The organism is Coriobacteriaceae bacterium, from assembly GCA_025757745.1.
GTDB lineage: Bacteria > Actinomycetota > Coriobacteriia > Coriobacteriales > Coriobacteriaceae > Collinsella.
In genome coordinates, this window is sequence record CP107217.1 from 576,714 (window position 1) to 691,571 (window position 114,858).

A 114,858-nucleotide genomic window follows, 5' to 3' on the forward strand; every position below is an offset into this window, starting at 1 on the left:
CGGATCGTCTGCGGTTGCTTTTTCTACCAGCGGTCGAAGACGATGATTCGTTTTTGTCGGATGTCCGGCGAGCACGAAGTTGATAATCCTGCCCAAGGAAAAGACATCGCTCCTTTTGTCCCCATCTTTTAGATAGACAAGCTGTTCAGGTGAACAGTAGAACCACTGTCCATAATTGTTTGTGTTGGTGGTTTGGTAGGATGAAAGTGTGTTCAAGTTCTTTCCAAGCCCGAAATCGGCAATCTTCAGTTGGCCGCTCAGTAGAAAAATATTCGTGGGGCTTAGATCTCGGTGAATGTATCCGCGCGAGTGAATGGCAGCCATGGTGCCAACTATCTGCTCGATTATGGACATCTTGACTTGCTCGGATAGAGGATTGTCCATGAACTCTAGTAGCGTGGTCTCGCCGGCCTCCATCGTGTAGGAGCAATTGCTCTCGTCGAAATCAAAGACACGGAGAACCCCTGGCAGCTCCGAAAGATCATTCATTATCTCGTATTCGCGCTTGAAGCGATGGCGGTTTCTTGCATCAAGGGCTACTTCGGGCATGAGCTTTTTCAGGACTCTGCCTGTTGACTTTTGCCTGAACGCTTCGGCAAAGCCGCCTTTCCCGATCGGGATTAGATCCGAATCAATCACCACAAGCTTCATCTCGCCGTCTGTTCCGACTATCTCAAGCTCGTCGGAGATTAGTACTTGGTTGAACCGTTTCTTCGCTTTGTCCGCCCTTTCTCGGGCTTCGATTTCATCGCAGCCAAAAGTACTGACCATATACTTGAATCCAAGAACGATTGAGAAAAAACGATCGAGACGGCCGCTCGACGCAACACTGGCTATCTTTCCGGCGGCGTATCTCCATCTGGTAGGAGCGTTGCCACCTTGGTAGATGTCCCGGAAGTCAAAATGGTCATTGAAGAATGTCACTATTTGAGGGCCCGACAAGTAGTGGAACAGCTCTCCTTCGTCGCCCACGAACATCTTTGCAATAGATTCGAGCGACCGCTCGCTGAGTAATGGCATCGTTCTGTCCTCCTCGTTCATCTGTCGTCATCCTAGTCACCGGAGTGCATTCTGCCAAGGATATTTGTCTTAATGAGCTGCTATCTTTTTGTGCTCTCCGCTCATATGATTATCCGACTTTGCCTGGTTATTAATGCATCAGAAAATCGACAACCCCGTAGCTGGCATCCTCGTTAGCTCAAAGGATATTATGACGACGAGGCAATCCCGAAGCTGGCGACATCATTCGTGTAATAAGTCTTGTCACGTTTCAGGATTTCACTAACTTATAAGCAAGCCACCCGAGACTACTCACCTTTCCCGCCGATGGCGAAGCCCTGCGACCTGGGGTTTTGCGAATGTCGCGCAAGCCACCTGCGTTAATTCACCTACGATTGCAGCTGGCGGCTTGCGGGTTAAAGGGCGGTTGAGTTTCAAAACGGGCGTTTTCAGCGCTATCGAGCCTCCTAAGGCGCCCCGCTGCGCTCTTTGGGACAAAAACAAAAAATCAAAGTCCTGAGTTTGAAAAAAGTATTTGAGGCTGTCCCAGCTTTTGTCCCCGAAGCTGACGAAGCACGACATGGTGTCACCTGGCGGCACTTGGCTCGAGACGGCACCGAAAACTGGGTGCAACTGGAGTGACGGGACGGCAGAATCGACGCCATCGAGTGGGAGTAGGACGACAGGGTTCTGACCTGCGATTTTGAGTGCCGCACTATGCCGCTGAGTTTCGTTTCGTACGAGAGTCATGACAAAGCCACCAGCGACGGAGATGAGTAAAAGCGATTAAAGAGCCTCCGTTCCCTGCGTTGGGACGGAGGCTCTTTCTTTGCCGTTTTACTCCCTTGTCTCCGTTCGGGGATTATTTCCTGCTCATTTAGGGCTATTCGCGCTGAAAGATTTTGACTAGCTTGGTGTCCTTTATTTCGTAGACAATGTCTGCGACGTTCTCGACCAGCCTCTTATCGTGGGAGACGAACACTATCGTTCCGGCATAGGCGCTCATCATCTGCTCGAGGGCTTCGGCGCTCTTGATGTCCAGGTAATTTCCAGGCTCGTCCATGAGCAAGATGTTGTATCTGCCCAGCAGCATCTTCGCGAGTAGCAGCTTGATGACTTCGCCTCCCGAGAGAACGCCAACGTCCTTTGTCAGGTCGCGCGGTCCGATTCCCATAGAGGCGAGGATGCCTCGAATTTCGGTCATGCTGTACTCGCAACCATTCTGCATGAACGAGATCACAGACTGGCGGGCGTCGAACTTGTAACCTGTCTGTTCGAAGTAGCCGATCTCTGCTTTGGGAGAGATGTTGATACCGTCGGCGCGTCGAACGATTGCCTTCAGCAGGCTGGTCTTTCCTGTGCCGTTGCCACCGGTGATGGCCACTTTGGCACCGAGCGGTATCTCGAATTTCGCGTGGTCATAGAGCACGCAGTTGCCGAAGCTCAAGCTGAAATCATCTGCCGAGATGGGAAATTTGCTGTGCAGTTCCAGGGCCTTGCTCTGGCGGAAGCGCACGGCGCGAATGCTATCTGGGGCCTCGATCCCTTCGAGCGCTTCGAGGCGCTTCTCCATGTTCTTAGCTGCCTGATGCATTTTCTTCTGCTTGGTGCCGGTTGTTTTCTGATGCCCCAAGCGACCTGCATACTCGTTGCTTTTTTTCGCACCCTTCCGCTTGGCGTCGACCTGCCGTGCTTTTTTCCGCTGTTTTTCGATGGCGGCTTCGAGGCGATCGCGCTCGCGCATTGCCTCTTCGTATCGAGTCGCCTGAGCTTTGCGCTCTTCTTCTTTCTGTCGCAGATAGTCGGAGTAGTCACCCCAGAATTCGGAAATACCGCCGTCTTTGAGCTCCCAGATCTTGTCTACCACCTGGTCGAGAAAATGACGGTCATGGCTCACGATGAGCAGGGCCCCATCAAATGCCTTGAGCTGTCCGACGAGAAGGCGGATGCCGTCTTGGTCGAGGTGGCTCGTAGGCTCGTCGGCGAAGATCGCGCTTGCATGCTGGGAGAGCGCAGAGGCAATCTTGGCGCGTGTTTCCTCCCCGCCGCTCATCGTCTCCTGCGCCACTTCGGCGACGTTGAGACGGGAGAGCATCTCGCCGTTGTCCTGAGCCGCATCAAGGTCGAGTTCGTCGAGCTGGCCGATGAGGGCAATGCTGCCGAAGCGCCTGACGTCGGCGTCCGCAATGGTTAGATTGCCGCTCAGGATTTTTAGCAGGCTGGTTTTGCCTGCACCGTTGTCTCCTACCAAGCCGATGCGATCGTAGGGGTAGATTTCCAATTCTTCGATGTCCAGAATATCGCGGCCGGCATATTCCAAAAAGATGTCTTTAGCTTTGACTATGAGTTCCATAAGTTGAACCACCTTTTGTGTATTGTCGTTTTCTGGAAGCGCAGCCATGCCAATAAAGAATCGCTCACGTCGATTTTTCGCCTTTGCCCGATTGCCGGCGTGAGCGTTTTGGCCTTGCGCAAGCCGGCAAATCCGAAAATGATAGTTGGCGGCGAATAAGGAGCGCGATGTGGGATGTCGGCGCAATACCTCGTCGTCGCAAGGGCTTGAAGGCTGACGCGCGAACCGATGGCTGCCGCCTCTTTTTCGAATGCTTGGGCTATTGAATCTGCCCGGAATCTTTTTTCCCCACGTTTCGGACGCTTGGAGCGAGAAGCATCGCCAACGCAAGCAGTGTCATGGTCGCTCCAGAACCGACGGACCACAACGGAGCTCCGAGCAGGTGCGCAAAAACGGAGGGGGCTGCGAGGCCCATGGGCATGGCCCACGCCATAATGGTTCCATAGAGACCAAAAACGCGGCCTAGGTACTCAGGAGGTATCTGCTCCTGCATAAGGGCAGTCTGGGTTCCTGCGTACAGCGGGGAGCATGCGCCCATAAGAAAGCTCGCCGGTAGGAAATCGGCGAACAGCGACGGGCCGAGCAATCCGGATGCGATTGCGACGACGCCGAAGCCGGCGATTGCGGCGACCATGGTGAGCGACCTATTGCGGAACCCTCCCGTGGCCGCCAAAATGCCGGACCCAGCCAGCATGCCTGCGGAGAAAAGGACCTCCACCAAAGCAGCATCCCCCGTGCTACCGCCAAAATGTCCCAAGGTCATTATTGGGAACAATGCCGCGAGTGGGGAGAACGCGAAAGCGAAGACGAACCCGCACCAAAGAATGGCGAACAGCCCCCTGTATCCCCTGATCAGCTTGTAGCCGTCCGAAATCTCAGAGAAAAGTTCTCGAACTTTATTGGAAAAGGACGAGCTGCGGTCGGCTTCGTCGAGTCCTCCTGCGTCTATCTGAGCGGCGAGGACAGCTAGAGAAGCGAAAAGCGCCCCCAGCACGTCGAGGGCAATCATGGCGGTAATGCCCGCCACAGGATAAATCACTGCCGCGAGCGCGGCGCCAAGAATGTATCCGGCGGACTGAATCGCTTGCATCACTCCCGATAGGCGAACGAGATGCTCTGGCGGGGCGAGATGGGGCGTGAGGGATTGGGAGGCCGGCGTGTAGAACGAAGTGCCAGCTGCGCGGAGAAACAGGGCGATGAGTATTGACCACGCAGGTAAGCTGCCGGCCAACGAGGCAATCGCCAAGGCGGCGCCCACCGCGGCAACGAAGAGGTCGGCGCCGATGAGAACACGCTTCAAAGGCAGTCTGTCGACAACGGCGCCCGCAAGGACTCCGAACAAAGCAATCGGCAGAAAGCCTGCTAACGATGCCAGGGAGAGGAGGGAAGATGATCCTGTCGTGAGGGCGATATGCCAAATGAGACCCATTTGGAGAATCGAGCTCGTCAATGTCGACACGAGCTCCCCGCCCCATACGAAACAAATCTTAAATTGCCATGAATGGCACAGCGAAACAGACCTGCGCCGAGAGGTTTCAAACATCATGGTTATGTCCAATCGTGGAATGGCGTGCAAAACAGCGCGACGCCATAACAGCGCCGCTTTTTAGGCGCTCATCCACGTGCGGAAAAGACCAACCACGACACCCCTCCTTCGTTGACTCAGTTCGGCAAACCACGCAATTTTAAGGAGGCTGAAGCTCGTTTGTCAAGGATTGCCTGTCGGCAAGGACAATCCTTTCTGGCCATTCGATCCCTTTTGTATCTTTGGTTGCGTAGGTGACCCGCCAGGGCTATTACGCGTGGAAGAGGCGCCTGCCGAGCTGGCCGATGAGGCGCTGAAGATGGCCCTGGTCAGGCGAAACGATCCCAAGGGATGCGTACATCATTCGGATAGTAAGAATGTTGCCAGCAGGTTTTGCGGCAACCGCAAAGGAGCCGTATCCTGCAGCTGGAATCACGTTGCAGCATCCTGACCCGCATTCCGATTGGCGGACGGCCCGCTTCGGCATCCTGACCAGCACAGCGATCGAGCCTTGTCATTCCTTGGATATGCCGGTTGCTCGGGGCGGTCCCGACGGAGGCCCTCGCCTCCCCGGTCCGTGACCCAAGAAGGGCAAGCATGCTGATCTGCATGGCTGGTTCCTCCTTTATGTAGACGACCATGCAAAGAAGGGACAACCGAGGAGGCAGGTTACTGATGCGGGCTCCCGCACGCCCATGACTACCCGACGGGCTTTTTTTCATCTCCGATGCCCGCATTGCAGCATGAACGAATGTGCCTCGACATCTCTGCTGGCATGGTACGACTGGGATCGCACCTCGACGCATCCTTGCGCATACTGCCTTCCAGGTTTCGAAACCGGGAAGGAGAGTGTATGTGAGCGACGATATCGGCGCCGATTCGACGCTCGAGAGGGAGATTGCGCCGATTCTATCCATCGGGGATGCATTCCCGAAGATTCTCATCACTCGCACGAGGCATGAGCCCCATACCCGGGAGGGCGTGCTCGTGCTGAATTTCGCGAGGTGGCTGCTTGGCGGGTAGGGTTCTGAACGTCGCATTGGGATATCGCGCGACAGGGCACGCAGGGCTGTTTGTGCCCGCACGGGAAACGCCGTCGCCATGCGGGCGGCCTGTCGTGTCCGATTAGCCTTTTGCTAAACAGGCTTACGCCAACTCATGGGCAAGCCACCTGAGACTATTCACTTTGCTTATCGTTGACAAAGACCTGTGGCCTGCGGTTTTGTGAACGGCTCGTAAGCCACCCGCGTCGACTCACTTACTGTTGAAGCTGGTGGCTTGCAGGCTCAAAGGCGGTTGAGTTTCAAAACGGGCGTTTTCGGCGATATCGAGCCTCCAAAGGCGGCTCTCCGTGCCCCTTGGGACAAAAATAAAAACTCAAAGCCCTGAGTTTGAAAAAAGTTTTTTGAGGTTGTCCCAACTTTTGTCCCCGAAGCCGACGAAACGCGACATCGCGTCATTCGGCGGCACGCGTTCCGTGTCGATGCCGAAAACTGGGTGTAACTGGAATGACGGGACGGCAGAACCGACGCCATCGAGTGGGAGTAGAAAATTCCTTAGTTATGGGGATATAAATTTGATTTCCTTTAGGATACACCCCCATAACTATATGAATTGACCTGTTGACTCCAATGAAGATTGGAGGGTTACTGCCAGGGGTGGCGGCCCAGCGAGTGTTATTTTGCGAGCTATGCGCATTGAAGGCGACCTTTCGTGGTATAAACTACTTGCCGGAAGCCGCGGCTTTCAGAGTACGGCTTACGTGTACGTTTAACCTCCGTGGGTGACGGGGTGCCGCAAGGCGTAGAATATCGCCCACCTGTAGGGGCCTGCAGCGATGCGGGCCCCGCTTCGTATGAAGGGGGCGTAACCGATGAAGATCGTATCCATCTCCCAGGATTTCTTCGACCTTGTCGAGGGCGACCGCGAGCTCATGCTTAAGCACAATCGCCCCTGCATCGTGGTGGTGAGGCTGCGTTTCCGCGGGAAGCGCAGGGACTTCGCCGTGCCGCTGCGTTCCAATATCGCCCCCAACGTGCCCAAAGACCAGTACTTTGCGCTGCCACCCCGCCCCACGACGCGCCCCGGCTGCCGCCACGGCATCCACTACATCAAGATGTTCCCCATAACTAAGGCCTACCAGCGCCGCTTCAGGACCGAGGGCTCGGCCTACTACGAGACACTCCAGCGCATCATCGACGGCAACACCAAGCGCATTGTCTCCGAGTGCCAGGTGTACCTAGACCGCTACGAGCGCGAGGGAAGGCCCCACTTCGCCGTCGACATCGACCGTATCGTGGGGCTGCTGGAGGGCGAGAAGTAGGGCACCTCGGCTCAGTCTCGAGCCATGTGGAGTCGCTCCGCATTTTTGAACGCCGCGTGTGCGTCCCAAATACTTGAGAAACAAGCTGTGAAGTGCAGTGGCTCGCCCGTGCCCGTGCATAGCCGTCACCATTAGCGTCTACGCGGCGTCGGCTTCAAGTGGAACTGGCCCCACTGCTGTATATGGTTTGCCTTGCTGCACATGGCGATCAATGCCCACGATGCTTCTGCTTGCGCTTCAGCTTCCGCCGCTCGAAGCGCGCCTCCGCCTCATCCGCGCGACGCCGGCCTCTTGCTTGAGCCGACTCCCGCTTCATCGCTTCCCGCTGTGCTGCGAGCGCCTGTTGTGCCTTGGTGCTCACCGCGGGCCGCTTAAGGGCTTTCGCTGCCTCGCGAGCGCGCCGCTTGGGGTTCTTCGCGGGCTTGCTTGCCTCAGCCGGTTCGCCACCGAAGAATGAGAACTTCTCCCATTTGCTTGTAACGAATTTCTGAATCTCCTCATCGGACGGTTCTGCGCCGAAGACGATGCGGGCGACGCCGTACCTTCCGTCCTCGACGTGCTCCGCCAGCCCGACCCAGAATTGCCCGTCGTGATATACGGTCAGGGTGGACGACACGCTGATCTGCATGGCTGGTTCCTCCTTTATGTAGATGACCATGCAGAGAAGGGACAACCAAGGAGGCAGGTTACTGATGCGGACTCCCGCACGCCCACGACTACCCGACGGGGACTGTGTTTTCATCTCTGATGTCCGCATTGTAGCACGCGTGAATGCGCCCGGCATCGCTGCTGACATGGCGCGACTGGGAATTGCTCCTCGATGCATCCCTGTGCATATTGCCCCCCCCCGGTTTCGAAACTTTAAAAAAATTCGAGTTTCGAAACCGAGGAGGACCGAATGATGGCTTGGGTAGACCGCAATACGTAGGAAGTTTCGCCATCGCCTATGCTGAACATGAGGTCGTCTTCCTCCAATCCGATCAGGCTGACCGAGCAATCAGCACCTGGATCGACATCCCCTGCACATGAACCCGCTTATGCGTACAAACGAGGGCTACAAGGGCATGACCGCGCAGGAAGCGCTTGGGGTAGCGAACGGGGCCGAGCATCGCCCTGCGCCGGCCTTAGCATCGGGTCCTCGCGCTGGGCGGTAATCCGAGGATCGGGAGTAAGGATTTGCCCAGCATCGATAATGCTCAGCTATACCCTTATTCCGTCTCCCTGCTCTTGCGGTATTCCGCGAGCCTGTCGTTCAATTCGCGGGTCTCGCGGCTCAGCTTGGCGTTGAAAGCAAGAGTGAGGACCGCCAGGATGGCGAGAAAGACAACCGTGAAGGTAACCCACGCTCCGGGGTTGTTCACGGGAACCCAAGCAAAGACAAACGCCAATGCACAGAGGGCTGCGTAGAGGCAAACGTCGAACAGCGCCAGGCGCGCGGGATACGCCATCTGTCTGATCACCGCGGGCGTGAAGAACACGAACTGCAGCGCGGGGACGGTGACGCACGCGGCGAGAATCGACCAGCAATAGTTAATGCCCTGCTTGGCGGTGTCATCAGCGAAACAAGTCCCTAATGCCAAGAAGGCTATCATGGCAATAGTGAAGCCGATACAGGTGCTTTTCACGAGTTGTCCGAGGTTTTCCGCGGGCGTCTTTTTATCGGTGTCGATAATGTCCCTGTTAATCATTTCGGTCTCCCTTCCTTCGTTTCGACTGCTTCAGACCGAGCTTCGATTTGACGTCGGGCGCATACTGGCGCGAGATAACGACCTGCTCACCGTTTTCCAAGGTGGCGATGATCCTGCCGTTGACGTCGGGCTTGAGGGCGGTGATCGCGCGGAAGTTGACGATGCAACCTTTCGCGATGCGCAGGAAGTCGCAGTCCGCCAGGCGCTCCTCCATCTCGTAAAGGCGCAGGCCCGTCTCGAGAACCGTGTCGGCCGTATAAATGAACGTGTGCTTGTCGACCGACTCGATGAACAGGACGTCTTCTGCGCTCAGCACGCGCGTGCAGCCGTCGGCCGTGCCCGTCACCTTCCTGTCAAGCATGCGCAGCCGAGCCGCTATATCAAGCACGCGGCGATCGGCCCTTACGCAGACGATCGTGACTTCTATATCTTGAGCTGCTTCTCGCTCTTCGATTGTGATCTTCATGCGTCCTCCCTTCGGATTGCTTTCATGCTAGCTGACGAAGATAGCTGAACCTTCGGCGTTTAACCAAGCTGCGCTGTCGAGGAACCAAGATGCAGACTGGGCGATCTGAACAGCAAGAGAGACCGCAGTCACGCATCCTCGGATCGAGCCCGAAACAGCAATCCTTGCCGCTCATGAACACTGGTACGTGAAACGCTATGCTCAAGAGCACTTAGCTCGAAGAACCCCCTCGCATGCAGCTAACGAATCCGGGATGCTGTCCGATTGGCCGTGCACGACGACGAGCGTACAATGGGTGGATGCCAACAAGAACTTGCCCTCCATGCCAACTCAGCCACCTGACGTGATGGGCGATCCGATTGCTCTTCTGGATTGCCTTGAGAAGAACGCTGGCGGAATCACCGAGCAGGACTCCAAGGGGACTGCATTTCTTCATGTTGTCCCTATCGGCAAACCCTGCCCCCAGTTGGAAGCCATCTTGGGCATATCGGCCTTGGAGACGGTGTTGTGACTCATATTAGCCTGTCTTCGCTCGACGGAGTCGGCGTTTACGTTAGCGCCGAGTTCGGGAGCACATTGAGGTCATTCGCATTTCCCCATGCATTTGAAAGTGGAACCGTTGAACTCTTGGGTGAATAAGCCGCCTGCGACGATTCTTTTAGTCATCGCTTTTACACATCCTATCCGACCTGTGGGAATGCAGAACGATAAAGCCGCTGGCTACGATTCACTTCGCTAAACAGGCGCCAAAGAGGACAATCAGCCGTTTCAGTGTCCATTTCGGACGGTTCCGAGCCCCAAAACTCGCCCGTTTTTTTGTCCCCGGGACAAAAACGAAACTGCGAGCTTGCGGTTTCGAAATAGTTTGCGAATTTGTTCCAGGGTTTGTCCCAAACGCCTATGTGAGGACACGCGGAGGGATTCGGCAGCAAGGTGGACAAAACTGACAGCTAAACTGGACCCAATTGGAATGGCGCTACGACAAACGAGCGTGAAAGAGGGGGAATAGAACAGACGTTCGATTCTGTGTTATAATGACTGCCAATGGGCGCGGTTTCCTTCGAAGCCCCGCCCATTGCTATATTTGAACCGATTCGACGGAAACCCAAGCTCAGGGAGGTTTGTTGCGATGGCATACGATTTCAAGAAGGAGTTCAGGGAGCTCTACAGGCCGTCGGGCAAGCCGGGCGTCGTAACCGTTCCGCCTATGAGCTACGTCGCCGTGCGGGGCAAGGGCGATCCCAATGCCGAGGGCGGCGAGTACCAGAACGCGTTGCCGCTGCTCTACGGCGTCGCATATGCCATCAAGATGTCGAAGAAGGGTCCGAGGGAAATCGAGGGCTATTTCGACTTCGTCGTGCCGCCGCTCGAGGGCTTCTGGTGGCAAGACTGCGCCGATGGCGAAATCGATTATGCGCGGAAGGACGACTTCAGCTTCATCTCATGCATCCGCCTGCCCGACTTCGTCACTCGCGAGGACTTCGACTGGGCCGTTTCGGAAGCCGCCGCCAAAAAGAAGTTGGACTTCTCGGCGGTTGAGCTGCTGAGGGTTGACGAGGGCCTTTGCGTTCAATGCATGCACACCGGGCCCTACGACGGCGAGCCGGCGACCATAGACGCCATGCGCGCATTCGCGGCGGAGCAGGGCTATGCCCCCGACTTTTCCGAATCCCGTCTCCATCACGAGATCTACCTCTCCGACCCGCGCAAGTGCGCGCCGGAGAAGCTCAAGACCGTGATCCGCCATCCCATCAAGGCGATGTAGCGAAACGAGCGGCGCCGCGCGCTCCGAGTGCTCGCAATTGCGGACCGGCGAAAATTGCACAGGTTGTCCAGTCTTCCGGCACGCACTTGGCCGGGCCGATGGCGCATCGCCTTCTCGGTTTCGAAACTATAAAACTATTCGAGTTTCGAAACCGAGAACGAGCGGATGATGGCATGGGTAGACCGCGACGCATACATGAAATGGCTCTGGGCACTCGAAGGCACCCGAAACATCAAAGTGATTACGGGGATGCGCCGCTCCGGCAAGTCCGAGCTTATGAAGGCGTTCTCCGCCTCTGTTGCTCAGAAGGATCCGTCCATCAACAACATCTACATTGACCTGCTGGATCTCGACAACGAGCCGTTGCTCGAGTACCACGGTAAGCGCCATAACTGCCGCGTAGGGTACCCGAAGACTTCCTAGGAGGTCTCCTGGAGGAGTCCTAGGAAGTCTTCGGTTTCTAAGCATGGTGATGGCGCAATCGCCATATGAGCAGGCACGGGTGATTGATGCCGGCGACGATATGCAGACCCGCGGGAATCTACGCCCGGCGCTTCCTCGGCTCGGGCAGCTCCTGAAGCATGCCCTCCACGATGGTGCGCACGGCGGCTTTGTCCTCCACGTCCACGAGCAGCATCTCCGCAGCGCCCTCGTAGGGCACGGCGGGCACCGAGAGCAGCGCGCGCGAGGACTCCGTGCTCTTCACCAGAAAGCGGTCGTCGTAGACGCCGCCGAAGAGCTTGCCCGACGCATAGAGCAGATACTCGCCCATCATCTTCCGATGCGAGACCTCCGGCACGTCGGTCAGCAGGTCGAGGACGTATTCCAGGTATTCTGCGCTTGACGCCATGCGATGCCCCTCCCTTAATTGACCCAGGTATCACCCGTCTCCTATAGCGAGTGAATATAAAAATAGGGCAGAGTCGCTTGCGCAAGTCCGCCCCTAAAACCGTGAAGGTTTTGCTATCTGCAGGCTATTCTACCAACCCGAGCGATTCTGTCAACCTGCGAAGGAACTCGAGCGCGGAGCGAGCTGCGGCGTCGGGCCCCTTGTCGGGCAACGCCTCGGTTCCGCCGTCGGCCCTGGCGAACATCTCGGCGAGCTCGGATGCGGCGCGCGAGCGCGAGGAGCCCTCGGGTACCAAGCCGGAGTGCGCCACGAGCACGGTCGCGACCTCCTGCATGGCCGTGTTCCCCATCCACTCTTGCGCGGACCGAGGGCATATTGCCTTCTCGGTTTCGAAACTTTCAAATAATTAGAGTTTCGAAACCGAGAAGGAGCGAATGATGACTTGGGTAGACCGCAATGCACACATGGAGCGGCTTTGGGCGCTCGAGGGCACCCGGGACATCAAGGTGATCACGGGGATGCGCCGCTCCGGCAAGTCCGAGCTCATGAAGGCGTTCTCGTCTTCTGTTGCTCGGAAGTTGCCGTGCCCTTTGAGATGGAGGCTAAAACTCAAAGCCCTGAGTTTAGCTTTGTACGAGAGCGATAACAAAACCGCTAGCGACCGTGGTGGGTAAATGCGATGATATCAGCCGGGTCTGTCTTCCTGATTCACGCCTTTGTTGAGTCAACATAAAGCAACTAACGAGGAGGAGCCTATGATTGGGCAAATCTATCATGTCGGATTGACCGTCAGCGACCTGGACCGTTCCGTGACGTTTTATCGGGATGTGCTGGGCCTTCGGTATCAGGGGGAGATCCTGATGGAGGGAAAGGAGACGGAGGCGATATTCCGGCGGGAAAACTGCAAGGCCCGGGTTGCTTATCTGAACGGCTCGGATCAGCTGCATATGCCGCCGGTGGAGCTCATCCAGTTCGTGAATGATGATGTCCAGCGCATCCCCATGGACCTCTTCACCACCTCCATTTCGGAGCTTTGCTTCTATACGGAGGATGCCGACAGGGCCTATCAAAAACTGGTGGAGCAGGGTGTGGAGTGCTTTTCCTCTCCCCAGGAATTTGATTTTAGGCAGGAGGGCTTTGGCCGGAGCAAGGCCTTCTACCTCCGGGACCCAGATGGAATCATATTGGAGATCATGCAGCCGCTGGAGAACTGATCTTCTGTTCTGGCGCGGATCGCGTCCTGTGTCGGGATGCGATCCGCGCGATTGATGCCGTGCCGGATGTGCCTATCCGTCCGGTCGGGAAGACAACATAGATATGCTTCCTATTTGGACTTTTGATATGCGCATAGCCCATGGTGGGCGTTCTGTCGGCGATGGTGGTGATGATGATGGTTAGTCGCTCGGTTTATCCCAGTGCCACGTCCAGCGCCATCATGATGCCGAAGCCCATAGCAAAGGCAAGCGTGCCAAGGTTGGAATGCTTGCCTTGGGACATTTCCGGAATCAGCTCCTCCACTACCACATAAAGCATTGCACCTGCGGCAAAGCTCAGCAAATACGGGAGGGCCGGGACGATTAGCCCTGCGCCAAGAATGGTCAGCACAGCCCCGATCGGCTCTACGATGCCGGAAAGCACACCGTCAACAAACGCCCGTCCCTTGCTCTCGCCCTCTGCCCAGAGCGGCATGGAGATGATGGCCCCCTCCGGAAAGTTTTGAATGGCGATGCCAATTGACAGCGCCAGAGCGCCAGTTGCCGTGATTTGCGCGCTGCCAGAGAGGGCCCCCGCGTAGACGACCCCTACGGCCATTCCCTCCGGGATGTTGTGAAGCGTCACAGCCAGCACCATCATGGTCGTTTTTTTGAGCTGGCTTTTCGGCCCCTCTGCCTGGTTGCTTTTAGCATGGAGGTGGGGAATCAGGTGATCCAGTCCCAGCAGGAACAGAATGCCGATCCAAAATCCGACAAACGCCGGAACAAACGACAGCTTTCCCATCCATGCTGCCTGTTCCATCGCAGGAATCAGCAGACTCCACACAGAGGCTGCCACCATTACGCCGGCGGCAAAACCGGTCAAAATGCGCTGCAGGACGTCGCTGAGCTGTCTGCGCATAAAGAATACGCAGGCCGCGCCCAGCGCTGTACCGAGAAAGGGGGTCAGGATGCCGTAAACGGTTTGGCTCATGAAGTTGGTCGCCTTTCTCATATCCGCTTCTTTTTGTACCCGCAGTCGCAGTAGGGCCCGCCGGAGGCCAGGGTATACTCGCGCACAAAATCCGTCACGCCGCCCGCTTCGCTCATGGTGTAGTCCAAATGGCACATGGCGGGTGTCAGGTCATAAAGTCCCAGCTCTTTCATCAGTGTGCAGATGCCGCACTTTGTAAAGCGCCCCTCATAGCCGCTGCCGTCCGGGTACTCGATGAAGTCCATATTCCACGAATACGGGTTGCGGTCAGCGGCTTTCAGAGTGGCAGTGGCCTTCATTCCGGCAATATCCTTGGACGTGAACTTTGACTTGCCACTTTGGCGGCAGAACCATTTCATCAGCAGCGTCATCTGAGCTTTCTCATAGTAGTCGGTAAGGCTTTCCACATCGGGACGGCGCGGCATGGAGAGGACAAACGCCCCCAGCATGGCGCAGCCAATGATGTTCATGCTGAACCGATCACCTTTTTCAAATTCGGGCAGCTTTGCGATGATCTCACGGTACTTGGGCTTGGCCTTTTCCGTGATCTTACGTGCGATGTCCGGGTCGTAGCCCAGCACCGCCGTCAGCTGCGCTTGAAAGGACTTCGCAAAGACTGCCCACATGGCCATGGGCATTCCCATCCAACGCATCTCACTTCGCTCCTTTCCATTCTGCCAGAGTCCGGTTCATCCGCTTCTCAATGTCTTTCCGGGTTTGGCTGCACTCCTTGGAATATTTTTTTGCCGCCTGAAACGCCAGCTTTACAAACAGACCGGAGCCAACCGGCAGCATAATTTTCAGCATTCCCTCAGGGAAAACGAAATGGGTGCCGCGAGCGCAAAGCCATTTTGCGGCCAAGCGGGCAAGCCGATCCTCCGGATCATCCCCGATCATGGCGATCACCGCGCAGCTCGAATCATCGGCGCACGGCCAATACGTGCCGTAGAAGCCGGAGGTCTCCACATCAAAGTGCAGGTGCTTCATTGCTTCCCTTCAAATCCGATCTTTACGATCTGCATGTCCATTATCCGGTCGCCAATTTTGGCAAGAAAGCGGAACAGACCGCTGACCGACGGGTCTTTCAGGTCGTGGTAGCCCAACATATACCCCCGGCTGGAAATACGCATATTCTCGCCCCACGGCGCAAGCTCACGCTCCGCGTCTGAAACGGCGAAGTATGCGCCCGCATCCTTGATTTCCGCATCTTTCAGCCACGTCTTCAGCATCAGTTTCACCGCCTTTTCGTTGGCAGCGTCAAAGACAAGCACGCTGCCCGGAAAGGCGTCTGCCATGGCCTGTGCCAGTGTCATCACCTGGTCTTTCAGAAAATAGTAGAACACGCCGGACGCAAAGAACAACGCACCGCCGGAGGCGTCGATTCTTTCAAACCACGACGGATAGTTCAGGTCACAGGGAATGTTCGCTTCCCGCTCTCTGGCGGGAAGAAGCTCATTCCGGATTGCGATAACATCCGGAAAGTCCAGATTGTAGATCCTGCATTTGCCGTTGTCACAGGCGCGGCCAGTGCAGTCCAACCCGCAGCCCAGATTGACCACCGCTGCCGTGGGGTGCGTTTTCAGATAGTGTCGCACCTCATAGGCAAGGTCGTTCTGCCGCATGGCGACCTCAAGCGCGCCGAAGCGTTGCAGCAGGCTGGAGGACTTTTGCTCCAAGGCGGAAAAATCATAATCCAACGCGCTAACAAGTTGCCGTGCCGCCTCATCCTGGTACAAACTTGGGTACAGCTCTGAGCATTTTTTTTCGCGCATACAGCAGAATGATCAGCGTCTCCTGCACCGTGTTCTTTTCAATTTTATAGCGCACAGTCATCCTCCTGTATCACCCCACACCCTAAGGTGCTCGTCCGCAAGCAGCGCCTTCTCAGTGTTGATGGTGTTTTCTCCCCGTCACACACAGCCAGCTTTTCGTCTTATGAATCTGGATGTCATTAAATCCGGCCTGCTCCAAATATGCCTTCAGCTCGGTATCTTTATAGATGGTCATGCCGCCAATGATATCCGTCCACTTTTTGTCTTTGTTTGTATCCCCGTTGCTTTCATTGCAGATCAGGAACGTCCCGCCGGGCTTCAGCACCCGGTAGACTTCCTGAAAGCACTTCGGCAGATCCTGCCAGAAATAGACCGTTTCGAAGGCTGTGACCACATCAAAGGACGCATCCGTAAAACCCATTTGTGCCACACTGCCCTGACATACGGTGCAGCGTCCGTCCCGAATGGCGCGCTGATTCAGCTTTCGGGCCTTCTCCACGCTGATTTCGGAATAATCAATGCCCTCGACAATCCCTTGTGGGCAGTTCTTCAGCAATCTCTTGATGTTTGCCCCGCCGCCGCAGCCGCAGTCCAGCACTTTGGTATCCGGTGAGAGATGCAGGAATTTAAGTCCCCATGTTGCCACAGGTGCATGCCCAAGATTCATCATGGAAACCATGATTCTGCCACCAAGGCCTACAGGCTTGCGGGTATTTTCGAAGAATGACATTTTTGCGTCACTCCTTTTCCAGAGTGATGATTTTATTGGAAATGTTCCGCACGGCAGGCAGCTTGCCTAGCAGCTTATAGATCGGTGAAAACGCCGCCATGCCCTCCGTCAGGCGATCCAGCACAATGGTGCGGGCAATAACTCCGCTGTACATGGCGGCATCCTTGTCGGCAAGGGAAAAATCGTAGTCCAGCTTCTCAATGATTCCCGCCGCTTTCGCATCGTGAATGGCGCCGCGTCCCCGACTCTCTTTTGCTCTTGCATAAACGGTTTGCAGCATGGTCTCCGGCACGCCGGAGAGCCTGATCTTTTCTTTCATGTCATAGTTCCTTTGATTTCACGCACTCTGCGTAAGCCAACGGGAACGAGGCTTTCAGCACGGTGCTTTTCTGTACCGTCCAGCCGTTTTCCCGCAGAAATGCCAGATATTCTTCGCTCGTCCACTTGCTGTGCAGCGGAAAGCCCGCCAATTTCATGAAAAATGCTTTGACCTTTCCGAAGATAGCGTTATCCGCATGGGTGAAGGTCGGCGCAACCAGAACGCCGCCGTCCCTCAGCACGCGACGAATTTCAGAGAGAGCTTTCTTTGGCTCCGGCACGATGTGCAGGGCATTGGCCACAATGATCACGTCAAAGCTACCATCCGCATAGGGGAGGTGAAACATATCCTGCACGGAGAAATGCAGCTTGGCGGATCGGTTGCATCGCCGCGCTTCCGCGATCATCTCCGGCGATGCGTCCGTAGCCTCGATATGATTGGCGCTGCTCACGATATTTTTAGCGATCGAGCCTGTGCCGGTGGCCAACTCCAGCACCGATTTGTGCTGTACCACAGGGCGCAGCAGCTCGTACAGCCGCTCGTAAGCCGCTGCGTCCTTGCGCATGAAGCAGTCGTACCGCCCGGCGTTTTTATCCCAAAAATCTTGACTGTTTCTCATGATTTCATCCTCACAACGACATGTTAACTCTTTCTAACTCATCTGACTCGAGTTGTCTGCCAACATTTTTGGGATAATTAATGACGCTCCCCGGTAATAATTTGCAGAGTCAGATTACCGATTACGTTCTTCTCCCTATGCTTTCTCAAACCCTATGTCGGAAAGCTGTACCAGAAGGGGTCGACTTCGTCGCGAGGGGGGTCGGAGCCCGTCTACATACAGGTGAGCGACGACGTCAGCGCCGATTCGACGCTCGAGAGGGAGCTCGCGTCGCTTCTGTCAATCAGGGATGCGTTCCCGAAGGCGCTCATTGCCCGTACGAGACATAGGCCCTATATCCGGAGGGTGTGTTCGTTGAATCGATCTGCTGGCTCCAATGAAGCTGTGCCCCGGCGACGTGGTCAACATCGCCCCGGGTGTGAAACATTGGCACGGAGCCGCTCCCGACAGCTGGTTCTCCCATCTCGCGCTGGAGGTTCCGGGCGAAGAGGCCTCCAACGAGTGGCTGGGGCCTGTGGACGACGAGGAATATCTCAAAGCGACTAACAAGGAGGCTTAAATACCTTCGCCGTCCGCGCCGCCGAGAGCAGGGCGCCCAAATCGGCCTGGATCGCCTCCGCCTTGCTTCCAAGCTGCAACGGAGCCGAGTCGCCCGAGATGTTTACGCTCAAAAGGTGCGCATCCGGCAGCTTCGCGGCCATGCTCCAGAACGGGAGCGTGATGATGCCGGGGGTCATCTCGCCCACGCCGAGCTCCAGCAACAGCACGCGGCGATCGCTGCGCTCGCGCACGAAGCGCTCGTATCGTCCGAGGCTCTCGCGCCAGGCCGCACCCTGCAGAAACGTGTCATCGCGCACCCACGGCACAAGCTGCCAGCCGCAATGCGGGCATCGGGGGATATCCTCGCTGAGGACCTCGAACCCCGCCATGCCCGCGAGCATGCGTTCGACGTAGGGGCTCGCGTCGAAGAGCTCGTCGCAACATGGCTGCTTGCATTGAAGGTGCGCGAAGCTTCCCTGATAGTTGCAGGTTCTCTCGTCGGGAAACGTCTTCTCGACCTGGGTGTCCACATTGGTGCTCAGGATGAAGTAGTCCTTATGGCCGATGAGGGACCGTAGGTCGAGATAGGGCTGCGAGGTCGGCTCGCGCAGCATGAAATCGATATATCGCGCGTAGTAGGCCCATTGCTGCTCGAGGCTGGGGTAGAGGTGGTAAAAGCCGTCAAAAAGACTCTTGAAGCCAAAGGCTTGCTGCCAGTCCGTCATTCCGGCGCGCGCCATGCCCGCGCGGTTGTAATGGTTGAATCCGGCGGCGCTCGACATGCCCGAGCCGATGCCAACGATGATGACGTCGGCATCGTCGATAAGGCTTCGAAGCCTATACGCTTCCCTCTCTAGAGACGGCATTGGGCAATCTCCTCGAAAGCCGGGGTCATATCGCCGTCAACGAGAATCGTCTCGCACGAGGCGTCGGGCGCCATGGCCTGGCTGTAATTGAACACGATGTAGGTGACGTGCTCGCAGGCGTTCGCAATCTGGGCGAGCATGCGCTTTATGACGCCGTTGCGCAGTCCCACGCCAAGTTCGAGGATGGCGACCCTGCCGTTGCGATGGGCTTGCACAAGGCGCTCGAGTTCCTCGAGCTGGGCCATGGCGAGGTCGTCTGGATGGGCGAGGCGCCGCTCGTCGACCGACGTGCGCGTGCTCCCCTCCGTCTCGAGCACGCGGTTCTCGTTGAATCCAGCGCGCGCGAAGTGCCCGTCGATGTTGCACGTGATCACGAAGGTGTCGGCGTGCTCCGTAAGACGCCGCAGCCCGTTCATGAGCGGGCTGGGCTCATATTCGAGATATTCCTTTTGATGAAACCACTCGGCCCATCGGCGTCGCACGCTGGCATCCGGGGAGGCAAGCCCCTGCAGTATGCAGCCGATGCCGTCTGCCTGGGCGAGGTCCCCGTACGCCTCTTGGAAATGAGCATCGGCGCAGAAAAGGTTGAGCCCCTCCGCCATGTCGAGTCCGTTGCTAGCGCCGATGATGACAAGATCCGCTTCGGCTAACGCCCTGCCTATGCGAACTGCTTTCGCCGTCTCCATGCGCTACCTCCCCAGCGTCTTGCGTACGTCGGCGAGCACGTCGGCGATGTCGGCGCGAACGGCGAGCCCCCGATCCTCGATCGCGCGGGGGAGAAACTGCGTCTTGTTGTTTACGGCGATGTAGCTGGCCTGCGGTAACTGCGCCGTGAGGGCCCAGAACGGCTCCTGGATAAACGCGGGCGTCATGCGGCCCACACCCAGCTCGAGGAAGAGGATCCTCTGCCGTGCGTGCGCGTCGAGCCAGTCGGACACCTTGCGGTACTGCTCCTCGTAGAGTTCGCCCTGCAGGAAGTTGCCGTAGCCGCGAACCCAGGGGAACGCCTCTGTCCCGCAGTGCGGGCAGCGCGGCACGAGCTCTGTCGGAACCTCCAGACCGTCTCCCATGGCCTCTACCATGTGGGAGACCGGCTCGACCGCGTTCCACACCTCGTCGGTGCAACAGTGGGAGCACTGAAAGAAGCGGTGGTCGCCTTGGATCTCTGCCACTTTCTCCCAGGGATAGAGCTTCACAAACTGCGTGTCCTGGTTGGTGGTGAGCACGAAGAAATCCTTCTCGGCGAGAATGGCGTCGAGGTCCTTGTAGGGCTTGCGCAGCGGGGCGTTGAGCGTGGTGTCGAGGAAGGTGGCGAGGTATCCCCAGCGCGCCTCGGCGGTGGGCCAGCGGTAGAACGACCCCTCGAAAGCGCCCTTGAAACCGTAGTGCTCGGCGAATTTGCCGAAATGCCTGCGATAGGTTGCGTTGTCCTCGTAATAGAAGTCGCCGCCGCCCGCTGCGGAGAGCCCAGAGGCCCCGCCCACCAGCACGCAATCGGCTTCCTCGATCATGCGGGCGAAGTCCTCGATTTGCTGGTCGTAGGGCTCGGGCTCGCGGTCACTCAGCTCATAGGGCGTGCCGCCGCTGCGGTAGGCGGCCTGGAGGGAAAACGATTGGTTGGTGAGCTCGATAACGAGCTGCTCGTACAGGGTCACTGGATACCTTCTTTCAGCTATTATAAACACGTGTCTATAAAAAGTATCCATGTCGATTTGCTTAAGAGCAATGAACAGCTTCGGCCTGCTGTCGATAAACGAGCGTTTGCCGGGCATTGTCGAGCGTTGCAATTGGAGGGGTAATGGAAGCGGGGAAGATCGATCGTCGCCGACGCTATACACTCTCGGTCATACGGGAGGCGTTCTTCGCGCTGCTGGCCGAGGTCGGCTTCGCGAAGATGACGGTAGCGGATATCTGCCGCCGCGCCGATATCAACCGTGGCACGTTCTATCTGCACTACGAGGACAAGTTCGCCCTGCTCGACGCGCTTATCGACGAGGCCTTGGCGGCGGTGCCGCCGCTCGAGGGAACGGAGGCGGGTGCCCTCTGCCAGCGTCCGCCGGCAAACGATGACTATTATCTGCTCTACTCGGATGACGATGCGTACGCCCGGGTGGCACAGCGCGTCGTCGAGCGCGGCGCCGAGCAGATGGTTCCCTCGATCATGGAGGAGACTGGGCTTTCGCGCGAGGACGCCTATCTGCTCTTCGTCCACAACGTCCAGGGAAATCTCGCGGTCAACCGCCTACTTGGTTGGAGGCGGGGACCCGAGTTCGCTCACGCCCAGGAGCTGCTCAGTGCCTATTCCGAAGGAGGCATGCGGGCGGTATCGGCTCGCCACGATCCCCGTAGTTGATCTTGACAGCGTGCCATTTCAGGCAGGCGACGTTGCTATGGCCCCTCTTTGGTTTTCGATGTTGTATAAGGCAATCGCAATCGCCTTGAGCTTCTTTAGGGAACTTGAGCAAGAGATATGGCCTGCTGGCGATTGATTAACCCCATTTGTTTTGGTTACAAGAAAAAATGCTGCGCGCCTGCAGTATGAAGGAGAGGGAATCCTATGAATATCGTTGTATTGAGCGGCAGCCCGCGTAAGGGCGCCAATACCGATACCATGGTCGAGGCGTTTGCCGAGACCGCGCGTGAGGGCGGCAATACGGTCGAGGTCGTCCGCGTTGCCAGCAAGAAGATCGCCGGCTGCTTGGGATGCCAGTACTGCTTCGCCCATGAGGGCGTCTGCGTGCAGAAGGATGACATGGCCAACGTGATTGAGTCGCTGAAAGACGCCGACATGGTCGTCTTCGCTTCGCCTATCTACTGGTTTGATATCACCGCACAGGAGAAGGCTGTCATCGACCGCCTGTACGCCTTCGGTGCTACGGGCTTCCCGTTCACCAAGACGGCCCTTTTACTCGATAGCCACAGCGAGGGCGTCTATGATGCGGCGATCGCTATGTACAAGTCAACCTGCGCGTACTGCGAGTGGGAGGACCAGGGCATTGTCACCATTAGCGGCATGACCGAGCGCGACAGCATGGCCTCCTCGCCCAAGTTGGAAGAGGTGCGCGAGCTCGCCCGCAAGCTCGCCTAAGGACAAGAGGAGCGCATGGCAATCAGCACAAGCGGAAATGCTTGCTGCCCTTACCAAGAGGATTGCTGATTGCCATGCAACGATGCTCCCGCGGACAATTCCGGTGTGCTAAAACGCCTTCTCGTTCAAGAATTCCCTGAACGCGGGGATGTCGAAGCCGACGAGGCCACGTCCACGTTCCCCGATAACGCCGTCCTCGAGGAGGCGGCGTTTGTATTGGCTTGCGTAGTTGCTGGCGACGCCCATGCGTTTGGCTATCTCCGAGACCCTGCTGGGGCCAGAATCGGGCAGCATCGCGAGCAAAAACTCAATGTCTTTATCGGAAAGCTCCTGATAGGTCGTTTCGAGAATACGATCGCGCAGCTCCATACGGGCAAGCAGAGAACCCTGCTGGACATCGGATGTACTGATTTGGGGCGAGTTTTCCGAAACATCCCAAGTGCGATATCCGACGAGCTGCATCATGTAGGGAAATCCGTCGACGGCCTTCACGGCATCCTCGAGCGCTTCTGGCGTGATTGAGCGTCCTCCTGCTTCAATGGTTTTACGAAATGCATTTGCAATCTCAACATCAGTGATTCGTCCCAGCTGATGATACTGGGAGCGTCTGAGGAACGAGACGGAATCGTTACGTAGCAACGCCGATACTTTGTAGGGCAGTCCTGCCATGAGTAGGGCAACTTTTTTACCTTCGCGTACAAAGTGCTGGTAAACAGAGGCAAATTGAAGCATTTCTTCGAGATCGACGGTGACTTCATCGATGGTGATGAGAAGTCCGATGTCATGTTTTTCGAGTTGCTTAAAGATGCCATTCATGCGCGTGCGCCAGTTGCCCTGAGCCTCTTGAGCGTATGTCCAATCGATGCCCACTGGGCCAATTTGAACACCGTTTATGCGCGCGTGAGGCTGTGAGAGGTAGCTATCTGCGGCTTCTTTGGTTCGCTCGATAATATCTTCGAGCATGCCTGGCATGGCGGAGACATTTGCTGCGATCCAGTCGTGTTCAAGCGCCGTTTCTGAAAGGAGCGAGAGAAGTGCCGTCTTGCCCGTTCCCCTTGCGCCAGTAAAAATGGTCGACAGGTTGGGATCTCCTGGGCCGTTGATAAAGCCACGGTTGATGTCGCGCAGGATATGCTCGCGACCCGCTAGAAAGGGAGGGACGCTTCCAAATGTTGGGGTAAAGGGGTTCTTGCTGTGCTCCATGGTAGCTCCTTTGCAGGTTTTGCTAATTTTTGCAAGTTTTGCTAACTTTTGCAAGTTTTGCTAACGACTGACCAAAGGGCATCGAAGTAGTGACGCTGACATTTTTTACGCAGAAAAATAAGCAGAAATCAATTTATCTGCGTTAAAAAATAGTTGAGAAGAAAAACGACGAGTCCCGGGCGCAATGCCGTTGCGTTCCGGGCCTCGTCGCTTTACGAAGTATCTAACGATCTCGTTGCCGTGGTACCTAGTCAAACAAACTCGGCATGTCATTTTCCTTCATGAGGGCGCCGGCGGAGGGCAGGCTCTGCGCGGTGAACTTTTCGGCCGAGACGCCGGCGCCAAGAATCTCCTCGGTCGTGCCGACGGTGGTGACCGAGCGGCCTTTCTTGGCCGTGAAAGCCTGGACGCCCTGCGTGTTGGTGGTCGTCTTGGTCTTGAGCAGCGACGTGTTGAAGTTCATCAGGCGGTAGTCGCTCGAGACCAGCGCGAGGTCGCGGTCTTCCTTGAGCACCTGCGCATACAGCAGCTTGCTGCCGCCGTAGATGGCGTTCTTGAGGCGCTTGCGGTTGGTCTTGGTGACGTATCCAGAAAGCGCGACGCGCACCACGCGGCCGTTCTCAAAGACGAACAGCACATCGGCCTTGTAATCCTCGGGGTCGATGACCCAGATGACACTCTCGTCGGGTTCCATCTCAAGATCGGTCGGCAGGTACGAGCCCAGTTGGGCCGACTTGGTGTCCTCAAACGCCGAAACCTTGCACTTGTATACCTGGCTCTTATTGGTAAAGACCAGCAGCTCGTGGGTGTTGGAGGACGGGAACTCGATAAAGGGTTTGTCGCCGTCCTTGTACTTGAGCGTGGTCGCCTTCTTGAGCACGCGGTCCGTCATCTTCTTAAGATAGCCATCGCGCGAGAGCATGATGGTGACCGGGTACTCCTCGACCTCGGGCTCCAAGCTTACCTCGATAACCTCATGGGGCTCGATCCTGCCCGTGCGGCGCGGCATCACGTACTTCTTATTGACCGCGGCCAGCTCGTCGCTGATGACCTTCTTGATGTTCTCCTCGCTGGAGAGGATTTCCTCGAGCTCGGCAATCTCGCCCTCGAGCTTGGCGATGTCCTTGGTGCGGTTGAGGATGTACTCCTCGTTGATGTTGCGGAGCTTGAGCTCGGCGACAAACTCGGCCTGAGTCTCGTCGATGTCGAAGCCGCGCATGAGGTTGGGCACGACCTCGGCCTCGAGCTTGGTGCCGCGGATGATGGCGATGGCCTTGTCGATGTCGAGCAGGATCGCTTCAAGGCCGTGCAGCAGGTGCAGGCGCTCGGACTTTTTGCCCAGGTCAAAGTTGATGCGGCGACGCGTGGACTCAATACGCCACTTGACCCACTCGTGCAGGATCTGGCGCACGCCCATAACGCGAGGGTAACCATCGACCAGTACGTTGAAGTTGCACGAGAACGAATCCTGCAGCGTGGTCGAGCGATAGAGCTTCGCCATGAGTTTGTCGGGGTCGACGCCGCGCTTAAGGTCGATAGCGATGCGCAGACCCGAAAGGTCGGTCTCATCGCGAATGTCTGCGATCTCCTTGACCTTGCCCTCCTTGGAGAGCTTGACGATGCGCTCGATGATGACATCGGTCTTGGTGGTGTAGGGGATCTCGTAGACCTCGATGATGCGCTCTTCGGGAATCCAGCGCCAGCGGGAGCGGATTTGGAAGCTGCCAAGGCCGGTCTCAACGATCTTCTCCATCTCCTCGCGGCGGTAGATAATCTCGCCGCCGGTGGAGAAATCGGGCATGGGCATGTACTCGAGCAGGTCGCAGTTGGGATCCTGCAGGTAGTGCATCGTGGCGGTGCAGACCTCGTTGAGGTTGAAACCGCAGATATCGGACGCCATGGCGACGCCGATGCCCTTGTTGGCCGAGACGAGGATGTTGGGGAACGTGGTGGGCAGCAGACGCGGCTCCTTCATGGCGCCGTCGTAGCTGTCAACGAAGTCGACCGGGTCCTTGTCGATGTCCTTGAAGATTTCGGCGCTGATGGGGGAGAGCTTTGCCTCGGTGTAACGCGAGGCGGCGTAGCTCAGGTCGCCCGAATAGTATTTGCCAAAGTTGCCCTTCGACTCCACGAAGGGGGCAAGCAGCGCCTCGTTGCCCGTCGCTAGGCGCACCATCGTCTCGTAGATCGCGGCATCGCCGTGCGGGTTGAGCTTCATGGTCTGGCCCACGATGTTGGCGCTCTTCTGGCGCTCGCCCTTGAGCAGGCCCATCTTGTACATGGTGTAGAGCAGCTTGCGGTGCGAGGGCTTAAAGCCGTCGATCTCGGGGAACGCACGCGACACGTTGACGCTCATGGCGTAGGGCATATAGTTGACCTCGAGCGTTTGCGTGATCGGCTGGTCGGTGACCTCGGAGTGCAGGCCGATGACGTTCTCGGCGTTGACCTGCTTTTTCTTTGGCTGGTTCTTCGTCTTCTTCTTTGCCACGATTTCCTCTTGAACTTCTTATGGGCCGTCGTTATCGATTTGCTGCTACTGCAGGTCCAGCTGGTCCAGATATTCCTTGCCGTGCTCGGAGATATGGCGCTTGCGGCCCGCCTCGTCGTTGCCTAGCAAAAGGTTGAACATGGTTTCCATCTTGGTGACGTCCTCGGGCTCCACCTTGATCAGGCGTCGCGTCTCGGGGTTCATGGTGGTGAGCCACATCATGTCAGGGTCGTTCTCACCAAGACCCTTGGAGCGGTTGATCGAGCACTTTTGGTCGCCGATCTCCTTGAGGATGCCGTTTTTCTCGAGCTCAGTGTAGGCAAAGTAGGTCTTCTCTTTGCAGTTGATCTCGTAGAGCGGCGACTCGGCGATATACACGTAACCCTCGTCGATAAGCGTGGGCACCAAGCGGTAGAGCATGGTGAGCACGAGCGTGCGGATGTGATAACCGTCGACGTCGGCGTCCGTACAGATAATGACCTTGTTCCAGTTGAGGTTGTCCAGGTCAAAGGCACCAAGGTTCTTGATGCGCTTGTCCTTGATCTCCACACCGCAGCCCAGCACGCGCATGAGGTCCATGATGATGTCGGACTTAAAGATGCGCGGGTAGTCTTCCTTTAGGCAGTTGAGGATCTTGCCGCGGACGGGCATAACGCCCTGGAACTCGGCGTCGCGCGACGTTCGGATGGCGCCAGCTGCCGAGTCGCCCTCTACGATGTAGATCTCGCGACGGTTTTTGTCCTTGGAACGGCAGTCGATGAACTTCTGCACGCGGTTGGCCATGTCGGTCTTTTGCTGCAGGTTGGTCTTAATGCTCAGGCGCGTCTTCTCGGCGTTCTCGCGCGAGCGCTTGTTGATGAGCACCTGCTCCACGATCTTGTTGGCAGCGTCTTTGTTCTCGATCAAGTAGGTCGAGAGGCGCTCCTTAAAGAATGCCGTCATGGCCTGCTGGATAAAGCGGTTGTTGATGGCTTTCTTGGTCTGGTTCTCGTAGGACGTCTGGGTGGAGAAGCAGTTGGTCACCAGCACCAGGCAGTCCTGGACGTCTTGCCACTTAATGCCGCTCTCGTTTTTGTTGTATTTGCCCTGTTGCTTAATGTAGGCATCGATGGCGCTGGTCAGAGCGTTACGGGCCGCCTTCTCGGGTGAGCCGCCGTTCTCGAGCCACGATGAGTTGTGGTAGTACTCCTGCATCATGAAAGTGCGCGAGAAGCACATGCACGCGGTGATCTTTACGTTGTAGTCGGGCAGGTCTTCGCGGTCGCGACCGCGACGGTCGGCCTCGATAAAGAAGGGCTCGGTGAGGTAGTCGGCACCGACCTTCTCGAGCACATAGTCCTCGATGCCCTTGGGGTAGCAAAAGTCCTCTTCGGTAAACTCGCCATCATCGCCCTCGATGCGCAGGCGGAAGGTCACGTTGGCGTTAACCACGGCCTGGCGGCGCATGGTCTCGCGATACCAGTCGTGGGGAATGCTGATCGAGGTAAAGACCTCAAGATCGGGGCGCCACTTGATGGTGGTGCCGGTGCGGTCCTCGTCGCTGGGCTCGATCTCGAGCGCCTTCTTTTTGGCGCCGACGACCTTGCCTTTCTTAAAGTGCAGAGAGTACTTGTTACCGTCGCGCCAAACGGTGACGTCCATGTACTCGGAAGCGTACTGGGTCGCGCACGAGCCCAGGCCGTTGGTGCCGAGCGAGAAGTCGTAGTCGCCGCCCTGGTTGTTGTTGTACTTGCCGCCGGCGTAGAGCTCGCAAAAGACGAGCTCCCAGTTAAAGCGCTTCTCGGAAGGGTTCCAGTCGAGTGGGCAGCCGCGGCCGTTGTCCTCTACCTGAATGGAGCCATCGCGAAAGGCGGTAAGGATGATGAGCTTGCCGTAGCCCTGGCGCGCCTCGTCAACGGCGTTGGACAGGATCTCAAAGGCGGCGTGCGCGCAGCCGTCGAGTCCGTCCGAGCCAAAGATGACGGCGGGGCGCAGGCGTACGCGCTCCTCGTCCTTGAGCTGGCGGATACTGTCGTTACCATAGTTTGCGGTGTTTTTTGCCATACTCGCTCTCTCGGTGCTCCTTTGCTGCGTTTTAGTCATATAGATAGTCAAGGTAGCATAGCCCAGGCCTTGGGCGATTCCAACCAACACGAATTCCATCGAACAATAGTTCGATTAGATAATGGATGCTTGGGATGCGGGTGGGGTCTGTCCTATTCAAACATCTGCGGCAGGTCGATGAAGACGGTTCGATCGCTTTCGTCAGCTTCGAAGCCCGAACGGGAGAAGAATCCGTAGCGATGGCACTTGAGCCCCGTTGCCTCGACTTGGGCGATTTCCTCGTCGACCATTTTTTGCGTGACGGGGGATTTGCGGAACTTTGCTTCGTAGAATGCGTAGCCCTCGGGGTCTTGCGTTACCACATCGAATTCGCCGCTCGTTTTGTTTGCGGGATCGTCGTACCAGTACTTGCCTATGGCATCGAAAGCCGGTTCGATCTTGCCAGTCCTGTTTTGCCGTACGAGGTATTGACGGCAGATCTCCTCGAACATATGTGGAGTGTAGTTTTCCTCGAAGTCTTGGGAGACGTGACGATCATAGAAGACTTCCGGGTCGAGCAGCTGACGCGCAGAAGCATTGCGGAAGACGTAGCGATAGTAAAAGAGCGAAAGTGGGTCCACCACAAAGTAGCCAGACTTGCGCTTATTCGTAGGGTCGTTGATGGGTGCACGCTTTTGGACGATTTCGAGTGACATGAGCTTGTCGAGTACGTCTGCCATGGCCGGACCGCTCGAGACGTGCGACTGTGCCAGCACGTCCCCCCAACGGGAGTAACCTTGTGCGAGAGCCCCGAAAACTTCGTTGGCGTTGGTCATCTTCGAGATCTCGGCGTTGAGATAGGACGGTACTTCGCTTTCTAAGCGGGCGCCAGGTTCTGTGACGAGCTCGATGATATTGTCGCGTACGCTTTGGGACTGATCGATGAGGCGATTGTAAAAGGGGATGCCGCCAAAAACGCTATAGAGCCGCACCTTGTCCTCGGGTGAGAACGCGGGATAGAACTTTGCAGCGTCAAAGTAATCCATGGGCTTAAGCTCAAGCGCGAGATCAATTCGCCCGTAGAGGGGGCTTTCATGCTCGATGAGAGATTTCATAATCTCAACATAGGAGCCGCACAGGACAATGTTTAAACGTGAGTCTTCCCTGTGAGCGTCGATTGAGGTCTGGAGAATGCTGTCTAAGCCTTTAACCGCATCTCTCAAGTAGGGGTATTCGTCGAGAACGAGGGTAATGTTCTTGTCTTTGGCTTGGGCAAACAGAAATTCGATGAGCTCGCGGATGCCCGTGAAGGCGAGCGGAGGAAAGCTTAGCGCTTCAGCAGCAAGGGCGGACAGACTCTCGAGGTTGTCTGCCTCGGAGGTTTGGCGGCACTCGTAATAGATCGTTGCGACGTCCGATAAATCGGTTAGCGCCTGCTTGATGAGCTCACTTTTGCCGACGCGACGCCTTCCGTAAATGAGAACATTGCGCTGCTCGGGCGCATTGAGTGTTTTCTTAATACGGGCGAGTTCAAGCTCCCTGCCAATGAATTCCACTTACTCGGTTCCTTCCGACTCGGTTTTGTCCGAGTTAATTGTATCGCATGAATAAGTTTATGCTCGAGTTTACTCGGACAAAACCGAGTCGGTTTTGTCCGAGTAAGTTTGAATAGCGAATCGAAATTGTTATGTCCACATGGCGATGGCGGACATGGTTTCCATAATGACAGATATAGTTGACATCTTGTGAAGGATACAATATATTTCTGTCATGTTGCAACGGATATCTGTCCATTACTACGAAAGGAACTCCATGCCGGGCAAAAAGAACCTACGCATGAAGGCGGCACGCGCGGCGGCTGGCCTTTCGCAAGCTGACTTAGCCCAAGCCGTGGGCGTTACGCGCCAAACCATCGGCCTTATCGAGGCGGGCGGCTACAACCCCACGCTCAATTTGTGCGTGGCAATCTGTAAGGCGCTGCGCGTTACGTTGAACGACTTGTTTTGGGAAGACGAAACCGACGCCGACCCTAATGCTCTTTAGGAGTTCACTATGAAATATGAAGATCTGAAAATCGTGCAAAAGTGGCGTGAATATGCCGGCCCAAAGGATGAACGCCTGGAGGCTGAGAACGCGAAGATCTACAAGATTGGCTTCGTGCTGCTTTCGTTTGGCATGTTGATGATCTTTTTCTACCAGTTTATAGCTCGACAGGTTGCGTGGGTTCACAGCGACGCTAGTGAAATGCCGCATGGCTTTGCAACGCCGTTCGAGGCAGCCATGTATTTGTGGCTCGTTCTCGTGATGTTGATTTGCGCAGGACTGCAAACGCGGAAGGGCTATGTCGATACCAATCGTTTTGGGCAAACCGAGCATCTTCCTGTTGGATATTTCCTGCTTGTCAGCGGTCTTAGCGGCGCCGCGTTCGCGCTTGTTATTGCCGCAATGCGCTGTGTCGCTGAGGCGCAGATCGTATCGCTCGAAAGCGTCTTTTGGTTGGCGAACCTGGCCACGGGCGTGTTCTGCGGTGCGACGATTTTCGCGGCCACGTTTGCTGTCCTGTGCGCAACGTTTTTCACGGCGAAAAGACGCCGTGCCAAGCTCGAGGCAGAACTCGACTCCTCAGACGACATTTAATGTGCAATGGGCTGGCTCTGGGTATCCAGAACCAGCCCATTTTGATGTTCAATGAGCCGAGTCGACGTCTCTCACAAAAGTAACTAGGAGCTAGCGAGTCCTATCCGAATTGTCCTCATTGGCGGTGTCTTTTTCGACCGCCGTGCGGCGGGCGCTGTAGGCGACGAGGCCGGCGCCTGCCGCGGCGAGTGCTGCAGCGGCTGCCGTAAGGGGGACGTTGCTGTCTTTGCGAGAAGGTGCCCCGTGGCGGTAGTGCCGTTCAAGGGTCAAAATGTCCAAATTGATCGAGCGAAGTGCCGGGTTCCGGAACGTGTTCGATGCGCTTGGCAGCCCGGTCGCTAACGCAACATATGCGCGACCAGCTCCGCGCGCGTGCCGATGCCAAGCTTGGTGTATACGCCGGATAGGCGGTTTTTGACGGTGCCCGGCGATACTCCCATATGGCGTGCGATTTCGACGTTGGTCCACCCGCGGCAGGCGAGCATGGCCATGGTGAACTCCGTGGTCGTTAGATCGTCGGCCACGTCCTCGCCCGAATCGGGGTTGTGGATGCGCCGCCAACCGTAGCTGAATCGATACGTGATCTCGATGATGCGAGCGAAATCGTCGGGGTATTGCGATTTTAAGCATGCCTCGATAAGCCCCTGCAAAAGGCCGTGGTGCTCGCCGATGAGTTCGATAAGGCCGTCGGGACGCGCAATGTCCCAAGCGGCTCCGAAGTGCGTTTTTGCGGCGTCGATGTCCTTGAGGCTCATGCATGCCATGGAAGCTGCCAAGTGCAGGAACAGTTCCGAGATCGGATAGCTTCCCTGTTTCATGATCAGGGCATTTTCCACCATGCCCAGGCTGCGGCCGTATTCACCGCGCAGATATAAGGCATGCGCCATCACGTAGCTGGCGAACAGGCGCAGGCCTTCGGGCAGATGCGCCGCAAGTGGATAAAACTCTTCGGCAGAATACGGGGAAGGCAAGTGCAGCAGGACGCTCGCGGCCGAGGCGAACAGGATATGCGTGGCGTGGACGGCGGGCGATTCCTCGTCAGTTGGCGTATCGAGGATGCCCGCAAGGCAACGGCGGGCATCGGCGATACGGTTGAGCGACAGACTGGCATATCCGCAGATAAAGCATGCGGAATAGCGCAGTGCGGGGTCGGTGGCGTCAAGATAGGGACGTGCTGTCTCGGCAGCAAGGGTGGCCTGTCCGCGAAAGTACAGCGCTTCTGCCGTGGCGATGGTGCGCGAATCGGGGTCGGAAATGCCTGCAACCGCAGCGTCAATCTGCCCCGGCACAAAGGCGGTGCACATCAACGGCATGGGAACGCATGGGTAGCCATCGCAGTCCATCTTCCATCTCCCAACGGCTGGCAACATTAGCAGCAATTGTACTCCTGTTGCTCGGGACTGGAATTTGTGGGTATCGCCTACGAGTATGCCGAACGTATAAAGGAAGAGTCTATTGGCGATGCTCTTAAGGTGGTTGTCGAGGCATGGCTGACCTTGGCATAAGGAAAAACTGCCGCCCCTGCAAAAAGCTCTGCCGAAGCGATGGGAAACGAACCTCGCTCTGCATATAATGAGGTCATATGACAGCGCGTTTGCATATGTGCGGCGCGTTCCATCGACCCGAAAAGGAGCCCTGCATGGATCCCAACAAGCGTCCCGACGATATGGTGCGTATCACCACTCCCGAACTTGCTCAGGCGTTCATCGACGAGCAGGTCACCGCAATCCGCGAGCAGATCGGTGACAAGAAGGTTCTGCTGGCCCTTTCTGGCGGCGTCGACAGCTCTGTTGTCGCGGCGCTGCTGATCAAGGCCATCGGCAAGCAGCTTATCTGCGTGCATGTGAACCATGGACTCATGCGCAAGGGCGAGAGCGAGCAGGTCATCGACGTGTTCCAGAATCAGATGGACGCCAACCTGGTTTACGTGGACGCCACCGACCGCTTTCTCGATAAACTCGTCGACGTCGACGAGCCCGAGGCCAAGCGCAAGATTATCGGCGCCGAGTTCATCCGCGTGTTCGAGGAGGAGGCCCGCAAGGTCGGTGACGAGGTCAGTTTCCTCGCCCAGGGCACCATCTACCCCGACATTCTGGAGTCGCAGGACGGCGTGAAGGCTCACCACAACGTTGGCGGCCTGCCCGAGGACCTGCAGTTTGAGCTCTGCGAGCCCGTTAAGCTGCTGTACAAGGACGAGGTGCGCGTCGTGGGCCGCGAGCTCGGCCTGCCCGAGAACATGGTTGAGCGTCAGCCGTTCCCCGGTCCTGGCCTGGGCGTCCGCTGCCTTGGCGCCATCACCCGTGACCGTCTCGAGGCGCTGCGCGAGGCCGATGCCATCGTGCGCGAAGAGATCGACAAGGCCGGCCTGACCATCTGGCAGTACTTTGCCGTAGTGCCCGATTTCCGCGCTACCGGTGTGCGCGAGGGCAAGCGCGCCTACGACTGGCCCTGCATTATTCGCTGCATCAACACCGTCGACGTCATGACCGCCGAGGTGCCTGAGCTCGACTGGGCGCTGCTCAGGCGCATTACCGCTCGCGTGACCGCCGAGGTCCCCGGTATTTGCCGCGTTTGCTACGACCTCACGCCGAAGCCCGTTGGCACGGTCGAGTGGGAGTAAGCTAACTCAGCTGGCAGGCGACGAGAACTAGCAGATGTGACAAAGGGACAGCCCCTTTGTCACATCCTCGATATTATGTGCGGGATGGTACGCCACGCGGCGTGCCATCCCGTTCGTTATTTTAATGAGCCGAGTGCGCGAGTGGGAAGAGTTGCGAGCATGGTCGTTCCGCGCTCCGAGCTCTTTTCGACCTCGATGGAGCCGCCGTGGAGCGCGGCGATCTCCCAGACCAGCGCAAGCCCCAGCCCCACGCCGCCGTATGCCCTGCTGCGCGATTTGTCGACACGAAAGAAGGGCTGAAAGATGCTCGTCTGGTATTGCTCGGGAACGCCCGGCCCCTGGTCGCGCACGCGTAGCAGCACGTGGTCGCCTTCGGCGCAGGCGTTGATTTGCACGGTCGAGTTGGGCGCGCTGTAACGTATGGCGTTTTCGGTCAAGTTGAACAGCAACCGATAGATCAGCGTGTCGCTGCCGATCGTTTGCGCGTCGCCCTCACTTGTAAGCGTGATGTCTTTTTGCTCGGCAAGGGGTGCCAGGTCCGTGAGCACTTCTTCGATCATCGGCGCTAGGTCAATCACATCGTTGCAAGGGACACTGCGCAGCTCGCTCATCTCGAGCAGGGTCTTTGTCATGTGCGTCATTCGCTCGGTCTGCTCCTGCAGCAGCCCGAGCAGGCTCGCTGTATCGGCGTCGACGTCGGGGTGCTCGGCGCAAAACAGCTCGACCTGGGCCTGCATGAGCGCAAGTGGCGTGCGCAGCTCGTGCGCCGCATTGCCCGTAAACTGTCTTTGTGCGGAAAATCCCTCGTCAAGGCGGGCAATCATGTCGTTAAACGACGCGCTGCAGCGCCTGAGTTCAGAGGGCACGTCCTCGCTGATTTTTGTGTCGGCGAGGTTGTCGGGCCGCACGCTCTCGACTTGCGTCGCAAAGAAGCGCAACGGCCGCAGCGCATGTCCGCTTACAAAGTAGGCCAGCACGCCGCCGAGCAGCGTCACCGCCGCAGTTATATACCAGCTCGTCGCGCCAAACGATTCTTGGGCGTCGTTCACGACGATGGTCAGCGCGTCGTCGAGCTCTTTGTTTGTCGGGTCAAATGAGCTGGGCGAGGCCGCCTCCACCTTGCTGTGCGCCGACGCTTCTGCACCAATCGAGTCCATGTAGCGCATGCCGGAGTAGCCAACCAGACAATTCATAAGTACGCAGGTCGAGCATACCAGCAGGGCCGTCATCAACGTGATGCGCCACTGCAGAGACAGCCGCTTCATTTGCCGTCCTCCATAACGTAGCCTTCGCCGATTCGGTTGCGGATGGGGTCGTGCCCCAACGCACCGCGCAGCTTTTTGCGCAGCGACGAGATGTGCACGCGGGTCGCGTTGCTAAAGCTGTTGACGCTGCTGTCCCATACATGCTCGATAAGCTCTTCCTGGCTCACCGGCCGCCCCTGGTTAAGCATCAGGTATTCCAAGATGCCGGTCTCCTTGCGCGTGAGGCATAGGGTCTCGCCGCCCACGGAGGCGACGCGCGCTTTGGTGTCAAAGCTCAGCGAGCCACAGGTCAGGACAACGTCGCTTTGCGTAAAGCGTCTGAGCGTGAGGCTACGGATACGTGCTGCCAGCTCGTCAAGATGGAACGGCTTGGTGAGGTAGTCGTTGGCGCCCGCATCGAGCCCTGCTACCTTGTCGGTGACCTCGCCGCGTGCCGAGAGCACGAGCACCTTGGTCTCGCAATCGGTAATTCTGAGTTGCCTGAGCACGGTCATGCCGTCGACATGGGGGAGATTGAGGTCGAGCACGACAAGATCAAAGGTCTCGATATCGAGCAGGTCGAGGGCCTGCTGCCCGTCGTAGCAGCAGTCGACGCTATAGGCCAAGTTGCGCAGGCTGCGTGCGATCGCATCGCACAGCGCCCGCTCGTCCTCGACGACCAAGATGCGCATAACGTTCTCCTTGCATAGTCATTCACGCTTAACACGGATTTTATAGTCGGTATGGTCCAATGGGTCGCGAAACGAAAGGAGTGGTCAGATTGTTCAAAGCGATTAAGCCTGTGGCGCAGGTGGCTTTGCTGATCGTTGGGGTAGCCATGGTGTGCTTTGGCGTTATGCGCGGCGAGGCAGATGCCGTGCTGGCCAAGGCAATCAGGCTGTGCTTGGAGTGTATCGGAATTGGATAAAAGAAAAAACACTGCATCGCATCTTTTGGCGAGATTCCGCGGATTGATTCAGGCGGCGGCGACGCTTGCGACCAATATTCACCTGCCTAACTTTGCCAAGGGCGGTATCTACCAGGGAGCCGGCAAAGCCGTCTGCGTGCCGGGGCTTAACTGCTACTCGTGTCCAGCGGCCTCGGGTGCGTGCCCCATCGGGTCGTTTCAGTCGGTGGTGGGATCGTCTAAGTTCAGCTTTTCGTATTACGTCACCGGAACGCTCATTCTAATCGGCGTGCTGCTGGGACGTTTTGTATGCGGCTTTTTGTGCCCGTTTGGATGGCTGCAAGAGCTTTTGCACAAGATTCCCAGCAAAAAGCTCTCCACGAAAAAGCTCAAGCCGCTCACGTACATCAAGTATGCCGTGCTGCTGTTTGCCGTGGTGCTGCTGCCCGTCTTGGTGGTCAACGATGTGGGTATGGGCGACCCGTTCTTTTGCAAGTACATCTGCCCGCAAGGTGTGCTCGAGGGCGCGATTCCGCTGTCCATCATGAACGTGGGAATCCGCTCCGCGCTGGGAAAGCTCTTTACCTGGAAGCTCGCGATTCTCATTGTGGTTGCGGTGCTGAGCGTACTGTTCTATCGCCCCTTCTGTAAATGGATTTGCCCCCTCGGTGCATTTTATGCGCTTATGAACAAGGTGTCGTTACTGGGGATCCAGGTTGACCAGGGCAAGTGCGTCTCGTGCGGCAAGTGCGCCAGGGTGTGCCAGATGGACGTGGACGTTACGCGTACACCCGACCATGCCGAGTGCATTCGTTGCGGCAAATGCGTGGGCGCGTGCCCCGTCGATGCCATTAGCTTTCGCTACGGGCTGGGCGCGACGGGCAACAAGTCCGCGCAGCCCACGCAAGCCTGCGAAAACAAATAGGTCCCTATACAAGCTTCGATATAAACGGAGGAACCATGAAACTGTCAAAAATTGCGGCTCTGTTGATGCTGCCCGTGCTGGCGCTGACGCTCGCGGCGTGCTCTGCCCCCAAGGGCGACGCGAAGGATACCGCGAGCGGCGATGCGCAGATTGCCGAGCTTGTGGCGCAAAAGCCGTCGAGCGCCGAGGAGGCGGCCGAGCTGTACCAGCAGCTGCTGCAAAAGGAAAACGAGATCTTTGCGAGTGATAACGCCCTATGGGAAAAGGTGTTCCTTGCGGCCAACAAAGACACTCCCATGATTGAGGACGGCAAGAACTACGGCGACTTTTTGCTTGATACCATCGAGGGCGCCAAGGACCAGTTTACAGCTGACGAGCTCAAGACGCTTAAGGCCGGCGCGCAGCAGGTCAAGGAGATCGAGGACAAGCTCATGGCGCTGGAGAAGGAGTTCCCCGGATGTGGCAGCACGCCCGGCGAGGGGGAGAGCGTTGATGCTTCGGCCGCAGGGATGACCAACGGCGAGAGCGAGGAGACGAAGTTCCCTAGCTTTAAGGGCAAGGACTTGGACGGCAACGATGTAAACAGCGACGAGCTGTTCTCCAAGAACAAGGTCACCGTCATGAACTTCTGGTTTACCACCTGCAAGCCGTGCGTGGGAGAGCTGGGCGATCTGGAGAAGCTCAACAAGGAGCTTGCCGAGAAGGGCGGTCAGGTCGTGGGCGTTAATTCCTTTACGCTCGACGGCAACAAAGACGAGGTGGCCGATGCCAAGGACGTGCTTTCCAAGAAGGGCGTGACGTATAAAAACATCTGGTTTAAGTCGGATAGCGAGGCCGGAAAGTTCACCTCAAACCTCTACTCGTTCCCGACCACCTACGTGATCGACCAGAACGGCAACATCGTGGGAGAGCCGATCATGGGCGGTATCAACTCCGCTGAGCAGCGCGAGGCGCTCAACAAACTGATCGATCAGGCACTCGCGAAGAGCGGACAGTAGGTTCGAATGCGACAAAGGTGTGACAAAGGGGCAGTCCCTTTGTCACATCTTCGATGCTATGTGCGGGATGGTGCGCCATACGGCGTGCCGTCCCGTTTTTTGTTCGTTACATTCCTTACTGGTACCGGCAAAAAAGCTGATAGAGTAGGTCAAACGTGGCGAACGCGAACGGCGGGGGAGAGGTTGCCGTCCATGCTGGATCTCAAAGATATTTGCAAAAGGTATGTTGCGCAGTCGTTTACGCAGGTGGCGCTCGACAGCGTGAGCCTGTCTTTTCGCGATAACGAGTTTGTAGCCATCCTGGGTCCTTCGGGCTCGGGTAAAACTACGATGCTCAACGTCATTGGTGGACTCGACCATTTCGATTCCGGCGACCTGCTGATCGATGGCATCTCGACCAAGGACTTCAGCGACCGCGATTGGGATGCCTACAGAAACAATCGCATTGGCTTTGTGTTTCAGAGCTACAACCTCATTCCGCATCAGACCATTTTGGAAAACGTGGAATTGGCGCTTACACTCACGGGCGTGGGACATGCCGAGCGCCGCCAGCGTGCGCGTAAGGCGCTCGAGGCGGTTGGTCTGGGCGAGCACGTTGACAAACGCCCGAACCAGCTTTCGGGCGGGCAGATGCAGCGCGTGGCCATTGCCCGCGCCTTGATCAACGACCCCGAAATCGTGCTGGCTGACGAGCCGACCGGCGCCTTGGACTCAACGACATCCGTGCAGGTTATGGATTTGCTCAAGGACGTTGCGCGCGATCGTCTGGTCATCATGGTCACGCACAATCCCGAGCTGGCGTACAAGTACGCCACGCGCATCGTCAGCCTGGCGGACGGCAAGGTCACCGACGATTCCGACCCCTTTGATGTGGCCACGGTCGCACATCGCGAGGCAAAACCCACGCGCAAAACCTCGATGAGCTTTATGACGGCCCTGGGGCTTTCTGCCCGAAACCTCATGACCAAGAAGGGCCGCACGGCCATGACGGCCTTTGCAGGTTCGATTGGCATTATTGGCATCGCGGCGATTCTGGCGCTCTCCAACGGCGTAAACGGCTACATCAAAAAGGTCGAGGAGGACACGCTCTCAAGCTACCCGCTTACGATTTCCAAACAAGATTACGACCTGTCGTCTATGATGGGCGGACAGGGGGCCACGGATGAGGAGGCGTCCAAGGGCGAGGACTCGTCCGATGGCGCTACCGGCGGCAAGGCTCAGGGGACCGATAAGATCCCTGTGGTCACGGCCGTAAAGGACATGTTCGCAAGTGTTAAATCTAACGATATGACGAGCTTTAAGGCATGGCTCGATGCCGGTGGCGATGGCATCGATAAAGAGGTCAACGCTATCCAGTATGGTTACGGCGTGACGCCGGTCGTCTATCGTGCCGGCAAGGGCGATGAGAAGCCTGTCCGGCTGGTGCCCAACGCTATGACCGAGGCCATGAGCGGAGGCGCGAGCTCGGCGGCAACGGTGAGCATGGAATCCATGGGAACCTCGGTCTTTAACGAGATGATTGACGACCAGAACCTGCTCGACAGCCAGTACGATGTTGTGGCGGGGCATTGGCCTACGTCTGCTAACGAAGCTGTAATGGTGCTTTCGAGCCGCGGCACGGTGGGCGATTACACGCTCTACAGCATCGGTGCGCTGGATATCGACGAGCTCAACGACCTGGTCAACAGTGCCATGACGGCCGACGGTAAGGTCGAGACGCCCGAGACCGGAGCCGACTTTACCTACGACGATGCGCTGTCCACGACATTTAAGGTGTTGTCGCCGGCCGATGCCTATCGCAAAAACGAAGAGACCGGCATGTGGACTGACATGTCCGGCGATGCCGACTTTATGGCGTCCAAGGTTGCTGACGGTATCGACGTGCGCATTGTGGGCGTGGTGCGACCCAACGAGACGGCAAACGCGAGCGCATTGACTCCGGGCATTGCCTATACGCATGCGCTGACTTGCCAGCTTATGAAGCGCGCCGCCGATTCGCAGATCGTGCAGGAGCAGCTTGCCCACCCCGAGACGGATGTCTTTACGGGTAAAACCTTCGACGAGCTGCAGGGCGAGGCCAAGCAAGGTGTGGATCTGGGCAGCATGTTCAGCGTGGACGAGGCGGCGCTCAAGAGCGCGTTCTCTCTCGATTCGTCTGCGCTCTCGGGTGCGGCCGGCGGTATGGACCTTTCTGGTATCGACTTGTCCGGGCTGAACATTGACCTTTCGGGCGTTGGTAAGGACATCGACTTCAGCGACATCATGGCCAAAGCGCCAACCCCAGATTTCTCGGGCATCTTTGACGGTCTGGAGCTCACGCCCGAGCAAATGCAGCAGGTGGGAACGCTTGCCAACCAGCTGTTTGAGGGCTTTTTGCGGTCTGATCAGTTTAAGGCGCTGTCACCCGAAGACCTTAAAGACGCGTCAAAGCTCGCTGCCGCATTCTCGGCATATCTTGAGAATGATGCCGCAGCCCAGCAAATTTTGGCACAGCTCAAAGCGCTTGGCGGCGATGCCCTGGCCGAGCGTCTGCAGCAGGTGATGGGCGACTATGTGCAAAAGCAGCTGGCTCCGTATTTGCAGCAGTCTATGGATCAGGTGATGAAGGCGGTCAGCGAGCAGATTGCCACGACGGTATCAGCTCAGCTCAAGGCGGGCGCGGCAGGGCTTATGGACCAGATGGCGACGCAGATGTCTTCGAGTTTTGCCAACCTGGCGAGCGCCATGCGCGTGGATGCGAACGCCTTTGCTCGTGCCATCCACTTCAACATGGACGCCGAGGACCTGAGCTCGCTCATGATGAGCTATGCCAAGGCGTCGAAGCTCACCTACGACAACAATCTGACCACGTTGGGCTATGCGGACGAGGCGGACCCCATTTCGGTCAAGATTTTCCCGCGCGACTTTGAGGCCAAGGAGCGCGTGCTCGATTATATCGATGCGTACAACAAGCAGGTCAAAGCCGCTGGTCACGATGAGCAGGCAATCTCGTATACCGACTACATGGGCATCATCATGGGCTCGGTGACCGACATCGTGAATGCTATCAGCTTGGTGCTCATCGCATTCGTGAGTATCAGTTTGGTGGTGAGCTCCATCATGATCGGCATCATCACCTACATCAGCGTGCTGGAGCGCAAAAAGGAGATTGGCATCCTGCGCGCGATCGGCGCGTCAAAGCGCAACGTGGCAAACGTGTTCAACGCTGAGACCTTTATCGAAGGCCTCATTGCCGGCGTCTTTGCCATTGTCGTCGTGGTGGCCGTGAGCTTTCCGGTTAATGCCTGGGCGCTTGCGGCCAAGCAGGTGCCCAACCTGATGAGCCTGCCCGTTCAAGACGCGCTGATGCTCATTGTTATTTCGGTGCTGCTGACGGTCGTTGCCGGCCTGCTGCCGGCTCGCAGCGCATCCAAGAAGGATCCCGTGGAGGCCCTGCGCTCCGAATAATGCGACAAAGGGACAGTCCCTTTGTCGCATTGGGGGCCCAATTACCGTTCGGCACGTTAAGGGTCCCCGCTCCCCGCTTAACGCTTGACGAAGAATCTCCATCTTTATATACCTATCGGTAGGCATATAGGTTGCATTGCCGATAGAAACGGAGTAACCATGACTCTCATCGCACCAGCCGAAAAGGACCGCCCCCGTGAGAGCGGCGCATTTGCTTGGATTGTCGTTATTGCGCTCGGTTTAATGTCTGCGGGAACAACCGGCACCTACAGCATCATTGCCGGCTCATTCATCGCTCCTGTATGTGAAGACCTGGGCTTTGACTACACTTCTTTCTCTTTCTATTTCACCGCGATTCTTCTTGGCCTTGCGCTTGGGCTTCCGCTTTTGAGTCGTTTCATTCCAAAAGTAATCGGCAAACCGTGGCATATTTGCGTTGAACTAGTCCTTATTGCCGCCGGCGCCGCAATGGCGTTCTACACCGAAGTCTGGATGTTCATCGTCTCCGCTGCGGTGATCGGCATCTGCTTTTCGTTCACAACGGGCGTCTGCATGTCCGATGTTATTGACCAATGGTTCAGTAAATCGTCCGGTCTTGCCATCGGCCTTGCTTGGGGCGTTAATTCTCTCTGTACGCTGTTGTTGAGCCCTGTCATTACGCTGGTCATCGAGCAACAAGGCTGGCGTACGGGATACATCGTACTTGCGGCCGTTTCTGCAGCTATGATTTTACCTGCGAGTGCATTTATCATTCGCCTTAAGCCCTCTGATCGCAATATGCTTCCGTACGGAGAGACTACCTCCGAAACCCATGAGAGCTGCAGCGCCGATGAGCAGGAAGATGTCCTTTCGGGCATGGCACTCCGCGATGCCGCGAAAACGCCGTCTTTTATTCTCTGTGTCCTCCTGCTTTGCGTGGCGCAGCTCACCTGCTGCATGAACCAGTTGTTTCCAACCTATGCAAGCGAGGTCGGTTTCAATCCCATCGTAGGAAGCTTAATGGTCTCGGCAGCTTCGTTCTCCGACATCTTCCTAAATCCCTTCGTAGGCAAAACATGTGACAAGCTCGGCGCTATTAAAGCAACAGTCGCGTGGACAGGTGTCAGCATTTTTTCATTCCTACTTCTCATCATTGGCGGAAGCAATGAGACCGTTTCCATCATTGCAGCTGGCGTAAACGATGTCATGTTCGCCATTGTTGGAACCGCAATGCCGATGCTTCTCCTCTCGCTCTTTGGATCACGCGATTTTGGAAGGATCTATTCAATCGTTTGCTCAGCGGGCTATGTCGTCGGTGCTTTTGGAATGCCGGTCATGATGAAGGTTTACGGCATGGCAGGGTCATTCCAGGGAGTATTTATCTTCTGCATTGCCTGCGACCTTATGATTGCTGCGTTTGCTATTGTTTCCGGCTTTCTCAGTAAGGCTGCTGAAAAGTAATAAGCGTCGATTGCATCGGCATAGATTGCCATGCAACAGGGGTCGACTCCAGGCCAGACTGGAGTCGACCCCTGTTTTCGTTTTAAAGGTTGCCCGCAGGCACCATGGGTGCCAACATGCGCTTCAGCTTGGCTGGCCTATTTGAACATAAGCTCGACTATTCCCGCCCAAACCGCTTTTTCATCAATATCCTCACCTTGAGCGACCGTATTGCTCGCTCCCTCCAGAACGGTATAAAGAATTTGTACGTAGAGCATCACGTCGGCACTATCGGAAAACGCGCCAATCTCTGCACCATGAAGAAGGATGTCTTTAAGCGCATCCATGGTTCGTTTGGTCGCCTTCGCTTGACGTTCCTGAACTGCAGGAATTCGATTTGCTTGAACGCTAACCTCGGCCAGCACGCGCCGGCGCTTTTCATCGCTTCGATAACCACCTATAACTGAATTGCCGAGCTCGATAAGCGCGGCCTTGAACCCGTCCCTATCGACTATTAGCGAGTAGTCGCGCTGATAGTCGATGGTCGGAAACATGCTGTCCAAGAGCGTAGTGAAAATCTCCTCTTTAGAGGGAAAGTAGTAGTACACCGACGGCTTGGATATACCGACAAAGTCGCAAATCTTTCCGATAGACGCTTTGTCATAACCGACTTCTGCCACAAGATCGTACATTGCGTCCAATATTTTTTTTCTTGTGCTCACGCTGCATTTCTCCATTGCAAATCATTTCCGCACTACCAACATTATTAAGGATGGCAACGGAACATCAATTCGTGTCCAAACATGACCACTATATACGGTGAGCGGTATGTATCAGTAGGCGAGCGGCAATTATTCAAAACTATATACCGAACGGTAGGTATAGTAGTACTATAACAGGTGAAACCCCGCTATTGTCGCGGCCGGACAGCATCGCGGGAAACCCGACGGAAGGACCAACCATGTACGAGAACTATCGTATGCCGGGCGAGTTCGAGAAGCGCTCCAACGTCTATGTGACCTGGCTTCCCGATTACATCCGTGCAGAGGGTTACGATAACCGCCAGCCCTGCGTTGACGTGATCAAGGCTCTGCTCGAGTATGGCGACGTTACGGTCAACCTCAATTGCGGCACCCCCGGCTCCTATGAGGAGGCTTGCTCGCGCCTGAAGGAGGAGGGGGTTGATCTCGATCGCATCGAGATCACGCAGTTCGAAGACTCCAACTTCTATGTCCGCGACAACGGTCCCAGCATCATGGTCGACGACAAGGGCCATTCTTATATGGTCAACCCCGCTTGGACTTATTACGGTGTGTGGGACAAGAACTCCCCGGAGTGCCAGTCCGCACGTAAGGCAGCCGTTCACATGGCGGTTGCGCTCGGTTGCTTCGATATCGTCAATTCCGAAATGGTTTCGGAGGGCGGCGACCGCGAGTTTGACGGTCACGGCACTTTGATCGCCATTGAGGACACGGAATGCCGCAAGCGTAATCCCGAGTTCACGAAAGAGGAAGTAGAGGCCGAGTATAAGCGCATCTACAACCTCAACAAGGTTATCTGGCTTCCGCAGCCTATGCTCGAGGACGACGACTATCGACTGGGCATCCTCGACGAGAAGGAAGATGGAACTCCCGTCTTTGGCATGAGCTTTGCGGCTCACATTGATGAGATGTGTCGCTTTATCACTCCGAACAAGATTCTTCTTGCCGAGGTGTCCGATGAAGAGGCAGCCTCGAGCAAGGCTGGCGCAGAGTCTCGTCGCCGCATTGAGGCGGCCTACGAGATCCTGAGCAACGAAACGGACTGGGAGGGCAAGCCCTTCGAGATCGTTCGTATGCCCATCGCCGAGCCGATTGAAGTCGTTATCGCCCCTGGCGATGAGGATTACGAGCTCTATAAGGGCTTCATCGACGAAATGGGCGGCAAGTTTATGGATGGCACTCCCTGGCCCGAGGGCCCCGTTCACTTCTACGCAGCAGCGAGCTACTGCAACTTCCTCATCTGCAATGGCGTCGTTCTTGGTCAGCGTTATTACCACGAGGGAATGAACGAAGTCGTGAAGGAGAAGGACGAGCAGGCCAAAGCCGTTCTTGAGAGCTGCTTCCCCGATCGCAAAGTCATCATGATTGACTCTCTCGCGCTTAACCTGTCCGGCGGCGGCGTGCACTGCTGGACCAAGGACGTGGCAGCCAGCTGCTAGCGAGCCTTTGAGCCTGCACTGTCTGATTTAGGCGCCACACTTACTGCTCCCCGAGGGATATCCGTGTTTCCCTCGGGGACACATTCGACATTCATCTATCACTAAATGGAAAGGAAATAGGCATGAACAACAGCCTCCGCGGTCGCGACTACATCAACATCCATGATCTCTCCTCCGAGGATTTCCGCTATCTCATCGATCTTGCCTGGAACCTTAAGGCTCAGAAGAAGTCTGGTGTCGACCAGCGCTACTTCCCCGGAAAGAACGTCCTCGCCAACTTTGAGTGGGGATCGACTCGCACTCGTTGCGCATTTGAGACGTCCTGCAATGACCTGGGCATGGGCTTTACCTATCTGACCAACTCCCATATGGGCGATTGCGAAACCATCGAGGACGCCATGCGTGTCTTCAACGGCATGTACGACCTCATCGTCTATCGCGCTCAGAAGGACGAGCAGTTCCTCTATGACGTCGCCGATCTTGTTGACATTCCGGTCATCAACGCTCTCACCCTCGGCGATCACCCGACCCAGATGCTCGCAGACGCCCTCACGATGGAAGAGCAGTGGGGTGGCCTGCGCACGAGCCGCGGTAAGAAGATGGCCTTCGTTGGCAACTGCGCCGGTGCCCCGGTGTGGTATGGCCGCCTGTGCGCCATGCTCGACATGGACTTCCTCGCCATCGGCCCCGATGATCTCCGTCATCAGATGTGCAAGGAAATGATTGAGGAGGTCGAGGCCTGCTACGCCAAGTACGCCCCCAACAGGACCTTCACCATCACCTCTGATCTTGACGCCCTGGACGGCGTTGACGTCATCGTTACCGAGGAGTGGCGCTACATCAACCCCGAGTGCGGCGATGAGGTTCTGGACCCCGACGACTACAACTCTTGGCTTGGCGATGCCGAGTCCCTGTATCCCTATCGCGTCACCAGTGAGCTGTGCAAGCGCACCAACAACCCCGACATTTTCTGCATGCACGAGCTCCCCTCTGTTCACAACGCAAATCACCGCGTTGGCAAGATGCTCCTCGACCAGTGCAAGAATGACCTGCACCGCGAGATCATCACCGAGGGCTTTGAGATTGCCGACGAGTGCTTTGAGGCCAACGCTTCGGTCATCTTCCGTGAAGCAGAGAACCGTCAGCACACCATCAAGGCCGTTATGTGTGCCCTTCTGGGTCTCTAGGAGCTGTATCAATGGAAAATGCAAAGTTAAAGAGTAGCAAGGTTTACGCATGGGTTCTCGTAATCGCGCTCGGCCTCATGTCTGCCGGCACGACCGGATCCTATAGCGTCATCGCCGGCTCCTTCGTCGCACCCGTGTGCGAGGAGTTCGGGTTTGACTACTCCATCTTCTCGTATTACTTCACCGCAACGCTCATCGGTCTTGCGGCAGCTCTTCCGTTTGTCGGAAAACTCATCCCCAAGGTCGTTGGCAAGGTTTGGCTCCCCGTCGTCGAGCTTATTTTGCTCGCTGCCGGCGCAGGCATGGCCTTCTACACCGAAGTCTGGATGTTCATCGCCGCTGGCGCCCTGATTGGCGTTTGCTTCGCCTTCACTACCGGTGTCGCCATGTCCGACGTTATTGACCAGTGGTTCAAAAAATCCGGTGGCCTGGCAATTGGTCTCGCTTGGGCAGTGAACTCGATTTACATGCTCATCATGAGTCCCGTCATAACCTCTGTCATCGAGGCCGCTGGCTGGAGGACCGGTTATCTGGTGCTCGCTGGTGTCTCCGCCGTGCTCATTCTTCCCGCTTCCGTCCTGATCATCCGCTATAAGCCTCAGGACAAGGGCATGCTGCCCTATGGCTATGTCGAAGGCGAGACGGTCGCCGAGACCGAGGAGACGACCGAGGATAGTGCACGTGGCGTTAGCTACGCACGCGCTATTAAGTCGCCTGCATTCTTTTTCTGCATCGGCTTCCTCTGCCTCGTTCAGCTTACTTGCTGCATGAACCAGCTGTTCCCCACCTATGCCGCCGAGGTCGGCTTTAGCCCCATGGTGGGTGGCTTCATGGTTTCCGCCGCATCGCTGTTCGACCTGTTCCTCAACCCGATCGTCGGTACCACTTGCGATAAGTTTGGCAGCACCAAGGCCATTCTGAGCTGGCTCGCCGTCTCGATTCTCTCCTTTGTCATGCTCATGATGAGCAGCGGCAACTCGACGCTCAGCATTCTTGCTGCCGGTGTTAACGACGTCATGTACGTCATTGCCGGCACCGCTCTGACCGTTTTGGTGATGGACGTCTTTGGCTCCCGTGACTTTGGTCGCATCTTCGCGCTCATCTGCTCCGTGGGCTATATCGTCGGCGCCTTTGGCATGCCCGTCATGATGAAGGTATACGAGCTCGTTGGCTCCTTCCAGGGCGTCTTCATCTTCTGCATTGCATGCAACGTCATCATCGGTCTGTTTTTGCTGCTGGCAAAGAAGACTGGCAAGAATCTCTCCTGGGATGAATAATTCGATTCGTCTTAGACATACGCTGTAGGACTTAACATGCAGTAACCTTAGGGCATCGACTAATGTCGGTGCCCTTTTTCATCGAATGTGACAAAAGGGACTGTCCCTTTGTCCCTTTGCGCCTAACTCGTTTTGCCCATCAACGTGATACGGATGCTTGGATGGGTGTACTCGTCAAACTCGTCCTCGGGCTCCGTGTCAAATGAGTAATACGTTTTGACGGGGTCGTCGCTCGTTCTGATGGAGATTCTCTTGTAGAGCGAACCGTTCAAAAAAGCCTGCCTAAACTCTTCGGGGAGCTTTTGCGGTGCTAGGAGCTCGGGACTCACGGTCTTGACATCTACGGTTTGGACGACAGAGGAAAGCTCGTCCAAGTCGAGCTCGATGCGGGCGAGGTTGTCCTCAAGGCTCGCGTTGGGGTCGATCTCTGCTATGTAGCTCACTTCCTTGAGCGTTCCCTTGTTGTCGAAATCCAGGTACGTATAGGTTTTCTGGGAATCGGAGTCGCCTTCGTGCAGATAGCCGCGGACGTGATAGCCGTAATCTTGATATCGCTCGTAAGGGTCATCGGCGGACACGTACTCGCATGCGGGCTCTAGCGCTTTGCGGGCGATGGCAATCTGCTCGGCCGTGGCCGTGGCGTTCTCTTGCATCTCGATGTTTCCCTGTGCCAGCTGCGGGATATAGGCACCGCACACGATTGCGAGGGGCAGCGCCACAAGTGCGATGATCCATTTTTTTGCACGGGGGATAGGCACGCTATAGGTCTCCGCCATGGCCTTTGCGTTAGCGAAGCTTTCGGTAAGTACGTCCGCTGCGGTGGCGACGGCGCCTACGGCAGCGGCGACTTCTGCCGCGCCGCCCAAGTTGCGCGCGGTCTCGTTGTCGCTGTTCTTAAGCAGGCGCGCGGCGGCCTGCGTGCCAACAACACCTGCGATTTGTGCCGAGCGGTCTTTCTCGGACTGCTCGACGGCGAGTCGGCGCTGCATTTCTTTCCACTGCTTGCCGCGCATGCCAAAGCGCGGCGCGAGCGCGCAATAGCAGAAGATGACGAGCTCGACGGCGGTGAGCACCAGTGCGGCCATCATGCCCGTCTCCTGGAATCCTTCATGATGGAAGACGATGTCGTCGATCATTTCGAAGGGAATGATCAAAAATGGCAGCACGAACGCCATGGCAAGCGCCGCACCGGCAACCTTGGGACAGATGCAGTATCGCTGGATGCGCTTGCGTTCTTGTTCGGAAAGTGTAGCCATAGCTGGTCCTTGGTGTCGTGGCGGTCGTTGCGGCGCGCGGGGTGCGTCAGTTTAGGCTAGCGTTGGATAAGAAATATGTGACTCAGTATAGAGAACCCCCGCCCTCGATGGGCGCTCGTTCATACAGCAAAAGTGCGATGACAGGGGCGTATTATGTGACAAAGGGACAGTCCCTTTGTCACATTGATTTGAGAATGGATGTTGATGTATTTATCGCTGGCCCCTATGGAGGGGATTACCGGGCATGTGTTCCGTCGCGTGTATGCGGAGTGCTTCGGCGCGCTCGAATGTTATTACACGCCGTTTTTGCCGCCGCCGCGGGTGGGCAATCGCTTTGGCGGCAAGGCGTTTAAAGAGATCGACCCTGCTAATAACCAGGGACTTAATGTGGTGCCCCAGCTGATGTCCAAGAATGCGGACGAGTTTGTGTGGGCGGCACAGGTGCTTGCCGATATGGGCTACCGCGAGGTCAACCTCAACCTTGGCTGCCCCTCGGGTACGGTTGTCGCCAAAGGAAAGGGTTCGGGCTTTCTGCGCAACCTGGATGAGCTCGAGGTGTTCTTGAGCGACGTGTGCGAACGCTCGCCCTTGCCGGTGTCGGTCAAGACCAGACTGGGGCTCGAATGCGATGACGAGTACGAGCGCGTGCTCGACCTCTATTGCCGCATGCCGCTGGCAGAGCTGATCGTGCATCCGCGCGTGCAAAAGGACCGTTATACGGGCTCGCCGCGTAAAGAGTTTTACGGCGAGACGTTGGAACGGGCGCCGTTTCCCGTGGCCTATAACGGCGACATCTTTGATCTTGAGGACATGGATGCGCTGGTGGGGGCCTATCCCGGAACACGCCACGTAATGTTGGGGCGCGGCTTGCTCGCGAACCCCGCGCTGGCTCGCATGGTTAAGGGCGGCCCTGCTGCCACGGCCGCTGAGCTGCAGCGCTTCCACGACATGCTGTTTGCGGCCTATGCGGACGAGATTGGGGGCAACGCGGTCTTTCGCATGAAGGAGTGGTGGTTCTACGCCAAATGCGCCTTCGCCGATCCCGCGACCGTTCACAAGCTCGTTCGCAAGACCAAAAAGGTCGATGAATACCGCGCTGCTGTCGAGCGCGTCTTTCGCGAGCAGCCGCTTGCGCCCGTTGCCCGCTTTTGCGGCTAAATGTGGGCGTTGGGGACGTTCTTAAACGACTATGTTGCAAAAAGCTGTACGTCAGCATCCAAAGATGTCGGAAAATGTCGACTTTGGATGCTGACGTACATGTTTGGTTCGGCAGGGGACTAGGCAATCATTGCATCGAGCGTGATGAGCTCCCTGAGTCGCTCCGTGCGCGTTTGCCCATGGCGCTTTGCCTTTGCGTCAAATGCTTCAAGAACCGATTCACCCACACGTGCCGATAAAACAACGCTTGGTTCATCGGAAATCGGCGGCCTTCCCAACTTGACGGTGTGGCCCTTTGGCCACTCATCTTTTTCGTATGCCGCTGCGGCTTTTTCTAGCTCACCGGGAGCAAACCCCATCATCTTTTCGAGCTGCTTGGCGTCCATAGTGCCTCCTATCGATCGATTCCGATTTCCCTGAGCACCTTGCGCGTAGGAGGGACAAGGGCGTGGTAAATGATGTAGCCATCCCGATCGGGGCAACATCGAGCGATGAGCTCCATGAGGCGGCTTCTCTTTTTGTATACAATTTTGTAGACAAAAATACAAGTAACTAGTCATTTAAGAACGTCCCCAATGACTACCTGTGGTGGGCCCATGCAAAAAGCTGTACGTCAGCATCCAAAGATGTCGAAAAATGTCGACTTTGGATGCTGACGTACATGTTTGTGCCGTATGGGTTTGTGCGTTGGGGCCGGCCGACCGCAATAGAACGCTAGAGCAGGTTCTTCTGTATCCACGCGATGATGTCGTTCGATTCGTAGAGTGGCGCGCCGTCAATGAACAGGCAGGGAACCTGGCGTTTTCCGCCGACGGCGATGAGCGTCTGCTCGGCATCGGGGTCAGTCGAGATATTGCGTTCGGGAATGGTCACGCCGTTATCGGCCAAAAAGCGCTTGACCTTTATGCAATACGGGCAGCCGGTCATAACGTACAGCGCGAGCTCGTGATCAGTAGCCATGGGTCTCCAATCGGTTGAGGTTTCGATTGAAATACCCAAAGCCGCTGCAGTCTATGCGTGAGCCGACGACGACTCGATCGTCTGGACTAGAAACGCCGTGGCGCCGGTGCCGCAGGGCTTGTCGTAGTAGTCAACAAAGCGCTGGTCGGCAAGATAGCCGTGGGCGAGGCCCAAGTACGCCTCGTCTTGGGGCTCGCATCCCCAGTTGAGAGCAATCCAGCGACGATGCATCGCGACAAGCTTGCGAGCCTCGCTTCCATCCGGTTCGCCGTCGCTCATGGCAATCGAGAGCTGGCCCAGAATAGCGCGTTCAAGTTCCTTCATGTCGTTCCATGTCTGAGGATCCATATCCAGTAACGTTTCGTTTGCTGCATCGATAGCCTCATCGCCATAGCGCGCCCGCGCCTCGGCACCGTAGCGGTCCTCGTTTTCGTGCACGGAGCGCCAGCGCTCCAGTTGCGGCAGCACGGCGCCCATGAGCGAGACGGCTTCATCGAGCGACATGCCGGTGCTTTGTGCCAGCCGCGGGGCACAATCTTCGATCATTGCCTCCATCGTGGTCTCATAGGTGTACTTGCCGCGGTCGTAGCACCACTTGCAGTAATGATCGGTCCTGGCGCCCGCGGCATTGGTGCCGCAGTCATCGGGCGTGAGTATCATGCCGCAGCTCTGGCAATAGTGCTCGGGCATTTCGAGCAGGTGCGACAGCGGTTCTCCGGTTACGGCGGCAATGAGCTTCATCATGTCGATGCCCGGGATGACTTCGCCGCGCTCCCAGCGGCTCACGGCCTGGCGCGTGACATAGAGCTTGGCGGCGAGCTGCTCTTGGGTGAGGCTGTTGGCACGACGGACGGCGATGAGTTTTTCTGCAAAGGCCATGATAGTTCCTTTCTGCTGCTTGCGGCTTTAAGCATACGCGGCGGCCGATGCCCTTCCAAGCAACCGTTGGTTGCAAAAAGGGCGGTCGTGGTGGGGGATTGCACGCAGCGTCCATGCCCTCATGCCGTACAATGACCGGCATGGAACCTATTGCACACATACATACCGATCTGCCGCAGAAGTTCGGCATTCCGCGCAACAGCTTTTTGGCGCCCCATTTGCAGGGACGCATCGTCTTTGAACCGGAATTTGCCTCCAACGCAGCAGTTGAGGGTCTGGATTCCTTCTCTCACCTATGGCTGCTCTGGCGCTTCGAAAACGGCACGCCCGGCGGCACGGCTAAGGACATAGCCGCCGATGCCAAAAAGCAGGACAGGTCCGGAACTAATGCCAAGTGGTCGAAAACCGTGCGTCCGCCGCGTCTGGGCGGAGCCGAGCGTGTGGGCGTCTTTGCCACGCGCAGTCCGTTTCGCCCTAATCCCATCGGTCTCACCTGCGTCAAGCTTGATCGTGTCGAGCTCACCGACGATGGTCCCATCATCCATGTGTTGGGGGCCGACCTGCGCGACGGCACGCCCATCTACGACATTAAGCCCTACATTCCGTTTGCGGATTGCCACCCGGATGCGACCGGCGGCTGGATTGAGGATGCGCCGTGGCAAGAGCTCGACGTCGAGTTTCCGCAAGCGCTGCAGGATATGGTCCCGCCTACAAAGCTTCCTGGCTTGGTTGAGGTTCTTCGCCAGGATCCGCGCCGCGCGGGCAGCAAGCACGAGCCAAACCGTGTTTATCACTTGGCCTTCGCCGAGCTCGACATATCTTTTACGGTCGATGAAACCCGGCTAACCGTAGTCGCCGTCAACGACGCGCAAGACTAATCAGCCATTCGTCCGCACCCGTCAAATTAAGAGCCAAACCCCATGCCAAAACCGCCCATGCTGGTGGACAATAACGCCTACCAAAACAATCCGCTTTGCATGGGAGCTCAGCATGAAATACGACTTTACTTCGCTTATCGACCGCCACGGCATGGACGCCATCGCCGTTGACTCCTGGGGCGAGATTCCCGGCATGGCTCCGAACGCACCCGACGAGGGCTTCGACCGCATCCCCATGTGGGTAGCGGACATGAACTTTGCCACGGTGCCCACGGTCCAGGAGTACATCATTCAGCGCGCCCAGCATCCCATGTTTGGCTATTTCAATCCGCGCGACGAGTACTTCGACCGCATCATCGAATGGCAGACCCGCCGTAATGGCGTCGAAGGCCTGCTCCCTGAGCATATCGGCTACGAAAACGGCGTACTGGGCGGTGTCGTGTCGACGTTGCGCGCATATGTCCAGCCGGGCGATGCGGTGCTGGTCCACAGTCCCACCTACATCGGCTTTACCAAGTCCATCGAGGCCGCGGGCTATCGCATTGTCCACAGCCCGCTTAAACTCGACGACCAAGGCGTGTGGCGCATGGACTTTGAGGACATGGAGCGCAAACTCGCACAAAACCATATCCATGCCGCCGTGTTCTGCTCGCCGCACAATCCCTGCGGCCGCGTATGGGAGCGCGACGAGATCGAGCGCGCCATGGATATCTATCGCCAGCACGATTGCGTGGTGATCTCGGATGAGATTTGGTCCGATATCATCCTGCCGGGTCACAAGCATATCCCGACGCAGTCGGTGAGCGAGGATGCCCGCATGCGCACGGTTGCCCTCTATGCGCCCAGCAAGACGTTTAACCTGGCGGGCCTGGTCGGCAGCTACCACATCATCTATAACGAGACGCTGCGCGACCGCGTGTGCGCCGTGTCCAACAAGACGCACTACAACGAGATGAACGTCCTCTCCATGCATGCGCTTATCGGTGCCTACCAGCCGCAAGGCTACGAGTGGGTTGATGAGCTCAATGAGGTCATCGAGGGCAACGTCGACTACTTCTGCAATTACGTGGACAAGCATTTTGCGGGCGTGTCCTATTCGCGTCCGCAGGGCACCTACATGGTGTTTCTGGACTGCACCGAGTGGTGCCGCGAGCATGGCCGCGATATTCAGTGGCTGCTCGACGAGGGCGCTCGTGTGGGCGTGGGGTATCAGGACGGCCGCCCGTTCCACGGGCCCTGCCACATTCGCGTGAATCTGGCACTGCCCCTTTCGCGGGTAAAGGAGGCGTGTGAGCGCCTGGACCGCTACGTTTTTGGGGTATAGGGGGGCGCTCGATTCGAGTGCTGCCCCATGCGCCCACGCCGTCAAAATGCGTGGGCGCATGGGGCGCAGAGGGTAGCGAGCGCGTTTTTCGCATTCGCTACTTTTCCTGAATCTGCTTGCCGCAAAGATGCTCAATTGAAATCTCGTAGAGTTGGACGCCCTTGATGTCTTTGGCGATTTCTTCCTCGACTTCTTCGGCAGAAGGGTAGTACTTAAGCGCGAGCTGGCGGACTTTGTCCTCGATAAACGCAGGCGCTTCATCTACCAGGCGGCAACGGCCAAAGACCACAGTGCTCATGACGTAAGGAGCCCAGTCGCCGTCCTTGTACCACTCGTTGCCGTAAACGGTAAAGCAGACTTTATCGTCACGCCTGAGCGAATCGACCTTGTGGCCGGCCTTGGCGCCATGGAAATAAATCTTGTCGTGCTCGGCGTCAAAGAAGTAGTTGACGGGAATGGCATAGGGGTAGCCATCATCGCCGTTGACGGCAAAGACGCCGCGCTTACAGGTGGCGAGCAACTCGCGCGCTTCCTCGTCAGTGATGGCGCGTTTCTTTCGACGTAAGGGCCTAAACATCGTTGGCTTCCTTTCTGGCTGTGCATGGTGGTTGAGCACAGACTATAGCGAAACGGATCCGTATTTCTTGATGCGGGCGAGTATGTTTTTGAGCTTGTTAAAGTCGAGCGGTTTGGGCAGATGGGCGTTCATACCGGCATCGTGTGCCGCCTTGGCGTCCTCGTTGAAGGCGTTGGCAGTGAGCGCGATGATGGGGATGTCGGCTGCATCGGCCTTTTCGCTCAGACGAATCGCGCGGGTTGCCTCGTAGCCATCCATGCCCGGCATCATGATGTCCATCAGGATCGCATCGAAGCTGCCGGCGGGACGACTAACGTATAGGTCGACTGCTTTGTTGCCGTCGGCGGCGCGCGTTACGACGATGCCTTCGCTTTCGAGTAGAGCCTGGGCAATTTCGGCATTGAGCTCGTTGTCTTCTGCCAAAAGGACGTTCATGCCGGCAAGCGAGCAACTGTATGTCTGCTTGGACGCACGTTCTTTTGCCTGAGGGTTCTTGTCGATATCGAGCGGTATCTGGACGTTGAACGTGCTTCCCGCGCCAACCTCACTCGAAATCTCAATCGTGCCGCCCATCATATCGATGAGCGATTTGACGATAGACATGCCAATGCCGGTTCCTTGGAACTTGCTGCGCGCATCGTCGCCTTCCTGGGCAAACGGCTCGTAAATGTGCGTCAAAAACTCGGGCGTCATACCAATGCCGGTATCCGAGACGCTAAAGCAAAACACGGCGTGCTCGTCGTCGACCGGTTTGATGGTCGATGAGAACGTGACGGTGCCTCCGTGCTTGTTGTACTTGATGCTGTTGTCGAGCAGGTTGACAAGGATCTGCCGAATATGGGTGGGGCTGCCGATCATATATTGGTCGACAGCGTAGGGCTCGCTGGTGTCGAGCATGGTTATGCCGCGGTCCGATGCGCGGAGCTTGCACAGTACGAGCGCATTGTCGCACAGCTCTTTAAGGTTGAATGATTCGTGCTCGAGCGTCACTTTGCACTCCTCGATCCTGCCCATCTCGAGGATGTCGTTAATCAGTGACAGCAGGTGATTGGCGGCAACGCGCGCCTTGGCGCGGCTTTCGCGGGCGACCTGCATGTCGCCTTCTCTCAATTCCTCAATTTCGATAAGGCCTAGGATGCCGTTGAGCGGCGTGCGGATGTCGTGGCTCATGCGCGTGAGGAAAGCGGTTTTGGCGGCGTTGGCGGCATCAGCTTTCTGCCGTTCCTCCTGTGCGCGGTAAAGCGACCAGACAAGGATGGCGATGCTGGTGAGCAAGATGCAGATGATAACAGTCGCAATGGCGGTGCGGTTACGATAGAAAAACTGGAACGTGTTCGATTCTTGCGCCGAGTACGATGTGGGGAAATAGCTGTTTGCAGAGAGCGATTCACCTGCATTGACGATGCCCTTATTGATGATTCCCAGCAGCTCGGGCTTGCCGCGCGAAATTAAACACGATAGCTGCGCCGTGTTGGTGAGTTCCTGTGTTTCGAAATCCTCGATGTCGTAGGTGTCGCGGAGAGTTTCCAGGCGCGTGCTGGGGACAATGATGCAACGTGCCTTCCCCTCATTGAGGGCTTTGAGCACCTCGCCGTCATTCGAGTACTCGGTTACTGTTGCGTTCGGGAAGAGACTTTCGAGCTCAAAACGGTTAACGATTGTGTTCTTTGTACAAGCGATGTTCTTAAGGTCGCTGTTCAGGTTTTTGCCACTGTGAATGGCGGTCAGCGAAACCGTTCCCATCGAGTTTGACTGGATGACTCCTGTCTGCTCGGCGAGCCAGTAGTCGCGAAACAATGGCAGGGCGACATCGATGGTTCCGTTGGAAAGGGCTTTGATCATTTGCCTGTTGTTCGAGAGTGCGATTGTTTTGACCGTAATACCAAACTTGTCGTGCAGCGTCGTTGCAAGCGAGGCGAGCGATCCTTCCATCTCGCCGTCGTCATTTTGCGTGCAGTAGGGAAGTTGGTTTTTAAGATAGCCGAGCGTGATGGTATTGCCGTTTGCTTTGAGCCAGGTGGTCTCGGGGCCGGTGAGCGATGACGAGCCACTGTTTTGGGTCGAGTAACTCGATTTGACTTCCTCGTTATAGCGCGGGTTATCGCGGGCGATGGTCGTCATGGCGGCGTTGATGTCGTTCATCAGATCGGGGCGGCTTTTGGGAACGGCAAAATAGTAGTCGCTCGAGCCTACGTAGAACATGGGTGACGCATCGGGCGACGAAATGGTATCGTTCATGATGACGGCGTCGACCTCGCCGTCTGCAAGCGCCTCAAAGAGGGCACTGCCGGTGTCGATTTCTTTATAGGTGCAGGTGACGCCTTCGTCGGCGAGCCACTGCTGGCCGACGATAGTTTGCATAACGCCAGAGTTGCAGCCGATGGTGAGGCCTTGGAGCGCCTGGGGGTCACCCTTGGCCAGATCGTCGCGGTCGGGCCTGGCGTAGATGTAGTAGCGCTCGGTGCCCTCGGGGTTCGAGGAAAAGAGCAGCTTCTGCTCGCGCTCTGCCGAATACGAGATGTTGGGCATGAGGTCGATTTCGCCTGCTTCGAGCATGTCCATAAGCTCGGAGAAGGTGCCGCTAACGTATTCGTATTGCCAGCCCTTTGTGTAATACGAGAGGGTCTGGAGGTACTCGTAGCCCCACCCCGAGAGTCGCTCGCCCGGCATGCCTTCCTGGAAGCCTTTGTTGTTGACGAGCCAGCCAACGCGGACCGTCTTGACCTGCTGGTCGGAGTCGGCGGCAAAGGCGGGAGCGGGCATGACGGCGCTCAGTATGGCGAGCGCGGCAAGCGCGACGGCCAGGGTGCGATATAGAGCCAAGCGAAAGACAGCGGAAGGTTTCACATGAAATCCTATCGAGTTGAGACAGTTTCGCATAAGGATACCAGCTCAGCCTGCCCATTCAGCCGCCGCACCGCTAAACGGTCACTCCCGGCAGTTGGGGACAATAACGAGCGAATTTGATTGGGCGTCTGGAAAAGGGGTCGCGATGAACAAGTTGAGGACGCTTGCCGACGTGTTGCGCCAGGCTGGCTTTGCACGCATCACGGGCCTGTTTCTCGTCTTCTATCTGCTGTGCTCGACGGCCGTCTGGCTGTCCGAGCCCACGACCCTTACGTTTGGCGACGGCCTCTGGTTTAGCTTTGAGACCGTATCGACCATCGGCTTTGGCGATATCCCGGCCGAGACGCCGGTTGCCCGCGCTATCACTGTCGTTTTGAGCGTCATCAGCATCTTCTACATCGCCATGCTCACGGGCGTGGCGGTGAACTACTGCAATACGCTCATCAAGATGCGCCAAAAGGACACCATGGCGCGCTTTATGGACGATCTTGAGCATTTGGAAGAGCTCGATCGTGACGAGCTTGCCGACCTATCGCGCCGTGTGCGCGAATATCGCCGACGCCAACGCTAGAACGGGCGCCGCGCGTCACGATGAGGGGGACTAAATATGAATATCACGGTATACCTGGGCGCCAGCGTTGGTAACGACCCAGCATTTTTGCCTGCGGTGCAAGAGCTGGGCAACTGGATTGGCTCCAACGGGCACGCGCTGGTATACGGCGGGTCCAAATCGGGCCTGATGGGTGCGCTCGCCGATAGCGTACTCGATGCCGGTGGACACGTGACGGGCGTGGAGCCGAGCTTTTTTATCGAGGCCGAGTTTCAGCACGATGGCATCGACGACCTCATCGTGACGAGCGACATGGCCGAGCGCAAGGCCAAGATGATTGAGCTCGGTGACGCGTTCATCGCCTTTCCCGGTGGGACGGGTACGCTCGAGGAGATTGCCGAGGTCATGTCGGCCGTGTCGCTGGGGCATCTGAGTGCGCCGTGCATCCTGTATAACCTGGACGGTTACTACAACGACCTCAAGGCGCTGCTCGGACACATGATTGATAAGGGCTTATCGAGCCCGCAGCGCCAGCACGGCATTTACTTTGCCGACGATTTGCGCGAGATTGCCTCGATTATTACCGGATAAGTCTTGAGCCTGCCCCACTATGACTCCCAATGGTGCCGTTTGCGGCGCAGATGGTTGGCTCGTTCGGGCAACGCTCGCTCTACAATAAAACGTATCTTTGTCGATTTTGACCACGGGAGGTCCCGATGGATAACCTTGCAAAACCCAAAAACCGTGCGCTGTTTTTAGTGAGCGTGGCCGTGACCGGTGCGTTTGCGGGCGCCGCGGTCTGGCTGTTTTTCTTTGCGATGGAGCACGGTATCGACTATCTATGGACCGAGATCCCTCATATGCTGGGCGTCGCTTCGCCCGAGCTCGCGAGCGGTCCGTTCGGTTTTTTGCCGTACCCGTTTTTCGTCTGCCTGCTGGGCGGCCTGCTGATCGGTCTGTACGAAAAGATGACGGGCACCAAGACCGATGACCTCAACCAGGTGATGGCCAAGGTTAAGCAAGACGGTCGCTACCCGTACGACAACCTCGGCAAGCTTTCGCTTGCGGCATTGCTGCCGCTGCTGTTTGGCGGAAGCATTGGACCGGAGGCCGGCCTGACCGGCGTTATCGCGGGTCTGTGCAGCTGGGTCGGCGACCGCATGCGTCGCTTTGGCGCCGAGTTTAGGGAGCTTACGCTGCTGGGTACCCAGGCTGCCCTGACGGCGCTCTTTACCGCGCCCGTGTTTGGCTTTGTGGCGCCGCTCGCCGGTAGCGCCGACGGCCAGGGCGCTAATGACGATGAGTCCGCGTCCGATGAGATCACGATCAAGCTTCCCAAGGCGCAAAAGACCGTGGTCTACGGCATTGCGATTGCCGGCGGTCTGGGTACCTACCTGCTGCTTGGCCAGCTTGTGGGCGGCGGCATGGGCATGCCCAGGTTCGAGGCCGCCGAGGTGGGCAACCTGGAGCTTACCTGGCTTATTCCTCTGTCGCTGATCGGAACAATCTGCGGCTGGCTGTACTTTGTCTCTGAGCATGCAAGCGAGGCACTGTCCCATGCCATAGGGGGGCGCCCTGTCGTCAAGGCCATGCTAGCCGGTCTGGCGCTCGCCATCTGTGGCACGGTCCTGCCCTACACTATGTTTGCCGGCGAGACCCAAGCCGACGTGCTCATGGAGACCTATCTGACCATTCCCGCTGGCGTGCTTATCGCGACCGGTCTTGTTAAGGCCATGCTGACGCCCGCCCTCATCAACCTCGGTTGGCGCGGCGGTCACTTCTTCCCGGTTATCTTTTCGGGCGTGAGCCTGGGCTACGGCCTTGCCATCCTTACCGGCGCCAATCCGGTCTTTTGCGTCGCCGTCTGCACGGCATCGACGATGGGTGCGGTCATGCGTCAGCCGGTCATGGTCGTGGGCCTGCTGCTCATGTGTTTCCCGCTCAAGGGTATCGTCTGCATGATCATCGCCGCCGTCATTGCGGCAGGCATTCCGCTGCCCAAGCCGCTGCGCAAGTAGCGCGGTGGCGCACGCCGGGGACATGCCGTTTGCCACGGATTTGCGGGGAGGGGGGCGATCACTCCCTTCGTGGATCGAGACTCGCATGCTTACAGATCGCGTACTCGATAAACCTTGGTGCTGACGGCGCAGCTCAGTGCGCATAGCACGAGGGCCAGCGCGGCAATTCCTGCGCACAGACAGCCGAGGACGGCAGGATCGGGGTTCGCCCCGGCAATCGACATAAGCCAGTTGCTGATGGGGTTGGAGGAGCTCAGCGTGGCCATGGCAAGGCAACCGAGCAAGGCAAACAGACCAACGGACAGGCGCAGCGCCTCCATGTGTCCAAAACGAAAGAACAGCGGCTGCGTCAAAAACACCATCATGAGGGAGATGAGCATCGAGGCTGCCGACGCGGCTGCGATCTCAAAGACGGCCTGTCCCGTCGGGGGAATGCCCGCATTATTGAAGAGTGGGATGGTGACGATGTTCAACAGTGCAGCCGCACATGCCATGATGGCCGAGAAAGCAACGATACACAGGTAGCGTGCGCAGATGATGTCTTTGCGCGAGAGGGGCAGCATTGCCCGATAACGCTCCCATCCGTTTTGATTGTCGAAGCCGGCCAGCGAGTTCATGACCATGATGGGCGACATGGCGCTGACCGCGCAGGCGCCGGCACTCATGCCGGAATCTCCATCCGATGCGTTGGCGAGAGTCAGCACGACGAATATGAACAGGCCGACGCCCGCGATACTCGGGATAAGCGTGCGAACGATGGCGAGCTCGGACATAAAGGCGCGTTTCATTTCGAAGCCCCTTTCAGCATGAGGCGAAGATAATCATCAATGGTTGCCCGATCGCAGGGAATCTCGGGAAAGGCCTCGAGCGTATCGCGACGGTTGGGCACGAGCACGTCCACGCTGTAGGCGTGGTGGGCGGCGCGGGCGCCTTCGACGCAAGCCGTAAGCTCGGCGGCCTGTGCTTGGGTACAGTGGGCGATGCCGGCGCGGTCGGTAATGTCCTCGCGCGGCAGGTCAAACACAATCGAGCCGTTATCGATACAGATGACGCGGTCGGCAGTGCGATCGAGGTCGGACGTAATGTGGCTCGAGAGCAGCACGCTGCGCTGGCCGTCGGCGACAAAGGCAAGCAGCTCATCAAGCAGTTCCTCGCGTGCCATGGGATCGAGGCCCGCGGTGGCTTCGTCCAAAACGAGCAGCTTGGCATTGTGGCTGAGCGCACAGGCGAGCTGCAGTTTCATGCCCATGCCGCGGGAGAGGTCCTTGACCTTTGTCCTGGGATCGAGGCCAAATCGGTTGATGAATCCGGCGAACGTTTTGCGGTCCCACGTGGGGTACGCAGGGCCTACGAGCGACTCGATCTGGCCCACCCTGAGCGTGGAGGGGAAGGGGCACGTGTCCAGGACAAGACCGACGCGGGAGTGCAAGCAGCGCTGCGCTTCATCGGGCGCGTCGGCGCCACAGCGCTGCCCAAACAGGTGCACCTCGCCGACATCGAGTTTGATAAGCCCAAGCGCGGCGCGAATAGTCGTCGTCTTGCCGGCACCGTTTACGCCCACAAAGCCGACAATCTGACCGGGCTCCACGGCAAGCGTGACGTCGCGCAGCGAGAAACGGTCGCTCACGCGGCGCGATGCACCTTTGATTTCTAGCAAGTTTTGCATGGTATAGCCTTTCTTGCAGATGGCTACTGCATGGTTTCGGGGGCTACGAGGTCGAGCATCTCGTGCAGCTTGTCGCGCGTGACGCCCAAGGCTTCGGCTTGGCTTGCCGCTTTCGCAAGCAGCTCTTCGATATGACAGAGCTGGTTTTCGCGCAAAAGCTCCTGGTTGCCCTCGGCGACAAAACAGCCCTTGCCCTGCACGGTGCAGATAAACCCGAGCTGCTCCAGGTCGGCGTAGGCGCGCTTGGTGGTGATGACGCTCACGCCAAGATCGCTCGCGAGTGAGCGGATGCTGGGGAGTTTGGCTCCCGCAGCGAGCGTGCCCGAAAGGATCTGGGCTTTGACCTGCGAGGTTATTTGCTCGTAGATGGGCTTGTCGCTCGAATTGGATAGGATAATGTCCACAGCGGCTCCTTAGCTGTTGGGCTACACGTGTATATAACCGGTAAGCACAGTATATATACACTATGCACAGTTATGCAAGAGGAAATGTGGGCTCGTCTGTCCCTTCGTTCGTTTGTCTCGATCTGTAACATCTGGAGCCGATTTTGGCAGTTAGATGTTACAGATTGAGACAGCCCCGACCTTCCTGCCTGTTTGTCTCAATCTGTAACACTTAGCCCCGATTTTGGCGGCTATCTGTTACAGATTGAGACATTGGTTGCCTGCCTGCTTGTTTATCTCAATCTGTAACAGGCAGAGGCTCAAAACCCGTCTTTCTGTTACAGATTGAGACGGAGATTGAGACGGTGTTGGTCTTCCCAACCGTTTATCTCGATCTGTAACATCTGGAGTCGATTTTGGCGGCTATCTGTTACAGATCGAGATAGTCCTTGAGACGGCTGCCCGGTGCACAGCGAGCTCGGCTGATGAATTTGTCCTGATAGGTGCCCTATGGCGGGATTTCGCGGCTACAATAGTGCGGTTACAACGACGTAATGCACTCAATGCAAGAAAGGATCCGCATGGCAAGCCTGTCGGATGAAATCTCGTCGCGCCGCACATTCGCGATCATCAGCCACCCGGACGCCGGTAAGACCACGCTTACCGAGAAACTGCTGCTCTATACCGGCAGCATCCAGACTGCCGGCTCGGTCAAGGGCAAGAGCTCGGCCAAGCATGCCGTCTCGGACTGGATGGACATCGAGAAGGAGCGCGGTATTTCCGTTACCTCCTCGGTGCTGCAGTTCACCTACAACGGCGCCTGCGTCAACATCCTCGATACCCCCGGCCACCAGGACTTCTCGGAGGATACCTACCGTACCCTTATGGCCGCCGACGCCGCAGTCATGGTCATCGACGGCGCTAAGGGCGTCGAGGCCCAGACCAAAAAGCTCTTTAAGGTCTGTACGCTGCGCCATATTCCCATCTTTACCTTTGTGAACAAGCTCGACCACGAGGCTCGCGATCCGTTTGAGCTCATGGAAGAGATCGAGAACGTCCTGGGTATCAATACGTATCCCATGAACTGGCCGATCGGCAGCGGCCGCAACTTCCGCGGCGTGTTCGATCGCCAGACCCGTCGCGTTATCGCCTTTGAGGGCGACGGTCACGCCAACGCCACCAAGAAGGTCGCCGAGGTCGAGGCCGAGCTGGGCGATCCGGCCATGGATGAGCTCATCGGCGAGGAGAACCACAAGAACCTGATGGACGACATCGAGCTGCTCGATGGCGCCGGCGACGAGCTCGACCTGGATGCCGTGGCCTGCGGCAAGCTGAGCCCGGCGTTCTTCGGCTCGGCGCTCACCAACTTTGGCGTGGAGCCCTTCCTCAAGGAGTTCCTGCGTCTGGCCCCGACGCCGCGTGCCTATACCGATACGCTCACCAGCGAGCCGGTCGCGCCCGCCGAGAACGACTTTAGCGGCTTCGTGTTTAAGATCCAGGCCAACATGGACAAGAACCACCGCGACCGCATTGCCTTTGTGCGCATTTGCTCGGGCAAGTTCGAGCGCGGCATGGATGCCTTCCATGTGCAGGGCAACCGCAAGCTCAAGCTGGCTACGGGCACCTCGATGATGGCCGACGACCGCGCCATCGTGGACGAGGCGTACGCTGGCGATATCGTTGGTCTGTTCGACCCGGGCATCTTTAGCATCGGCGACACCGTGTGCTCCGGTAAGCGCCGCGTGCAGTATCCGCAGATCCCGACGTTCGCCCCCGAGATGTTCGCTCGCATTACGCAGGTCGACACGCTCAAGCGCAAGCAGTTTGTGAAGGGTATGGAGGAGCTTGCCCAGGAGGGTGCCATCCAGATCTTCCGCGAGCTGGGTGCCGGCATGGAGAGCGTCATCGTGGGCGTGGTCGGCGTGCTGCAGTTTGAGGTGCTCGAGCGCCGTCTTAAGGCCGAGTACCGTGTTGAGGTTCGTCGCCAGCCGCTGCCCTATACGGACATCCGCTGGATCCAAAACGACCCCGACACCATCGACATCCCGGGCCTTTCGCTCACGCGCGATACCCTGCGCGTCGAGGACATGCGCGGCGGTAAGCTGCTGCTGTTCACGAGCCCGTGGAACGTGGACTGGGCAACCGACCACAACCCCGACCTTATCCTGTCGGAGTTTGGCAACGTAGCGTTTTAGCGCATCGGCGCGGTGGACCTGCGGGGCTGCCGCGCCGTTTGCTTGCCTGATGCCGTGTGAGCGGCTATCATACCCACCGTCGTCTCAAGACCGGGGCGTCCGAGCAGTTCGGGTCCGATATCCTGCTCGTTAAACCTAAAACCAAAGGAGTACATAATGATCAAGAAGGTCATGGAGGACTACAAGGTCCTGTTGCGGAGCATTCCCGCGGCAACGGTTTCGCTGTTTTTCGTGAGCGTCATCATGATGAACCTGCTGGCCAACAAAGAGCTTATCAGCCTGCCGTATCTGGCACTCGATTGCGGCTTTGTGGTGAGCTGGGTTTCGTTTTTGTGCCAGGACATGATCTGCAAGCGCTTTGGCGCCAAGGCATCCATCAAAATCTCTATCCTCGCGCTGCTGGTTAATCTGGCCGTGAGCCTGTGCTTTTGGGCATGCTCGCTCACGCCCGGCATGTGGGGCGCCTACTACGACACGGGTATGATCGAGGTCAACACCGCCCTTAACGCCACCATCGGCGGCACCTGGTACGTGGTGCTTGGCTCTTCGCTGGCAATGCTCGTTTCTGCCGTGGTTAACTCCACGCTCAACCAGTCGCTCGGCCGTATGCTCAAAAAGAATAACTTTGCGAGCTTTGCCTTCCGCTCCTATGTGTCCACGGGCGTTGGCCAGTTTATCGACAACCTGGTCTTTGCCATTGTGGTGAGCCACACGTTCTTTGGCTGGACCTGGGTGCAGGTCCTTATGTGCTCGCTGACCGGCGCTGTTGCCGAGCTGCTGTGTGAGGTCTTCCTGAGCCCCGTGGGCTACAAGGTCGTGCGTGGCTGGGAGCGCGAGAATGTGGGCGCCGAGTACCTCGAGCGCCACGCAACCGCCTAAGGAGCAGATATGCGGGTTTTGATCACGGGCGCTTCGGGCGGTATCGGAGTCGCGTGCGTGCAGCGCTTTTTGGACGAGGGCCACGAGGTCGTGGGCTTTGATCTGCTGCCGGCGGCGATCGAACACGAGCGCTACCGCCATCTGATCGTTGATGTCCGCGAGCCGGACTCGTTTCCAGGCGAGCTTGAACCCCAGGTAATCGTGAACGTTGCCGGTACACAGGATTCGGCCGACGATATTGCCGCCAACCTGTGCGGCACCATCAACGTGACCGAGCGCTATGCCTTTGTAGGGGAGGGGCTTGCCGCCAAGCCGGCGCCGGCCATTACATCCGTGGTCAATGTGGGGTCGGCGAGCGGGCATACGGGATCGGAGTTTCCCGCCTATGCCGCCAGCAAGGGCGGCGTTATCGCCTACACCAAGAACCTTGCAAACCGCCTGGCGCCGCAGGCCATCGCCAACAGCGTGGACCCGGGCGGCGTTATCACGTCGCTCAACCGTTGCGTGATGGAAGACGAACACCTGTGGAACCAGATTATGGAGCTCACGCCGCTTAAACGCTGGGCCACCGCCCAAGAGATCGCCGAGTGGATCTACTTTGTGGGCGTGACCAACCGGTTTATGACCGGGCAGAGCCTGCTGATCGATGGCGGCGAGGCCGGCCGCACACAGTTTATCTGGCCCGAGTAACAAGACGCGCCCGATGGCAAGATTGCCGTCGGGCGCGTTTTTATGTCACTCATAGGTAACTTTTGCGGAGCATCATTTCTGTAACGTGCTTTTGAGCTGGTAGAATGAGCCTTTGAATAAAAAAGGGGGCATATTGGGGCTGTTCGGTTCACACGAGAAGCGCGACGCGGACCGAGCGCGTCGGCTGTTTGAAGAGGCGCTTGCGCAGCAAGGGCCCAACGTTGCTCTGGTCTTGCGCGCCAACGACTGCCTTCCGCTCTATATCACCCCAAATTTCGAACGCGTATTTGGCGTGTCGTCCGAGCGTATCGGCGACGACATCGAGACACTATACCGCTTTATCCCCAATAGCGACCGCGTTCGCATGCAGCGACAGGTGAGGGACTGGGACCATGTGACCCCGCTGAACCTCCTGTGCTCCTACCATGCGCCCCATGGAGCAAAATCGCAGCTCAGCATAAGGTTTACGATTTCGCTCATACAGAACGGCACCCAGTACCTGGTTTCTGCAGTCGATGTAACGGCCGAAAACGAGCGCATCGCCAAGGCGGAGGCCGAGCGCGATCGCGCCGTCGAGACCGCCAACGCGCGCACGGACTATATGAACCAGATGAGCCACGAGATCCGCACGCCGCTCAATGGCATCGAGGGCATGATTTCGCTTGCTCGCGAGCACCATGCGGATGAGTCTCGCCTGATGGATGACTTGTCTCGCGCCTCGCAGCTTTCGGCCTATTTGCTTTCGCTTATCAACGACATGCTTGACATGAGCCGCCTCAACAGCGGGCGCGTGCGCATTGACGATGCACCGTTTGATTTGCGTCTGTTTGCCGACGAGATTGAACGCATGTTTACCTCGCAGGCAGCCGACAAGGGGCTTGCGTACTCGGTCAATCTGGAGGACTGCGAAAACGTCTTTGTCGTGGGCGATCGCATGCGCCTATCGCAGGTCGTCATCAACTTTATCTCCAACGCGGTCAAGTTTACCGAGCGGGGCGGCAGCGTTACCGTAACCCTGCGCGAGATGTACCGGACAGACGACGGCGTGAGTTATATGCTGCGCGTGCGCGACACGGGCAAGGGCATGGACCCGCGCTACATCAGCAAGATCTTTAAGCCGTTTGAGCAGGAGGACCGCACCATTGCGCGCCGCTACGGCGGAACGGGCTTGGGTATGGCCATCACGAGCGCGCTCGTCGACCTGATGGGCGGCGAGATCGTCGTCGATACCGAGCCTGGTCGCGGTTCGACGTTTTCGGCCTACATCCCGCTGCGACTTGCCACGCCGGAGCAGGTCGAGGAGCTCAAGCTTAAGGAGCAGACGCTCGAGACGGCGCTCGATTCCATGGGGTCGTCGTTTACCTACCAGTTTGAGGACAAGCGATTCCTGCTGGCGGAGGATAACGAAATCAATGCCATGATCGTGATTGAGCTGCTGGCAAGACGAGGCGCGGCGGTTGATCGCGCCGAGAACGGCCAAGCGGTCGTTGAGCGATTCCGGAGCATGCCCGTGGGCACGTACGATGCGATCCTCATGGATATTCAGATGCCCGTGCTGAACGGCTGGGAAGCGGCGGAACGGATTCGAGGGCTCGATCGTGAGGACGCCGGCGCCATTCCCATCATTGCGCTTTCTGCCAATGACTACACCGAGGACGTTGAGCGCTCGCGCAGTGTGGGCATGAACGGACATGTGGGCAAGCCCATCGATCTGAACGTTTTGAAAGCACAGCTGGCGGCCGCGACGGCCGAGGCAGCTTACCGAGGAAATGAGTAACCGTGATTGTCGAACAGTCCAACAGCATCATCAATGAAGTGAGCCGCGCCCTGCTGGGCAAGCGCGATGTGATCGAGAAAGCTCTCATGGCCATCTATGCCGGCGGCCACATCCTGCTGGAGGATGTGCCCGGTACCGGCAAGACGACGCTGGCCCTGGCTCTTTCGCGTGCACTGGGTCTGGACTTTAAGCGCGTGCAATTTACGCCCGATACGCTGCCCTCGGACATTACGGGCTTTACGATGTTCGACCGCGACGCCGGCGTGTTTCGCTTTGTGTGGGGCGCCGTCAACTGCAACATGCTGCTGGGCGACGAGATCAACCGTACCAGCGCAAAGACGCAGTCGGCCCTGCTCGAGGTTATGGAAGAACGCGCGGTGACGATTGATGGGCAGACGCATCAGGTCCCGCGTCCCTTCGTGTGTATCGCAACCGAGAACCCGGTGGGCTCGGCGGGCACTCAGCCGCTGCCCGATAGCCAGCTCGACCGCTTTATGGTTCGCCTGTCCGTTGGCTATCCGTCGCGCCAGGACCAGATCGATATCCTCAAGGCCCGTCGCTATGCCAACCCGCTCGACGACATCAAGCCCATGGTTGCCTGCGATGACCTGCTCGATATCCAAAACTACCTGGGCAATGTACAGGTTGCCGACACGGTGCTGGATTATATCGTGCGCCTGTGCGAGGAGACCCGCAATGACGACCTTGTTGAGCTGGGCGTGAGTCCCCGTGGCATCATCGCGCTCACTCGCATGGCGCGCGCCTGCGCATTGATTCGCGAGCGCGACTATGTGGTGCCCGAGGACGTGCGCGAGGTGTTTAAGGTCGTCTGCATCCACCGTCTCGTTTTGCGCCCCCAGGCCCGTATCGAATCGATTACCGCCGAGGACGTTCTCGATCGCATCCTCGCCACCGTTCCCGCCCCGTCCATGGGCCAGGCTCGCGGCCGCTCGTAGCGGCTCGTTTGCCTTGTGCGCCCTACGCTACGTCCATGATTGCCAACAAGATTACCTATATCGTGTCCGTCGCGCTCCTGCTTGCCGCGTTCGTGTTTACCGCCAATGCGGCTGCGCTTGCTGCTGCCGCGGCGTTGATCGCCATGCCCGTGGTCACGGTGGCGGCGTGCCGCTCAAGCGTCGCCTTGCTCAAGCTTGGCTTTGAGCTTTCCCGGTCGTGTGTCGTAAACGCACCGCTTGCATTGCACATCACGCTCGACCGCCCGCTTATGTTTCGCGGTCGCATGGAGCTGTCGTTTTCGGTGTACAACCAGCTGACGGGAACGCGGACGGTCCGTTCCGTAAGCCTTGCCCCCGCGATGGGTAGGCCCGCCTTGTTTGAGCTAGAGCTCGATTCGACCGTTTGTGGCGCGCACACCATTACCCTTGATACCGCGCGCCTGGTCGATGAGATGGGCTTTACGTCGCTTGCTCTGGAGGACGCCGACTTTAACGGGTTGTTTACGGTCTATCCCGAAGTGCTCGACATCCAGGTCGATCCTCGCCAAAGTGCTTCTGCCGGTCTTGAGGGCACGAGCTATGATCCCCATCGAAGCGGCCAGGACGCCTCCGAGGTCTTTGACGTGAGGCCCTATCACGAGGGCGATGCGGTCAAGTCGATCCACTGGAAGCTGTCGACGCGCTTTGACGACGTGCTGGTGCGCGAGGCCTCACGCCCCCAAGACCACACGATCGCCGTCTTGTTCGGTGCGTTTGCGTGCGATTTTGAGCACTCAAGCCGCCCCGAGCTTCTTTCTGCGGTACTGAGCTTTACCGCGTCGATATCGCTGGCGCTTATGCGTCAGGGATACCATCATATGGTCGTAGCTGTCCCCGAAGGCCCCCTGGCTGCCTATCCCGTCGATGACCGACGTGGTTTTAATAAGATGCTCGATGCTTTGACGGCAACGCCGCTTGGCCCTGCCCATCCAACATCAAACGAGCAGTATGCCAAGCTTATGGCGGCACGGGGCATTAGCAAAACGGTGCTGGTGACGTTGGGTGTCGATGAGCAGGTCTATATCGATTTGGGCCGTCTGACCGATCTGTCGGTGCTCCATGTGTCGGATTCAGTCGAGTCGTATAGCATCGAGCGCGGCGCCAACTACTCCATCACCCATTGCCCGGTATCGAGCGATTCGGCTCGTATCAAGAGTCTGGAGCTCTAGCATGGACTTTGTGACTCTTACCTCGACGGAGCGCGTCGCTTCGAACGGCCGCGTTGTCGCCGTGTTCCTGTCGGTGGCTCCCGCGGTTTTACTGTCTGCAAGCTTCTCCTGCGCGATTGCCGGGTGCCTGAGTGCAACGTGCATGGGGGTCATGCTTACCGTCGCCGCTGGCGTGGCTGTTGTACTGGGCGCTTTGGGCACCTCAATGACTTCGAAAAAGACTCCCTTCTGGATCGCCTTGGCCGCGGCGTTCGTGGCGCTTGCATGCGCACTCTTGGTTCCTTCGGCGCGCTGGGGCTTCTATGCCTGCGTCAATGCCGTAATCGCTCGTATCAATTCAATCTGTGAGCTGTATATTCCTTTGGTGGCAGATGCTGGCACGCTGTGTGAAGCTGTGCCGCTGGCAGTGCTCGCCGGTGTGTTTGCCGGCTCATTTGGTTGGCTTTTTGCCAACTTGAGCGTCTCGTGGCCCACGCTCTTAATCGTCGTTATTTGCGGCGCTGATTCTATGATATTGCAGCTCGGTGATTGCACGATGTCTATGACGCTCGGCGTTGCGGGCTGGCTTGTCCAGTGCCGTGCTCGCGAGTTGCGGGGCTCTACGGTAGGTTTATCCCAGGTCCTTGTCGGCCTTGGCGGTCTCTGTGCCGCATGTGGCGTTCTCTTTGTGCTGACTGGCTCCCTTGTGCAGCCTCTTCCCGAGTTGTCCGCCATGTCGGCGTCTGCCGTCAAGGCAGTCCAGAGCCTCCGATTTGGGGACGATACGCTGCCCGAGGGCGACCTTTCGCAAGCGGCGGACATGAACGAAGGAGACTCCACAACGCTGTCGCTTACTGCCAACAAGACGCTTGATGACGATCTGCTCATGAAGGGTTTTGTGGGCACGACGTTTGACGGCGTGTCGTGGGGACGCGGCGACTGGATGTCCTACGAGGGCGAATGGTCCGGCATGCGTGCGTGGCTGCACCAGAACGGTTTGACGGTAGCCGAGCAACGCGCCGCGTTTGATGCCGAGGCCGAGCGTGAGGACGGCGAGCCTGTCGAGACGGTTGAGATTTCGGTCTACGCCTCGGGCGCCAACCGCCGATACGCCTATGCTCCCTATACGCTGCGCTCGCTGAGCGGTACCGCTGCGATGTTGACGAGCTCGACGATGCTCAGCACGGACCTGTTGCCGTCTAAGGCATATAGCCTGGTCGTCGATAACGTGTCGATGGACGACGTCATTGCAGATTCAAGCTGGTTGGCATCCTCCGAGAGCGATTACGCAAAAAGCGAGCGGGTGTACGCCGCCTTTGTCCGCGATAAATACCTGGACGTTCGCGAGGAGGAGCGGGATGCAGTCGATGCATACCTGTTCTCGAGCGACAGCTGGGATGCTCAGGCGAATGTTTCGGATGCAGCCGTGATCAGTCGCGTTCGCACGATGATGGCTTCGCTTGCGGGGCAGACGGATAACCCGCCAGCCTATACCGGGGCGACGTCGTTTGTCGCGTGGTTCTTAGGCTCGGCGCACGAGGGCAACTCTGCCTACTTTGCCACGGCGGCAACGCTCGCGTTTCGATCTCAGGGAATCCCCGCGCGCTATGTCGAGGGCTATCGGGCGGCTGACAATCGGCTTGCCGCTGCCGTCGACGCGGGCGTGCCGCTGGACTTGACGGCTGCCGATGCACACGCGTGGACCGAGATCTACCTCGACGGGCAGGGATGGACGCCCGTCGAGGTCACCCCTGGGTACTATAGCCAGACGCTCGATGCCGATAAAATTATCGACGTGGGCGAGGCGTGGAGCAGCGGCGCCGACGATAAGACGCTCGATGTGGGCTCGGTCGCTGGTCGGGGCGAGGATAAGCATCGCGAGGATGTGCCGGTGTCGCACAGCATCCCTGTTGCGGCCAAAGTCGGAGTCGGTTTGACCGGCGCGGTGATTGCCGTCCTGCTCGCCCTGTTCGTTCGCAGGTTCGTCTTGCGCGTTTTGCGCACGCGAGCCATCGAGAACGATGAGCAGGATATATGTGTGCCGGCACTCTACGGCTATCTTGCCCTGGTGATGAAGCAAAGCGGCGTGGACGCCTTCGACGAGACCAAGCCGCTCGATTGCCTGGATGCCTTTGCCACGGCGTTCCCCGAGATTGACCCGTGGGAATACCGCCGAGCGATTCAGCTCCATCAGGCCTATGCGTTTGGTGGCCGCCAGCTTAAACCGAACGAGTTGCGTACGCTCCGTCGTCTTACCGAGCGCCTGCATCGAAGCATGCCAGCGCCTCAAAATGTTATTGAACGCTTCCGTCGCTACATGCTGTACGCGTTGTAAAGGGAGTAGGTCTTACGTGTTTCTGAAGCATCCTCAACATATGGCTCCGCATAAAAATGCGGCATCGGCCAAGTTAAAAGGGCCGCAGAGTGCATCCGCGCGTGTTCAGCATGCCGCTAAAAATATGTATCGTGCCAAGCCTTTGGCTGCGACGCGCGTCGTGGCGGTGGCGGCTTCGGTTGCTGCAGTCGGCGTATTTGGCACGGTGGCCTTTGAGCCGGCCCAGAGTAATTTGAGCTTCGATCCTTCGGGGTATATCGCTGCATACAGCCACGGTGACACGGAGTCCGGCGAGGCGTACCAGATCAGTCCGCTTTCGACGGATGCCGAGGCGAATCGTCACGACGAGCAAAGCGACAGTCGGGAAACGAGCGCACGCGAGCAGCAGGCGCCGCTCGATACCGCGCAGGGACAGGCAAATCTGACGGGGCAAAGCGGCACGACCGCCTACAACGTCACCGGCAGCGCCGATGGTACGGGCGTGAGCGTTGCGGGCGGCTCGGGCAGCGGCACGGGCGGCTCGGGCGGCGGGCAGAACGCCCCCGTTATCAATGCGGGCGGAGCGTCTGGCGGCAATGCCGGCGGCGCGGGTGGTGCCGGTTCTGGCGGTAGTGGCGGTTCCGGCGGCTCGGCAAACTCGACGGTCAATTCCTATAAGTATCTCTTTCAGGACCCCACGCCCCAAAAGGGTGCTCCCATGGGAGACACAACGTTCTTTACGCAGTTTAACGGTGCGGCTGGATTGATCGATCCCAATAAGGTGCAGATTACACCCATGGAGGATGCAATCTACGATGGACAGATGCTCGATGCCTGGACGCTGTTCTGTGCCATGGATGTCCACTGGAGTGATGGCATCGGTCTGTACTATCTTGCCTGCACCAAGGATGAGTTCGCCACGTTTCCGTATCTGCGCATCAACTCGTGGACCAATGCCGCGGGCGAGCAGAATCCGGTACTGTGCTCGAGCCAGCCGCTCACGGTAAACGTCTCGCTGCGCTTGTCGCAGGATGCGGCGTGGACGACGCGCAGCGTTACCATCCAGCCGGCGCAGTCGTGCCTGTTTGTGGTCGGTCAGCCCGATTCGATGGGCCAGCGTAGCGTGATTTGGAGCACGCTGAGCTCCAAGGTGAACCTGCTGAATGTCAACACGCAAGAAGCCTTTATGAAACAGACGGGTCACGTCGATTCTGAGGGCTATCTCAATGCCCTGCTGCTGGGGTGGCGCGAGAACGAGGCAGTCGCTCCGTATTTCTACACGCTGACGCCCGGTCGCCATGTGGTGGTTCCCGGCGATGTCGTGTCCATCGACCCCGCCTACAAGGTTCGCTTTCAGGGTTATGCTCTCGACGAAAACTATCGCTTTGACGACGACCCGACCAGTCCCAATAGCTCACGCCTGCAGACGCTCGTCGATGTGGACGAGTCGGTCGTGTCGGTGGATGGCGGCACCGAGACGCTGCGTGTTCCGCAGGGCGTGCAGGCGGTCGACGCCTATACCGACAGCCGCCAGCGCGAAGGCTTTACGTGGCAGATCGACAATCTGGAGTTGCCGTCCTCGGTGTACTACGTCAACGTCAATGCGGGTTTTCAGGTGCTCGATGCCTACCGTGTGGCGTCGGATAACCCCGTCTACGCCGCAACGGACGAGGGAATCTTGACTTCTCGCGATGGCCGGGAGTATTTGGGCGTTCCCTACAATACGCGCGAACTCGATGTCCCTGCCGATATTGACCGTGTTGCCATTCCCGATCGCAATAAGCTCGACCGTATTGTTCTGCACGCGTCCAAAGGGGGCAAGTTGCCCCAGGTTGACGTGAGCAATCTGCGGGATTGCACCCTTGTCGTTGACGATGCCGCACTGCTCGATTTTATTACCGAGCATGCGGGCGAGCTGGAGCGCGCCTACGGCGTTTACGTATCGCCCGCGAGTAATCCCGACGTCCGGCTCATGTACTCGCAGGGGCTGGTGTACAACATGAATTCGCAGCTCGAAAGCGATTTATGCTATGTGCTCGACACGGGTTCCAATATCGCCCTGGTGCAGATTTGCAACACCATTATGAAGGGTGCCTTTACGGGCAACACATCGGTTAACACGTTGGTGCTCATGCCATGGTTTGCCGATAACGTGACACTCGAGGACGGCAGTCTCGCAGGCGGTTCCGTGCAGACCATCGTGTGCGTAACCGACGAGCAGGTTGCGTATGTCGAGCAGCACAAGGCCGCCGCCGGTGCACCCGACGCGCGCGTGATCAAGGCGAGCCTGTCCCAAGACGGTTATTTGTATTATGTCAACGCCGGTAAGACGATTTTGCTGTCTGCTGCAGGCGATGAGAACGGTAATCTGCCCGCGACCTTTGACGGCACCTTGCTGACGGATAGCGGCGAGCGGCTCGAAGTCGATTCCATTGCGCCGCACGCTTTCTCGGGCGACGCGGAGCTCATGTTTGTCAATCTGGGCGAGCAGACGAGTGCGATCGGCCGCAACGCGTTCGAGAACTGCCAGAACCTTCAGGGCGTGTTTATCGGCACGCCCGATAGCATCGAGGTGGGAGCCGATGCCTTTAAGGGCTGCACGAGCCTGGGCTTTGTGGCGTCGCGTGCTAAAAAGGGCGTTTTTGCCACGGCCGAGAATCCCAATCCGGCCGGCTGCACCTGGTATGCGCCCGATGGCGATTCGCAGGGCTACGACAGCCGCTTTGTCACTATCGAAGACATTTACGATTTTGGTTGCGATGTCCCAAGCGACGATACGGCCCTTCTCTACGGCTATCTCGATGGCGATGAGGAAGACAGGCCAAGCATCCTGCTCGGTGCGCCTTCGGTGCTCAACGGTACGATTGAGCTGCTGCCGAGTACGACTGAGATTTTTGGTGGCTATTCCTCGTCCGGCGCCAAGGACCTACCCGGTGCCTTTGAGGGGACCGGAGGCGTGTGGGATATCGATTGGGCTTCGGCTCCTCATCTGGCATATATCGATCGCTATGCCTTCAGGAATTCTGGCATTGCTGGCGACCTGAACATCGACCTTCCCGATAACGATATCCACGTCGGTGTGTCGGCGTTCGATGGCTGCACGAACCTTACGTCCGTGTCTTTGCATGCGGCGACGATGGAAATCAACGACCAGGCATTCACGAATTGCCCGAGGCTCGCGAGCGCATCGTTCGTGGCGGACACCAAGGGCGACTACGACGCAGTTACGGGCATGGGCTCTCGCAACTATCTGGCGTCATCGGTGTTTGGCGACGATGCCAACTTTACGAACCTGACGGTCGGTGCTGGTATTGCGACGCTGGGCTATCCGTCGCCGGGCGTGGGCTTCTCCTTTGACGGCGTAACCGATGCCGAGGAGGAAGCCGGCCGCATTCATCTGTCGGTGCCCCATGGCATGGAGCAGGACTACCTTAATGCGTGGGTCTACGGACTCGTCGGTTACGACAACTACGACGCGTATTACGGTGTCGTGGAGTTTGGCATGCTTTCCGATTGGTTCATGGGGGAGGGCCCGGAGCCGACGGTCGAGTCGATCGAGGCGCAGATGGCCAAGAATCTGTTGGAGCCCGAGAATCGCCTGCGAACCATGATGGGATTGCCGCTGGTCGAGGCTTCTACGGTAATACAGGCGGGTAGCGATGCGACCGAGAGCCATGAATGGAAGATCGAGGACAACGGTGACGGTACTGCCACGCTAGTCTCGGCGCCGTTCGATATCAAGCAGGCCGATCTGGCGAGCGTGTTGACGGGGCCAACCGTAATCGACTCGAACGCCTTCTCGCACTGCTCGAACCTCACCGAGATTGAGCTGTGCGATAAGGTGGTCGGCATCCAGAACGGTGCGTTTAAGGGCTGTGGCGGCGTGACGGTGACGCTACCTTCTGGCTGCCCGCTGCCGGAGTTGCTGGGCGGGATGGAGAGCGAGTCGTTTTCGTTTGGCGGCAGCGTAGTGCTCGATATTGCCGAGGCCGATCGCGAGTCGCTGCTCAAGACATGGCCTCGTCAGATGGTGGGGGTTGCCACGGACGACGAGGAAGCTGACTACGTCGTGAGCAAGTGGTTCGGCAACGTCAATATGGATACGTTTGAGTCGCCGACGTTCGATGTGCTCAATAGGGCCGTAAATGAGCCCATCATGAAGTGCGAAAATGATTTGCGCGCCCTGATGGGCATGAAGGCTATTGGCGATATCAGTGAGCTCGCCGCCGCCATTGATATCAATAAATACCCGGATTATTGGATTGCCGGCTAGGCGGGTTAGGGCGCGAGACAGCCCCAGTCGATGGGGCTGCTGCCGTTTCGCTCGAGCAATTCATTGGCAGCGGAGAAGGGGCGCGATCCCATAAAAGCGGGGAGTTCTGCCGTGGCACGGTTTGCCGAAAGCGGCGAGGGGTGTGTGGAGGCCAGGCAGAACTTGCCGCTTTCCTTGCCCGCGCCGGTAGAGGCGAGCTTGCCTTCGACCATCTGCTGGGCAAAGCGGCCCCATGCCAAAAAGACGACCGGCTGGGGCAGCTGGCAGCAGCGTTCGATAACGTAGTCGGTGAGCGTGCTCCAACCCAGCTTGGCGTGCGAGTTCGCGGCATGCTCGCGCACGGTGAGCGTCGTGTTGAGAAGCAGGACGCCCTGTTGTGCCCAGGGGGTTAGATCTCCCGTGGCGGGAATGGGGCAGCCCAGATCGGCTTTGAGTTCCTTATAGATGTTGCGCAGGCTCGGCGGCAACTTGGTTTGCGTCGCGGGGACCGAGAACGACAGCCCCATGGCTTGGTTGGGTCCGTGATAGGGGTCTTGACCCAGGATGACAACCTTGACCTGGTCGGCCGGCGTAAAGGCGAGGGCATTGAGGATGTCGTCTTGTGCCGGGTAGATGGTTTGCTCGGCACGCAAAAGGGCGATGCGCTCGAGCAGCTGGTTCGTGGTGTCACGTACCGGCTGCGGCGCACCGCCCAACCAAGTTGCTATGTTGCGGTCGCGGGTTGCGGTGTCCATGGGGCTCCTTTATGGCAGATGCTCTGTTGGCATCTATTGTAAAGGCGCACCGGTTGCCTTTATGCCGCGACTGCATGAGGAGTGGGGTCTACGAGACGTGCTCGGGCGCTCCTGCCATACGAGCGTGTCCGTGTGCGTGAAGGCGCGGAAGCTCGACGGTTGCCACCATGACGCCGGTGAGGATGAGGGCGGCGCCAAAGAAGGCGATGGGGCTCAGGACCTCGCCGACCAGGAAGAACGAGAAGACGGCGGAGCAGACCGGCTCGAGCGAGAAGGCGAAGCCGGTGGTCTCGGCAGGTACGTGGGGCTGCACGAGCGTCTGGGTGATAAAGCCGTAGGCGGAGCAGATGAGTGCGAGCGCAACGACAACGACGATCTCGTTCGGCGTGCTGGGAAGCGTAAAGCCGCCAAAGGTGCATGCGGCGATACCCGAGAACAGGCCGCCGAAGCCCAGCTGCCAAACGCCCAAGGCCAGCGGATCGACTTCCTCGACAAAGCGTTTGGCTACGATAATGTGGCCGGCATAGATAAAGGCCGAGAGCAGCATGATGATCGCGCCGGGGTTCAGGCTGGTAAAGTCGGCGCCCGAGAGCAAAAGCATGCCGCAGGTGACAATGGCGGTGCCAATGAGCACCTTGCGCTCGGGGGCGCGACGCAGCAGGGCCGCGTTGGCAAACGGTACGATCACGACCGTCAGGCTCTGCAAAAAGCCGGCGGTGGAGGCCGAGGTGAGGCTGGAGCCCAGGCACATGCAGGTGAGCTCGGTAGCCATGATGGCGCCGATGATGGCGGAACGAATCATCACGTCGCGGTTGATGCGCAGCGCGTGCTTGTGGAAGAGCAGCAGACAAGCTGCAAAGGCGATGATGCAGCGCAGCGCAACAATGCTCGTGGCGTTCATGCTGTCCATGCCGATCTTCATGAGGGGGTACGAAAAGCCCCATGCGACGGGAACGGAAAATGAGAGCGCGATTGCTTTTTTGCGATCCATGGGACTCCTTTTGTTACAGAACGGTTTCGCAAAAAGGATTCTGCTCCCAGATGTGGATGTAGTAAAGCGAATGTATCTTCAGTATGATTAAGAAAAGCTAATGTGAACAGAAAAGGCCCTGGCAAAACGTTTTACGGCTACATCGATGTGGAGGCACGATGGCATCGCGGTATCGGATTGTATGTATGGTGGTCGATTGCGGCAGCCTGAAACGTGCGGCCGACGAGCTGGGCTATACGCAAAGCGCGGTGAGCCAGGCCGTCAAGGCGCTCGAGCGCGAGCTGGGCACCACGATTATCGAGCGCGGCAAGCAGGGCGTCTCACTGACGCGCGACGGCAAACAGTACCTGCCGTATCTACGCCAGATCGTAACGGCCGAGGCCGAGCTTGAGGGCAAGCGCCAGGAGTTGCTGGGGCTTTCGTCGACCGACATTCGCATTGCGACGTTTACCAACGTGAGTCGTACCGTGCTGCCGCGCGTGATTCGTGACTTTGGAGCCCTGCATCCGGGCGTGCGCTTTACCCTCAAGCAGGGCGATTACACGCGCAACGCCCAGTGGGTGCACGATGGCGTGGTCGACTTTTGCTTTACGGCGCGCGGATTTACTACGGGGCTCGAGAAGCGCGTGGTCTATCACGACGAGTTGGTGGCGCTGCTGCCGGCCGTCCATCCGCTGGCGGCAAAGGAAAAGGTGACGCTCGCCGACTTGGCGTCCGAACCGTTTGTGCTGCTAGATGAGGGCGAACAGAGCCTGGTGCTCGATGCGTTCGCGGCGCACGGGCTGTCGCCGCACGTGACAAGTGAGGTTACCGACGACTACACCATTATGGCGATGGTGGAGGAGGGCCTGGGCGTGAGCATGCTCTACCGTCGTACGGTCGAAGGCATGCAGGCCGATATTCGTGTGCGTCCCATCGTGCACGCCCCCTCGCGCGACGTTGTGGCAGCGTGGCGCAGCTGGGATACCATGCCGATCGCTACGAGGCGCTTTATCGACTACATGAGCTCGCATATCGTGAGCTAGCTGCCGATGCGCCACCTTGTTGAATGCGTCTAGCGCGCCCCAGTTTTGGCTTGCGCCAGACGGTAGGTGCGTGCCGGGTGGCAGAGCAGTACCGCCACGACCATAAAGAACGCCGTGGTGCCCAGGCTGATGGGGTAGACCATCATGATGTTCGCAAAGGTGCGGAAGTGTGGGAACACGCAGAACACCCAATAGAAGCGGATGCCGCAGACGCAGATCATGGTGATGAGGGCGGGCATGAGCGAGATGCCAAAGCCGCGCAGATAACCGGACATGTTTTCGTAGAACATGCTAAAGGCGTACGCCGGGAAGATCGAACACACGCGGATATAGCCGATCGAGACGATGTTGGGATCACTGTTGAACAGCGACAAGATCTCACGCCCCAGGCCGACAATAACGATAATTGTGGTGAGCGCGACGATACCGCCTTCGACCAGGCAGACCTTGAGCGTTTTGGTGCAGCGGTCGATCTGGCGGGCACCGTGGTTTTGTCCCACAAAGGTGGTGCAAGCCTGGCTAAAGCTGTTGAGCAGGTTATAGCACACGTACTCCAAGCTCATAGCGGCGCTCGATGCCGCCATGACCTCGGTGCCCAGGCTGTTGATGGCGGACTGGATGATGATGTTGGCGACGGCAAAGACGGCGCTTTGGATGCCGGCGGGCAGGCCAATCTTGACGATGCGCTTGAGGGCGACGGGGTCTAAGCCTAAGTCGCGTGGGGTGACGCGGACGACGGAGTCGGTCTTGAGCAGACGGATAAAGAGCGTAGCGGCGCTGACGGTGTAGGCGATGGCGGTGGCGATGGCGACGCCCGCGACGCCCCAGTGGAGTACAGGGACAAAGATGAGGTCCAGGCCAATGTTGAGGACGGTGGACACGGCAAGCGCCTGCAGCGGCATGCGGGTGATGCCGACGGAGCGGAAGATCGCGGCCTCAAAGTTGTAGAGCAAAATCGAGGGCATGCTCAGCAAAAAGACGCGCAGGTAGAGCGAAGCGAGCGGCATGGTCTCGGCGGGAACGTTGAGCGCGGCGAGCATGGGCTCGGCAAAGATCTCGCCCAGCGCGATGACGATAAAACCCACGAGCGCCATTAAAATCGAGGTATGGACGGCGCGGTTGACCATATTCTGATCGTTGCGGCCGATAGCGTTGGCGATGACCACATTGGAGCCAAGCGACATGCCAATAAACAGGTTGAGCATAAGACTGGTAAGCGGAACATTGGAGCCGACCGCCGCCATGGCGAGGGTTCCCTGGTCGCCCGAGAAGTTACCGATAATGACCGTGGCGATGAGGTTCGACAGCTGCTCCAAGATGCTCGTGGCGGCCACGGGGAAGGCGAACAGGGGAATATTGCGCCACAACGAGCCGGTGGTCATGTCAATGTGCTTAGATGCGGTATCAGCCATACGCTCTCAATCTCTAACATGCTCTTTCGTGCTTATTTGCGCAGATGATGATACTCCTAATCGACTAGTCATTGGGTGTTCCTATCGGCACTTAGGGACGTTCCTTTTCTGTCGGCAGCTGAGGACACTCCTTATCTCTTCTAACTAGTCATTCAAGAACGTCCCCAATGACTAGGTGGGGAAGGCGTGCGACAATGGTGGGCGTTGTGTTGTTCGCGCTAAGGAGTTGCCATGTTGTTGTGTTCCGTTTGCCATGAACCGTTGGTGGACGATGAGCGTGGGGCCGCATGCGCGGGCGGACACCGGTTTGACCGTGCGCGCGAGGGTTATCTATATCTACTGCGCTCGTCCAAGAGCGGCGACTCCATGGGCGATCCCAAGTCGCAGGCGCGCAGCCGTCGTGACTTTTTGAACTGTGGATACTACGCGCCGTTGCGCGATGCGATGGTCGAGCTGGTGCGCAAGCAGGTGTCTGGGCGCGCCACGTCTGCGAACGGCCCCATGACGCTGCTCGATATTTGCTGTGGCGAGGGCTATTACACCAGTGCCATGGGCGCGGTGCCGGGCGTAGATGCTTACGGTTTTGACCTGGGCAAGGAGATGGTGCGCCTGGCCGCCAAGCGCGGCGATGCGACCTACTTCGTGGCCAACATGAAGGACATCCCCGTGGCCGATGGCGCCTTCGATATGGTGACCGAGCTCTTTGCCCCCTTTAACAAGCGCGAGTTTGCCCGCGTGCTGGCGCCGGAGGGTTCGCTCTACACCGTGGTGCCGGGTGCTCGTCACCTCTTTGGGCTCAAGGAGGTACTCTACGACACGCCGTACCTTAACGATGAGAAGCTGCCGAAGACCACCGAGCTCGAGTTGGTCGGAACGCAGCGGGTGTCTGCGAATATTACGCTTCAGACCCAGGCGGACATCGAGGCGGTGTTCCAGATGACGCCGTACTACTACCGCACGCGCCCCGCCGACAAAGAGCGCCTGGCAAATTTGGATACCCTTCAGACCGACATCGACTTCATCATCGCCGAGTACCGCCACAGCTAACAACCTGCCAAAAAGGGACAGGTTTATTTTGGTAGGTTTTATCTGGGCAAACGTAAAGGGCCGACCGCGGAGATGCGCGATCGGCCCTTTTTAGTTGCTTGGCTGTAGAGGTTATGAGAAGCGAGCGCTTATAGGCGGTCCTTGTTCTCGGCCTTAACGGCGTGTGCCTGCTGAACAAAGAACAGGTCGTACGCCACGATGACAAAGGCGCCAAAGTTGATGGCGTCGCCGCCAAACGCGGGAAGCGTGAGCACCGCTTGGGCAAGCGTGGCGACCGCGGCAACAATACCGAGCTTAAACGCGCCGTCCACCTGCGAAGGCTTGTTGGCGCCCTTGATACCGGCGACGCCTGCGGCAAGGTCGACGAGACCCTTGGCGATAAGCACGACCGCTGCGAGCGTGGCGTACGAACCGTACGTGGAATCGAGACCGCCCGTGGCGATACCGACGCCGGCGGTGACGAGGCTGGCGATGCCCAAAACAAAGTAGATGAGAGCAAGGATTTTGAGAGTCTTGCGAGTGAAGCTCATGGCTGGTCCTTTCGATACGAGTACGCCAACTTGGCGCACCCAATGTACTGCACATATGGTGAAGCACATTGTAGTTCAACGCGGCGATGCATGCGTTTGAAAGCGTCTCTTGCCCGCACGGTCCAACCTTTCAAAAAAGAAAGCTGGGCGTAAGTCAAATCGATGGCAGCGTATGCGCGGCGCTGCGATGATGGGTCCATGGTAAGAGCTGGTCTCAAGGAGGAGCCATGATGTACGGAGCAGGGCAAGTGCGTGAACCGCGGTCGTTGGGAAGGCGCATAAGTGATTCTGCGATCGCTGCCGTGTGCACGGGATTGATGGCGGTGCTTTGCATTGGGATGCTGTGGGCCATGTCGCATGTGGGACAATAGCGGACGGTTGGGTGCCGACATGAACGGCGCTCACGTATTCGTTTTGCTTGTTAAGGAGTGTCCATGGGTGTCGTCGATCCCTTTTCTGTTGCTCGGGCCGCGGGGCTTGAGCTGACCGGGAAGCCCGAGGGCCTCACGCTCACCGACGGCACGATGGAGCTGCGTGCCGATTTTGGCCGCATGCTTCCGCGGCTCAAGCGGGGCCGTCTGCAGCAAGAGCTGCTGGTAAAGGCCGCGCGCACAAAAGGCATCGAGAGCCCATGGGCGATTGACGCCACGGCAGGCTTTGGCGAGGATTCGCTGCTGCTGGCTGCCGCGGGCTTTTCCGTCGATCTATATGAACAGGATTGCGTGATCGCGGCGCTCCTCAAGGATGCCTTGGATCGCGCGGCAGATGATCCGGCGCTTGCGACAGCTGTGGCGCGCATGCGCTTACATGCCGGCGAGGACAGCATTGCCGGCCTTCGCCATACAGCTGAGCTGATCGGGCGGGGCGAGCTCGCCGCTCCCGACGTGGTGTATCTGGACCCCATGTTTCCCGAGCGCACCAAGAGCGCGGCGGTCAAAAAGAAGTTCCAACTCTTGCATCATCTGGAACAGCCGTGCGCCGATGAGGAGACGCTGGTTGAAGCTGCGCTTGCGGTGCGCCCGCGCAAGGTCGTTATCAAGCGACCGGTGAAGGGGCCACTGCTTGCCGGCGTTAAGCCGAGCTATCAACTTGCGGGCAAGGCCGTTCGCTACGACGTTTTGGTACCGCCGCGTCCATAGCTTGCGTGCGACGGTTGGCGCTCCGTCAGTGCCGTGCCGATGCGGTGCCTATTTCCAAGGGTGCGATGTCAGGTGCCAGCCGCCGCAGTATTCGCATTTGTAGCAGGCCAAACCGCGCCGCCCGCGGCTTTCGCAGTCGGCCATAACTGCCTCGGCCTCGACGCGCGTGTCGTAACGGTTTTTGCGCTCGCACGATTTGTAGCGCCAGGCCTCATTGCGCTCGGCGTCCAGGGCGTCGCGGCGCTCGTCCTCGCGTGCAAACAGGTCGCTCATATCGCCGCCGGTGGCAGTGCTCAAAAACTCGCTTTTTGCTTTTGACCAGGCGGCTCGCTTTTTGCTCCCCATCTGCATCGCGCCCCTCTCCAAACGTTGGTATCATTGCTCAATCAAAGTGATACCAATAAACGTGAGGTCGCCGCGTGATGATCAGAAAAACCCTCGATACCGACATTCCCGCTGTCATGGCTATCTATGACGCGGCCCGCGCCTTTATGCGCGCGCATGGCAACGCCACACAGTGGCCCGAGGGCACGCCTTCTGCCGAGCAACTGGCTGCCGATATCGCCGCCGGTGGCAGCTATGTGTGCGAAGTCGATGGCCGCGTGGTGGCGACGTTTGCCTTTTTGCCGGGCCCGGACGAGTGCTATGACGTAATTGAGGATGGTCAATGGCGCAGCGACACTCCGTACGCCGTGCTGCACCGTGTGGCGTCCGATGGCACCGTGCACGGTATCGCGGCTGCGATGTTTGCCTTTGCCAAGGAGCGTGCCGATCACCTGCGCATCGACACGCATCAGGACAACCTGCCCATGCAGGGCGCGAGTATTAAGGCGGGGTTCGAGCGTGCCGGCGTCGTGTATGTGTCGGACGGCACGCCGCGTGTTGCGTTCGACTGGCTGCGTGAGGCGTAAGAGTAGGGGCACGTGTCAACAATTCGCACGAACGAAAATGGTCCCGGGTGGGGCCATTTTCGTTCGCTGCGCTGATTTGCAAGCCGGCTTTCGCAAGGCGCGAACCTACGAAAATCGCCGCGCGGCAACGCAGGGCGATGAGCTTGGTCGGGGGATAGGGCCCGCTTCGCCCGCCGGCGCGTAAATTGTATCATCCAGTGTGGAACGAGGACGCCCGTTGCCGCGTGCGATGGGCTTGTAGCTTGTAATAAGAGGAGAGCCATGTCGAAGCAGGCAGTCGTTGGAATCTTGGCGCATGTCGATGCCGGCAAGACCACGTTGGCCGAGGCCATGTTGTTCAACGTGGGTCGCATTCGCAAGCGCGGCCGCGTGGACGATGGCGATTCGCATCTGGACACTAACGCGATCGAGCGCGAGCGCGGCATTACGATCTTCTCGTCGCAGGCCGTGCTCGACCACGGCGATACCCACGTCATGCTTGTGGATGCGCCCGGCCACGTCGATTTTTCGGCCGAGGCGGAGCGCACGCTGCGCGCGCTCGACTATGCGATTTTGGTTGTGGGTGCCAACGACGGCGTGCAGGGGCACACCGAAACCCTGTGGCGCCTGCTTGCGCGCTATGACATTCCGACGTTCATCTTTATCAACAAAATCGATTTGGAGAATCCCGGCCGCGATGTTTTGCTGGCACAGCTTGGGCAACGTCTTTCCGAGGGCTGCCTGGATGCCAGCGAACTGTTGGTGGGTGGTGCCGTTCAGGAGGACGCTGCTGCGTTGGACGAGGCGGCGCTCGAGGAGTTTCTCGACGCAGGGGAGCTTTCGACTGCCACGCTTTCGCGGCTGGTCGCAGAGCGAAAGTTGTTTCCCTGCTTTGCGGGCTCGGCGCTCAAGGACCAGGGTGTGGCAGAGCTACTCGACGGCATATGCGCTTTGATGCGCGAGCGAACATGGCCCCAGGAGTTCGCCGCGCGAGTCTACCGCGTGAGTCGTGGAGACCGTGGCGAGCGTCTTGACTGGGTCAAGGTGACGGGCGGTGTACTGCGTGCAAAGCAAGTTGTCGAGGGATGCTCTGGCGCCTCCACTTGGGAGCAAAAGATCGACCAGGTGCGCATCTATAACGGCGAGAAGTATGAGCTTGCCCAAGAAGTTGCTGCTGGCGGTATTTGTGCCGTGACGGGCCTTGCGCACGTTCGCCCAGGGGATGCCTTGGGGGCGGAGCCCGTGGGCGATGCGCCTGTCATCGCTCCGGTCCTCACCTATACGGTGCTTCCGGGCGAACACGATGTCCACGCGGTGTTCAAAGCACTGACAGAGTTGGCGGACGAAGATCCCATGCTCGGCGTAAGCTGGAACACTCATCTTGAGCAGATTCATTTACAGCTGATGGGCGCCGTGCAGCTCGAGGTCGTGCAGCGGGTGTTGGCCGATCGCTTTGGCCTTTCGATTGAGTTTGAGCCCGGCGGCATTCTCTATAAGGAGACGATCTCGCAGCCGGTCGAGGGCGTGGGCCACTTTGAACCGCTGCGCCATTACGCCGAGGTGCACCTGCGCCTGGAGCCGTTGCCAGCGGGTTCGGGCGTGCAGTTTGGCACCGTGACCTCGACCGACAAGCTCGATCTTAACTGGCAGCGTTTGGCACTCACCAACGCCATGGAGCGCGATCACCTGGGCGCACTGACCGGCTCGCCCATCACCGATGTGCGCATTACGCTTACGGGCGGCCGCGCGCATGCCAAACACACCGAGGGCGGCGATTTTCGCCAGGCCACGTACCGCGCGATTCGCCAGGGTTTGATGCAGGCGCGTGAGGTCGGCGCAGCCGTGCTGCTGGAGCCGTGGTATCACTTTGAGCTCGAGGTGCCGGGGGAGTGCGTGGGCCGGGCGCTCTCGGATGCCACGCGCATGGGCGCCGAGTACAAGCCGCCGACGATGGCGGGAGACCGGGCGAAGCTTGTGGGTCGCGTGCCGGCATCCGAGGTGCAGGATTATGCGCTGGAGGTGGCTGCCTACACGAGCGGTCGCGGTCATCTGTACCTGGAGTTCGCCGGCTATGCGGCTTGCCATGATGCCGAGCGCGTAATCGAGACGGCCGCCTATGAGCCCGAGGCCGATCTGCCCAACACGCCCGATTCGGTCTTTTGCTCTCACGGCGCCGGCTATACCGTCAAGTGGTACGACGTACCCGCCGCGGCGCACGTAAAGATCGATCCCGCCACCTTCCGCCCCTATCGCCCCGCCGACGCGGAATTTTTCGGCCACATGTGACAAAGGGACAGCTCCTTTGTCACATTCAGTTGGTATAACTCGGTATAAGTTGGTATAACTATTGCTAGCCTTTGCCAATCCGAGGAGGCCGACATGAATCCAAATCCCTTTAAGCCAACGGCTGGTAAGCGGCCTCCGATACTCATCGGTCGCGAGTCGGTCATCGAAGGTTTTGAGGAGGGGCTCGATAACGGTGCCGGAGCGCCGGGCAGACTCATGCTCATTACAGGAAACCGCGGCTGTGGCAAAACAGTTCTCCTGCGGGAGCTGCAACGTCTGGCCAGTGAGCGCGGATGGGCGGTTGTCTCCGATTCCGCTTCGCTTGGTTTATGCGACCGCTTGGCCGACGCACTCCGCTCGAATAAGCCCGTTGTGACGTCAATGGAGTTTGGCCCATCGTTTGGACGGATGTCGGTTGAGGCGGCGCGGGCAAAAGGCGAGACGTTGCGAGGGCTGGTCAACGAACGTCTCAAGAAACTCGGCCCAAGCAAGGGTATTCTGTTTGCGATTGACGAGGCTCAATCGGCGTCTATCGAGGAGCTGGCGGCTCTTGCCGTTCTCTATCAGCAGGTGCTCGGAGACCAGGATGCCACGGGCTTGTCCGATAGCGACCAGCGCGGTCTTGCGCTGGTCTTTGCCGGCTTACCCAGTATGGTTGACGATCTGCTCGAAGAGCCGAGCGTGACGTTTTTGCGGCGTGCCCAGCAGCGTACGCTGGGGGCGATATCTTTGCCCCAGGTGCGCGATTCATATGTCCAGACGGTCAAAGACGCCGGTCTTTACGTTGACGCGGAGACAGCGGACCTTGCGGCACACAAGAGCATGGGGCATCCCTATATGGTTCAGCTGGTGGGCTATTACATGTGGCGCTCTGCTGTCCGGCGTGGCTCGCAGGTCATTGAAGGGTGCGATGTCGAGGTTGGTCATGCGGATGCCGTCTCTGAGTTCTACGAAGCGGTTGACGCGCCTCTGTATTACGGGCTACGCACCCCACAGCGCCTCTTTATCGAGGCCATGGCTATTGACGAGGGCAAGCCGACGCGCATGGCGGATGTCATTGAGCGCTGCGATCGTACCCAGAGCTGGGCGAGTAAATATCGCGCAGGCCTGATTCGCGAGCGCGTCATCGAGGCTGCTGGATACGGCCTCGTCCGGTTTAGCGTGCCCATGCTGGGCGAGTACATCCGCGATCGTGTTTTATGGCACGAGTGATGTGACAAAGGGACTGTCCCTTTGTCACATTCCTTTGTCACATTCGATTAACAGGAAGGGGAGCGATGACGGTGTCGCAACAACCAAGTGCTATCGAGGTGCGCGGTGCGCGCGTCCATAACCTCAAGGACATCGATATCGATATTCCGCTGGGAAGGCTCGTGGGCATTGCCGGCGTGTCGGGCTCGGGCAAGAGCTCGCTGGCGTTGGGGGTGCTCTATGCCGAGGGCTCGCGTCGTTACCTGGAGGCGCTCAGCACCTATACCCGCCGTCGGCTGACGCAGGCAGAGCACGCTCAGGTGGACGAGGTGCTGCACGTGCCGGCGGCACTCGCATTGCATCAGCGCCCCAGTGTACCGGGCGTGCGCTCGACTTTTGGCACCATGACCGAGCTCAACAACAGTCTGCGTCTGCTCTTTAGCCGCTGCGCCCATCACGTGTGCCCGCATTGCGGGGCGCGTGTGGAGCCGAGCCTTAACGTGGCCGCGGGCCTGTCGCTCGCGTGCCCCGCATGCGGCCGCGAGTTCTATGCGCCGGGGGCCGAGGACCTTGCCTTTAACAGTGGCGGCGCGTGTCCTACCTGCGGAGGCACCGGCGTCATGCGCGAGGTGGACGAGGCGAGCCTGGTGCCCGACGAGTCAAAGACCATCAACGAGGGTGCGGTGCTTCCCTGGGGCACGCTGATGTGGGATCTGATGAAGCAGGTGGCCGGCGAGATGGGCGTGCGCACCGACGTGCCGTTTAGCCAGCTCACGCCTCAAGAGCGCGACATCGTGTTCCATGGTCCGGCGGTTAAGAAGCACATTCTCTACGTTCCCAAAAATGGCGAGGGCGCCACGCCGCTCGACTTTACCTATTACAACGCCGTCTATACCGTCGAGAATGCGCTCGCCAAGGTTAAGGACGATAAGGGGCTCAAGCGCGTTGCGCGCTTTTTGCGCGAGGGACCGTGCCGCGATTGCGGAGGCACGCGTCTTTCCGAGGCTGCGCGCCAGCCCCAGGTGCGCGGTATCAATCTGGCGCAGGCGGCGGCCATGACGCTGGGCGAGGCGATTGAGTGGGTGCGCGGAGTGCCCGCATCCTTGCCGACCGAGATGCAGCCCATGGCGACGGATATCTGCGATTCGTTTTTGAGCACGGCCCGCCGCCTGGTCGATCTGGGTCTCGACTACCTTTCGCTCGACCGCGCCGGCGCCACGCTCTCCACGGGTGAGCGCCAGCGCGTGCAGCTTGCTCGCGTGGTGCGCAACCGATCGACAGGCGTGCTCTATGTGCTGGACGAGCCTTCGATCGGCTTGCATCCTGCCAATGTCGACGGCTTGGTGGGTGTGATGCGCGATCTGGTGGATGACGGCAACACCGTGGTTGTTGTCGACCACGATACGCGCGTACTGGCGGAAGCCGACTATCTCGTCGAGATGGGCCCCGTTGCCGGAGCAGACGGCGGTAATGTGATTGCCACTGGTACGGTAGGCGAGGTCGAGCAATCGCGGGGCAGCCGCATCGCTCCGTTTTTGCGCGCAGAGCCCAAACGCTTGCGTCCGCAGGTGACTGACGACGAGATGTTCGACCAGGGGCATATCCACATGGCAACCGATGCTATCCATACCGTCAAGCCGCTCGAAGTCGATATCCCGCGCGGCCGTCTCGTCGCGGTTACGGGCGTTTCGGGCTCGGGTAAGACGACGTTGGTGCTCGAGACGCTCATTCCGGCACTCAAGGCGCAGGCAGCCGGCGAGCGCCTGCCGGGGCACGTGCGTTGGGTCGATGCCGAGGGCATTGCCCGCGCAAATCTGATTGACGCTACGCCCATCGGCGCCAACGTGCGCTCGACGGTGGCGACTTATGCCGACATCCATGATGAGCTGCGCCGCGCCTTCGCCCGTACGCCCGAGGCCAAGGCGGCCGGCTACAAGGCGGGCGCCTTTAGCTACAACACTGGCGCCTTGCGTTGCCCTACGTGCGATGGCACGGGTTCGATATCGCTCGACGTGCAGTTTTTGCCCGATGTCGAGATCGTCTGCCCGGCATGTCGCGGCTCGCGTTATGCGGATGCGGCTTCGCATATCCATCGCGAGGGCAAGGACGGGAGCTTGCTTACGTTGCCGCAGCTCATGGACATGAGTGTGGACGAGGCTCTCGACGCCACGGTGGGACTCAAGAAGGTTCAGGCGCGCTTGCAAACCTTGCACGACCTGGGCTTGGGTTATCTCACGCTCGGTGAGCCCACGCCGGCGCTCTCGGGCGGCGAGGCACAGCGTCTTAAGCTTGCGAGCGAGATGGGCCGCGTGCAGGATGATGCCGCGTTTGTGTTTGACGAGCCCACGATCGGCCTGCATCCGCTCGATGTTCAGGTGTTGCTGAGTGTGTTCGACGGCCTCGTTGCCAAGGGCGCCACAGTTGTCGTGATCGAGCACGACCTCGACCTTATCCGTAACGCCGATTATGTGATCGACATGGGCCCGGGCGGTGGCGATGCCGGCGGGCAAATCGTCTGCGCCGGCACGCCGGGCGACATCGCAGCCTGCTCCAAGAGCATTACCGGTCGCTACCTATAACCGAATGTGACAAAGGGACAGCCTCTTTGTCACATTCCCGGAAAGCCTGTTTGGCGCAGGGCCTCGTAGAGGACGATGGCGGCGCTGTTGGAGAGGTTGAGAGCGCTGATGCGGTAGTCGTCCGGGTCGACGAAGTTGCCGCAGATATCCTGCCGAAGGATGGCCTCGTGGCTGTCCTGGGTATGCCCCAGCGATTCCTCGTGGGCTTCCCAGGCCTCGGCGTTATCGAGTGAGTCACAATCGCGCAGCATCGGGATGCGCTCGCAGCGCTCGGACGCCGCGGCAAGCAGTGGCTCGGGAATGCCCGAGCTCTCGCTGCCAAAGACCAAGTAGTCTCCATCGCGGTAGGTACTCTGCACATAGGTGCGGCGTGCCTTTTTGGTTAGCAGATGCAGGCGCTCGTCGGCGGGGGAGAGGCCGTTGCGCGCAAGGAAATCCTCCCAGCCGGCATAGGTCGTCACGTCCAAGTTTTGCCAGTAGCCCAGACCGGCGCGACGCACCGTCTTGTCATCGAGCGAAAAGCCCAGCGGCTCCACCAGATGCAGATGGGCGCCGGTGACCACGCAGGTACGGCCGATATTGCCCGTATTGGCCGGAATCTCGGGCGCATACAGCACAATGTTGAACATGAATCTCCTTGGCTTAGAACGAAAAACCACCACGAAGGGCACCTTCGTGGTGGTTTGGCGGTTACGTAGGCGGAACAATGCCCGCTTGGATAAACCTAGGCGCGGTGCCAGTCGGTCAGGCAGGCATCGAGGGAGGCGATGAGCGCATCCTTGTCCATGTGACGGCCGATGATGCACAGGCTCGTCATGCGGTCGCCCGTCTCGTCGTCCCAAATCTGCATGATCTCGGGGTTCTCGTCGATGATCTTCTGCTTCTCGCCCTCGGGCGCGGAGTCGACAAACAGGCCGTTCTCCATCAGGCGCATTTGGTGGCCGGCCTGCTCGAACATGTAGCACATGTCCGGATCGCCGGTCTGCCACAGCGGGCCCTTGACGCGAACGACCTCGTCGGGCCACTCCTGCTCAACAAAATTGGTGAACTTCTGCAGGTCGAACGGCTTGCGGCGGGAGTACACAAAGGTCTCGATATCGTACTCGAGCACCTCGGGGTCGTCGTGCTCCTCGGGATGCTCCATGGCCTCGATCCAAGCGGCGGAGTTGTAGGCGCGCATAAAGTCGAAGCGGCCGGTGTCGAGCAGCTCCTCCATGGGGACCTCGCCGTTTTGAGCCTCGACAATCACGGCGTCCTTCTGCAGGCTGCGCACGATGGCCTTGAGCTCGGCAATCTGCTCAGGCGTGACGGTATCGGTCTTGTTGAGGATCAGCGTGGAGCAAAACTCGATCTGCTGAATAAGCAGGCTCTCGATGTCATCCTCGTCAATGTCCTCGGCCAGCAGGTCGCGACCGCCGTTGAACTCGTCGTACATGCGGGCGCAGTCGACCACGGCCACGATGTTGTCGAGCGCGAGCTTGGGCTCGCCGCCCACCTTGGCCTCGTCGCAGAAGCTCGAGATGGTGTAGGCGATGGGGATAGGCTCGCAAATACCCGAGGCCTCGATGATGATGTAGTCGAACTTGCCCGAATCGGCGATGCCCTGCAGCTGGTTGGCCAGGTCGTCCGAAAGCGTGCAGCAGATGCAGCCGTTGGTGAGCGGGATGAGGTCGTCGGTCTCGGAAAGGCCGCCGTCGGCGATAAGGCTGGCGTCGACGTTGATCTCGCCGATATCGTTGACGATCACGGCGGCGCGGATGCCGCCGTCGTTGGCGAGGATGTGGTTGAGCAGCGTGGTCTTGCCGGCACCGAGGTATCCGGTAAGCATGATGATCTTCACGGGTTTGTTGGGCATGTGCCCTCCTTTGTTAGACATGGCTTACAGTTGAATCTTATGCCAAACGCGTGCTCTTATACCCACGCGCGGGCAAATAACACAGGCTACTCCCAGGCTCCCCATACGTCGGGACAATAGCCGACGGTGGCCTTTTTGCCGTTGCGCACAATGGGCTCGGCCAGAACCTGCTGGTTCTCGAGCAGCTTGTCGAAGCGCTGGTTGGGGGTGAGGTGCTGGATGAGCGCGAGCGTCTCCTCGTCCTTGGCTTTGGGGTTGAGCAGCTTGTCGATGCCGCCGACCGCCTGCATCACGCTCGTGAGCTCGCCCTTGCTCATCTCTTTTTCCTTAAGGTCAATAAACTGCACCTTAATGCGGCGCTCCTTAAAATAGCGCTGGGCCTTCTTGGTATCGAAAGACTTTTTGGTTCCAAAAATCTGGATATTCATGCTCCGCCGCTCTATCGAATGAAGTTGGTCGTTGCTCGATCTGCCTCGGGTGCGTTGATACCGGCGGCCTGTCCTGCCTCGATACAGCGCAGGAGCCAGGCCATGTTTTTGCCGATGTTTCGCATGGTGGCCAGGCCCTCGGCGTCCTGGGTGGCCTCGCCCGGCATGGCACCAAAGACGTTGTTCCAGTACGTGGAGGCCACCACGGGCATCTGGTTGATAGTGAAGTACTTGTTGAGTACATCGAAGGTGGTCGACGTGCCGCCACGGCGGGCGACGGCGACCGCGGCACCCGGCTTGTGCGCAAAGGCCTTGCTGCCAGCATAGAATGCGCGGTCGAGAGCCGAGAGGATGCGTCCGCTGGGATGCGCATAGTAGACGGGGGAGCCAAAGACAAAGCCATCTGCCTGCTCGGCGGCAGCGATCAGCTCGTTCACCACGTCGTCGTCAAAGGTGCAGCGGCAATCGAGCTTGCCGCACTGGCCACAGCCAATGCAGTCGCGAATGGGCTTGGCGCCCAGCTGGAACACCTCGGTATCGATACCCTCGGCGTTGAGTTGCTCGGCGACTTCGGCGAGTGCGCGGGCGGTGTTGCCGTTTGCCTTGGGACTGCCATTGACCAAAAGAACCTTCATCACAAACTCCCTCTGCTGTTGGTGACTTCTGCAGAGGATTATCGCACGATGGGGGAGGCGGTGCGGGCGCGGTGCTAATCCAGTTTGGTACCTGGAACCTGCACGGCTTTACCGAGCAACGCTTTGAGCTCGTTCAAAATGGAAACGGGCTGTCGGTCAACGCTGTTCAGATGGAGCGTGGCCACGCGAATGGGCGGCTGATATTCAAGCGAGCCGATGAGCACGGGAGAACCCAGGAATCGTTCGATTTCGTTTGCGAGCTCGTCGATTGCCTCGGGGCCGAGCTCATCGAAAAGCGCCACGAACATTGGTCCCGTCGAGCGGAACAGGCGACCCTTGCCGCGCGAACAATCCATGAGGCAGGCGGCACTTTCGGCGAGCACGCGGTCGCCTGCATCGAATCCAAAGCGGGCATTGACTTCGGCGATATCGTCGACCTTAATGGCAATAAAGCCTGCCTCGCGCGCCACGCGGCGCATCTCTCCAATAGCGTTGACCAGCGCGTGGACATCGCCCAGGCCCGTTACCGAGTCGGTCGTATCTGCCAAGCTTCGGTTGATGATAGTGCCCACATACATGCTGGGCTCGGTATCGGTGCCGTCCAAGCGGTAACCTGTGCAGTCGCAAAGCACGTATTTTCCGGTGGCATCCATTACGCGATACTGCATGTAGTGGAAGTGCCACGTGCCGTTTATCACCATGTCGAGCTCGGCGCGTACGTTGTCGCGGTCCTCGGGATGAACGCGGGCGAGCCACATGTCGAGTGAGTTAAAAGGGTGCTGGGAGGGCAGGTCAAAATCGCGCACGGCGTTAACCGACCATTGCGATTCTCCCGTATCGAGGTTAAGGATGAACGGATAGCGCGTCTCGGAGCTCATGGAGATCGCTTGGAACACCCGGTCGTTGCAGGGAAGCTGATCGACGATTGGGCGTTGCGGCGCGTCATTGTCTTTCGGTTGCTGCACACGATGCATAAGCTTATAGCGATACATCTTGCGATCGGCATCCATCGTCATCTGGCGACGCGTGTCGCCGGCAAGTGGATCGACGCGCGAGCAGCCAAAGCTAAAGCTGGCGATCATGGGCGCCTTGCCACTTGAGCTCGCCTCGATCAGCCCGGCACGTACCCGCTCCAAGCGCTGCTCGAGTTCGGTCTCGTTTGCGGAGAGCGAGATGAGCACAAACTCGTCTCCACCGATGCGGAACAGCATCTCATCGTGCTCCATGGTTTCGGAGAGCGTGCTGCAGATGCTCAGAATATAGCGATTGCCTTCGGCGTGGCCAAACCTATCATTGCAATGTTTGAGATGGTCGATGTCAATATAGGCGCAGGTGAAGGGGTCACCTTTGTGCCAGAGTTGCTCGACGTGACGGTCGAGTCCGCCGCGGTTGCCCAAGTTGGTGAGCGGGTCGATATAGGCGTTGCTCTCAAGCAGCCGGCGCTCTTGTTGCAGGATGGCATGCGTCTTTTGCAGTTGCTCGCCAACGGCGCGCAGCTCAGCAGGCAGCGCGGCAACATCGAGTTCGGCGGTCGAGATGCCATTCGCAAGTCGCTGAAGATAGGCAATAATCGATTGCTCACCCAGGCGATATGACTCGTTCATGATGGATAACCTCCTTGGGCGGAACAACGGTTTGTATCATATCCCCAATTCGGTTTGAATTGGGGTAATAAGTTAGCTAATGGAGACAAATGCCCCCTTCGACGGTGGCGTTTTGCGCGGAGCGTATCAGTTGTTATTGCCACCATCGAGCAATGCCTCAAAATCCTTCGCCGGCATGGGGCGGTAGTAGAGGAAGCCCTGAGCGTAGCGGGCACCCATGTGGCGTAGCATGTTCGCCTGCTCATCTGTCTCGACGCCTTCGATTACAATGGGCAGATGGAGCGACTGCGCCATCTCGAGCATCGATGACACGATCTGCGCGCTGCGGCCTTGATCGCGGTCGGTGGGCACAAAGGTGCGGTCGAGCTTGATGACGTCGACGTTGACGTTCTTGAGCATCGCGAGCGTGGACTGACCGGTGCCAAAATCGTCCATATAGGTCGAGAAGCCGCGGGTGTGCAAGTCGGCTGTCAGTTTGTCCACGGCTTCGGACTCTCCCGTATAAGCCGTCTCGGTGATCTCGATACGCATGAGCTCGGGCGGTAGGTTGTATTGGGCGGCAAGCGCCCCCATATGCTCGGCAACGTCGCAGGCAAGGATATCCACGCGCGACACATTAAGCGAGACCGGAACCACACGAAGGCCGCGATCGAGACGCACGCGCAGCCACGAGGCGACACCCTGCCAAATGTACTTGTCGAGCGTCACCACAAAGCCGCTTTCCTCGAGTGCGGGGATAAACGTTGCGGGTGAAATGAGAGAGCCGTCCTTGTCAATCCAGCGGGTGAGTGCCTCGGCGCCAATGATCTCGCCGGTTTCCATATCGACCTGGGGCTGCAGGTAGTACGTGATGCGGCCGTTTGAGAGCGCGTACTGGAACTCGGTCAGCGTGCGGTGGAACGCAATCTCGTGTTCATATTCTTCGGGGCGGAAAATGGCAATGCGCTCCTTGAAGTCGTTTTTGGCGCGTCGATTGGTAAACATGGCCTTTGCCTGCGCATCGATGGTGATCTCCTCATTGGAGTCGATGGGGTAAATGCCCATGGACGGCCAAAAACCTACGCCGTCATCATGCCTGGCTACGACCTCGCGAACGCGGTTGTAGATTTGATGGACGGTGATGCGCTTAAAGGGGATGAGTGCGCAAAAGTCATCTTGGCCCCAGTACCCTGCGACGCCCATATCGGCATTCTCGATGTCCTTGAGGACCGTGCCCACATCGGCGAGTACGCGGTCGCCCTCGGCCTGGCCGTGCCATTCATTAAACAGGCGCATGTGGCCCATGTCGACCGTGGCGATGCACCAGGTGCCGTCGCGCCTTGCCTCGAGAAATGCGTTGGCGCGCCGCATAAACTCGCTGGGTCGATAGAGTCCCGTGAGCGAGTCGATACGTTCGGCGATGGCGCTTTTGCGCTCCGCCTCGGGTATGGGGAGGCTGTCGTTGGGAACAAGCCCGCCAGCCGTGCGAAGGCGACGGTCGAGTTCGCCTAAAACGGCGGTCGCTTGATGGGTTAAGTGCTCGTAAAAGGCCGGTACGACAAGACAGACGGGAGTAATGGCGTCGCCTGCGATTTGAACAGGAGCGAAAACGGCCTCTTTAAGGTGGCGGGTCAGTTGCTCGAATGCCTCGTGGTCCAAATCGTTGCTGAGCACGACGAACTGGACGCTTCGTGAACGGTAGACCCGGCTCCTGCCGCGGGTGATCGACAGCATACGGCCTGCGTATTCGGCAAGCATGTTGTCGACAGCCTCGGCCCCGTAGAGCTCGTTGAGCTTTGTCGTGCCACGAACGCGCACCGCTATAAGCCCCGTCTCGCAACGATCGCGGCGGCAGGCATCGATAGCGTTGATCAGCATACGCTGCGTTCCGAGGCCCGTAGCGGCGTCGACGGTTTCGGCGAGTGAGTGGTTGACAAGTTCGCCGACATAGAGCGAGGGGGCATTTCCGTCGCCGTCGATGCGAAACCCGCGAGCACGGCAGAGAACGTAGTCACCCGCGGCATTGCGCATGCGGTACTGCATGACGCGGCGGTGTTTGGAGCCGTTAAAGATCTGGTTGATGTCGTTGGCGTAGGCCTCGAGGTCATCGGGATGGACGCGCGTCTTCCAGAAATCGCGGCAGCTGTCTATGTGCTCCGAAGGAAGACCGAGATCGCGCAAGGCACCTTGCGACCAAAGGGTGCGGTCCTTGTCCAAGTTCTCGATAAAGAAATAACGGCCCTCGTTGAGCATCGAAAAGGCGTCAAAAATGCGATCGCTTATTTCGAAGTCGTCGGCGTGGACTTGCGTGATATTGCGCCGATCGAGGTGCATGGCATGACGTAGCTTGTAGTCGTACATGCGATGGTCGGCATCGAGTGTCATGCGATTGGAGGCTTCGCCCAGGGCGGGGTCGGCGTGTGCCACTCCGTAGCTAAACGAGTGGGGCATCTCGGAATCGTTGTTTTTGAGCAGGATCGTTCGGCAGTGTTCCAGACGCTCGGCGAGGTCGTCCTCGGTCGCAATCGTAGATAGGATGGCAAACTCGTCGCCGCCTATGCGAAACGCCGCCTCGTCCACTTTCATATACAGTTTGAGATAGAGGCTTACCTGCAAGATATAGCGGTTGCCCTCGTCATGCCCAAAGACGTCGTTGCAGTGCTTGAGATTGTCGATGTCGATGAACGCCATGGTAACGGGGGTGTCCTGCTCCCAGAGCTCCTCGAGGGAACGGGCAAAGCCGCCACGGTTGCCAAGCCCGGTAAGCTGGTCGGTAAAGGCGGTCCTGATCAGATCCTCCTGACGCTCGAGAAGGTCACGGACGGTCTTTTCGAGCGTTTCGGTGTAATTGCTGACAGTATCCATGTTCTAAGCGGCTTTCTGAAGTCGGAGCGGATTGCGTCGGGCGAGCTCGTTGTGTACACGCATCGTCGCTCAGCGTTTTGCGTGTATCCAGGCCCCCGCCTTGCTGCGTTGTTGGGTTACTTTGCCGGCTAATGTTCGCTGTTGATAACTGCTGAGTAGTATAAACAACAGTGCAAAATTATATAGGGGTACACATGCTGTGGGTGGCTATTATTCGACAAACGGCAGCGCGATGATGCGATGTTCGATAAAAATGCGACTGGGGCGGTATATGTTGATGGGTATACTTGTTCCGTTTAAATTTGCGGGGACGGAGATGGTCGCATGGCACAGCCAACTATGACGCGCACGGTGGGGCTGGCACTCGAGGGAGGCGGCTACCGCGGTATGTATACGGCGGGCGTGCTCGACGTTTGGATGGAGCACGGTTTGACCTGCGACCATATGGTGGGTGTCTCGGCGGGCGCGGCGTTTGGCTACAACTTTAAATCGCGTCAGATCGGCCGCGCCATTCGCTATAACAAGGCCTATTGCGCCGATAAACGCTATGCAGGTGTAGTAAGCTGGCTGCGAACTGGCGATATGTTCAATGCCGATTTTGCCTATCACGAGGTGCCTATCGAGCGCGATCCCATCGACTTGGAGGCGTATCGCGCCTGCCCCATGCGATTTACGTGCGTGTGTACCGATATCGAGACGGGCAAGGCCGTCTACCATGACCTGCCCTATGGCGACGAGCGCGATATCGAGTGGATTCGGGCGTCGTCGGCAATTCCCGTGGCGACGCGTCCTGTCGCCATTGAGGGCCGCAAGTACCTGGATGGCGGCGTGGCTGATTCTATTCCCAGTGCATGGCTGTTTGCGCAGGGGTATGACCGCAATATCGTGGTGCTCACGCAGCCGGCGGGCTTTGTGAAGCAGCCCAACAGCGTGATGCCCATGCTGCGTCGCGCGTTCCGTCACTATCCGGAGTTTGTCGCAGCGCTTGAGCATCGGCATGAGGTCTACAATGCCACGCTCGATGACTTGGCACGTCGTGAGGCTGCCGGCGAAATCTTTGTGGTGCGGCCGAGCGAATCGGTGAAAGTGCCGTCGCTGTGCCGCGAGCCCGATGAACTCGAACGCATCTATCAGATCGGCCGCCGCGATGCGGAGGCAACCTTGCCGGCACTGGAGACATATCTGGCAGGGTAGAGGCTGCTGCCGCCATCTCGGCGGGAAGCGCATCCCGGAATGGAGGTCCAAACTGGGATGCGCTTTCCATCGCTGAAGATATGAGGCTGCGAATCGGCTGCTCGGCTTGAGCCTATGCCTGCTGCCAGGTATCGACGAGCTCCTTGGCGGCGGCGTAGGGGTCGTCGGCACTGCAGACGGCGCTCACCACAAAGAAGCCATCGACGCCGGTGGCCTTGAGCTGTGGCAGGTCGGCCGTCTTGACGCCGCCGCCCACCACGATGGGCACGGGGCTTGCCGCGTGGAGTGCGGCCAAGTCCTCAAAGCTCTTGGTGATGATAGAGCCGTCGGCCGCGCGTCCGCAGTCGCGCTTGGTCTCGGTCTCGTGGAGCGGGCCGATGCCCAGGTAGTCGACCAGGCTCATGTCGGCGGTCTTGACGTACTCGAGCATCTCCTCGCAACGGGCCGAAAGGCCCACAATGGCATCGGGGCCCAAAAGTTTGCGGCAGACCTCGACGGGAATATCGCTCTGGCCAACGTGCACGCCGTCGACAGCGATGCCCTGCTCGCGCGCGGCGAGTACGCAGTCCAGGCGGTCGTCGATCAGCAGGGCGACCTGACCGGTCTTGCCGGCCTGTGCGATTGCCTGCGCGGCGTCGCCCGTCAGCGCGATGATCTCGCGGGCACTTGCCACCTTGGAGCGCACCTGGATGCAGGTAAAGCCTGCGTCGAGCGCCTGGGCCACCACATCGCCCACGGGACGCCCGAGCGTGTTTTCGGGGCCGAGTACCAGATAGGCCGAGATATCAAGGTTGTCGCGGATGCTCATCGTGCTTCCTCCTGCTTTTTGATCTGTGCTTCCATGCGCTCGAGCTTGCCGGTCATGGTGTCGGTAAATCCGGGTCGAATATCGGCTTTGAGCACGACTTCGGTGCGGATGCCCTTGCTCGCCAACACAAAGGTTGCGTCGCGCACGACCTGCATGACCTCGTCCCAGTCGCCCTCGATCTCGGTGAACATCGAGGTGGTGCGGTTGGGAAGGCCGCTCTCGCGAATGACGCGCACGACCTCGGCGACCTCGGCGGACAGTTCATCGCCGGTGCCGCACGGGGCGATGGCCACGGCGACGAGTGTGTTCATGCCGGCATTGGTTGCGGGCTCGGACATGGCTTATGCCTCCTCGAGCTCGAGTTGGTTATCGGCGATGTCCTGGGCGGTCGCGCGGTAGAGCTCGTCGATAAAGGCGACCTTAAAGCTTGCCGGGGCATCGGCGACGGCGGCGGCACGCGTGCCGGCAACGTTGTAGACGGCGGTGCCGCAGACGGCTGCCGTAAACGGGTCGGCGGCGCAGGCGTACACGGCCAGCACGCCGCCCTGCGAGCAGCCGCAGCCGGTGATCTTGGACATGAGCGGGCTGCCGCCGTGGGACTTGGCCACGGTCGTGCCGTCGGTAATCAGGTCGACTTCGCCCGAGACGACCACGGCGCCGCCGGTGTAGCGGGCGAGCGCCACGGCGGCATCGCGGGCGGCGTCGACCGTGTCGGTGGTATCGACGCCGCGTACGCGGCTCAGATCGGCCGCCTCGCCCTCAAGACCCCACAGGCCGGCGAGCGCAATGATCTCGGAGGCATTGCCGCGCACGATGGCGGGCTTGTACTGCTTGAGCTCGTTTACCAGCTGGGTGCGCAGGCTACCGATGCCCAGGCCCACCGGATCGAGCACCCAGGGCTTGCCGGCGTCGTGTGCCGCCTTGGCCGCTCGGGGAATCGTCTGCTCGTAGATGGGGAAGAGCGTGCCCATGTTGAGATAGATGGCGCCGCCGCCGGCAACGAGTGCCTCGCCTTCGTCGGGCAGATAGACCATGGCGGCCGATCCGCCCACGGCGAGCTGTGCGTTGGCGACAAAGTCGATCGTCACCGTGTTGGTGATGGAGCCGGCCATCGGATTGGTGGCGCGAATCTCCTCCACGGCCTTGACCATATGCTGCTTAAGCTGTTCCGAATCAATCACTGCACATGCCTCCTTGGCATAGAAAAGGGGCGCTGTGCATAGACAGCGCCCCTGTAAAGGCGGCATGCTCCCTACGCCAGCATTAACTGACAGGTTCAAAGGATTGGGCCCCATGCCCTCTCAGCCTTGTGGTTTGCACCGCCGGCACTCCCGCATCGAATCTGTTGTTCCCTATACTAGCGCACCTGCCAAAAAGGGACAGGTTTATTTTGGCAGGTCGTTACAATAGGTAGGACCGATACGAATGGGGGCCTTATGATTAAACTTGTGCTGACCGATATGGACGATACGCTGATTCCAGCCGGGCATGACGGCGCCAGCGACTACGCCATCGAGGGCATTCATGCCATGCAGGCGGCGGGTCTGCACTTTGGCCCGGTTTCGGGTCGCCAGCCGTCCGCGATGGGCTGGATGTTCCGCAATTGCGTCGAGTGCTTCTCGACCGGCGCGTTCTGCAACGGCCAGGTAATGTTTGTCGACGGTCAGGCGGTCGCTTCGCGCGCGACTGACAACGCCGCCCTTATGCGCTTGGCTGACTACTTGGAGCAAGAGACCGACGATACGTATCTGAAGGTCTACAGCCTGGGTGATGACTTTTGGGATAACGATGCCTATTGCGTGACGAGCGACCCCGAGCGCGTGCGCCGCGCCATGGAGTCGGGCGGCAACGCGTGGCTCAAGGGCGAAGAGGCCCCGTGCCGTCCTGTTGTCGATGACGCACCGGTGTTCAAGGCGAATATCTGGAGTGCCCGTTCGCGTGAGGAGCTCGCGGAGCTACGTGAGCGCGTTGCCGCTGAGGTACCGGAGCTCTCGCTCGTGTTTCCCAACAATCGTGTGCGCCTGTTCGACATCCTTCCAGCAGGTTGGGACAAGGGTTGCGCCGCGCTGGAGCTTGCGCGCGCTTTGGACCTGACACTCGACGAGGTGGCCGTGTTCGGTGATTCCGATAACGATCTGCCCATGATCGACGCCGTTCCCAACTCCGTTGCAGTCGCCAATGCCAACGAGGCTGTCACGGCTGCCGCGCGCTGGCATATCGGCGCTGCGGCAGACGATGCGGTTGCCGGGGCTCTGCATCAGATTGCCGACTGCGCCGCGACGGGGGAGATGCCGCCGTTTATGCGTCAGATGGATGCGACGGGTTTTGACGTCACGAACGTCTAGGGAGAAAGCTATGAAGCTTCAGCAGCTCAGGTATGTCGTCAAAGTTGCCGAATGCGGCAGCATCACCGAGGCCTCGCGCCGGCTTTTTGTGTCGCAGCCTTCGATTACCGCGTCGATCCGCGATCTCGAAAACGAGATGGGTGTGCACATCTTTGAGCGCACCAACAAGGGTGTCATTGTGTCCGAGGAGGGCGAGACCTTCTTGGGCTACGCGCGACAGGTGCTTGACCAGGCCGATCTGCTCGAAGGCAAGTACAAGGGCGAGTCCGAGCAGGTGCCGCACTTTAGTGTGAGCTGCCAGCATTATTCCTTTGCCGTCAACGCGTTTGTCGATGTGATCCGTGAGTTCGATGCCGCGCGCTACGACTTTACCCTGCGCGAGGAGCAGACTCACGAGATTATCGAGGACGTCGCGCATATGAAAAGCGAACTAGGCATCTTGTACTTGTCCGAGCACAATCGCGAGGTTATCGAGCGCATGCTGGCGGCCAACGAGCTCGTGTTCGAAGGGCTCTTCTGCGCCACGCCGCACGTTTTTGTGTGTGCTGACCATCCGCTGGCGGGCCGCTCCAGCGTGACGCTCGAAGATCTCGAAGACTATCCGTTTTTGTCCTACGAGCAGGGCAGCTACAACTCGTTCTATTATTCCGAGGAGCTGACCTCGACGTTTGAGCGCCGCAAGAATATCCGCGTGCGCGACCGTGCGACGCTGTTCAACCTGGCCATGGGCCTCAACGGCTACACGGTGTGTTCGGGCGTGATCAGCCACGAGCTCAACGGGCCGGGTATTATCTCCATTCCGCTCGATGTGGACGAGTACATGGAGATCGGCATCATCACGCGCAAAAATACGACGCTCACGCGCTACGGTCGGGTCTATATCGACGCGATCCGCCAACATATCTAGGCTGCTGCGTTCTGCACAGGTCAAATCTCTTTAAGGCAGCCCAAACTGATATAGGAAGCATCTATATCAAACTGTTATAAACATATATTATACGATGGCCATAGGAGCGCTCATACTCTGTCCCAGTAAAGCAACCAATTCAAAGGGAGATATCTATGAGCACTTCGATTCAACCGAACGCGCCGTTTCGCGCCGATATCGTCGGCAGTTTTCTTCGTCCTCAGGCCGTGAAGGACGCCCGTGCCGCCTACGCCGCGGGCACGCTTGATGACGAGGGCCTTCAGGCCGTCGAGGACGATGCCATTCGCGATTTGGTGGCAAAGCAGAAGGCCGCCGGCCTGCAGGTCATCACCGATGGTGAGTTTCGCCGCAGCTACTGGCACCTCGATTTTATGTGGGGCCTTAACGGCATTGAACGCCGTACCTCGCGTACGGGTTATATGTTCCACGACGAGGAGACCACAGCCGACACCGCCGTGGTAACCGGCCCCATTAGCGGCGAGAACCATCCGTTCGTCGAGCACTTTAAATTTGTCAAGGTGCTCGAGGGGGAGGGCCAGGTCGCGCGGCAAACCATTCCGGCGCCGATCCAGACGTTCTCCGAAGTCACGCTCGACCGCTGCGACGGCCAGCAGGAGAGCCTGCGCGCTGTCTATAAGACCGATGAGGAACTTGCCGACGCCATCGCAGCCGCTTATCGCACGGTGATCGCCGACCTGTACGCAGCAGGCTGCCGCAACATCCAGTTTGATGACTGCACCTGGGGCATCTACTGCGACACCGATTTTGTCGCCAAAACCGGCATGAGCCCGGTCGACCTGCAAAAGGTAAGCGAGCTGGGCGTGGCGATCAACAATGCCGCCATCGCGGACAAGCCCGACGATCTGGTCATCAACACGCATGTGTGCCGCGGCAACTACCACTCCACCTATGCCTTCGAGGGCGGCTATGACCCCATCGCGCCGTACCTGTTCGCAAACGAGGATGTCGATGCATTTTACCTGGAGTTCGATACGCCGCGCGCCGGCGGTTTTGAGCCGCTCAAGTACGTTGCCCCGGGCAAGAAGGTCGTGCTGGGCTTGGTAACCACCAAGGCGGCAGAGCTCGAGAACGAGGATGTTATCGTCGAGCGCATCCGTGAAGCCGCAAAGTACGTGCCGCTCGAGAACCTGTATCTGTCGCCTCAGTGCGGCTTTGCCAGCTGCGAGATTGGCAACAAGCTGACCGAGGATGAGCAATGGGCAAAGATCGCGCTGGTCAAGCGCATTGCCGAGCGCGTTTGGAAATAGCGCTAGTGTTTGCAGGTGGCGGCGCGTGCGAGGCATAGTGTATCGCGTACAATGGTTCGGATCGTATCGTTCGGGCAGGTTATCCGATATGCCTGATCGCCCTTCCATTCGAAAGGACATCCATGTCCCAGTCCTCGACGCCCGCCGTCAGCGATGCCATCTACGACGCATCGTCGCTCGGCCGCCCGCGCATGTTTCTGCTCGGCCTACAGCACCTGTTTGCCATGTTTGGCGCCACCGTGCTGGTGCCCGTGCTCACCGGCCTCTCGGTATCGGCAACGCTTTTGTTTGCCGGCTTGGGCACGCTGCTGTTCCACTTCCTGTCGCGCGGTAAGGTGCCGGCATTTTTGGGCTCATCGTTTGCCTTTATTGCCGGTTATGCCGCAATCGCGCCCAACGGCGAGACCGAGCTTTTGCCCTACGCCTGCCTGGGCGTAGCTTGTGCCGGTCTGCTCTATCCGGTGCTGGCGGCGCTCTTCCGCGCGTTTGGCGCCAAGCGTGTCATGCGTTTCTTTCCGCCGGTGGTGACTGGCCCCATCGTCATTTCCATCGGCTTGATCCTGGCAAGTTCCGCTATTGCTAACTGCCAGACCAACTGGCTTGTGGCTGTCATTGGCGTTGCCGTTATCGTCATCTGCAACATCTGGGGCCGTGGCATGGTCAAGATCGTGCCGATTTTGCTGGGCGTTGTGGTGAGCTATGCCGTTGCGGCTGCGCTCGGCGAGGTTGATTTCTCGGGCGTTGCCGCCGCTCCGTGGGTCGGTCTGCCCATCGTGTGGGACAACACCGTGTTTGCACTCTTTGGGCCGCAGTTCGATAGCGGTCTTGCCACGACGGCCATCATCACCATCATGCCGCTGGCCTTCGCGACCATGATCGAGCATATCGGCGATATCTCAGCTATCGGTTCGACTTGCGAGTGCAACTACATTGCCGATCCCGGTCTGCATCGCACGCTGCTCGGCGACGGCCTTGCCACGATTCTGGCTTCGCTCTTTGGCGCTCCGGCCAACACTACGTATGGTGAGAACACCGGCGTGCTCGCCCTGACGCGCGTGTTCGACCCGCGCGTAATTCGAATTGCCGCGTGTTGCGCCATCGTGCTTTCGTTCTGCCCCAAGTTCGCGGCTGTCATTGCGGCCATGCCGGCGTGTGTGATCGGCGGTGTGTCGCTCGTGCTCTACGGCATGATCAGCGCTGTGGGCGTCCGCAACCTCATCGAGAACCAGGTCGATTTCCAGAACAACCGCAACGTGCTGGTTGCCGCGCTGGTGCTCGTGCTTTCGCTCGGCATCGCGTACAGCACCGCCGGCGCCATCGTGTTGGAGCTCGGCGGCGTGACGATTTCGCTGTCCGGCATTGCCGTGGGCTCACTGGTGGGCATTGTGCTCAACGCCATCCTGCCGGGTAACGACTTTGAGTTTGATGTCTCCGAGCTTGAGGAGGCTGCTGAGTAGCAGCTGCGTTCAGCTAAAACAAGATATGGTGCCCATGCGTATATGCGTGTGGGCACCATTTTTAATGTGTCAGTATCCAGTGGATGCCGCGGGCCATGCGTAAGTCGGTTTGGGCAAAGTGATTGCCGGGGTTGAGCTCCAGCGTTGTTGGAATGCCGCGCTCGACGAGCAACGCTTCCATCGCGCGTGTGTCGTCGAGTACATGCCGCATCATGCGGTTGGGCGTCTTGGTTTCCGTTTTGCCGAGTGACAGGTAGACGGCTTGCGGGCTGCCGGCAAAAGGGGCCGTGCTGGCACGGTCGACAAAGTCGGGAAACCATAGCGACCCCGATGCGCTCGCGGCGCGGTCAAAGGCGTCGGTTTGCCAGAGGGACCAGAGTGCGAAGAGGCCCGCGAGCGAGTAACCGGCAATGCCGCGCCGGGTGGGCGGCTGAGGAAGCGACGACTCGACCTGGGGGATTATCTGATTCAGCAGCTCATCAAGAAAATCGGCAGCTTGGCCGCCGAAAGGCTCGGCATCGCGTACGGTCCCGTCGCATGCCCAGGGGCTCAGCTCGCGATTCCAATCGAGCCCGCCAATGGTGACGAGGGCGAATGGCGGACAGTCGAGCTCTCGGCAACACTTATAAACCTCGCTGCCGTCGCCCACGACCACAGGAAGGTAGATGACAGGCGCGCTTTCCGTATGATTCGAATAAACGGTTATCTGCTTTTGATGCGCTTCCATGACGGGCTTCTCTCAGTGTTGTGATATCGGCAGCCCCAATTGTCGCACGCCAGCGTATGCCGGTTGGGCTAGACCAAAGACAATCTCGTGCATCCCCTGCGGACGCATATGGAAAACGCCACCGCCGGAGGGGAGCTCGGCGGTGGCGTTGTTAAACGGTGCTGGGGCTCGGGGCCTTCGCGGGAGCTGCCATGTGCGCAGAGGCGTCTAAGAACGCTTACGGCTCGCCATGGTGCCTGCGGCGATAGCGGCTGTTCCCGCAAGGACGGTTGCCACGATGGCCGCACCCGAGGTGTCGCCGGTTGCCGCGAGCACGCCGGTAGTCTTGGCTTTCGTGGTTGAAGCCGCAACGGCCTTGGTCGGCTTTGAGCCCTCAGGCTTGGGGTTCTGCTTGGACTCCGCGGGCTTGCTTTCTGCGGGCTTGGTCTCGTCGGGCTTGGGGTCTTCCGGCTTGGCTACCTCGGGAGGTGCGATGGTCGTACTTTTGGCGACTGCTTTGATATAGAGGGAGTCGACCGTGGCGTCGCCCGTGCCGATGGCTTGGCCTGCCTCGTAGATGCCGTCACGGAGCTTGCGATAGTCAATGATCTTGCCGCCTTCGGGCGTCTGGATGGCGGCGTTCTCAATCTTGATGGTGCCGATTGTCTTGCCGTCAGCGCTCATGGCACGGGCAAAGATTGCCGCTGTATCTCCTTCGGCCGTTACCTTGCTGCGGATGATCGAGATGACTGCGGGTGTGACGCCCTCGCTGGTCTGGGCGATGATGCCGATGTTCTCGCCTTGGGGTTCGCGCCTCGTCTCGCCATCTTGGTTTTCGCTGTAGGGGATGGGGCCGTCGCCGTTCTCGACATAGCGGGCTATGGCCTTGACAACGGAGTCGCTGATGTAGATGTGGCCGCCCTTCTCGTTGGGTCGATCGTTTCTGGTGGAGAATGCAGCCGAAACCTCGCCTTCCGCAAACGCGTCCACGGTGGAGCCGTTCTTGACGACGATGTCGTCCTGGTAGGTGAAGAGGGCGTTGGCGCCACCGTATCTGCCTTTACTTGCACGGACCGTCACGTTTGCATGATCGAGGGTGATGCCCTTGTGGGCATAGACGCCATATTCAACACCGTTTACGTTGAGGGAGGCGTTTGTGGCTGCGAGGCTGCCCTTGGCCTCGACGGCAGCGTCTTTCTCGGAGCTTGCCTTGACCTGGCCGCCGTCCGAGATGTTGATATTGCCGCCGCTCCAAAGGGCCTCACCATCGGCTGAGCTTGCCTCGACCGTCCCGCCACCCTTGATGGTGAGGTTCTTGTCGGCTCCAATACCCTTGTCCTTGGTAGCCCTGGCGGTGACGGCTCCGCTGTCGTCAATCGTGATATTGCCGTTTGCCCTGATGCCATCCGATGCACCCGTGGCGTTGACGTTGCCCGAACCTTTGATAGCGAGATCACCTCCGGCATTGATGGCATCAAACCCAGTGCTCGTGGCGTTGACGGATCCGGCTCCGTCGATGTTGATATTACCCGTGGAGAGGATAGCGTCCTCAGTAGATGTCACGCTGAGCGTGCCGCCCTCGTCGCCTTGGATATTGAGCTCGGCATTCTCGTTAGTGCCATGAGAAACGTTGATGCTTTCGATCCATTCGGCAGTGACGATGTTGGTTCCCGAGTAATTCACGTTGAGCTTGCCTGCGGCCTGGATCTCGCCGCCGTTATAGTTGTTGAGCTTCAAGTCGTCGGCGCCGTCCCACGACCAGGTACCGGCCTCGTCGCTCGCCGCGGTGTTGTACTTGTTGCCGCCGACCTTGACCCATTCCGCTGCGAGCGAGACGCTCGGCATGAGCAGCGAGCTCACCGTGAGCGCGCACACGGCGCCCGCGACGATGCGGCGCGTCACGCGGCGCCAGCTGCCGTGCGCGAGTCCTATGCGATGGCGAACGTCGGGTTCGGCAACATGGGTTCCGGCGGTAGTGTCATTGCGTTTGGGGGTCGTGAACAAGGCTGCCATGGTTGCTCCCGTTCTCATAGGGCCTATACGACTAGATTCAGCGTATCTGCTGGATGTTGCCGGCGGTAGTGCCGTTTGGAGGGCAAAATGGCCAAAATTGGGGAGAAATAGGCCGCACGCCGGCGCAGGGACCGGCGCTAAAAGAAAAGCGCGGGGCCGCATGGCGACTCCGCGCTTTATTGTTCAGCTTTTGCAGCCTTGCCCTTACGCTACGAAGAAGTAGACGAGGAAGGCAAGGGCCGCGATCCACCCGTCCCGTGCGAAAAAGTGTTTACGAGCGCTTGCGGCTCACCACGGCGCCCGCGGCGATGGCGGCTGTTCCCGCAAGGGCGGCTGCCACGATGGCTGCGCTCGAGGCGTCGCCGGTTGCTGCGAGTTTGCCGGCGATCTTGGCTCCCGTGGCTGCAACTGCAACGGTCTTGGTCGTCTTCGTGCCCTCGGACTTGGAACCCTCGGGCTTGGTCTCGCCGGGCTTCTCCTCGGGTTTGATCTCCTCGGGAGGCGCGATGACCGTGCTCTTGGCGACAGCTTCGTTATAGGGGGAGTCGATCACAGCGTTGCCCGTGCCGATGGTTTGACCCACCACGTAGAAGATGCCGTCATCGAGTTCTTCCTTGTTGCGATAGCCAATGATCTTGCCGCCTGTGGGCGTCTGGATGGGAGCGCCTTCGATCTCGATGGTGCCGATTGTCTCGCCGTCCGCGCTCACGGCAAGGGCGAAGATTGCCGCCGTGTCTCCCTCAGCTGTGACCTTACTGCGGACAATCGAGATGGTCGCGGGCGTGATGCCCTCCTTGGTCCGGGCAAAGATGCCGATGTTCACGCCCCTATGCTCGGGAATGACCGCGCCGCTTTGGTCGTTGCTGTAGTGATCGGGGCCGTCGCTACCGGACTCGACATAGCGGGCTATAGCCTTGACAACGGAGTCACTAATGTAGATGTGACCACCCGCTTCGTTGGGGTAGTAGTTTCTGGTGGAGATTGCGGTCGAGAACTGGCCTTCTGCGAACGCATCCACGATCGAGCCGTTCTTGATGACGATGTCGTCCTCGTCGGTGAAGAGGGCGCTGGCTTCATCGTTCCCTGCGCTTGCACGGACCGTTACGGTTGCGCCATCGAACGTGATGCCCTTGTAGACATAGATGCCATACCCAACGCCACTTGCGTTGAGGGAAGCGTTCGTGACCGTGAGGCTGTTTTTACCGTCGATGGCGGCGTCTTCCTCGGAGCTTGCCTTGACCTGGCTGCCACCCGAGATCTCGATGTTGCCGTCGGCCCAAATCGCATTGTCTTTGATAGAGCTTGCCTCTACCTTGCCGCCGCCCTTTATGATGAGGTTCTCGTTAGCATCGATACCCTGATCCTCGGTGGCCTTGGCGGTGACGGTTCCGCTGTTGTCGATCGTGATGTTGCCGTCGGCCCTGATGCCATCCGAATCGCCCGTGGCGTTAACGTTTCCCGAGCCCTTGATGGTGACATCGCCCCCGGCATCGATGGCATCGTGCTCGGTGCTCGTGGCGTTGACAGTGCCAGCGCCGTCGATGTTGATGCTGCCGACGGAAGTGATGGCGTCACGAGAAGATGTCACGTTGAGCGTGCTGGACGCGTCGCCCTGAATATTAAGCTCGGCGTTCTCGTTCGCGCCATCCTTAACCTTGATGCCGCGGCCGTCGCCGTTAGTGACGATGTTGTCGCCCTCGTAGCTCACGTTGAGCTTGCCCGCTGCCTCGATCGCGCCGCCGTTATAGCCGTTGAGCTTCATATCGTCGGCGCCGTCCCAGGCCCAGGTGCCGGCCTCGTCGCCTGCTGCAGTGTTGTACTGAGTGCCGCCGACGTTGACCCACTCGGCCGCGAGCGAGACGCTCGGCATGAGCAGCGAGCTCACCGTAAGCGCGCATACGGCGCCTACAACGATGCGGCGCGTCACGCGGCGCCAGCTGCCGTGTGCGAGCAGCGTGCGACGGCGCACGTCGGGCTCGACAAAATGGGCTCCAGAGGTTTTGTCATTGCGCTTGGGGGTCGTGAACAAGGCGGCCATGGTTACTCCCATCCTCATAGGGCCTATGCGATTACGCCCAGCATATCTGCAGGATGAAGCCGGCGGTAGTGCCGTTTGGAGGGCAAAATGTCCAAAACTTGGGAAGCAATACATCGCGCGTCCGTGCGTTGCCTGGCTTTAAAAGAAAAGCGCGGAGCCGCTCGATGCGACTCCGCGCTTTGGTGTTCTGCTTTGGCAGCTTTGCCGCTACGCTACAAAGAAGTAGACGAGGAAGGCAAGGGCTGCGATCCACATGAGCGGCTTGATCTTGGAGGCCTCGCCCTTAAAGAGCGCGACGATCACGTAGGCGATAAAGCCCAGGCCGATTCCGGCAGAGATGGAGTAGGTGAAGGGCACGCCGGCGACAATCATGAACGCCGGGAAACCCTGCGACACGTCGGACCAGTCGATCTCGGAGGCCTCGCTCATCATGAGGTAGCCGACGTAGACCAGAGCACCGCAGGTGGCGGCACTGGAAACGATGGTGACGATGGGGGAGAAGAACGCGGCGAGAATGAACAGCACGCCGGTGGTGACGGAGGTGAGGCCCGTGCGGCCACCGTCGGCAGCGCCAGAGGTGGACTCGACGAAGGTGGTGATGGAGGAGACGCCCATAAAGCCACCGGCAGCAGCGGCCACGGAGTCGACGACCAGGATGGGGCGGATGTCCTCGACATTGCCGTCCTCGGTCAAGAACTCGCCCTGCTTGGCGACGGCCATCGCGGTGCCCATGGTGTCGAAGAAGTCGCTCATGAGCAGCGAGAAGGCAACGACGAGCAGCATCGGGTCGGTCAGAACCTTCACGATGGCCATGTTGCCATCGGCGGTGCTGGCAAACGGGGCGCCAAAGGTCGAGAAGTCGAGCGGTGCGATGAGACCCTCGGGCGCATGGGTGACGCCCAGCGGGATACCGGCGATAACGGCGACGATGATGCCGATGAGCAGCGAGCCCGGCACGTTGCGGGAAGCCAGGGCAACCGTCACGATGATGGAGATGATGCCGACGATAAAGGTGGGGGAGGCGATGTCGCCCAGGCCGACGAGCGTACCGGCGCCAGCGGTGATGATGCCGGCGTCGCACAGGCCGATCATGGCGATGAACAGGCCCAAGCCAACCGAGATGGCGTGGCGCAGGACCACGGGGATGGCGTCCATAATGGCCTCGCGCAGGCCGCACAGGACGAGCAGCAAGATGACGATACCCTCGAGGAAGATAACGCTCATGGCAACGTGCCAGTCGCCGCCGCACATGGTGGTGGCGATGCCCGCGATCATGGCGTTGATGCCCAGGCCCGACGCGCAGGCGAGCGGGCGGTTGGCGAAGATACCCATGCAGATGGTCATGATGCCGGCGCCCAGGCAGGTGGCGCAGGCGAGCGCTCCCGCATCGATGCCGGCGCCCGAGAGCACCGCGGGGTTGACGGCAATGATGTAGGCCATTGCCAGGAACGTTGTCAGTCCAGCGCGAAGTTCGGTCCCGATTGTGGACTTGCGCTCACTGACGTGAAAAAGTTCGTCCATGCATACCCTTTCCTTGTTCGGCCCCGAGTTTAGGCCGATTGACACGAACGTTCTCACTATAGCCCCTTTACGACGCTGTTGTTCCTCGCATGTTGATGTTCGGCGCTTTGTAGCAGACGGACGGTATTTTTCGCATGAAAATGTGTGGGTACCGTATACTTAAGCAGTTACAACGACCCCTATGGAGGAACGTATGATTAAAGAGCTCTGCCACGACGAGGCTATCCTGTCCCAGCGTTGCGAGGTTGCGACTGTCGAGGACGAGTCGGTCGCACAGGACCTGATCGATACCATCAAGTCGCTCGAGGACGCCGGCTGCCTTGCCGCCAACCAGATTGGCGTTACCAAGAAGGCCTGCGTCTACCTGGACGACGCCGGCGAGCCCCACGTGCTCTACAACCCCCGTCTGGTGTTTGGCCTGGGCGCCAGCAAGATGGAGGAGAGCTGCCTGACGCACGACGAGATCACCAAGTCCACGCGCTACATCAAGTGCAAGGTCGCTTATGACGTGATCGTAGACGGCAAGATGCGCGAGCGCAAGCAGGACTTCGTCGGCTTCGAGGCTCAAATGATTCAACACATGATTGATCACTGTCTAGGAAAGTTGGTCTAAGGGGACCAAAGCACCGCACCTTGCCGCTCAATCGTCGCTCGCGTACCTTAAGTACGCTTCGCTCCTCTTTCGTGGCAATCTGCGGCACTTTGACCCCTTAGACGACCTGCGGGGTTAACTTGGTTGAGTTTATCCTGCTTGAATAGTCCGGGCGTGACATTGTTGTCATGTCCGGGCTTTTGTGTTTAGCGCCTCTTTGTTTGGTGACAATAACCTTAGCAAGAACGTAAAGCTGGGAGGCGCTATGTGTACGAGCATTCGATTTACCGATAATTCTGGCCACATGTATCTGGGCCGCAACCTCGACTGGAGCTTTGACTACGGCCAACAGGTTCGCGTGATGCCGCGCGGGTTTCACATTCCGTATTCGTTTATCGACGACGCGACAGCGGCACACGCGGTGATCGGTATGTGCATCGATTACAAGAATTACCCTATGTTCTTCGACTGCGGCAACGATGCGGGCCTCGCCGTGGCGGGTCTCAATTTCCCGGGTTATGCCGAGTATGCCGAGGACCCTGTCGACGGCAAGACCAATATCGCGGCCTATGAGTTTCCCCTGTGGGTGGCAGCGACGTTCTCGACGGTCGACGAGGTCGAGGCTGCGCTGCGCGATACGGTGATTGTCGCCAAATCTGCAGGAGAGGGGCTGGGCGTGTCGCTGCTCCATTGGATTATCGGCGACAGCCAGCGTAGCATCGTGGTCGAGATGATGGCTGACGGCCTGCATGTATACGACGATCCGGTCGACACCCTTGCCAACCAGCCGACCTTCCCGTGGCACATGGAAAACCTGCGCACCTATATCACCGCCACAAGCGATTTTCCGCAGACGGCGACATGGCGTGGCGCCGAGCTTAAGCCCTATGGAGCCGGTGCCGGCATGCGCGGCATTCCGGGCGATTGCTATTCGCCGAGCCGTTTTGTAAAGGCGGCGTACCTCAATGCCAATTACCCGCAAAAGGAGAGCGAGACCGAAAACGTCGTTCGCATGTTCCGCTCGCTCGAGGGCGTGGTGATGATCGAGGGAGCGTCCAGGATGGGCGATGGCAAGTTCGAGAAGACTATCTACACCGGATGCTTTAGCGCGCGCACGGGCAATTATTACTACGCGATGTATGGGGATCCGTCGATTCGCTACGTGAGCCTGATGGATGCCGAGGGCGCGAGCCCCGATAGGCTCGTGGTTCCCGAGCCGCGCCGTTCGTAGCTCACTGGTCCGTTGCGACATAAAACGGCCTCGCACCTCTTATGAGATGCGAGGCCGTTGTCGTCAATGGCTGGTGGCGTGTTAGAAGTTGGCGTCGTTGAACTGGGTGCTCTCGAGTCCGTCGAGTTGCTGTTCGGGCGTATCTGCGACGCTCTCGAGCAGCTCAGTGGGATCGACGTTCATATTCTTACCGGCTTCGTTGCCGTTGACCAGGTCGTCCGAGAAGATGTCGACTTCCATTTCTTCGGCCTCTTCGATCTGAACCTCGAGCGGCACTTGGGTGCGCACGAGCTTAACGGCTGGGCGCATGCGGGCAAACAGCGGCACGTACTCGATGATGATGGCCGAGTTCTCGAGACCGTACCAGCGTGCCGGGCTTCCGCAGGCGCGGCGGACGGCGTACTTGATGGCCATCACGCGGTGGTCATTGCGGTTGATGTCCGTTTCGGGGGCGAGCATCTTGCGCAGCATACAAAAACGGAAGTCGCCCACGTTGCCGCGCGTCTCGTAGATGGAGTAGGTGTGATGCTGCGGCGGCAGCTCACCCGATGCCATCAAGTCGCCAACGATTTGGCGCAGGTAGGCATTAACGCGCTGGTTGACCTTAAAGCCCAAGTCCAGGCGCACGCGGAACAAAAAGTCCGTGCCAAAGGTCTCGACGGAATACTCGTGCGTATAGGGCTCGTCGGTAACGTGCACGTTGATGAACCAGTATGCCTTGGCGCGCTTGGGATGCTTATCCAAGATGGAATAGAGCACGTCGCGGTCGAGCGTGAGCGGGTCGGGGCTGTTGGTGAGGAACACCAGATTGTCGGCGAGCACGGGGTAGGTCTCGTCGTTGCGCAGGCGGTTGAGCTGGTCAATGTACTTGGAGACGGGCAGCAGGATCGTCTGCGTGCGCTCGATGGCGGTGCCGCGGCGCCACACGTACATAAGGCCAAACAGCAGCGAGGCCAAGAAGATCATTACGTAGCCGCCGTCAAAGAACATGGTGAGGCACGAGGCGAAGAAGCACAGCTCAATGGCACCGAAGAGCAGGGCGAAGACGCAGGCGCCCAGCTTGTGCTTGAGGATGCCGGCGATATAGCTCGTCAGCAGCGTGGTGGTCATAAGCATGGTCACGGTAATGGCGAGGCCATAGGCGCTCTCCATGCGCTCGGAGTTCTGGAACAGCAGCACAATGAAGATGCAGCCGACCCACATGATGTTGTTGACGAGTGGAATATAGAGCTGACCCTTGGTGTCGCTGGGGTAGTGGATGCGCAGGTGCGGCATGAGATTGAGACGGGTTGCCTCGGATACCAGCGAGAACGAGCCGGTGATGAGCGCCTGCGAGGCGATGATGGCCGCTACGGCCGAAAGCACGATGGCAAAGGGGCGCAGGGGCTCGGGGAGCATCATATAGAACGGGTTGACGATATCCATCGCAAGCATCTGGGGGTTGGAGTTATTGGCGAGCAGCCAAGCTCCCTGACCCAGATAGTTGAGGATAAGGGCCGCCTTAACAAACGGCCAGGATGCATAGATGTTTGCCTTGCCCACGTGACCCATGTCCGAATAGAGCGCCTCGGCACCGGTTGTCGATAGGAAGACAAAGCCGAGCACCATAATGCCCGAGTGGTTGATGGGCGAGAACAGAAACATGATGCCGCGGATGGGGTTGAGCGCGCGTAGGATGGACAGGTTGCCGAGCATGTTGAACAGGCCAGCGCCTGCCAAGAACAGGAACCATAGTGTCATGAGCGGGCCGAACAGCTTGCCGATCGACGAGGTGCCGGCGCGCTGCATGGCAAACAGCCCGCAGATAATGATGATGGTAATAATGATGACGTTGGTTTGCCCGTCACCCAAAAGCGCGTGACCCCACTCGATGGTGCGCAGGCCCTCAATGGCCGTGGTGACCGTGACCGCGGGGGTGAGGATGCCGTCGGCGAGCAGCGCCGCGCCGCCGATCATGGCGGGAAGGATCAGCCACGGTGCCACCTTGCGCACGAGACTGAACAGGGCGAAGATGCCGCCTTCGTTGTGGTTATCGGCCTTCATGGCGATTACCACGTATTTGACCGTGGTCACGAGCGTCATGGTCCAGATGACGAGCGAAAGTGCGCCCAGAATCATATCCTCGCTGACGGTGCC

At 58.6% G+C, this 114,858-nt stretch carries 101 protein-coding genes and 1 riboswitch (2 of these 102 running past the window's edge); of the genes, 47 read left to right on the forward strand and 54 right to left on the reverse strand.

The features are described from left to right. The 3 genes from OGM60_02360 to OGM60_02370 all read right to left on the reverse strand — a co-directional run. Window positions 1-1,041: the 5' portion of a serine/threonine protein kinase gene (locus OGM60_02360; protein UYI99650.1), read on the reverse strand. Its footprint begins 495 nt before the window's first position; 1,041 of the gene's 1,536 nt are visible here — the first part of the coding sequence; the start codon lies at window positions 1,039-1,041; its stop codon lies off the left edge, out of view. An 841-nt stretch (window positions 1,042-1,882) separates the two neighbouring features. After that, window positions 1,883-3,352, reverse strand: a complete 1,470-nt coding sequence (locus tag OGM60_02365; GenBank protein UYI99651.1) for an Msr family ABC-F type ribosomal protection protein — start codon at window positions 3,350-3,352, stop codon at window positions 1,883-1,885. A gap of 259 nt (window positions 3,353-3,611) precedes the next feature. Beyond that, window positions 3,612-4,898, reverse strand: coding sequence for an MFS transporter (locus OGM60_02370; GenBank protein UYI99652.1), 1,287 nt, complete (start codon window positions 4,896-4,898; stop codon window positions 3,612-3,614). A gap of 834 nt (window positions 4,899-5,732) precedes the next feature. Here OGM60_02370 and OGM60_02375 point away from each other — a divergent pair. Both OGM60_02375 and OGM60_02380 read left to right on the forward strand, forming a co-directional pair. Beyond that, entirely contained in the window at window positions 5,733-5,900 is a 168-nt protein-coding gene (locus OGM60_02375) for a hypothetical protein (protein ID UYI99653.1), read from the forward strand. 850 nt (window positions 5,901-6,750) lie between these two features. Next, window positions 6,751-7,200: a hypothetical protein gene (locus OGM60_02380; GenBank protein UYI99654.1), complete on the forward strand. Its 450-nt coding sequence runs from the start codon at window positions 6,751-6,753 to the stop codon at window positions 7,198-7,200. A gap of 208 nt (window positions 7,201-7,408) precedes the next feature. Here the strand turns inward: OGM60_02380 and OGM60_02385 are convergent, their stop codons facing one another. The 3 genes from OGM60_02385 to OGM60_02395 form a co-directional block, all read right to left on the reverse strand. Continuing rightward, complete coding sequence (locus tag OGM60_02385; protein ID UYI99655.1) at window positions 7,409-7,828, reverse strand: YjdF family protein; 420 nt, start codon at window positions 7,826-7,828, stop codon at window positions 7,409-7,411. Between the two features lie 580 nt (window positions 7,829-8,408). Beyond that, complete coding sequence (locus OGM60_02390) at window positions 8,409-8,888, reverse strand: DUF3021 family protein (GenBank protein ID UYI99656.1); 480 nt, start codon at window positions 8,886-8,888, stop codon at window positions 8,409-8,411. Further along, entirely contained in the window at window positions 8,881-9,354 is a 474-nt protein-coding gene (locus OGM60_02395) for a LytTR family transcriptional regulator (protein UYI99657.1), read from the reverse strand. Before OGM60_02395 ends, OGM60_02390 begins: the two co-directional genes overlap by 8 nt. Window positions 9,355-10,483: 1,129 nt before the next feature. Here OGM60_02395 and OGM60_02400 point away from each other — a divergent pair. Both OGM60_02400 and OGM60_02405 read left to right on the forward strand, forming a co-directional pair. Beyond that, a complete protein-coding gene (locus tag OGM60_02400) occupies window positions 10,484-11,119 on the forward strand; it encodes a GyrI-like domain-containing protein (GenBank protein UYI99658.1) in 636 nt (211 codons plus the stop codon). A gap of 168 nt (window positions 11,120-11,287) precedes the next feature. Continuing rightward, window positions 11,288-11,542: a hypothetical protein gene (locus OGM60_02405; protein ID UYI99659.1), complete on the forward strand. Its 255-nt coding sequence runs from the start codon at window positions 11,288-11,290 to the stop codon at window positions 11,540-11,542. Window positions 11,543-11,660: 118 nt separating this feature from the next. On the opposite strand, the gene OGM60_02410 is transcribed toward OGM60_02405, so the two are convergent. Both OGM60_02410 and OGM60_02415 read right to left on the reverse strand, forming a co-directional pair. Continuing rightward, entirely contained in the window at window positions 11,661-11,969 is a 309-nt protein-coding gene (locus OGM60_02410; protein ID UYI99660.1) for a TfoX/Sxy family protein, read from the reverse strand. A 124-nt stretch (window positions 11,970-12,093) separates the two neighbouring features. Then, the gene (locus tag OGM60_02415) at window positions 12,094-12,303 is read right to left on the reverse strand and encodes a hypothetical protein (protein ID UYI99661.1); all 210 of its coding nucleotides are present in this window, start codon (window positions 12,301-12,303) and stop codon (window positions 12,094-12,096) included. A gap of 421 nt (window positions 12,304-12,724) precedes the next feature. Here OGM60_02415 and OGM60_02420 point away from each other — a divergent pair, with 421 nt between their 5' ends. Beyond that, window positions 12,725-13,183, forward strand: coding sequence for a VOC family protein (locus tag OGM60_02420; GenBank protein ID UYI99662.1), 459 nt, complete (start codon window positions 12,725-12,727; stop codon window positions 13,181-13,183). A 193-nt stretch (window positions 13,184-13,376) separates the two neighbouring features. On the opposite strand, the gene OGM60_02425 is transcribed toward OGM60_02420, so the two are convergent. The 7 genes from OGM60_02425 to OGM60_02455 all read right to left on the reverse strand — a co-directional run bounded on the left by OGM60_02425 (window position 13,377) and on the right by OGM60_02455 (window position 17,596). Next, window positions 13,377-14,177 carry a ZIP family metal transporter gene (locus OGM60_02425; protein ID UYI99663.1) on the reverse strand — a complete coding sequence of 267 codons (801 nt, stop codon included), beginning with the start codon at window positions 14,175-14,177 and terminating at the stop codon, window positions 13,377-13,379. Beyond that, on the reverse strand, window positions 14,174-14,788 hold the full coding sequence (locus OGM60_02430; protein UYI99664.1) for an L-2-amino-thiazoline-4-carboxylic acid hydrolase: 615 nt from the start codon (window positions 14,786-14,788) through the stop codon (window positions 14,174-14,176). The genes OGM60_02425 and OGM60_02430 overlap by 4 nt, the downstream gene beginning before the upstream one ends. A 22-nt stretch (window positions 14,789-14,810) precedes the next feature. Further along, on the reverse strand, window positions 14,811-15,143 hold the full coding sequence (locus OGM60_02435) for a hypothetical protein (GenBank protein ID UYI99665.1): 333 nt from the start codon (window positions 15,141-15,143) through the stop codon (window positions 14,811-14,813). Beyond that, window positions 15,140-15,928, reverse strand: a complete 789-nt coding sequence (locus tag OGM60_02440) for a class I SAM-dependent methyltransferase (GenBank protein ID UYI99666.1) — start codon at window positions 15,926-15,928, stop codon at window positions 15,140-15,142. The genes OGM60_02435 and OGM60_02440 overlap by 4 nt, the downstream gene beginning before the upstream one ends. Window positions 15,929-16,040: 112 nt before the next feature. Beyond that, on the reverse strand, window positions 16,041-16,658 hold the full coding sequence (locus OGM60_02445) for a class I SAM-dependent methyltransferase (GenBank protein UYI99667.1): 618 nt from the start codon (window positions 16,656-16,658) through the stop codon (window positions 16,041-16,043). A 7-nt stretch (window positions 16,659-16,665) separates the two neighbouring features. Then, window positions 16,666-16,977 (reverse strand): hypothetical protein, encoded by a 312-nt coding sequence (locus OGM60_02450; GenBank protein UYI99668.1) that lies wholly within the window; start codon window positions 16,975-16,977, stop codon window positions 16,666-16,668. A 1-nt stretch (window position 16,978) separates the two neighbouring features. Then, window positions 16,979-17,596, reverse strand: coding sequence for a class I SAM-dependent methyltransferase (locus tag OGM60_02455; GenBank protein UYI99669.1), 618 nt, complete (start codon window positions 17,594-17,596; stop codon window positions 16,979-16,981). Between the two features lie 376 nt (window positions 17,597-17,972). On the opposite strand from OGM60_02455, the gene OGM60_02460 reads away from it, so the two are divergent. Further along, a complete protein-coding gene (locus OGM60_02460) occupies window positions 17,973-18,155 on the forward strand; it encodes a hypothetical protein (GenBank protein UYI99670.1) in 183 nt (60 codons plus the stop codon). On the opposite strand, the gene OGM60_02465 is transcribed toward OGM60_02460, so the two are convergent. Genes OGM60_02465 through OGM60_02475 form a run of 3 tightly spaced genes read right to left on the reverse strand, consistent with a single transcriptional unit; the run spans window position 18,139 to window position 20,708 of the window. Then, window positions 18,139-19,002 (reverse strand): hypothetical protein, encoded by an 864-nt coding sequence (locus OGM60_02465; GenBank protein ID UYI99671.1) that lies wholly within the window; start codon window positions 19,000-19,002, stop codon window positions 18,139-18,141. The genes OGM60_02460 and OGM60_02465 overlap by 17 nt on opposite strands. Continuing rightward, a complete protein-coding gene (locus OGM60_02470) occupies window positions 18,990-19,688 on the reverse strand; it encodes a hypothetical protein (GenBank protein ID UYI99672.1) in 699 nt (232 codons plus the stop codon). The genes OGM60_02465 and OGM60_02470 overlap by 13 nt, the downstream gene beginning before the upstream one ends. Before the next feature lie 3 nt (window positions 19,689-19,691). Beyond that, window positions 19,692-20,708, reverse strand: a complete 1,017-nt coding sequence (locus tag OGM60_02475) for a hypothetical protein (GenBank protein UYI99673.1) — start codon at window positions 20,706-20,708, stop codon at window positions 19,692-19,694. Window positions 20,709-20,800: 92 nt separating this feature from the next. Here OGM60_02475 and OGM60_02480 point away from each other — a divergent pair, with 92 nt between their 5' ends. Continuing rightward, entirely contained in the window at window positions 20,801-21,355 is a 555-nt protein-coding gene (locus OGM60_02480) for a TetR/AcrR family transcriptional regulator (protein ID UYI99674.1), read from the forward strand. A gap of 204 nt (window positions 21,356-21,559) precedes the next feature. Continuing rightward, window positions 21,560-22,090, forward strand: coding sequence for a flavodoxin family protein (locus tag OGM60_02485; protein UYI99675.1), 531 nt, complete (start codon window positions 21,560-21,562; stop codon window positions 22,088-22,090). Window positions 22,091-22,198: 108 nt separating this feature from the next. Here OGM60_02485 and OGM60_02490 read toward each other — a convergent pair whose 3' ends face one another. The 4 genes from OGM60_02490 to OGM60_02505 form a co-directional block, all read right to left on the reverse strand. Continuing rightward, complete coding sequence (locus OGM60_02490; GenBank protein UYI99676.1) at window positions 22,199-23,293, reverse strand: ATP-binding protein; 1,095 nt, start codon at window positions 23,291-23,293, stop codon at window positions 22,199-22,201. 247 nt (window positions 23,294-23,540) lie between these two features. Beyond that, entirely contained in the window at window positions 23,541-25,781 is a 2,241-nt protein-coding gene (locus OGM60_02495) for a topoisomerase IV (protein UYI99677.1), read from the reverse strand. Window positions 25,782-25,826: 45 nt separating this feature from the next. After that, window positions 25,827-27,824: a toprim domain-containing protein gene (locus OGM60_02500; protein UYI99678.1), complete on the reverse strand. Its 1,998-nt coding sequence runs from the start codon at window positions 27,822-27,824 to the stop codon at window positions 25,827-25,829. 152 nt (window positions 27,825-27,976) lie between these two features. Continuing rightward, entirely contained in the window at window positions 27,977-29,359 is a 1,383-nt protein-coding gene (locus OGM60_02505) for an ATP-binding protein (protein ID UYI99679.1), read from the reverse strand. Window positions 29,360-29,615: 256 nt separating this feature from the next. Here OGM60_02505 and OGM60_02510 point away from each other — a divergent pair, with 256 nt between their 5' ends. After that, the gene (locus OGM60_02510) at window positions 29,616-29,846 is read left to right on the forward strand and encodes a helix-turn-helix transcriptional regulator (GenBank protein ID UYI99680.1); all 231 of its coding nucleotides are present in this window, start codon (window positions 29,616-29,618) and stop codon (window positions 29,844-29,846) included. A 9-nt stretch (window positions 29,847-29,855) separates the two neighbouring features. Further along, complete coding sequence (locus tag OGM60_02515) at window positions 29,856-30,440, forward strand: hypothetical protein (GenBank protein UYI99681.1); 585 nt, start codon at window positions 29,856-29,858, stop codon at window positions 30,438-30,440. Window positions 30,441-30,778: 338 nt separating this feature from the next. Here the strand turns inward: OGM60_02515 and OGM60_02520 are convergent, their stop codons facing one another. After that, on the reverse strand, window positions 30,779-31,783 hold the full coding sequence (locus tag OGM60_02520) for a LuxR C-terminal-related transcriptional regulator (protein UYI99682.1): 1,005 nt from the start codon (window positions 31,781-31,783) through the stop codon (window positions 30,779-30,781). Between the two features lie 296 nt (window positions 31,784-32,079). On the opposite strand from OGM60_02520, the gene guaA reads away from it, so the two are divergent. Continuing rightward, window positions 32,080-33,060 (forward strand): glutamine-hydrolyzing GMP synthase, encoded by a 981-nt coding sequence (gene guaA, locus OGM60_02525; GenBank protein ID UYI99683.1) that lies wholly within the window; start codon window positions 32,080-32,082, stop codon window positions 33,058-33,060. A gap of 116 nt (window positions 33,061-33,176) precedes the next feature. Here the strand turns inward: guaA and OGM60_02530 are convergent, their stop codons facing one another. Continuing rightward, window positions 33,177-34,325, reverse strand: a complete 1,149-nt coding sequence (locus OGM60_02530) for an ATP-binding protein (protein ID UYI99684.1) — start codon at window positions 34,323-34,325, stop codon at window positions 33,177-33,179. Then, window positions 34,322-34,996: a response regulator transcription factor gene (locus OGM60_02535; GenBank protein UYI99685.1), complete on the reverse strand. Its 675-nt coding sequence runs from the start codon at window positions 34,994-34,996 to the stop codon at window positions 34,322-34,324. The genes OGM60_02530 and OGM60_02535 overlap by 4 nt, the downstream gene beginning before the upstream one ends. An 89-nt stretch (window positions 34,997-35,085) precedes the next feature. Here OGM60_02535 and OGM60_02540 point away from each other — a divergent pair, with 89 nt between their 5' ends. The 5 genes from OGM60_02540 to OGM60_02560 all read left to right on the forward strand — a co-directional run bounded on the left by OGM60_02540 (window position 35,086) and on the right by OGM60_02560 (window position 42,021). Continuing rightward, window positions 35,086-35,232 (forward strand): CD1871A family CXXC motif-containing protein, encoded by a 147-nt coding sequence (locus OGM60_02540; GenBank protein UYI99686.1) that lies wholly within the window; start codon window positions 35,086-35,088, stop codon window positions 35,230-35,232. After that, window positions 35,225-36,136 (forward strand): 4Fe-4S binding protein, encoded by a 912-nt coding sequence (locus tag OGM60_02545; GenBank protein ID UYI99687.1) that lies wholly within the window; start codon window positions 35,225-35,227, stop codon window positions 36,134-36,136. The genes OGM60_02540 and OGM60_02545 overlap by 8 nt, the downstream gene beginning before the upstream one ends. 35 nt (window positions 36,137-36,171) lie before the next feature. Continuing rightward, complete coding sequence (locus OGM60_02550) at window positions 36,172-37,134, forward strand: redoxin domain-containing protein (GenBank protein ID UYI99688.1); 963 nt, start codon at window positions 36,172-36,174, stop codon at window positions 37,132-37,134. Between the two features lie 192 nt (window positions 37,135-37,326). Further along, a complete protein-coding gene (locus OGM60_02555) occupies window positions 37,327-40,581 on the forward strand; it encodes an ABC transporter ATP-binding protein/permease (protein ID UYI99689.1) in 3,255 nt (1,084 codons plus the stop codon). Window positions 40,582-40,740: 159 nt separating this feature from the next. After that, entirely contained in the window at window positions 40,741-42,021 is a 1,281-nt protein-coding gene (locus tag OGM60_02560) for an MFS transporter (GenBank protein ID UYI99690.1), read from the forward strand. A 137-nt stretch (window positions 42,022-42,158) separates the two neighbouring features. Here OGM60_02560 and OGM60_02565 read toward each other — a convergent pair whose 3' ends face one another. Further along, window positions 42,159-42,722, reverse strand: a complete 564-nt coding sequence (locus tag OGM60_02565) for a TetR/AcrR family transcriptional regulator (protein ID UYI99691.1) — start codon at window positions 42,720-42,722, stop codon at window positions 42,159-42,161. Window positions 42,723-42,961: 239 nt separating this feature from the next. On the opposite strand from OGM60_02565, the gene OGM60_02570 reads away from it, so the two are divergent. The 3 genes from OGM60_02570 (at window position 42,962) to OGM60_02580 (ending at window position 46,664) form a co-directional block, all read left to right on the forward strand. Next, the gene (locus tag OGM60_02570; protein ID UYI99692.1) at window positions 42,962-44,200 is read left to right on the forward strand and encodes an agmatine deiminase family protein; all 1,239 of its coding nucleotides are present in this window, start codon (window positions 42,962-42,964) and stop codon (window positions 44,198-44,200) included. A 122-nt stretch (window positions 44,201-44,322) separates the two neighbouring features. Continuing rightward, window positions 44,323-45,387: an ornithine carbamoyltransferase gene (locus OGM60_02575; protein UYI99693.1), complete on the forward strand. Its 1,065-nt coding sequence runs from the start codon at window positions 44,323-44,325 to the stop codon at window positions 45,385-45,387. An 11-nt stretch (window positions 45,388-45,398) separates the two neighbouring features. Further along, window positions 45,399-46,664, forward strand: a complete 1,266-nt coding sequence (locus tag OGM60_02580; protein UYI99694.1) for an MFS transporter — start codon at window positions 45,399-45,401, stop codon at window positions 46,662-46,664. A 122-nt stretch (window positions 46,665-46,786) separates the two neighbouring features. Here OGM60_02580 and OGM60_02585 read toward each other — a convergent pair whose 3' ends face one another. Then, window positions 46,787-47,920 carry a hypothetical protein gene (locus OGM60_02585; protein ID UYI99695.1) on the reverse strand — a complete coding sequence of 378 codons (1,134 nt, stop codon included), beginning with the start codon at window positions 47,918-47,920 and terminating at the stop codon, window positions 46,787-46,789. Between the two features lie 204 nt (window positions 47,921-48,124). Here OGM60_02585 and OGM60_02590 point away from each other — a divergent pair, with 204 nt between their 5' ends. Beyond that, window positions 48,125-49,078: a tRNA-dihydrouridine synthase family protein gene (locus tag OGM60_02590; GenBank protein UYI99696.1), complete on the forward strand. Its 954-nt coding sequence runs from the start codon at window positions 48,125-48,127 to the stop codon at window positions 49,076-49,078. 119 nt (window positions 49,079-49,197) lie between these two features. Here OGM60_02590 and OGM60_02595 read toward each other — a convergent pair whose 3' ends face one another. The 3 genes from OGM60_02595 to OGM60_02605 all read right to left on the reverse strand — a co-directional run bounded on the left by OGM60_02595 (window position 49,198) and on the right by OGM60_02605 (window position 50,917). Next, window positions 49,198-49,464 carry a ribbon-helix-helix protein, CopG family gene (locus tag OGM60_02595; protein UYI99697.1) on the reverse strand — a complete coding sequence of 89 codons (267 nt, stop codon included), beginning with the start codon at window positions 49,462-49,464 and terminating at the stop codon, window positions 49,198-49,200. 328 nt (window positions 49,465-49,792) lie between these two features. Further along, entirely contained in the window at window positions 49,793-50,038 is a 246-nt protein-coding gene (locus OGM60_02600) for a glutaredoxin (GenBank protein ID UYI99698.1), read from the reverse strand. Between the two features lie 51 nt (window positions 50,039-50,089). Further along, entirely contained in the window at window positions 50,090-50,917 is an 828-nt protein-coding gene (locus tag OGM60_02605) for a TipAS antibiotic-recognition domain-containing protein (GenBank protein UYI99699.1), read from the reverse strand. Between the two features lie 140 nt (window positions 50,918-51,057). On the opposite strand from OGM60_02605, the gene tsaA reads away from it, so the two are divergent. Together tsaA and OGM60_02615 are read left to right on the forward strand one after the other, a co-directional pair. Further along, window positions 51,058-51,795, forward strand: coding sequence for a tRNA (N6-threonylcarbamoyladenosine(37)-N6)-methyltransferase TrmO (gene tsaA / locus OGM60_02610; GenBank protein UYI99700.1), 738 nt, complete (start codon window positions 51,058-51,060; stop codon window positions 51,793-51,795). Window positions 51,796-51,907: 112 nt separating this feature from the next. Beyond that, the gene (locus OGM60_02615) at window positions 51,908-53,119 is read left to right on the forward strand and encodes an aminotransferase class I/II-fold pyridoxal phosphate-dependent enzyme (protein ID UYI99701.1); all 1,212 of its coding nucleotides are present in this window, start codon (window positions 51,908-51,910) and stop codon (window positions 53,117-53,119) included. 97 nt (window positions 53,120-53,216) lie between these two features. Here the strand turns inward: OGM60_02615 and OGM60_02620 are convergent, their stop codons facing one another. Beyond that, the gene (locus OGM60_02620; GenBank protein ID UYI99702.1) at window positions 53,217-53,696 is read right to left on the reverse strand and encodes a pyridoxamine 5'-phosphate oxidase family protein; all 480 of its coding nucleotides are present in this window, start codon (window positions 53,694-53,696) and stop codon (window positions 53,217-53,219) included. Window positions 53,697-53,738: 42 nt separating this feature from the next. Continuing rightward, window positions 53,739-56,543: a transporter substrate-binding domain-containing protein gene (locus OGM60_02625; protein UYI99703.1), complete on the reverse strand. Its 2,805-nt coding sequence runs from the start codon at window positions 56,541-56,543 to the stop codon at window positions 53,739-53,741. 145 nt (window positions 56,544-56,688) lie between these two features. Here OGM60_02625 and OGM60_02630 point away from each other — a divergent pair, with 145 nt between their 5' ends. The 3 genes from OGM60_02630 to OGM60_02640 all read left to right on the forward strand — a co-directional run bounded on the left by OGM60_02630 (window position 56,689) and on the right by OGM60_02640 (window position 59,111). Further along, window positions 56,689-57,114: a potassium channel family protein gene (locus OGM60_02630; GenBank protein UYI99704.1), complete on the forward strand. Its 426-nt coding sequence runs from the start codon at window positions 56,689-56,691 to the stop codon at window positions 57,112-57,114. 36 nt (window positions 57,115-57,150) lie between these two features. Further along, a complete protein-coding gene (locus OGM60_02635; protein ID UYI99705.1) occupies window positions 57,151-57,684 on the forward strand; it encodes a TIGR00730 family Rossman fold protein in 534 nt (177 codons plus the stop codon). Between the two features lie 125 nt (window positions 57,685-57,809). Continuing rightward, the gene (locus OGM60_02640) at window positions 57,810-59,111 is read left to right on the forward strand and encodes a chloride channel protein (GenBank protein ID UYI99706.1); all 1,302 of its coding nucleotides are present in this window, start codon (window positions 57,810-57,812) and stop codon (window positions 59,109-59,111) included. An 89-nt stretch (window positions 59,112-59,200) separates the two neighbouring features. Here the strand turns inward: OGM60_02640 and OGM60_02645 are convergent, their stop codons facing one another. Genes OGM60_02645 through OGM60_02655 form a run of 3 tightly spaced genes read right to left on the reverse strand, consistent with a single transcriptional unit; the run spans window position 59,201 to window position 61,181 of the window. Then, window positions 59,201-59,899: an ABC-2 transporter permease gene (locus OGM60_02645; protein ID UYI99707.1), complete on the reverse strand. Its 699-nt coding sequence runs from the start codon at window positions 59,897-59,899 to the stop codon at window positions 59,201-59,203. After that, window positions 59,896-60,777: an ABC transporter ATP-binding protein gene (locus OGM60_02650; GenBank protein UYI99708.1), complete on the reverse strand. Its 882-nt coding sequence runs from the start codon at window positions 60,775-60,777 to the stop codon at window positions 59,896-59,898. The genes OGM60_02645 and OGM60_02650 overlap by 4 nt, the downstream gene beginning before the upstream one ends. 23 nt (window positions 60,778-60,800) lie before the next feature. Continuing rightward, complete coding sequence (locus OGM60_02655; GenBank protein UYI99709.1) at window positions 60,801-61,181, reverse strand: GntR family transcriptional regulator; 381 nt, start codon at window positions 61,179-61,181, stop codon at window positions 60,801-60,803. Window positions 61,182-61,741: 560 nt separating this feature from the next. Here OGM60_02655 and OGM60_02660 point away from each other — a divergent pair. The 8 genes from OGM60_02660 to OGM60_02695 all read left to right on the forward strand — a co-directional run bounded on the left by OGM60_02660 (window position 61,742) and on the right by OGM60_02695 (window position 75,431). After that, the gene (locus tag OGM60_02660) at window positions 61,742-63,355 is read left to right on the forward strand and encodes a peptide chain release factor 3 (GenBank protein ID UYI99710.1); all 1,614 of its coding nucleotides are present in this window, start codon (window positions 61,742-61,744) and stop codon (window positions 63,353-63,355) included. A 156-nt stretch (window positions 63,356-63,511) separates the two neighbouring features. Then, window positions 63,512-64,234 carry a VUT family protein gene (locus OGM60_02665; GenBank protein UYI99711.1) on the forward strand — a complete coding sequence of 241 codons (723 nt, stop codon included), beginning with the start codon at window positions 63,512-63,514 and terminating at the stop codon, window positions 64,232-64,234. A gap of 9 nt (window positions 64,235-64,243) precedes the next feature. Continuing rightward, the gene (locus tag OGM60_02670) at window positions 64,244-64,924 is read left to right on the forward strand and encodes an SDR family oxidoreductase (protein ID UYI99712.1); all 681 of its coding nucleotides are present in this window, start codon (window positions 64,244-64,246) and stop codon (window positions 64,922-64,924) included. A 133-nt stretch (window positions 64,925-65,057) separates the two neighbouring features. After that, window positions 65,058-66,701 carry an ATP-binding protein gene (locus OGM60_02675; protein ID UYI99713.1) on the forward strand — a complete coding sequence of 548 codons (1,644 nt, stop codon included), beginning with the start codon at window positions 65,058-65,060 and terminating at the stop codon, window positions 66,699-66,701. Between the two features lie 2 nt (window positions 66,702-66,703). After that, complete coding sequence (locus OGM60_02680) at window positions 66,704-67,657, forward strand: MoxR family ATPase (GenBank protein ID UYI99714.1); 954 nt, start codon at window positions 66,704-66,706, stop codon at window positions 67,655-67,657. A 35-nt stretch (window positions 67,658-67,692) separates the two neighbouring features. Beyond that, window positions 67,693-68,865, forward strand: coding sequence for a DUF58 domain-containing protein (locus OGM60_02685; protein UYI99715.1), 1,173 nt, complete (start codon window positions 67,693-67,695; stop codon window positions 68,863-68,865). A 1-nt stretch (window position 68,866) separates the two neighbouring features. After that, a complete protein-coding gene (locus OGM60_02690) occupies window positions 68,867-71,179 on the forward strand; it encodes a transglutaminase-like domain-containing protein (protein UYI99716.1) in 2,313 nt (770 codons plus the stop codon). Between the two features lie 40 nt (window positions 71,180-71,219). After that, window positions 71,220-75,431, forward strand: a complete 4,212-nt coding sequence (locus tag OGM60_02695; GenBank protein ID UYI99717.1) for a leucine-rich repeat domain-containing protein — start codon at window positions 71,220-71,222, stop codon at window positions 75,429-75,431. A 5-nt stretch (window positions 75,432-75,436) separates the two neighbouring features. On the opposite strand, the gene OGM60_02700 is transcribed toward OGM60_02695, so the two are convergent. Together OGM60_02700 and OGM60_02705 are read right to left on the reverse strand one after the other, a co-directional pair. Beyond that, entirely contained in the window at window positions 75,437-76,165 is a 729-nt protein-coding gene (locus OGM60_02700) for a uracil-DNA glycosylase (protein UYI99718.1), read from the reverse strand. Between the two features lie 88 nt (window positions 76,166-76,253). Beyond that, a complete protein-coding gene (locus OGM60_02705; protein UYI99719.1) occupies window positions 76,254-77,156 on the reverse strand; it encodes a DMT family transporter in 903 nt (300 codons plus the stop codon). A gap of 158 nt (window positions 77,157-77,314) precedes the next feature. Between OGM60_02705 and OGM60_02710 the strand changes: the two genes are divergently transcribed. After that, window positions 77,315-78,181 (forward strand): LysR family transcriptional regulator, encoded by an 867-nt coding sequence (locus OGM60_02710; protein ID UYI99720.1) that lies wholly within the window; start codon window positions 77,315-77,317, stop codon window positions 78,179-78,181. A 29-nt stretch (window positions 78,182-78,210) separates the two neighbouring features. Here the strand turns inward: OGM60_02710 and OGM60_02715 are convergent, their stop codons facing one another. Then, complete coding sequence (locus OGM60_02715) at window positions 78,211-79,593, reverse strand: MATE family efflux transporter (GenBank protein ID UYI99721.1); 1,383 nt, start codon at window positions 79,591-79,593, stop codon at window positions 78,211-78,213. A 231-nt stretch (window positions 79,594-79,824) separates the two neighbouring features. On the opposite strand from OGM60_02715, the gene OGM60_02720 reads away from it, so the two are divergent. After that, window positions 79,825-80,640, forward strand: a complete 816-nt coding sequence (locus OGM60_02720; protein UYI99722.1) for a methyltransferase domain-containing protein — start codon at window positions 79,825-79,827, stop codon at window positions 80,638-80,640. Window positions 80,641-80,768: 128 nt separating this feature from the next. On the opposite strand, the gene OGM60_02725 is transcribed toward OGM60_02720, so the two are convergent. After that, complete coding sequence (locus OGM60_02725; protein ID UYI99723.1) at window positions 80,769-81,170, reverse strand: hypothetical protein; 402 nt, start codon at window positions 81,168-81,170, stop codon at window positions 80,769-80,771. Between the two features lie 434 nt (window positions 81,171-81,604). On the opposite strand from OGM60_02725, the gene OGM60_02730 reads away from it, so the two are divergent. Further along, a complete protein-coding gene (locus tag OGM60_02730; protein UYI99724.1) occupies window positions 81,605-82,309 on the forward strand; it encodes a class I SAM-dependent methyltransferase in 705 nt (234 codons plus the stop codon). 48 nt (window positions 82,310-82,357) lie between these two features. On the opposite strand, the gene OGM60_02735 is transcribed toward OGM60_02730, so the two are convergent. Further along, window positions 82,358-82,606 (reverse strand): hypothetical protein, encoded by a 249-nt coding sequence (locus OGM60_02735; GenBank protein UYI99725.1) that lies wholly within the window; start codon window positions 82,604-82,606, stop codon window positions 82,358-82,360. 125 nt (window positions 82,607-82,731) lie between these two features. Between OGM60_02735 and OGM60_02740 the strand changes: the two genes are divergently transcribed. The 4 genes from OGM60_02740 to OGM60_02755 all read left to right on the forward strand — a co-directional run bounded on the left by OGM60_02740 (window position 82,732) and on the right by OGM60_02755 (window position 89,255). Further along, a complete protein-coding gene (locus tag OGM60_02740; GenBank protein ID UYI99726.1) occupies window positions 82,732-83,220 on the forward strand; it encodes an N-acetyltransferase in 489 nt (162 codons plus the stop codon). A gap of 261 nt (window positions 83,221-83,481) precedes the next feature. Beyond that, window positions 83,482-85,485 (forward strand): TetM/TetW/TetO/TetS family tetracycline resistance ribosomal protection protein, encoded by a 2,004-nt coding sequence (locus tag OGM60_02745; GenBank protein UYI99727.1) that lies wholly within the window; start codon window positions 83,482-83,484, stop codon window positions 85,483-85,485. A gap of 93 nt (window positions 85,486-85,578) precedes the next feature. After that, window positions 85,579-86,697, forward strand: coding sequence for an ATP-binding protein (locus OGM60_02750; GenBank protein UYI99728.1), 1,119 nt, complete (start codon window positions 85,579-85,581; stop codon window positions 86,695-86,697). A 65-nt stretch (window positions 86,698-86,762) separates the two neighbouring features. Beyond that, entirely contained in the window at window positions 86,763-89,255 is a 2,493-nt protein-coding gene (locus OGM60_02755) for an excinuclease ABC subunit UvrA (protein ID UYI99729.1), read from the forward strand. 29 nt (window positions 89,256-89,284) lie between these two features. Here the strand turns inward: OGM60_02755 and OGM60_02760 are convergent, their stop codons facing one another. From OGM60_02760 to OGM60_02785, 6 genes are all read right to left on the reverse strand, one after another. Next, window positions 89,285-89,884, reverse strand: coding sequence for a tRNA (cytidine(34)-2'-O)-methyltransferase (locus OGM60_02760; GenBank protein ID UYI99730.1), 600 nt, complete (start codon window positions 89,882-89,884; stop codon window positions 89,285-89,287). A gap of 95 nt (window positions 89,885-89,979) precedes the next feature. Next, window positions 89,980-91,110, reverse strand: coding sequence for a GTP-binding protein (locus OGM60_02765; GenBank protein UYI99731.1), 1,131 nt, complete (start codon window positions 91,108-91,110; stop codon window positions 89,980-89,982). Between the two features lie 86 nt (window positions 91,111-91,196). Further along, window positions 91,197-91,538, reverse strand: a complete 342-nt coding sequence (locus OGM60_02770) for an ArsC family transcriptional regulator (GenBank protein UYI99732.1) — start codon at window positions 91,536-91,538, stop codon at window positions 91,197-91,199. 11 nt (window positions 91,539-91,549) lie between these two features. Continuing rightward, window positions 91,550-92,173, reverse strand: coding sequence for a flavodoxin family protein (locus OGM60_02775; GenBank protein ID UYI99733.1), 624 nt, complete (start codon window positions 92,171-92,173; stop codon window positions 91,550-91,552). Between the two features lie 74 nt (window positions 92,174-92,247). Further along, a complete protein-coding gene (locus tag OGM60_02780) occupies window positions 92,248-93,777 on the reverse strand; it encodes a diguanylate cyclase (protein UYI99734.1) in 1,530 nt (509 codons plus the stop codon). A 126-nt stretch (window positions 93,778-93,903) separates the two neighbouring features. Next, window positions 93,904-96,621, reverse strand: coding sequence for an EAL domain-containing protein (locus OGM60_02785; protein ID UYI99735.1), 2,718 nt, complete (start codon window positions 96,619-96,621; stop codon window positions 93,904-93,906). Between the two features lie 324 nt (window positions 96,622-96,945). On the opposite strand from OGM60_02785, the gene OGM60_02790 reads away from it, so the two are divergent. Then, window positions 96,946-97,815 (forward strand): patatin family protein, encoded by an 870-nt coding sequence (locus OGM60_02790; GenBank protein ID UYI99736.1) that lies wholly within the window; start codon window positions 96,946-96,948, stop codon window positions 97,813-97,815. A gap of 112 nt (window positions 97,816-97,927) precedes the next feature. Here OGM60_02790 and OGM60_02795 read toward each other — a convergent pair whose 3' ends face one another. The 3 genes from OGM60_02795 to thiM are packed head-to-tail and all read right to left on the reverse strand — an operon-like array spanning window position 97,928 to window position 99,804. After that, a complete protein-coding gene (locus OGM60_02795) occupies window positions 97,928-98,623 on the reverse strand; it encodes a thiamine phosphate synthase (protein ID UYI99737.1) in 696 nt (231 codons plus the stop codon). Then, entirely contained in the window at window positions 98,620-98,961 is a 342-nt protein-coding gene (locus OGM60_02800; protein ID UYI99738.1) for a thiamine-binding protein, read from the reverse strand. Before OGM60_02800 ends, OGM60_02795 begins: the two co-directional genes overlap by 4 nt. 3 nt (window positions 98,962-98,964) lie before the next feature. Then, window positions 98,965-99,804 (reverse strand): hydroxyethylthiazole kinase, encoded by an 840-nt coding sequence (gene thiM / locus OGM60_02805; protein ID UYI99739.1) that lies wholly within the window; start codon window positions 99,802-99,804, stop codon window positions 98,965-98,967. 51 nt (window positions 99,805-99,855) lie between these two features. Next, a riboswitch (TPP riboswitch) is annotated at window positions 99,856-99,966 on the reverse strand. Window positions 99,967-100,059: 93 nt separating this feature from the next. Here thiM and OGM60_02810 point away from each other — a divergent pair. The 4 genes from OGM60_02810 to OGM60_02825 all read left to right on the forward strand — a co-directional run bounded on the left by OGM60_02810 (window position 100,060) and on the right by OGM60_02825 (window position 104,621). Then, on the forward strand, window positions 100,060-100,968 hold the full coding sequence (locus tag OGM60_02810; GenBank protein UYI99740.1) for a Cof-type HAD-IIB family hydrolase: 909 nt from the start codon (window positions 100,060-100,062) through the stop codon (window positions 100,966-100,968). 10 nt (window positions 100,969-100,978) lie between these two features. Beyond that, window positions 100,979-101,875: a LysR family transcriptional regulator gene (locus OGM60_02815; protein UYI99741.1), complete on the forward strand. Its 897-nt coding sequence runs from the start codon at window positions 100,979-100,981 to the stop codon at window positions 101,873-101,875. Window positions 101,876-102,030: 155 nt separating this feature from the next. After that, window positions 102,031-103,164, forward strand: coding sequence for a 5-methyltetrahydropteroyltriglutamate--homocysteine S-methyltransferase (locus tag OGM60_02820; protein ID UYI99742.1), 1,134 nt, complete (start codon window positions 102,031-102,033; stop codon window positions 103,162-103,164). Window positions 103,165-103,286: 122 nt separating this feature from the next. Then, entirely contained in the window at window positions 103,287-104,621 is a 1,335-nt protein-coding gene (locus tag OGM60_02825) for a uracil-xanthine permease family protein (protein UYI99743.1), read from the forward strand. Between the two features lie 61 nt (window positions 104,622-104,682). On the opposite strand, the gene OGM60_02830 is transcribed toward OGM60_02825, so the two are convergent. From OGM60_02830 to OGM60_02845, 4 genes are all read right to left on the reverse strand, one after another. Next, window positions 104,683-105,348: an alpha/beta hydrolase-fold protein gene (locus OGM60_02830; protein ID UYI99744.1), complete on the reverse strand. Its 666-nt coding sequence runs from the start codon at window positions 105,346-105,348 to the stop codon at window positions 104,683-104,685. 207 nt (window positions 105,349-105,555) lie between these two features. Continuing rightward, entirely contained in the window at window positions 105,556-107,340 is a 1,785-nt protein-coding gene (locus tag OGM60_02835) for a carbohydrate-binding domain-containing protein (protein ID UYI99745.1), read from the reverse strand. A gap of 271 nt (window positions 107,341-107,611) precedes the next feature. Beyond that, complete coding sequence (locus tag OGM60_02840) at window positions 107,612-109,378, reverse strand: carbohydrate-binding domain-containing protein (protein UYI99746.1); 1,767 nt, start codon at window positions 109,376-109,378, stop codon at window positions 107,612-107,614. A 207-nt stretch (window positions 109,379-109,585) separates the two neighbouring features. Continuing rightward, a complete protein-coding gene (locus OGM60_02845) occupies window positions 109,586-110,899 on the reverse strand; it encodes an NCS2 family permease (protein UYI99747.1) in 1,314 nt (437 codons plus the stop codon). Between the two features lie 193 nt (window positions 110,900-111,092). Between OGM60_02845 and OGM60_02850 the strand changes: the two genes are divergently transcribed. Next, window positions 111,093-111,512, forward strand: coding sequence for a peptide deformylase (locus tag OGM60_02850; GenBank protein UYI99748.1), 420 nt, complete (start codon window positions 111,093-111,095; stop codon window positions 111,510-111,512). A 244-nt stretch (window positions 111,513-111,756) separates the two neighbouring features. After that, on the forward strand, window positions 111,757-112,722 hold the full coding sequence (bsh, locus tag OGM60_02855) for a choloylglycine hydrolase (protein ID UYI99749.1): 966 nt from the start codon (window positions 111,757-111,759) through the stop codon (window positions 112,720-112,722). An 81-nt stretch (window positions 112,723-112,803) separates the two neighbouring features. Here the strand turns inward: bsh and OGM60_02860 are convergent, their stop codons facing one another. Further along, on the reverse strand, window positions 112,804-114,858 hold the 3' portion of the coding sequence (locus tag OGM60_02860; GenBank protein UYJ00145.1) for a KUP/HAK/KT family potassium transporter. Its footprint extends 93 nt past the window's final position; only the last 2,055 of its 2,148 coding nucleotides appear in the window; its start codon lies beyond the right edge, outside the window; it ends in the stop codon at window positions 112,804-112,806.

What these genes read in the sequence shown, in the direction of transcription:
- OGM60_02365 (UYI99651.1), bottom strand. Translation starts at nt 3,352, where the DNA reads ATGGAACTCATAGTCAAAGCTAAAGACATCTTTTTGGAATATGCCGGC.
- OGM60_02370 (UYI99652.1), bottom strand. Translation starts at nt 4,898, where the DNA reads ATGATGTTTGAAACCTCTCGGCGCAGGTCTGTTTCGCTGTGCCATTCA.
- OGM60_02380 (UYI99654.1), top strand. Translation starts at nt 6,751, where the DNA reads ATGAAGATCGTATCCATCTCCCAGGATTTCTTCGACCTTGTCGAGGGC.
- OGM60_02385 (UYI99655.1), bottom strand. Translation starts at nt 7,828, where the DNA reads ATGCAGATCAGCGTGTCGTCCACCCTGACCGTATATCACGACGGGCAA.
- OGM60_02390 (UYI99656.1), bottom strand. Translation starts at nt 8,888, where the DNA reads ATGATTAACAGGGACATTATCGACACCGATAAAAAGACGCCCGCGGAA.
- OGM60_02395 (UYI99657.1), bottom strand. Translation starts at nt 9,354, where the DNA reads ATGAAGATCACAATCGAAGAGCGAGAAGCAGCTCAAGATATAGAAGTC.
- OGM60_02400 (UYI99658.1), top strand. Translation starts at nt 10,484, where the DNA reads ATGGCATACGATTTCAAGAAGGAGTTCAGGGAGCTCTACAGGCCGTCG.
- OGM60_02405 (UYI99659.1), top strand. Translation starts at nt 11,288, where the DNA reads ATGGCATGGGTAGACCGCGACGCATACATGAAATGGCTCTGGGCACTC.
- OGM60_02410 (UYI99660.1), bottom strand. Translation starts at nt 11,969, where the DNA reads ATGGCGTCAAGCGCAGAATACCTGGAATACGTCCTCGACCTGCTGACC.
- OGM60_02415 (UYI99661.1), bottom strand. Translation starts at nt 12,303, where the DNA reads ATGCAGGAGGTCGCGACCGTGCTCGTGGCGCACTCCGGCTTGGTACCC.
- OGM60_02420 (UYI99662.1), top strand. Translation starts at nt 12,725, where the DNA reads ATGATTGGGCAAATCTATCATGTCGGATTGACCGTCAGCGACCTGGAC.
- OGM60_02425 (UYI99663.1), bottom strand. Translation starts at nt 14,177, where the DNA reads ATGAGAAAGGCGACCAACTTCATGAGCCAAACCGTTTACGGCATCCTG.
- OGM60_02430 (UYI99664.1), bottom strand. Translation starts at nt 14,788, where the DNA reads ATGGCCATGTGGGCAGTCTTTGCGAAGTCCTTTCAAGCGCAGCTGACG.
- OGM60_02435 (UYI99665.1), bottom strand. Translation starts at nt 15,143, where the DNA reads ATGAAGCACCTGCACTTTGATGTGGAGACCTCCGGCTTCTACGGCACG.
- OGM60_02440 (UYI99666.1), bottom strand. Translation starts at nt 15,928, where the DNA reads ATGCGCGAAAAAAAATGCTCAGAGCTGTACCCAAGTTTGTACCAGGAT.
- OGM60_02445 (UYI99667.1), bottom strand. Translation starts at nt 16,658, where the DNA reads ATGTCATTCTTCGAAAATACCCGCAAGCCTGTAGGCCTTGGTGGCAGA.
- OGM60_02450 (UYI99668.1), bottom strand. Translation starts at nt 16,977, where the DNA reads ATGAAAGAAAAGATCAGGCTCTCCGGCGTGCCGGAGACCATGCTGCAA.
- OGM60_02455 (UYI99669.1), bottom strand. Translation starts at nt 17,596, where the DNA reads ATGAGAAACAGTCAAGATTTTTGGGATAAAAACGCCGGGCGGTACGAC.
- OGM60_02460 (UYI99670.1), top strand. Translation starts at nt 17,973, where the DNA reads ATGAAGCTGTGCCCCGGCGACGTGGTCAACATCGCCCCGGGTGTGAAA.
- OGM60_02465 (UYI99671.1), bottom strand. Translation starts at nt 19,002, where the DNA reads ATGCCGTCTCTAGAGAGGGAAGCGTATAGGCTTCGAAGCCTTATCGAC.
- OGM60_02470 (UYI99672.1), bottom strand. Translation starts at nt 19,688, where the DNA reads ATGGAGACGGCGAAAGCAGTTCGCATAGGCAGGGCGTTAGCCGAAGCG.
- OGM60_02475 (UYI99673.1), bottom strand. Translation starts at nt 20,708, where the DNA reads ATGGATACTTTTTATAGACACGTGTTTATAATAGCTGAAAGAAGGTAT.
- OGM60_02480 (UYI99674.1), top strand. Translation starts at nt 20,801, where the DNA reads ATGGAAGCGGGGAAGATCGATCGTCGCCGACGCTATACACTCTCGGTC.
- OGM60_02485 (UYI99675.1), top strand. Translation starts at nt 21,560, where the DNA reads ATGAATATCGTTGTATTGAGCGGCAGCCCGCGTAAGGGCGCCAATACC.
- OGM60_02490 (UYI99676.1), bottom strand. Translation starts at nt 23,293, where the DNA reads ATGGAGCACAGCAAGAACCCCTTTACCCCAACATTTGGAAGCGTCCCT.
- OGM60_02500 (UYI99678.1), bottom strand. Translation starts at nt 27,824, where the DNA reads ATGGCAAAAAACACCGCAAACTATGGTAACGACAGTATCCGCCAGCTC.
- OGM60_02510 (UYI99680.1), top strand. Translation starts at nt 29,616, where the DNA reads ATGCCGGGCAAAAAGAACCTACGCATGAAGGCGGCACGCGCGGCGGCT.
- OGM60_02515 (UYI99681.1), top strand. Translation starts at nt 29,856, where the DNA reads ATGAAATATGAAGATCTGAAAATCGTGCAAAAGTGGCGTGAATATGCC.
- OGM60_02520 (UYI99682.1), bottom strand. Translation starts at nt 31,783, where the DNA reads ATGGACTGCGATGGCTACCCATGCGTTCCCATGCCGTTGATGTGCACC.
- guaA (UYI99683.1), top strand. Translation starts at nt 32,080, where the DNA reads ATGGATCCCAACAAGCGTCCCGACGATATGGTGCGTATCACCACTCCC.
- OGM60_02530 (UYI99684.1), bottom strand. Translation starts at nt 34,325, where the DNA reads ATGAAGCGGCTGTCTCTGCAGTGGCGCATCACGTTGATGACGGCCCTG.
- OGM60_02535 (UYI99685.1), bottom strand. Translation starts at nt 34,996, where the DNA reads ATGCGCATCTTGGTCGTCGAGGACGAGCGGGCGCTGTGCGATGCGATC.
- OGM60_02550 (UYI99688.1), top strand. Translation starts at nt 36,172, where the DNA reads ATGAAACTGTCAAAAATTGCGGCTCTGTTGATGCTGCCCGTGCTGGCG.
- OGM60_02555 (UYI99689.1), top strand. Translation starts at nt 37,327, where the DNA reads ATGCTGGATCTCAAAGATATTTGCAAAAGGTATGTTGCGCAGTCGTTT.
- OGM60_02560 (UYI99690.1), top strand. Translation starts at nt 40,741, where the DNA reads ATGACTCTCATCGCACCAGCCGAAAAGGACCGCCCCCGTGAGAGCGGC.
- OGM60_02570 (UYI99692.1), top strand. Translation starts at nt 42,962, where the DNA reads ATGTACGAGAACTATCGTATGCCGGGCGAGTTCGAGAAGCGCTCCAAC.
- OGM60_02575 (UYI99693.1), top strand. Translation starts at nt 44,323, where the DNA reads ATGAACAACAGCCTCCGCGGTCGCGACTACATCAACATCCATGATCTC.
- OGM60_02580 (UYI99694.1), top strand. Translation starts at nt 45,399, where the DNA reads ATGGAAAATGCAAAGTTAAAGAGTAGCAAGGTTTACGCATGGGTTCTC.
- OGM60_02585 (UYI99695.1), bottom strand. Translation starts at nt 47,920, where the DNA reads ATGGCTACACTTTCCGAACAAGAACGCAAGCGCATCCAGCGATACTGC.
- OGM60_02590 (UYI99696.1), top strand. Translation starts at nt 48,125, where the DNA reads ATGTATTTATCGCTGGCCCCTATGGAGGGGATTACCGGGCATGTGTTC.
- OGM60_02595 (UYI99697.1), bottom strand. Translation starts at nt 49,464, where the DNA reads ATGGACGCCAAGCAGCTCGAAAAGATGATGGGGTTTGCTCCCGGTGAG.
- OGM60_02600 (UYI99698.1), bottom strand. Translation starts at nt 50,038, where the DNA reads ATGGCTACTGATCACGAGCTCGCGCTGTACGTTATGACCGGCTGCCCG.
- OGM60_02605 (UYI99699.1), bottom strand. Translation starts at nt 50,917, where the DNA reads ATGGCCTTTGCAGAAAAACTCATCGCCGTCCGTCGTGCCAACAGCCTC.
- tsaA (UYI99700.1), top strand. Translation starts at nt 51,058, where the DNA reads ATGGAACCTATTGCACACATACATACCGATCTGCCGCAGAAGTTCGGC.
- OGM60_02615 (UYI99701.1), top strand. Translation starts at nt 51,908, where the DNA reads ATGAAATACGACTTTACTTCGCTTATCGACCGCCACGGCATGGACGCC.
- OGM60_02620 (UYI99702.1), bottom strand. Translation starts at nt 53,696, where the DNA reads ATGTTTAGGCCCTTACGTCGAAAGAAACGCGCCATCACTGACGAGGAA.
- OGM60_02630 (UYI99704.1), top strand. Translation starts at nt 56,689, where the DNA reads ATGAACAAGTTGAGGACGCTTGCCGACGTGTTGCGCCAGGCTGGCTTT.
- OGM60_02635 (UYI99705.1), top strand. Translation starts at nt 57,151, where the DNA reads ATGAATATCACGGTATACCTGGGCGCCAGCGTTGGTAACGACCCAGCA.
- OGM60_02640 (UYI99706.1), top strand. Translation starts at nt 57,810, where the DNA reads ATGGATAACCTTGCAAAACCCAAAAACCGTGCGCTGTTTTTAGTGAGC.
- OGM60_02645 (UYI99707.1), bottom strand. Translation starts at nt 59,899, where the DNA reads ATGAAACGCGCCTTTATGTCCGAGCTCGCCATCGTTCGCACGCTTATC.
- OGM60_02650 (UYI99708.1), bottom strand. Translation starts at nt 60,777, where the DNA reads ATGCAAAACTTGCTAGAAATCAAAGGTGCATCGCGCCGCGTGAGCGAC.
- OGM60_02660 (UYI99710.1), top strand. Translation starts at nt 61,742, where the DNA reads ATGGCAAGCCTGTCGGATGAAATCTCGTCGCGCCGCACATTCGCGATC.
- OGM60_02665 (UYI99711.1), top strand. Translation starts at nt 63,512, where the DNA reads ATGATCAAGAAGGTCATGGAGGACTACAAGGTCCTGTTGCGGAGCATT.
- OGM60_02670 (UYI99712.1), top strand. Translation starts at nt 64,244, where the DNA reads ATGCGGGTTTTGATCACGGGCGCTTCGGGCGGTATCGGAGTCGCGTGC.
- OGM60_02685 (UYI99715.1), top strand. Translation starts at nt 67,693, where the DNA reads ATGATTGCCAACAAGATTACCTATATCGTGTCCGTCGCGCTCCTGCTT.
- OGM60_02690 (UYI99716.1), top strand. Translation starts at nt 68,867, where the DNA reads ATGGACTTTGTGACTCTTACCTCGACGGAGCGCGTCGCTTCGAACGGC.
- OGM60_02695 (UYI99717.1), top strand. Translation starts at nt 71,220, where the DNA reads ATGGCTCCGCATAAAAATGCGGCATCGGCCAAGTTAAAAGGGCCGCAG.
- OGM60_02700 (UYI99718.1), bottom strand. Translation starts at nt 76,165, where the DNA reads ATGGACACCGCAACCCGCGACCGCAACATAGCAACTTGGTTGGGCGGT.
- OGM60_02705 (UYI99719.1), bottom strand. Translation starts at nt 77,156, where the DNA reads ATGGATCGCAAAAAAGCAATCGCGCTCTCATTTTCCGTTCCCGTCGCA.
- OGM60_02710 (UYI99720.1), top strand. Translation starts at nt 77,315, where the DNA reads ATGGCATCGCGGTATCGGATTGTATGTATGGTGGTCGATTGCGGCAGC.
- OGM60_02715 (UYI99721.1), bottom strand. Translation starts at nt 79,593, where the DNA reads ATGGCTGATACCGCATCTAAGCACATTGACATGACCACCGGCTCGTTG.
- OGM60_02720 (UYI99722.1), top strand. Translation starts at nt 79,825, where the DNA reads ATGTTGTTGTGTTCCGTTTGCCATGAACCGTTGGTGGACGATGAGCGT.
- OGM60_02725 (UYI99723.1), bottom strand. Translation starts at nt 81,170, where the DNA reads ATGAGCTTCACTCGCAAGACTCTCAAAATCCTTGCTCTCATCTACTTT.
- OGM60_02730 (UYI99724.1), top strand. Translation starts at nt 81,605, where the DNA reads ATGGGTGTCGTCGATCCCTTTTCTGTTGCTCGGGCCGCGGGGCTTGAG.
- OGM60_02740 (UYI99726.1), top strand. Translation starts at nt 82,732, where the DNA reads ATGATCAGAAAAACCCTCGATACCGACATTCCCGCTGTCATGGCTATC.
- OGM60_02745 (UYI99727.1), top strand. Translation starts at nt 83,482, where the DNA reads ATGTCGAAGCAGGCAGTCGTTGGAATCTTGGCGCATGTCGATGCCGGC.
- OGM60_02750 (UYI99728.1), top strand. Translation starts at nt 85,579, where the DNA reads ATGAATCCAAATCCCTTTAAGCCAACGGCTGGTAAGCGGCCTCCGATA.
- OGM60_02755 (UYI99729.1), top strand. Translation starts at nt 86,763, where the DNA reads ATGACGGTGTCGCAACAACCAAGTGCTATCGAGGTGCGCGGTGCGCGC.
- OGM60_02760 (UYI99730.1), bottom strand. Translation starts at nt 89,884, where the DNA reads ATGTTCAACATTGTGCTGTATGCGCCCGAGATTCCGGCCAATACGGGC.
- OGM60_02765 (UYI99731.1), bottom strand. Translation starts at nt 91,110, where the DNA reads ATGCCCAACAAACCCGTGAAGATCATCATGCTTACCGGATACCTCGGT.
- OGM60_02770 (UYI99732.1), bottom strand. Translation starts at nt 91,538, where the DNA reads ATGAATATCCAGATTTTTGGAACCAAAAAGTCTTTCGATACCAAGAAG.
- OGM60_02775 (UYI99733.1), bottom strand. Translation starts at nt 92,173, where the DNA reads ATGAAGGTTCTTTTGGTCAATGGCAGTCCCAAGGCAAACGGCAACACC.
- OGM60_02780 (UYI99734.1), bottom strand. Translation starts at nt 93,777, where the DNA reads ATGAACGAGTCATATCGCCTGGGTGAGCAATCGATTATTGCCTATCTT.
- OGM60_02785 (UYI99735.1), bottom strand. Translation starts at nt 96,621, where the DNA reads ATGGATACTGTCAGCAATTACACCGAAACGCTCGAAAAGACCGTCCGT.
- OGM60_02790 (UYI99736.1), top strand. Translation starts at nt 96,946, where the DNA reads ATGGCACAGCCAACTATGACGCGCACGGTGGGGCTGGCACTCGAGGGA.
- OGM60_02795 (UYI99737.1), bottom strand. Translation starts at nt 98,623, where the DNA reads ATGAGCATCCGCGACAACCTTGATATCTCGGCCTATCTGGTACTCGGC.
- OGM60_02800 (UYI99738.1), bottom strand. Translation starts at nt 98,961, where the DNA reads ATGTCCGAGCCCGCAACCAATGCCGGCATGAACACACTCGTCGCCGTG.
- OGM60_02810 (UYI99740.1), top strand. Translation starts at nt 100,060, where the DNA reads ATGATTAAACTTGTGCTGACCGATATGGACGATACGCTGATTCCAGCC.
- OGM60_02815 (UYI99741.1), top strand. Translation starts at nt 100,979, where the DNA reads ATGAAGCTTCAGCAGCTCAGGTATGTCGTCAAAGTTGCCGAATGCGGC.
- OGM60_02820 (UYI99742.1), top strand. Translation starts at nt 102,031, where the DNA reads ATGAGCACTTCGATTCAACCGAACGCGCCGTTTCGCGCCGATATCGTC.
- OGM60_02825 (UYI99743.1), top strand. Translation starts at nt 103,287, where the DNA reads ATGTCCCAGTCCTCGACGCCCGCCGTCAGCGATGCCATCTACGACGCA.
- OGM60_02830 (UYI99744.1), bottom strand. Translation starts at nt 105,348, where the DNA reads ATGGAAGCGCATCAAAAGCAGATAACCGTTTATTCGAATCATACGGAA.
- OGM60_02835 (UYI99745.1), bottom strand. Translation starts at nt 107,340, where the DNA reads ATGGCAGCCTTGTTCACGACCCCCAAACGCAATGACACTACCGCCGGA.
- OGM60_02840 (UYI99746.1), bottom strand. Translation starts at nt 109,378, where the DNA reads ATGGCCGCCTTGTTCACGACCCCCAAGCGCAATGACAAAACCTCTGGA.
- OGM60_02845 (UYI99747.1), bottom strand. Translation starts at nt 110,899, where the DNA reads ATGGACGAACTTTTTCACGTCAGTGAGCGCAAGTCCACAATCGGGACC.
- OGM60_02850 (UYI99748.1), top strand. Translation starts at nt 111,093, where the DNA reads ATGATTAAAGAGCTCTGCCACGACGAGGCTATCCTGTCCCAGCGTTGC.
- bsh (UYI99749.1), top strand. Translation starts at nt 111,757, where the DNA reads ATGTGTACGAGCATTCGATTTACCGATAATTCTGGCCACATGTATCTG.